Genomic DNA, 111,572 nt, shown 5'->3' with positions numbered 1-111,572 from the left:
CGTGACATTTCGAGTGCTGGGTCTATGAAAAACCTGTGGATCGCGACCTTCAATATCAATGGTATCCGGGCACGGCTGCCCAACCTGCTGGAATGGCTGGAGCGGGAAAAACCCGACATTGTCTGTTTGCAGGAGCTCAAGGCAGTGGACAAGGATTTCCCGGCGGCGGAGCTGGAGTCGGTGGGGTACGGGGCAATCTGGCACGGGCAGGCGTCCTGGAACGGTGTCGCGATCCTGGCCCGTGACGCGCAGCCGTTGGAGAGCCGCCGTGGCCTGCCCGGCGGGAATGACGACAGCCATAGTCGCTATCTGGAGGCGGCGGTGCACGGTGTGCTGGTGGGGTGCCTCTACCTGCCCAACGGCAATCCGCAACCGGGTCCCAAGTTCGACTACAAGTTGGCCTGGTTCGAACGGCTGATCGAATACGCTCAAGGGCTGCAGGCCAGTGACCATCCCGTGGTGCTCGCCGGTGACTACAATGTGGTGCCCACCGACATGGACATCTACAACCCGCGTTCCTGGCTCAAGGATGCGCTGTTGCAGCCCGAAAGCCGCGAGTGCTACCAGCGGTTGCTGGACCAGGGCTGGACCGATTCGCTGCGCCATCTGTATCCGGACGAGCGCCTCTATACCTTCTGGGATTATTTCCGCCAGCACTGGCAAAAGAACTCCGGGCTGCGCATCGATCATCTGCTGCTCAACCCGGTGGCCAGCGCCTACCTGAGCGAAGGCGGCGTGGATGCCTGGGTGCGGAACCAGCCCCACCCCAGCGACCATGCGCCCACCTGGATCCGGCTGGCTTCGCGTAAACGGCGCTGACGGGGCCGATTGTTGTCTCTGTGAGAGGAATGCCTTATACCTGCGCCCATGAGCCGTGCGCTCGTTGTGAACGCTGGCCGACCCCGGGAAAAGGACACCCTCATGAGTCATCCCCCACTGAGCGATACGACCCGTTATTTGCGGCGCCTGGGTTTCGACGCACCACCGGCGCCGACGCTCGACACCTTGCGTCAGCTGCAATGGCGCCATACCGCTGAATTCCCCTTTGAAACCCTGTCGACGTTGCTGCGCCAGCCCGTGCCCATCGACCTTGAATCGGTCGAGCGCAAGGTTTTTGAAGAGGGGCGTGGTGGCTATTGCTATGAACTCAACCAGCTATTCCTGGCGCTGTTGCAGGCATTGGGTTTCGATGCCCGCGGCATCACTGGGCGCGTGGTGATGAATGCGCCTGAGGGCGCCTGGCCTGCCCGGACCCATCGGCTGAGCCTGGTGACGATCGACGGTGTGCGCTACATCACCGACGTCGGTTTTGGCGGCATGGTGCCCACCGCGCCGCTGCTGCTGGACAGCCGTGAGACCCAGTTAACGCCCCATGAACCGTACCGCATCGAGACCCCTGCGGACGGCTATCTGTTGCGCGCCAACGTTGCTGGCGAATGGCGGCCGATGTACCTGTTCGACCTGCAACGCCAGGAAGACATCGACTACATCGTCGGCAATTGGTACGTCTGCAACCATCCGGAGTCGCCGTTCATGGGCCGGTTGATGGTGGCCCGCACGGGTGACGGATGGCGCAAGACCCTGAACGGCAACAGCTACGCTGTGCACCGCATAGGGCAGGAGAGCGAGCGGCGGGTGATCATCGATGCCGATGACTTGATCGATCTGCTGGAACAGGAATTCAGCCTGCGCGTACCGCCACGGGAGCTGTTGCGGCCCGCGCTCGTGGGGTTGCTCCAGGAATAAAAAGGCGGTTGGCCGTAGGCCTGTTCCGGATGTGCATGCTGTAAGTTGTATACAACTCTATGGACATTTGTCCTGAGTTTTGAATACAGTGTGCCCATAACAAAAAACAGGGAATCCCCGAACCATGAAAACGCCCCATGTTTCACTCCCACGGCCCGAGGACGAAAACCTCGGCGTCGGCGCGAATATGGCTTACGGCCTGCAACATGTGTTGACCATGTACGGTGGCATCGTCGCCGTACCGTTGATCATCGGCCAGGCGGCCGGGCTTTCGCCGGCGGACATCGGCCTGTTGATTGCCGCGTCATTGTTCGCAGGGGGCCTGGCCACGTTGTTGCAAACCCTCGGCCTGCCGTTTTTCGGCTGCCAGTTGCCCTTGGTGCAGGGCGTATCGTTTTCGGGCGTCGCGACCATGGTGGCGATTGTCGGCAGCGGCGGGGAAGGGGGCTTTCAAGCCATCCTCGGCGCGGTGATCGCAGCGTCGCTGATCGGTCTGCTGATCACCCCGGTGTTTTCACGCATCACCCGGTTCTTTCCCCCACTGGTCACTGGCATTGTGATCACCACCATCGGCCTGACCCTGATGCCGGTGGCGGCGCGTTGGGCGATGGGCGGCAACAGCCACGCCGCCGATTTTGGCAGCATGGCGAACATTGGTCTGGCCGCAGTGACCCTGGTTCTGGTGCTGCTGTTGAGCAAAATGGGCAGCGCAACCATCTCCCGGTTGTCGATTCTGTTGGCCATGGTCATGGGTACGGTCATTGCGGTGTTCCTCGGCATGGCGGACTTTTCATCGGTCAGCCAAGGCCCGATGTTCGGCTTCCCGACACCGTTCCATTTCGGTATGCCGACGTTCCATATCGCCGCGATCCTGTCGATGTGCATTGTGATCATGGTGACCCTGGTGGAAACCTCTGCCGACATCCTGGCGGTGGGCGAGATCATCGACACCAAAGTCGACTCCAGGCGCCTGGGTAACGGCTTGCGGGCTGACATGCTGTCGAGCATGATCGCGCCGATCTTCGGTTCCTTCACCCAGAGTGCCTTTGCCCAGAATGTCGGGCTGGTGGCCGTGACCGGAATCAAGAGCCGTTTCGTGGTGGCGACCGGTGGGGTGTTCCTGGTGGTGCTCGGCCTGTTGCCGTTCATGGGCCGGGTGATCGCCGCAGTGCCGACCTCGGTGCTGGGCGGTGCCGGTATCGTACTGTTCGGCACAGTGGCTGCCAGCGGCATCCGTACGCTGTCGAAAGTCGATTACCGCAACAACGTCAACCTGATCATCGTCGCCACCTCCATCGGCTTCGGCATGATTCCTATTGCCGCGCCGAACTTCTACGACCATTTCCCGAGTTGGTTCGCGACCATCTTTCATTCGGGCATCAGTTCTTCGGCAATCATGGCGATCGTGCTGAACCTGGCGTTCAACCACTTCACCGCGGGCAATTCCGACCAGCAGTCAGTCTTCGCCGCCGGCACCGAGCGGGTGTTGCGCTATCAGGACCTGGCGGCGCTGCGCGAAGGCGACTATTTCAGTGACGGCAAGCTGCATGATTGTGATGGCAACGAGATTCCCGTGGTGGAACCTGTTCACGAGCCGGTGGAGCATGGGCCGATCCGACTGAAAAGCAGCGAGCACGTCTGACAAATACGGTTTTTTCCTGCTGACATGAAAAAGCCTGTGATCAATGATCACAGGCTTTTTTTGTGCCGCCCGGGAGCCGGTTACCAGCGGCCGTAATGACCCCGGGGTGGGCCGTAGTAATAGCCCCGTGGTGGCCCGTAATACACCGGTGCCGGGCGATAGTAGATCGGTCGCTCTACATACACCGGTTGCGGCTGGTAGTAGACCGGTGGCGGGGCCTGGTAGTAGACCGGCTGCGGCTGGACATAGACCGGTTGCTGCACATACACCGGCCGATCACGGTTGATGATGGCTGAGCCAACGATGGCCGAACCGACGATGGCACCAAAAACGGCGGGCCCCTCCCAACCACCACGACCGTGGGCGGATGCCTGGCCGGTGACCGCGAGTGCCCCCATGAGCAGGGCGATGATGGGAAGTCTACGATTCATGGCTGTTCCTCGTTCCGGCCCCGGCGCCTGTGGTCTGCAACAGACCCGATGAGGGTCGCGGGGATACTTGCTATGACAGCGATTTTCTCAGGATTTGCGACGCCGTTGGGTAAATATTGTGTAAGGTCTGTAGCGCTTTTCTTGACCGCGCCGCGTCATCCTGCGGCCTGAGATCGGGCCGGGCCTAGCGGTACCATCATCGAATAGACTTTTGGCGACGGTGTTTCCGTCTGTCCGAAAGTGAATGCAAGGAGACACGCATGCAGATCAATCCCAACAAAGACACCCAACTGTGCATGTCGCTCTCGGGGCGTCCCGGAAACTTCGGCCTGCGCTTTCATAATCATTTGTATGAACAACTGGGCCTGAACTTCTATTACAAGGCGTTCAGCAGCCAGGACCTGCCTGGAGCGGTGGGTGGTATCCGCGCGCTGGGCATTCGCGGCTGCGGCGTGTCGATGCCGTTCAAGGAAGCCTGCATTGCCCTGGTGGACGAGTTGGATCCTTCCGCCGCCGCGATCCAGTCGATCAATACGATCGTCAATACCAACGGCCATCTGAAGGCCTACAACACGGACTACATCGCCATCGCCCAATTGCTGCAAAGCCATGCCGTGCCTCAGGATTCGACTTTTGCCCTGCGCGGCAGCGGTGGTATGGCCAAGGCTGTGGCCAGTGCCTTGCGCGATGGGGGCTACCAGAACGGGCTGATCGTTGCCCGCAATGAAGCCACCGGGCGAGCCCTGGCCGAGTCCTTGGGCTATGAATGGCAAGCGGAACTGGGGGCCCGGCGGCCGCAGATGCTGATCAACGTCACGCCGATCGGCATGACCGGCGGCCCGGAAGCCGATCAGTTGGCGTTTGAACCCGAGACCATCGCCGCGGCCGAGACCGTGTTCGATGTGGTGGCGATCCCGTCGGAAACGCCGCTGATCGTACGCGCCCGGGCCGAAGGCAAACGGGTCATCACCGGGTTGGAAGTCATTGCGATCCAGGCCCTGGAGCAGTTCGTGCTGTACACCGGTGTGCGGCCCAATCTGGAGCAATTCGAAAAAGCCGTGGCCTTCGCCCGGTCGGCGTAAGCGCTGCTATTCCAGCCGCGCCAGGCGTTCTTCCAGTGCCGCGATCCGCGCTTCGAGCTCCTCGATGCGTTCCAGCGAGACACCGCCGCCGGCGCCACGCTCCACCGGGTGCTGGCGGGCGGCGAGAATCGCTTCGATGTCCGCCGGGTCGCCCATGGCGTGTACATAGCGGTCTTCGCGCTGGCCGGCCTGGCGTGGCACCAGCAACGCCAGGCCGCGGGCGATCAGGCGTTCGAGCTGGTGCACCACTTGTTCGGCGTCTTCGAAGTCGTGCATCCGTCCGCTGCGGGTCAACAACTCATTGACCGTTTGCGGGCCACGCAGGAACAGCAGGCCCATCAGGACCACCTGGGCGGGTACCAGCTCCAGGGCTTTGTCGACCCGATGCTCCCAGCGGTCGGCGCGGCTGCCCATCACCAGCTTGGTGAAACCGCGACCTTCCAGCGCCCGCAGGCTCTGGCCGACCTGGCCCGGGTTGAGGTTCATTACCGGCTCGCGGCTGGTTTTCTGGTTGCAGGCCAGTACCAGGGCGTTGAGCGTCAACGGGTAGGTCTCGGGGTTGGTGGCCTGTTTCTCGACCAGCGCGCCGAGGATGCGGATTTCCGTGCTATTGAGCCGTGGTTCTTCAGCCTGCTGTTGTTCTTCGATGCTCATCGCGCGTTCCCTATGCTGTGGAAGCCGCCTAGCCTAATCCTTGCGCAATAAAAGACAAGCCGTGCAACAAGCCGTGGCTATAATCGCAGCCGTTTGATTCATTCTTTCCTGCCACCTGCATGAGATTGCCATGACTATTTCCCTGTACGCCGCTTCCGTCCCGGTTTTCAAGCAGATGCTCAACGCGTTGAGCGACGTTCTGAACAAGGCCGAAGCCCACGCCACCGCGAAGAACATCGACCCGAACGCTTTCCTGCAAGCCCGCCTGTACCCGGACATGTTCCCGCTGGTGCGCCAAGTGCAGATCGCGGTGGATTTCGCCAAGGGTGTATCCGCCCGCCTGGCCGAGGTCGAGGTGCCGAAGTATGAGGACAGCGAGACCACGTTCGCCGAGCTGCAAGCCCTGATCGCCAAGGTCTTGGCCTTTATCGACGGCATCAGCCCTGCGCAGATCGATGGCAAGGAAGGCATCGAAATCGTTACCCGCCCGGGCACGCCGAAGGAGAAGCGCTTCAGCGGCCAGAATTATCTGCTGACCTACGGCCTGCCGCAGTTCTTCTTCCACGTCACCACCACTTATGCCTTGCTGCGCCACAATGGCGTGGAAGTGGGCAAGCGCGACTACATGGGCGCGTTCTAACCCCGCAGGCATGAAAAAGCCCGGGACGGTGTGGGCCGTTCCCGGGCTTTTTTGTGGCTGTCAGTTACATCCTCGGCGCCGCTATCGCGAGCAAGCTCGCTCCCACAAAGGATTGGTGGCGTAGCGGCTATTGTGTGAGCGCCGTTGCCCCCGTGGGAGCTAGCCTGCTTGCGATGACAAGCCCACAGCCACGGCAATTGTCACGCCGTACGCGCGAGCTTCTCTTCCTCACCCAGGCACGCCGCCGCCGTGAACAGCACATCCGTCGACGAGTTCAACGCCGTCTCCGCCGAGTCCTGCAGGACACCGATGATGAAGCCCACCGCGACCACTTGCATGGCGATCTCACTGGGAATGCCAAACAGGCTGCACGCCAGGGGAATCAGCAACAGCGAACCGCCGGCCACCCCGGATGCACCGCACGCGCAAATCGCGGCGACAACGCTCAGCAGCACGGCGGTTGGCACGTCCACCACAATACCCAGGGTGTGCACGGCCGCCAGGGTCAGTACGGTGATGGTGATGGCGGCGCCGGCCATGTTGATGGTCGCGCCCAGGGGGATCGACACCGAATAGGTGTCTTCGTGCAGGCCCAGGCGTTTGCTCAGTTCCAGGTTCACCGGAATATTCGCCGCCGAACTGCGCGTGAAAAACGCCGTGATGCCACTTTCCCGCAGGCAGGTGAACACCAGTGGGTAAGGGTTGCGACGCAGTTTCCAGCACACGATGAGTGGGTTGACCACCAACGCCACGAACAGCATGCAACCGATCAGCACGGTGAGCAGGTGCAAGTACCCCAGCAGGGCGCCGAAGCCGGACGTGGCCAGGGTCGAGGCCACCAGCCCGAAAATCCCCAGCGGGGCGAAACGGATGACCAGGCGCACGATCACCGTCACGCCGTTGGACAGGTCTTCGAGCACGGTACGCGTGGTCTGGCCCGCATGACGAATGGCGATGCCCATGCCGATGGCCCAGGCCAGGATGCCGATGAAGTTACCGTCCATCAGCGCCCGGACCGGGTTATCCACCACGCTCAGCAGCAGGCTTTGCAGCACCTCGCTGATGCCACCGGGCGCCGTGACCGCGACGTCTTGGGCCGACAGCACCAGGCTGGACGGAAACAGCGTACTGGCAACCACCGCGACCACCGCTGCGGCGAAGGTGCCCAGCAGGTAGAGGAACAGGATGGGGCGGATATGGGTTTCCTGGCCGTGTTTGTGGTTGGCGATGGACGCCATGACCAGCACGAACACCAGAATCGGCGCCACGGCCTTGAGTGCGGACACGAAGACCTTGCCAATGAACGCGGTGGATTTCGCCAGGTCGGGCGCCAGCCATGCCAGGACAATACCGGCGATCAGGCCAATGATGATTTGCGTCACCAGGCTGGTGCGTTTGAGGCGTTGCAAAGGGGTAACGGACGAAGCTGTCATAGCGGCATCTCTGATTTTATTGTGTTCAACGGTCGACGAATCAGGCAACAAGCGGGCAGGCCACATGAGCGGACCGAGAGAAAGTACGGCATTTGCAGGCCGCGGACTTTATCACAGCCGATGAAAAATCTGACGGACCTGTGACAGTCCGTCACCCTTATCCGGGCCATGCCGAGCGTTTGTATGACGCACGCATTCTGTTAGGCTTTGTCGCTCTCACTTTCTTTCCGCCAGCGGGCCTCCGGCTAACGCTGGTGTCGTCGTTTTGCTGGAGTTCTGCATGTTGTTACCCATTTTCCTGTTGTCGGCCGCCGGTTTTACCGTGCTGACCACGGAATTCGTCATCGTTGGCCTGTTACCGTCCATTGCCCGCGACCTGCATGTCACCATTCCCCAGGCGGGGCTGCTGGTGACGTTGTTCGCGTTCACAGTAGCGGCCTTCGGGCCATTCCTGACGGCCTGGTTCGCTCGCTTCGAGCGGCGCAAGCTGTTTATCAGCGTGCTGGTGATGTTCGGCCTGGCCAACCTGCTGGCCACCTTCGCTCCCAACATCTGGGTGATGGCCATTGCCCGGTTGATCCCGGCCCTGGGCCTGCCGGTGTTCTGGGCGCTGGCCAGTGAAACGGCGGTGGACATTGTCGGGCCGCAGCTGGCCGGGCGGGCCATCGCCCGGATCGGTTTCGGCATCGTCTGCGCCACGGTGTTCGGCATTCCAGTGGGCACGTTGATTGCCGATGCGTTTGGCTGGCGCAGCGCGTTTGCGATCCTGGCGGTCATTGCCTTCGCCAAGGCCTTGTTGCTGTTTATCTATTTGCCGAAAACCAATTTGCACCAGCATCAGGTGAGCTTCCGCTCCCAGTTGAAGATCCTGCGCAGCCCACTGATGCAGGGGCACGTGCTGTTGTCGATCCTGGTGTTCAGCGGCATGTTCACCGCCTACACCTATCTGGCGGACATCCTCGAGCGCCTCGCCGGATTCGATGGCACCCTGGTGGGCTGGTGCCTGATGGGCTTTGGTGCAGTCGGGCTACTGGGCAATTCCCTGGGCGGCCGTGCGGTGGACCGGCATCCGTTGATTGCGTCGATGGTGTTCTGCCTGTTCCTGATCGGCGGCATGGTGGCGTTGGTGCCGAGCATTCATTCGCCCCTCGCGCTGGCGGCGGCGATGGGCATCTGGGGCGTGACCCAGGCCGCGTTGTTCCTGGTCAGTCATGTGCGGCTGATGAAGGCGGCCCCGCAGGCGCCGGCGTTTGCCGCCTCGTTGAACATTGCCGGGGCCAACCTGGGGATTGGCCTGGGGGCGATGGTCGGTGGCCGAGTCATCGATAACCTGGGCCTGGGCAGTGTCGGCTTCGCGGCAGCCGGGTTCATCTTTGTATCGATTCTGCTGGCGTTGCTGCTGATGACCGTCAAGCCCCGCGCGACTTGCATGGATGGTTAAGCGCTGAACAGCTCGCGACGCGCACCTTCGGCAATCGCAACGATGCCGGGGTGGCTGACCTTGCGCTCCACGGAAATGGCGTAAAAGGATTCACTCACCGCATCGGTCTGGCCGATCACTTCTACGCCGTATTGGCGCTTGACCTCTTCGGCGATCACGCTCGGGCCAATGAAAATCCCGCTGCCGGATTGACCGAAGGCTTGCATCAGCGCGCTGTCGTCGAATTCGCCGACGATGCGCGGCTGGATCTGTTGTTCGGCGAACCAGCGTTGCAGGCGGCTGCGCACCACGGTCTCCGGCCCGGGAATCAGCAGCGGAGCGTCATTCAGGCCATGGGGGAAGTCCTGTCCGTAGCGTTCGGCCAGCGCGGCGGTGGCGAAAAAACTGATCCCGCATTCCCCCAGTTTCTGGCTGTAGCCCTTGATGTCCAGGTGAGTCGGCATCGGGCTGTCGGAAATCACCAGGTCCAGGCGCTGGATCGCCAGGTCCGCCAGTAGCCGTTCGAGCTTGTCCTCGCGACAGGTGATGCGCAGCGGCTCACTCAACTCCATGGTCGGCGCCAGCAGTCGATAGACGATGGATTTGGGCACTACATCCGCCACCCCGACCCGGAACAGGGTTTGTTGTTCGTTGGGCTGGGCCCGCAGCATGAGTTCCAGTTCACCGCCCAACTGGAACATGTGTTCGGCGTAGGGGAGCGTCTGGCGGCCGGCTTCGGTCAGTTCCAACTGCCGCCCGACACGACGAAACAACTTGATGTTATACGTCTGCTCGAACAGGGAAATCTGGCCGCTGATGGTCTGTGGCGTCAGGTTCAACTGCTCGCACGCGCGCACGATGCTGCCGGTTTTCGCCACCACCCAGAAGTAATGCAGTTGTCGATAATTGAGCATGGGATCACATTGCTTCGTAAAAACCGAAGTATAACCGCTGAAAATACGAATTTTCCTGAAGTATTCGCGTCTCTAGAATGCCTCGCCATTGGTGGGCCACTTTTTGCGCTCCTTTTATCTCCCAAGAGGCATTCATTCCATGACATACAAATCCCTGGGGCTGGCAGCCCTGTTGGTGATGTCCGTAACGACACTGGCGGGTTGTGAACAGGCTGAAAAAAGTGCCCAGCAACTGATGGGACAGGCAGCGGAAACCGCCAAGCAGGCCATCGACGACACCCACAAGGCCGCCGAACAGGCGATCAGCGAAGCCACCGGTGGCTTGATCAGCCCGAAGAAAGAGCCAGCGGACGAAGCTGACGAAACACAAACACCTACCAAAACCATCTAACGCGTCACATCAGTCAGGACTGACCCATGGATTATCTTTTACAGCTCGCCGCCAGCCCCACCGCGTGGATTGCCCTGGCGACTCTGGTCGTGATGGAAATCGTGCTTGGCATCGATAACCTGATCTTCATTTCGATTCTGACCAACAAGCTGCCCGTACAGCATCGTGCCAAGGCGCGGCGGATCGGTATCGGCATGGCACTGATCCTGCGCCTGGGCTTGTTGAGCACCATTGCCTTTATTGTGCAGTTGACCGAACCGGTCATCGAAATCCTGGGCCAGGCATTCTCCTGGAAAGACATGATCCTGATCGCCGGTGGCCTGTTCCTGCTGTGGAAAGCGACCACTGAAATCCACCACAGCATGGATCCTGCGCCAAATGATCCCAAATCGGCCACGTCCGGCGTGACCCTGGGCTTTGCCGCGGCCATCGGTCAGATCCTGATGTTGGACCTGGTGTTTTCCATCGACAGCATCATCACCGCCGTGGGCATGACCGAGCATTTGCCGATCATGATCATCGCCGTCGTCGTATCGGTGCTGGTGATGCTGTTGGCGGCTGAACCGCTCGCCAAGTTCATCAATGACAACCCGACGGTAGTCATGCTGGCCCTGGGCTTCCTGATCATGATCGGCATGACGCTGATCGCCGAAGGCTTCGGCGCCCATGTACCGAAAGGCTATATCTATGCGGCCATGGCGTTCTCGGCGGCGATCGAGGTGTTGAACATGTTGTCCCGTCGGGCCAAGGAAAAGGCGCTGGCCGACAACGCCTGATTCCAGGCAGACAGAAACCCCCCGGGTCCAGGCCCGGGTGGCTTTTTTTATTTGAGCGTTATGGGTTTGAACGTGAAGGGTCAGTGTGCGGCGGCGTGGCGTCGGGCAGGTTTGGCGGCTTTTTCCGATGGCGCAGGTGGCGCATGATGATGGCGCCGAGCGATTCGAAGCACTCCCCACAGCATGGCCGTGGCTACGCTCAGCCAGCCGAATATCAGCATCAGGATTGTCGTGGTCAGGCTCATTCGTGCCTCCTTCTATCCCCGGTTCGGGATATCGCACCCAGTACAATGGACAGTCTAGTCGCTCAAGTGTTGCAACTGATCGATCCATGGCGTCGGGGTTCGGATCTGTTCGTTCTATTGCCGCTGTAAAACGATGGTTATGGCTATACCCAGGGCTGTGCGCACCTTATGATCGTCGGCCCAAGCCCGGCCCGGATACCGGGTGCCTGAACAAGAGAGTCGTCATGTCGCCGGTCATTTCATCGTTTCGATCACTGGTACTGGCGGTGTCCTGCCTCGTTGCCCTGGCGGGTTGCGCGGGCAGCGTATCGCCGCAGATCCAGCGCCTGCCCGAGCGGGTGGAGCTCAATAGCGTGCCGTTCTACCGTGGCGAAATGTACCAGGGGGCTCCGCAGTCCCTGGCCGCCTTGCTGACGTTGCAAGGCACTGTCATCACCCCGGGGCTGCTGGAAAAACCATTGCACCTGCCCGGTGGCGAAGCCGGTTTGCAGCAGAATATGCCCACCCTGGCGCGGGAGTACGGGTTGCTGGTGTATCCCCTGGACGCCAAGCTGCCTGCGCTGTTGGAGCAGGTCGCGGCGGGCTATCCGGTGCTGGTGCGCTATATCGACGGTTCGGCGTTCTGGGCCGCGCCTCGGTATGGGATTCTCGCCGGCTACAACCGTCAGAAGCAGACGGTGTTGCTGCGTGCAGGCATGAACCGGCGGCAGTTGATGAGCTTCAGTGCCTTCGAGTCGGCCTTCCAGAGCGCCGGCGGTTGGGCGGTGCTGCTCCAGCGACCCACGCAGCTTCCCGCCAATGTCGACGCGCAGCGTTGGCTGAAAGCGGCGGCTGATCTGGGGGGCGAAGGGCAGGAACAAGCCGCAGCGCGGGCCACCAAGGCCCTGGGCGCTGCACATTGATCAAGCGCTCCGTTCGTCACTTGCCGGGCACGACCCGGCGGGCTTGAGGCTCCTATCGTCAGGGTTGGGCATTTTTCCGCCCGTGATTGGAGGAGGCAAGCATGGCACAGTCGAAAACACCTTCGGGGCCGCATTCATCAGAGCATTCCAGCGGTGATGACCTGGGGTTCGATCCGGATTCGCCGGACCTTGAGGATCCTCAGGTCGACCCGGTAGGGCCGGCCAAGGCGCCCCTGGACAAGAAGGATGAGCGCAAGCCCAAGCCCTATGATCCGCTGGGGGACTTGAAGCCATAAGTAACCTGTGGGAGCAAAGCTTGCTCGCGATGGCGGCAGACCAGTCAACGGCATTGTCGACTGGCTCATCCCTATCGCGAGCAAGCGTTGCTCCCACAGGTTTAGTGCCGTTGAATTATTTGGAGGCTTCCACCACGCCACTCTGGCGGCTCTTGAGATTCTTGGCGGCCTTGTATTGCAGGGCCACCGCGGGCACGGCGGCGCTTTTTCCGGTTTCCACCCAGCTACGAATCCGGCTGGCATCGGCGAAGTGTGTGTACTTGCCAAAGGCGTCGAGGATCACCAGCGCCATCGGGCGATTGCCCATTTTCGTCACCAGCACCAGGCAGTGGCCGGCCTGGTTGGTGAAGCCAGTCTTGGTCAACTGGATATCCCAGTTGGCCTTGTGGACCAGGTGGTCGGTGTTGCGAAATCCCAGGCTGTACACAGGCTTGCGGAAAGTAACGGTCTTTTCCTTGGTCGTACTCAGTTCGCTCAGCAGTGGGTACTTGCGGGCGGCGATCAACAGCTTGGTCAGGTCCCGGGCGGTGGAGACGTTGTTGATCGACAGGCCCGTGGGTTCGACGTAATGGGTGCTGGTCATGCCCAGTGCCTTGGCCTTGGCGTTCATGGCGGCAATGAATGCCGCATAGCCGCCCGGATAGTGGTGGGCGAGGCTGGCGGCGGCGCGGTTTTCCGAAGACATCAGGGCGATCAGCAGTACGTCCCGGCGCGACAGTTCGCTGTTGAGCTTGACCCGGGAAAACACACCCTTCATCTCTGGGGTGTTGGCGATGGTGATGGAAATGTATTCATCCAGGTTCTGTTTGGCATCCAGCACAATCAGGCCGGTCATCAACTTGGTCACCGAAGCGATGGGCACCACCACGTCCGGGTTGCTGGAATAAACGACTTTATCGGTCTGCAGGTCCAGCAGCATCGCGCTGCCCGAGGCCACTTGCAGCTTGGCCGAATCCCGAGGGGCCGCGATGGTTTCCTGTGCAACGGCATTGTGCGTGATGAAGGGGCCTGTGAAAGCGATGAACAGGCTGATGATCGAAAGACGGATTTTCACGCGAGTAGACTCGATGGAGTTGAAGGTGCCGTTGAGCAACGACTTTTAAAGAAAACGTCGCATTTTAGGAGTATGGGCGATAGCAGCGCTATATGCCTGTATCGCCAAGGCTTGTGAATAAATAAAGTTTAATGAAGGGCGATTCTGGCGAATCGAATCTGAAAATTTTGTAGTTTGCGCGATCGATACCTGGCGGCTAAGTCCGGGTCCCGGAAACACCTGTGGGAGCGAGCCCGCTTGCGATGGCAGTGTGTCAGTCAACTTGGATGTTGGCCGGTCCACCGCTATCGCGAGCAAGCTCGCTCCCACAGGGTCTTTGTTGGCGCGTCTATCAGCTATGCAGCGTCTCGGCCGCGTACAACGTGTTTTCCAGCAGGCAGGCCCGGGTCATCGGGCCTACGCCGCCGGGTACCGGGGTGATCCAGCCAGCGCGGGGCAGGGCGGTCTCGTAGACCACGTCGCCCACCAGCTTGCCGTCGTCCTGGCGATTGATGCCCACGTCGATGACGATGGCGCCTTCCTTGATCCACTCACCCCTGACCAGCCCGGGTTTGCCGGCGGCCACCACCACCAGGTCGGCACGGCCGACATGCCCGGCCAGGTCCTTGGTGAAGCGATGGGTCACGGTCACGGTGCAGCCGGCCAGCAGCAACTCCATGGCCATCGGACGGCCGACGATGTTGGACGCCCCCACCACCACGGCATCGAGGCCATACAGGTCCACGCCAGTGCTTTCCAGCAAGGTCATGATGCCTTTGGGGGTGCAGGGGCGAAGCAGTGGGATGCGCTGGGCCAGGCGGCCGACGTTATAAGGATGGAAACCGTCGACGTCTTTGTCCGGGCGGATACGCTCCAGCAACTTGGAGGCGTCGAGGTGTTCAGGCAGCGGCAACTGGAGCAGAACACCGTCGATGTTCGGATCGTCGTTCAGGCGGTCGATCAGATCGGCCAACGCTTGCTGGGTGGTTTCGGAAGGCAGGTCGTAGGCCTGGGAAAGGAAGCCGACCTCTTCACAGTCTTTACGCTTGTGCGAGACATAAACCTGAGAGGCAGGATCGCTGCCGACCAGGATCACCGCAAGGCCGGGCGTGCGCAGACCTTGCTGGCGGCGCTCGGTGACTCGTTGGGCGATCTGCTGGCGCAGGCTGGCGGCGATCGATTTGCCGTCGATAAGTTGTGCAGTCATTGCGCGTGGTTAACCATCGAGAGGGGAAAAAAAGAGAACGCATTCTCGCATGCCGGGGCGTGAGGGCAAAGGCGCTTGGTCTGCAAATTCCCCTAACCCCTTTAATTAAATGAATTTTTTTTAAAAAAGAGTTGACGACCTATCAGGCCGTCTATAACATTCGTCGCACTTGTCGGGCACAGCCTAGCACTGGTTAAGAAGGTGGAGCGGAGTTGGTTGTTTCAACTCGGCAAAACTGAAAGCACTTAGTTTGTAATCGTCCAAGAATACAGATTAAAAAGGCGCCCGTAGCTCAGCTGGATAGAGCATCCGCCTTCTAAGCGGATGGTCGCAGGTTCGAGTCCTGCCGGGTGCGCCAATTAGGCAGCTTTGGCACAAGTAAGGCAACAAGGCAATATGGTGGGCGTAGCTCAGTTGGTAGAGCACGGGATTGTGACTCCCGTTGTCGTGGGTTCGATCCCCATCGTCCACCCCATATTCTAGAAAGGCGCCAGATCTAACAATCTGGCGCCTTTGCTTTAAAAGCTTGATACGCGGATGTGGTGGAATTGGTAGACACACTGGATTTAGGTTCCAGCGCCGCAAGGTGTGAGAGTTCGAGTCTCTCCGTCCGCACCATACAAGTGGCTATTTAAATAGCAGAAAACGGCGCAGTACCTGAAAGGGGCTGCGCCGTTTTTGTTTTTGGTGGTTCTGTGTTTGGCGTCGGTGCTGTTTTTGCGGTTGTGCGCAGCGGTCGGTTTGTCGCGAATGTGTTTCGTGATGATGCGCGGTATGCCCGTTGGTCTCCTTGGTGGGGCGGGGCGCTGCGTGACCGGACAAGCCGCTTCTATATATAGAAGCGTTGGCGCAGAGCCTTGGACTGAATCGACTGTATTTGCAATCCGGGTGGGGCATGACTGTTTGCCCCATCCTAAATCCGGCGCCTGTTTCCAGCGCGTTTTCAGTAGGGTGACTTCTTGAGTTTGACCTACTAGAATGCATGCCCTTGATTCTGGGGTCGGAAACGCCCGGCCAACGTCTGTGCAACGAGGAATATCCATGCAAGTTTCTGTTGAAAATACTTCTGCTCTTGAGCGCCGCATGAGCATCACCGTGCCGGCTGAGCGCATCGAGACTCAGGTCAACAAGCGTCTGCAGCAGACTGCCCAAAAGGCCAAAATCCCAGGTTTCCGCCCAGGCAAAGTGCCAATGAGCGTGATCCGTCAGCGTTACGAAGCTGATGCGCGTCAGGAAGCCGTGGGCGACGTGATCCAGTCTTCGTTCTACGAAGCGGTCGTCGAGCAGAAGCTGAACCCGGCTGGCGCACCGTCCGTCGAGCCTAAAGTGCTGGAAAAAGGCAAGGACCTGGAGTTCGTCGCCACGTTCGAAGTGTTCCCGGAGTTCACGGTTGCCGGTTTCGAGTCCATCGCTGTCGAGCGCCTGAGCGCTGACGTGTCGGATGCGGACCTGGACAAGATGCTGGACATCCTGCGCAAGCAGAACACCCGTTTCGAAGTGACCGAGCGCGCTGCCCAGAACGAAGACCAACTGAACATCGATTTCGTCGGCAAGGTCGACGGTGAAGTGTTCGCTGGCGGCTCCGCCAAGGCTACCCAGCTGGTACTGGGCTCCGGTCGCATGATTCCTGGCTTCGAAGACGGCCTGGTTGGCGCCAAGGCCGGTGAAGAGCGCGTTCTGAACGTGACCTTCCCCGAGGATTACCAGAACCTGGACCTGGCTGGCAAAGCCGCCGAGTTCACCGTGACCGTCAACAGCGTTTCCGAGCCGAAACTGCCTGAGCTGAACGAAGAGTTCTTCGCCCAGTTCGGTATCAAGGAAACCGGTCTGGAAGGTTTCCGCACCGAAGTTCGCAAGAACATGGAGCGCGAGTTGCGCCAGGCCATCAAGTCCAAGGTCAAGAACCAGGTCATGGACGGTCTGCTGGCCTCCAACCCGATCGAAGTGCCAAAGGCCTTGCTGGACAACGAAGTGAACCGTCTGCGCGTGCAGGCTGTTCAGCAGTTCGGCGGCAACATCAAGCCGGACCAACTGCCGGCCGAGCTGTTCGAAGAGCAAGCCAAGCGTCGCGTCGTGCTGGGCCTGATCGTGGCCGAAGTGGTCAAGCAGTTCGAGCTCAAGCCTGACGAAGCCCGCGTTCGTGAGCTGATCCAGGAAATGGCCTCGGCCTATCAAGAGCCTGAGCAAGTCGTGTCCTGGTACTACAAGAACGACCAGCAACTGAACGAAGTCCGTTCGGTTGTGCTGGAAGAACAAGTTGTGGATACTGTTCTGCAGAAAGCTAGCGTGACCGATAAAGCGGTCTCTTACGAAGAAGCGGTCAAGCCGGTGGAAGCTCCACAAGCCGATTGATGGTTCTGCGGTAAGAAATAAACACCCATAAGCCAGCCTTCGTGCTGGCTTATGCGTATTCAAGACATAACTATTTGGGAGTGACTGCGAGACATGTCCCGCAATTCTTTTTATCAGCAGAGCTCTGACATCCAGGCCGCAGGCGGCCTGGTCCCGATGGTTATCGAGCAGTCCGCCCGCGGCGAACGTGCCTATGACATCTACTCGCGTCTGCTCAAGGAACGCGTCATCTTCCTGATCGGCCCCGTTGAAGACTACATGGCCAACCTGGTCGCGGCGCAGCTGTTGTTCCTTGAAGCGGAAAACCCGGACAAGGATATCCATCTGTACATCAACTCACCTGGCGGTTCGGTGACTGCGGGCATGTCGATCTACGACACCATGCAGTTCATCAAGCCTGACGTTTCCACCATCTGCATCGGTCAGGCCTGCAGCATGGGGGCCTTCCTGCTGGCCGGCGGCGCAGCGGGCAAGCGTCACTGCCTGCCCAACTCGCGGATGATGATTCACCAGCCGTTGGGTGGCTTCCAGGGCCAGGCGTCGGATATCGACATCCATGCCAAGGAAATCCTCCACATTCGTTCGCGCCTGAATTCGTTGCTGGCCCATCACACCGGCCAGAGCCTCGAAACCATTGAGCGCGATACCGAACGTGACAACTTCATGAGCGCCGAGCGTGCAGCCGAATACGGCCTGATCGACTCTGTGATCAACAAGCGTCAAATGCCTGCCTAAGCCGCTCAAAATGCAGGTGGTTGGGATGACCGGCCGCCTGCGGGCTTGAAAAAGCCCGCAATTGCCTTCATCTTGTGTTGCAAGCCTATCGGATTTGGATCGATCGAATGACTGACACCCGCAACGGCGAGGACAACGGCAAACTGCTTTATTGCTCCTTCTGTGGCAAAAGCCAGCATGAAGTGCGCAAATTGATTGCCGGCCCCTCGGTCTTCATTTGCGACGAGTGCGTCGACCTGTGCAATGACATCATCCGCGAGGAGGTGCAGGAAGCCCAGGCCGAGAGCAGCGCGCATAAATTGCCTTCGCCTAAAGAAATCAGCGGCATCCTTGATCAGTATGTGATTGGTCAGGAGCGTGCGAAAAAGGTACTGGCCGTAGCGGTGTACAACCACTACAAGCGCCTGAACCAGCGTGACAAAAAGAATGACGAGGTCGAACTCGGCAAGAGCAACATCCTGCTGATCGGCCCGACAGGCTCGGGTAAGACCCTGCTTGCCGAAACCCTGGCTCGTTTGCTGAACGTTCCGTTCACTATCGCCGACGCAACCACCCTCACCGAGGCGGGTTATGTAGGTGAAGACGTCGAGAACATCATTCAGAAGTTGTTGCAGAAGTGCGACTACGATGTGGAAAAAGCCCAGATGGGTATTGTCTACATCGATGAAATCGACAAGATTTCCCGCAAGTCCGACAACCCGTCCATCACCCGGGATGTTTCCGGTGAAGGCGTGCAGCAGGCCTTGCTCAAGTTGATCGAAGGCACGGTCGCTTCCGTTCCACCCCAAGGTGGTCGCAAGCATCCGCAGCAGGAATTCCTGCAGGTCGACACCCGTAACATCCTGTTCATCTGCGGTGGTGCGTTCTCCGGCCTGGAAAAGGTTATTCAAAACCGTTCCACCCGTGGTGGCATCGGTTTCAATGCCGAAGTACGCAGCAAGGAAGAGGGCAAGAAGGTCGGTGAGTCCCTGCGTGAAGTCGAGCCTGACGATCTGGTCAAGTTCGGTCTGATCCCGGAATTCGTCGGTCGTCTGCCAGTTCTGGCGACGTTGGATGAGCTGGATGAAGCGGCGTTGATGCAGATTCTGACCGAGCCGAAAAACGCCCTGACCAAGCAGTATGCCAAGCTGTTCGAAATGGAAGGTGTAGACCTGGAATTCCGTTCCGACGCGCTGAAATCGGTCGCCAAACGTGCCCTGGAGCGTAAGACCGGTGCCCGTGGGTTGCGCTCGATTCTCGAAGGCGTATTGCTCGACACGATGTATGAGATCCCCTCGCAATCCGAGGTGAGTAAAGTCGTGATCGACGAAAGCGTTATAGAAGGCAAGTCCAAGCCACTGTATATCTATGAAAACAGTGAGCCGGCTGCCAAGGCCGCACCGGACGCATAAGCGTCCCGCTGCCGGAATAAAGAAGGGGCCTTCGGGCCCCTTTGCTTTTAGCGCGTTTTAGACGTGTCTTAGCGCTTGTTTTTTTTCAAGGCTGCCCCCATCTTGGTTTCAAGCTTACTTCCATCTGTTTCCGGCCCTAGGGCCGCCGTAGAGGCGAAATCATGAAGACAACCATCGAATTGCCTCTCCTGCCATTGCGCGATGTCGTGGTGTATCCGCACATGGTTATCCCGCTGTTCGTGGGGCGCGAGAAGTCCATCGAAGCCCTCGAGGCTGCGATGACGGGTGACAAGCAGATTCTTCTGCTGGCTCAGAGAAATCCAGCCGACGATGATCCCGGCGAAGACGCACTTTATCGCGTAGGTACGATTGCAACGGTTCTGCAATTGCTCAAGTTGCCCGACGGTACCGTCAAGGTCCTGGTCGAAGGCGAGCAGCGCGGGACTGTCGAACGTTTCAGCGAAGTGGACGGTCATTGCCGGGCCGAGGTGTCGCTGATCGAAGAAGTCGATGCGCCCGAGCGTGAATCAGAGGTGTTTGTCCGCAGCCTGCTGTCACAGTTCGAACAATACGTGCAACTGGGCAAGAAGGTGCCTGCAGAGGTTCTGTCGTCGCTCAACAGCATCGACGAGCCTGCGCGGCTGGTCGATACGATGGCGGCCCACATGGCCCTCAAGATCGAGCAGAAGCAGGAAATCCTCGAGATCATCGACCTGTCAGCCCGTGTCGAGCACGTGTTGGCATTGCTCGACGGCGAGATCGATCTGTTGCAGGTCGAGAAACGTATTCGCGGTCGCGTCAAGAAGCAGATGGAGCGCAGCCAGCGCGAGTACTACCTGAATGAGCAGATGAAGGCCATTCAGAAAGAGCTGGGCGATGGCGACGAAGGTCACAACGAAATCGAAGAGCTGAAAAAACGCATTGATGCCGCTGGCTTGCCCAAGGATGCCTTGGCCAAGGCTCAGGCTGAGTTGAACAAGCTCAAGCAAATGTCGCCGATGTCTGCCGAAGCCACCGTGGTGCGCTCCTACATCGACTGGCTGGTCCAAGTGCCGTGGAAAGCCCAGAGCAAGGTGCGTCTGGACCTGGCCCGTGCCGAAGACATCCTCGACGCCGACCATTACGGTCTGGAAGAGGTCAAGGAACGCATCCTTGAGTACCTCGCCGTGCAAAAGCGTGTGAAGAAAATTCGTGGCCCGGTTCTGTGCCTGGTCGGTCCTCCCGGCGTTGGTAAAACCTCCCTGGCCGAGTCGATTGCCCACGCCACCAACCGCAAATTCGTACGCATGGCCCTGGGTGGCGTGCGTGACGAGGCGGAAATTCGTGGTCATCGCCGGACCTACATCGGTTCGATGCCAGGAAGATTGATTCAAAAAATGACAAAGGTCGGCGTGCGCAATCCGCTGTTCCTTTTGGACGAAATCGACAAGATGGGCAGCGACATGCGCGGCGATCCTGCCTCTGCGTTGCTCGAAGTGCTCGATCCTGAGCAGAATCACAACTTCAACGATCACTACCTCGAGGTCGACTACGACCTGTCGGACGTGATGTTCCTCTGCACCTCCAACTCCATGAACATTCCGCCGGCATTGCTGGACCGGATGGAGGTGATTCGTCTACCGGGCTACACCGAGGACGAGAAGATCAACATCGCCGTGAAGTACCTTTCGCCCAAGCAGATCCAGGCCAATGGCCTGAAAAAAGGCGAGCTGGAATTCGACGAGGAAGCGATTCGCGACATCATCCGCTACTACACCCGCGAAGCCGGCGTGCGTGGCCTGGAGCGGCAGATTGCCAAGGTCTGCCGCAAGGCGGTCAAGGAGCACGCGCTGGAAAAACGCTTCGCGGTCAAGGTCACTGCGGACCTGCTGGAGCACTTCCTGGGCGTGCGCAAGTTCCGCTACGGCCTGGCCGAGCAGCAGGACCAGATCGGCCAGGTGACTGGCCTGGCGTGGACTCAGGTCGGTGGTGAGTTGTTGACCATCGAAGCGGCCGTGGTACCGGGCAAGGGGCAACTGATCAAGACCGGTTCCCTGGGCGACGTGATGGTCGAGTCGATCACCGCGGCGCTGACGGTGGTGCGCAGTCGTGCTCGGAGCCTGGGCATCCCCCTGGACTTCCATGAGAAGCGCGACACGCACATCCACATGCCTGAAGGGGCTACGCCCAAGGACGGCCCAAGCGCCGGCGTAGGCATGTGCACGGCCCTGGTCTCGGCATTGACCGGCATCCCGGTGCGCGCTGACGTCGCCATGACGGGTGAAATCACGCTGCGCGGCCAGGTCCTGGCGATCGGCGGCCTGAAGGAAAAACTGCTGGCGGCACACCGTGGCGGGATCAAGATCGTGATCATTCCCGAAGAGAATGTCCGCGATCTGAAGGAAATTCCTGACAACATCAAGCAAGATCTTCAGATCAAACCAGTTAAATGGATTGACGAGGTCCTGCAAATTGCGCTGCAATACGCGCCGGAGCCCTTGCCGGATGTGGCTCCGGAGATTGTCGCGAAGGAAGAAAAGCGAGAGTCTGACTCTAAGGAAAGAATTAGCACGCATTAATACGCATTTGCCTGGGGGGCCTTCCTTGACAGTTTTTTAGAGCCCTTGTTATAAAGCGGCTCTTAAGTGTCTGCAGGCCATTCAGCACTCGTTTTTGCTTTCACCAAAAAAACTTAGAATCATCTCAAATAGATATAAGGGGACTTAGAGTGAACAAGTCGGAACTGATTGATGCTATCGCTGCATCCGCTGATATCCCGAAAGCTGCTGCTGGCCGTGCGCTGGACGCTGTAATCGAATCCGTCACTGGCGCTCTCAAGGCTGGCGACTCCGTTGTTCTGGTTGGTTTCGGCACCTTCTCCGTGACTGATCGCCCAGCTCGTACCGGTCGCAATCCGCAGACCGGCAAGACGCTGGAAATTCCTGCTGCCAAAAAGCCAGGTTTCAAAGCTGGTAAAGCACTGAAAGAAGCCGTTAACTAAGGTTTCGTTGAGTTTATCCGGGTCGGGGTCATGCCTGGCTTGGCAGCGGAGCGGTAATGCGACCGGTTGCTACCGGTTTGTGACGCCAGGGCTTGCAGGTGCGAGCCCGGTCCGCTCCGCCAGTTACGAGAAGGCGCATCCTCGGATGCGCCTTTCTTCTATCCGGATTCTACCCACGCTCCACGGTTGCCTAAATTTGAAGTTCAACCGTTTCTGGGGGACGCATGCTGCAGAATATCAGGGACAATTCACAAGGCTGGATTGCCAAGACCATCATCGGGGTCATCGTCGCATTGATGGCGTTGACCGGTTTCGATGCCATTTTTCAAGCCACCACCAACAGCAATGACGCGGCCAAGGTCAACGGCGAAAAAATCAGCCAGAACGAGCTGAGCCAGGCGGTCGACATGCAACGCCGTCAGCTCATGCAACAGCTGGGCAAGGATTTCGACGCCTCTCTGCTGGACGAAAAAATGCTGCGCGATTCGGCGCTCAAGGGCCTGATCGATCGCAAGTTGCTGTTGCAAGGCGCACACGATGCGAAATTCGCTTTCTCCGAAGCTGCGCTTGATCAAGTCATCCTGCAGACGCCTGAGTTCCAGGTCGATGGCAAATTCAGCGCCGAGCGTTTTGATCAGGTGATCCGCCAGCTGGGTTACAGCCGTATGCAATTCCGCCAGATGCTGGCTCAGGAAATGCTGATCGGTCAGTTGCGTGCCGGTCTGGCGGGCAGCGGTTTTGTCACCGATGCCCAAGTGCTGGCATTCGCCCGCCTGGAAAAGCAGACCCGTGATTTCGCCACCTTGAATATCAAGGCCGATCCTGCGTCGGTAAAGCTGACCGATGATGAGGTCAAGGCTTACTACGACCAACACGCCAAGGAATTCATGACGCCTGATCAGGTGGTCATCGATTACCTCGAGCTGAAGAAAGCCTCTTTCTTCGATCAGGTCAGCGTCAAGGACGAAGACCTGCAAGCGGCCTACCAGAAAGAAATCGCCAACCTGTCCGAACAGCGTCGCGCTGCGCACATCCTGATCGAAGTGAACGACAAGGTGACCGAAGCCCAGGCCAAGGCGAAGATCGAAGAGATTCAGGCTCGCCTGGCCAAAGGCGAGTCGTTTGAAGCCCTGGCGAAGGAGTTTTCCCAGGATCCGGGTTCGGCGAACAATGGCGGCGATCTCGGCTATGCCGGTCCAGGCGTCTACGATCCGGAATTCGAAAAGGCCTTGTACGCCTTGAGCAAGGACCAGGTCTCGGCACCGGTCCGCACCGATTTCGGTCTGCACCTGATCAAGCTGCTGGGTGTCGAAGCGCCTGAAGTGCCGACTTTCGCCAGTCTCAAGGACAAGCTGACTCGCGAGTTGAAGACTCAGCAGGTGGAGCAGCGTTTCGTGGAGGCGACCAAGCAACTGGAGGATGCCTCGTTCGAGGCGTCCGACCTGGCACAGCCGGCCCAGGACCTGAAGTTGACCGTCCACACATCGGCCCCGTTCGGTCGTGAAGGCGGTGAAGGGATTGCGGCCAATCGCGCCGTGGTCACTGCGGCGTTCAGCCCGGAAGTGCTGGATGAAGGTGCCAACAGCACCGCTATCGAGCTGGACCCGGAAACCGTCGTGGTGCTGCGTGCCAAGGAGCACCGCAAGCCTGAGCAACTGCCGCTGGACAAGGTGGCAGGGCCGATTCGTGCTCAGTTGGCCAAGGAACATGCCAGCGCAGCGGCCAAGACCCGCGCCGACGAGCTGATCGCCAGCCTGCGCGACGGCAAGACGGCACTGGACAAACCGATTGACGGCCAAGGCTGGAAGGCCATCGAGGCGGCCACCCGCAACCAGGAAGGCATCGACCCAGCGGTGCTGCAAGCACTGTTCCGCATGCCCAAGCCAGAGTCCAAGGACAAGCCGACGTTCAGCAGCGTGACCTTGCCTGACGGCAGTCTGGTGGTCGTGCGTCTGAACGGCGTGAACGAAGCGGCGGCACCGACTGACGAAGAGAAAGCGGAATATCGTCGCTACCTTGCGTCCCGTGTGGGTCAGCAGGACTTCGCGGCCTATCGCAAGCAGTTGGAGAGTCAGGCGGATATCAAGCGTTTCTAATCGCTTGATGCTTTTTCAAACCTGGCTGTGATGCTGCTCACTTGAAAAAACGGCGCTTCTTCAGAAATGGGAAGCGCCGTTTTTTTGGGTTTTTGGGGGAATATCGATGTCTTCGGTAACGGCTCAAGTGAACGGCATCAGGCCAAAATGCCAGGGTTTTTGTATCTGCTTGTTGCCCAAAGGCGGGTGTTCGTCGATCTACCGCCCTAGCGTCTTTTTCCTGCAAACAACCCCCAGTAAACTTGTAACCCCCTTGAAACAAGATTAGCCACGCTGCCAGGTCGCGTTCTGTTGCACAATACGCCCCGGACCGTTTCTCTCAGGATGTTCAATGTTCAAATCATTTCACATGCGCACCGTCGGGCTTGCATTGGTGCTGGCCGCCGCAGCCGGTTGCTCGTCGAAGAAAGCCGCCATCTACGAGCACGAGAACTTCGATGATTCCGGGACGTTCTCGCGCACTTATCCAGTGAGCGACGCGGCGACCTGCGAGGCCGGGCGCCGGGCGTTGCTCAGCCAGGGCTACATCATCACCAGCAGCGATCCGAAGCTGGTCAGTGGCCACAAGAGTTTCCAGCAGACCGGCGAGACCCACATGGAGATCAGTTTCAACCTGGTCTGTGCCGAGGACGGCGGTGCCGGACATCGTGCGACCATGTTCGCCAACGCCTTGCAGGACCGTTATGCCCTGAAGAAAACCAACAACTCCGCCAGCCTGGGTGTGGGTGTGCTGGGTTCGGTGTCGATGCCGATCGGCTCTTCGGACGATTCGATGGTCAAGGTCGCCAGCGAAACCGTGTCGGCAGCCAAGTTCTATGAGCGTTTCTTTGCCTTGGTGGAGCTGTTCCTGCCCCCCGAAGCGAAGAAAGCTGCCGAGAAGGCCGAGAATGCCGATAAGCCAAAAACGGAGCTGGGTGTCCCGGAAACCAAGGCTGAACCGGCCGCCTTGATGCCGGCTCCAGTTGCTGCGCCTGCGTCGGAACCTGTTGCGCCTGCACCAGCAGCCACTCCGGTAGAAGAGGCTGCACCGGCCCCCGTCGAAACCGCCCCTGCGGTGTCGGAGCCCGTCGCACCGCCGAGCGAGCCAGCGCCGATTGCGCCTGAGTCGTTCGAGTCTGCGCCGACGTCGGAAACCGTGACACCGCCACCACCACCGTCCAGCTCGTTACCGGCCCCGAGCGAGCCGATCCAGCCGCTTCCGGCTTCCTGAGGTCCCCGTGGCAGGGTGTTACGCCCTGTCACACTTCACGCGGTAATTTCCCGACCCTGTGCTACGTTTAATTCATGAAGCCTTTGCTTCATGTTTTGTTCATAAAGCAGCTTTATGCTGATGCCAGCGCCATCAGGCATTGGATTCAATGACAGGGGAAGGACACATAATGGATGATTATCAGGAAGAGCTGCTGGAATACCAGGCCTATGAACTGGACCCGCTGGAACCCGCCGAAGATGCAACGGAGTTGTGAGAGAGCAAGCTAGCGCTTGAAGCTCAACGCCCTCTGTGACTACGACGAAATTCCCCAGGCGTCTGGTCATTCCAGCGCTTGAAGGCTCGCTGAAAGGCCTCGGCTGAGGCAAACCCCAGCAAGTAGGCGATTTCGCCGAACGCCAGTTCGGTATCGCGTATGTAGGTCATGGCCAGGTCGCGGCGGGTGTCGTTGAGGATGGCGCGAAATTGCGTGCCTTCCTCGGCCAGCTTGCGCCGCAGGGTCCAGGTCGGCAGTTTCAGGCGGGCCGCCACTTCTTCCAGGTCGGGTTCCCGGCCCCCGCTGAGCAATGGTCCCAGCAATTGAATGATGCGCTCACGCAGGCTGCGGGTGCGGGTCAGTTGTTCCAGTTCCCGTTCACACAATTGAACCATATGGTGCCAGGTGCTGGGGCAATGCTGTGGGTTGCGCAGGGCGAGGCTGTCCAGGCCCAGTCGCAGTTGATTCTGTTCGGCGCCAAACTGGATCGGGCAGTCACCGAGCGTGCGGTAAGCCTCCAGGTACGCCGGTTCCTCGAATTCGATTTCGATGCGTTCGGGCCGCAGCGCGATGCCGCTGACGCTGGACAGTTGGGCCAGCCAGCCGGCGATGATCGAATCCACGACAAAGCGGTTGTAGGCGTTATACGGGCTGATGGAGTAGAACCGTAGCCAAGCGCCGCGGGCATCCTCATGAAAACTCGATTGGCCGCGATAGTTGGAGCCATACAGCGGCTCGAAGCGGATCATGCAGCGGGCCGCCTCGCGCACGGTCGGCGCCTGGGCTGCGGTAACGCCCGCCAGCCCAGCCTGGCTCAAGCGCCCGAGCTGACCCATGCGCAGGCCCAGGGCCGGGTCCTGGGTCTGTTGAATCGCAGCGTGGCCCAGGCGCATGTAGCGTGGGATCGACAGGCGTGCGCCGGGCTCGGCCAGGCGCGCGGCATCGAGGCCGTACTGCTCCAGCAAAGGCTTGGGGTCTTGCCCATGGCTGGCAATGGCGTCAGCCAGGCTGTGGACGAAGCCTACTGACAGGTCCCCCAGGCGCATCGGCTGCGGCTTCATGGTCACAACCACAGGTTAAGCAGGCGCGCGCCACGGGCTTCGCCATCGGGGAAGTGCTGGCCGTTGTGGCTGATGAAACTCTGGCCGGCGCTGCCGCTGTCCCAGAACTGGCCACGCAGGAACACGCTGACACCGCCCCGGGCCTGGCTGATGGGCAATTGGCCGGTCAATGTCAGGCGATGCCAGGCTTGCCCCTCGCTCACTTCACCGGGCTTGAGGCTCACTTCGCTCGGTGTGGACAGGCCCTTATAACCGCTCCAGGGCTTGTCCCAGGCGCCGCGACCGATGATGAAGGCGGGCACCACGATCAGTTGCGCGCCTTGTTCGTTGAGCTGCCGGTAATGGAGCGGGTACCAGCTGTCGCTGCCGATCAGCACGCCCAGGCGCCCGGCAGGGGTGTCGATGACGAGCGGGGGGGGCGGATGGTCGGCGCCCAGCACATCCTGTTGTTCGAATACCGGATGTCGTTGGCGTTGCGGCTGGCCGATCGGTCGGCCATCGCTGCTGAACACCAGGCTGCTGTTGTACAACGCGCCGCGGCCAATCTTCAGTTCGCCGTCGCTGACGCTGGGCTCGGGCAGCACGATGGAGCCGGCCACCAGGGTGATGCCGAACTCCTTGGCCAGTCCGCCGAACAGCGCTTGATAGTCGCGGGCCATGCCTTCGGCTTTCATACGCAGGTAGGCATCCTCCAGGCGGTTATCGCCTTGGGCGCTGACCAGCGCCTGGATAAACGCCAGCGGATTGCTGACCGCCAGCCAGTGCATGGCTTCCTTCAGGGTGGTGGCCTGGTACAACTCGTCTTTTTCGCCGCCGACCATCAGCCAGGTGCCGATGTGCTCGGGCAGGACCACCACGGTCTTGGCATTGAGAAAACCCTGGTCGCGAGCTGCCTGGAGGTAGGCCGCCAGTTTGCGGTGCAGGCGCTCGGGGCTCTGGTAGTCGGTGGGGAACAGTTCAGGCTGGATGCCCAGCAGGTTGCCGCGGTCGGCGGGCGTGCCTTGGTCGACCGCCAGGTTGATACGCAGGTCTGACAGGTAATGACCCGCTGGACGATCGGTCGTCCACAGTGCGTAGGTGATCAGGGCGGCAATCAAGGCCAGTGAAAACAGCAGGTACAGAAATTTGCGCATGGGGGAACAGTCAGCGGCCGTGTGCAGGTTCGTGATTTTTCATCAGGAGCTACGGGGCAGGGTACGGGAAAACAAGGGATTAGCGAAGGGCGGGCTGATTTGTACGCACGGCAAGCACATGCAAAAGGTGTCCAGGGAATCACCTGAATGGCATTGATGAGGTGCCGGGTGACCTTCGATCCCCCGACAGCTGATCGGTGCGCTGCACATTTGGATCATTAACTTGTCAGTTACGGTCATTGAGCGCCCGCATCCGGACTCTTACGCTGTGGGCCATGACAGACGCACGCCGCAGAGCTTGCGCTTTTTTCCGTGATCGCCCGTTGTGGAGTTATCGATGACCGCCTCCCATTACCCGCATCTGCTGGCCCCGCTGGACCTGGGTTTCACCACGTTGCGCAACCGTACCCTGATGGGCTCGATGCACACCGGCCTGGAAGAGAAATCCGGTGGCTTCGAACGCATGGCGGCGTATTTTGCCGAACGCGCCCGGGGCGGCGTGGGCCTGATGGTCACCGGCGGGATCGGGCCGAACGACGAGGGCGGTGTCTACTCCGGCGCGGCCAAGCTGACCACCGAAGAAGAGGCGCTCAAGCACCGGATCGTGACCCGGGCCGTGCACGAAGCCGGTGGCAAGATCTGCATGCAGATTCTTCACGCCGGGCGCTATGCCTACAGCCCCAAGCAAGTGGCACCGAGCGCGATCCAGGCGCCGATCAACCCGTTCAAGCCCAAGGAACTGGACGAGGAGGGAATCGAGAAGCAGATCAGCGATTTCGTCACCTGCTCGGTCCTGGCCCAGAAGGCCGAATACGATGGCGTCGAGATCATGGGGTCGGAAGGTTATTTCATTAACCAGTTCCTGGCGGCCCACACCAACCACCGCACCGACCGTTGGGGCGGCAGCTATGAAAACCGCATGCGCCTGCCGGTGGAGATCGTCCGCCGGGTGCGCGAAGCGGTAGGCCCGAATTTCATCATTATCTTTCGCCTGTCGATGCTCGATCTGGTGGACGGCGGCAGCACCTGGGACGAAATCGTCCAGTTGGCCAAGGCCATCGAGCAGGCCGGCGCGACGATCATCAACACCGGTATCGGTTGGCACGAAGCACGAATTCCCACCATCGCCACCAAGGTTCCCCGGGCGGCGTTCAGCAAAGTGACGGCCAAGCTGCGCGGTTCGGTGAACATCCCACTGATCACCACCAACCGCATCAACACCCCGGAAGTGGCCGAGCAGATCCTGGCCGAAGGCGATGCCGACATGGTCTCCATGGCGCGGCCGTTCCTGGCTGATCCAGAGTTCGTCAACAAGGCCGCTGCCGGTCGCAGCGATGAAATCAACACCTGCATCGGCTGCAACCAGGCGTGCCTGGACCACACCTTTGGCGGCAAGCTCACCACTTGCCTGGTCAACCCACGGGCCTGTCATGAAACCGAGCTGAACTACTTGCCGGTGACCCAGGTGAAGAAGATCGCCGTGGTCGGCGCCGGCCCGGCCGGGTTGTCCGCTGCCACGGTGGCGGCCGAACGTGGGCACCAGGTGACGCTGTTCGATTCGGCCAGTGAAATCGGTGGTCAGTTCAACATTGCCAAGCGCGTGCCGGGCAAGGAAGAGTTCTTCGAAACCCTGCGCTATTTCAAACGCAAATTGCAGACCAGCCATGTCGAGCTGTGCCTCGACACCCGGGTGGATGTGGCGCAATTGGTGGCGGGCGGCTACGACGAGATCATTCTCGCCACCGGCATCGCCCCACGCGTGCCGGCGATTCCCGGGGTGGAGCATGCCAAGGTCTTGAGCTACCTGGACGTGATCCTCGAGCGCAAGCCGGTGGGCCGCAGCGTCGCGGTGATCGGTGCCGGCGGTATTGGCTTCGACGTGTCGGAGTTCCTGGTTCACCAGGGCGTCGCCACCAGCCAGGACCGCGAGGCGTTCTGGAAGGAGTGGGGCATCGACACCCACCTCGAGGCCCGTGGCGGCGTGGCCGGGATCAAGGCTGAACCCCATGCACCGGCGCGCCAGGTGTTCCTGCTGCAACGCAAGACCTCGAAGGTCGGTGACGGCCTGGGCAAGACCACCGGCTGGATTCATCGCACGGGCCTGAAGAACAAGCAGGTGCAGATGCTCAACAGTGTCGAGTACCTGAAGATCGACGATGAGGGACTGCACATTCGCATCGGCGAAACCGGCGAGCCGCAAGTACTGGCGGTGGATAACATCGTGATCTGCGCCGGCCAGGATCCACTGCGTGAGCTGCAGGAAGGCCTGGAAGCGGCGGGGCAGACCGTTCACCTCATTGGCGGTGCCGACGTGGCGGCGGAACTGGATGCCAAGCGGGCGATCAACCAGGGGTCGCGGTTGGCGGCGCAGTTGTAAGGCTCAATCCCAGGAAAACCCTTGTGGGAGCGAGCTTGCTCGCGATTGCGGTGAGTCAGTTGCATGGATGCTGGCTGATCCGCCGCTATCGCGAGCAAGCTCGCTCCCACAGTGGGGAGGGGTGAACCTGAAGTCCCCCGCCAGCTGTTAAGATACCGGCCTGTTTCCACCCGGCCTGCCGCCATGCTGCTTCCCGCCCTCGACTGGCATCCCCAACCCCGACTCGAACCCCTTCACCTGGATTGGCTCGCCCGTGCCGGTGTCGAAGTGGCGGTGTTGCGTCTGGACCGGATCGATCCGCTGATCAGCGGCAACAAGTGGTTCAAGCTGGTCCATCATCTGCGCGCCGCCCATGAGGTCGGTGCCGAAGGGATCATGAGCCTGGGTGGTGCCTATTCCAATCATTTGCATGCGTTGGCGGCGGCCGGCAAGCGCTTCGGCTTTCCCACGGCCGGGCTGTTGCGCGGTCATCCCCAGGAGACGCCGACGGTGCGCGACCTGAAGGCGTTTGGCATGGACCTGCACTGGTTGGGTTATGGCGGATACCGAGAGCGGCACGCAGCGGATTTCTGGGGACCGTGGCAGCTCCGCTACCCACATTTGCATCCGGTGCCCGAGGGCGGTTCGGGTTTGCCTGGGGCGCAAGGTTGCATGACGTGGGCGGCCAGTGTCCGTGAACAACTGGCAGCGCTGGGGTGGGCGGATTATCACGGCTGGTGGTTGGCCTGCGGCACCGGGACGTCGCTGGCCGGACTGGTGCTGGCCGAAGCGGGCGAGCGCCCGGTCTACGGCGTGCTGGCCGTGCCCCCGGACCATGGCGTGGCCCGGCAGGTCGAGCGCATCGTGGGGGAAGCGGGGCTTTCCAGCCCGCGTCATGAGTTGGTCGACGGCAGCCGTGGCGGGTTCGCCCAGGTCGATGCCGAGCTCACGGCCTTCATCGAAAACACGACGGCCATCGAACTGGAGCCGTTGTACACCGGCAAGGCCTTGATGGTGCTCAAGGCGCGGGTCGAGGCGGGAGGCTTTGCCCCCGGCACGCGCCTGGTCTTTGTCCACACCGGCGGTTTGCAAGGCCGCCGAGGGTTCGATTGACGGGCGATCAGCCGCGTTTGGGCATCATCCGCAGCAGCGTGTTGTCCCGCACCACGTAGTGGTGATACAGCCCTGCCAAGGCATGCAGGCCAATCAACCAATAGCCGATGGTGCCGCCCAGCACGTGCCAACTTTCCAGTTGCTTGGCGAAATCCTTGTCTTGATTGATGAGCAACGGCAGATCGAAACCGTAGAACATCACCTGGTGCCCTTCGGCGCTGGTGATCAGCCAGCCCAGCAGCGGCATGGCGATCATGAACAGGTACAGCGCCCAGTGCATGAGGCGGGCGAGGATGGTTTGCCAGGCAGGCGATGCCGGGAAAATCGCCGGTGCCTTGCCCATGCTGCGGGCGAACAGGCGCAGCCAGACCAGCACGAACACCGTCAGGCCGAGCATGAAATGCGCTTCCTTGATCAATGTCCGGCCGCCGCTGCCCTTGGGAAAAACTCCCCGCAACTCAATGCAGGCATAAACCACGGCCAGCAGGACCAGCATCAACCAATGCAAGGTTACCGTGACGGTACTGTAGCGGCTTTCCGAGTTTTTCCAGGGCATTGCGGGTATCTCCAACAATCAGGGTAGAGCGCCGTCTAGCGCGGCGTATCTTTACTGTAAGCCCGTTTCGTTGGGTTTGCATGAGCCAGATCAGGTTTGCCGGCAAGAATCCAAAGGGCAGGATCAGGGTGTGAAGTCTGGTGGGTTCAGCAGCCAGTCCAACAGCAGCCTTGCATCATGATTGCCACGGGACGGTTTCGGTGGGGTGGCGGGTCCTGCGCCGATATCGACCGCCCCTGGGCACAGCACCGGTCGGTCGGGGTCGCCATCGAGAAAGCTCACCAGCACTTCGCTGCCGGCCATCAGGGGAGGGCTGTCGCCCAGCGTCAGTCGCGACACGGGCAGCGTGATGCCTTCCTGGTCCGGCGCCCAGAGGCTGACACTCACTTGGCCGTGCTCATCGAACGGGGCCGGCTGGCCGGTGCGGCCGAGTACATGGGCCAGGTGATAGCCGGGAATACACGGTTTGGGGTGCTTGAGGGCCGGCCTGAACACGGTGGACCAGGGAATGGCGGTGAAGCGGTTGCGGTAGTCACGGGCCGACGGTGTGGTGGGCAGGTCCGGTTCAAGGATCGAAAACTGCCGCCCGCGATGCTGGACCTCGGTGATCAGCCATTGATCGTTGAAGGTGGAAACCGGGTGTTCGCAGATCGGCACGATGTCGCCGCTGTGCAGGGCCGGTTGATCACTGTGGCCATGGATTTCCCGTTGCCGACAGCGCAACCGCTCCAGATGGCGGCGTCCGGCCTGGTAACGGTGAGTCAGGGCCGGGTCGCCGTGCATGGCCTCATGGTCGATCTGCCCGAGGGGTTGATTCGCCGCCGGGGCCTCGGTTTCGGTCGCTCCCCGGTCACGGAACCCCACAGGCACGCCAGGCACCGTCGCGTGGTGGCGCATATACAAGCGTTTGATGGCCGGTATCGAGTTGTCGTTCGGGCGCAGGGGCAGCTCGACGGAGCGTGCGGGGAAACTCTTCGGGTCTTCGGCAAACACCAGGGTGTGGCCCTGGGGAGTGTGTTCGAAGTGGTAATGAATGCCTTCTTCCTCACACAGGCGTTGCAGGAGGGCCAGGTCGCTTTCGTCGTACTGGATGCAGAATGGGCGACACGGATACTGCCCATGGGGCAGTTCGAAACGGTAACTGTCAGCGGGCAGAGCGTTGTCTTCCAGCAGGCGCTGCAGCAACTGCACCACGCTGAGCCGATGGAAAACCCGGCGCCGCGGGCCTTGTTCCAATCGCTGCAGGTAGGGCACCAACGTCAAGCGGTAGCCGATGCGCCGCGGTGCCGAGGCACTCAGGCTGACGCTGTGGACAACCCCATGGATGCCCGACTCGCCGTCCAGGCGCAGGAATGCCGGTTGCCCCAATAGCAGGTCGGGGTTTATCGGTGGGGCCAGGCAGATCAGCTCGAGGTCAAAGCGGTACGGCTGGTTGAGGGCTTCGCGGCCATTGAAGCGCAAGACTTGCAGCTGCAAGTCGTTTTGCGTGAGCGTCAGGCTGAAGGGACTTTCCGTGTCGTTGCGCATCGCGCCTCCTACTGGCAGGGACAGAGGCCCAGAGGGTACGAAACCATGGGGGGGAACGGTGCTCGCGAGCCGCTATTTCAGAAAAGCCCTACAACACACTGTGAAAATGTCGATCCGGCAGGCTGAATTTTTTGGTCGATCAGCCGGTTTAGGCCGTATAAACTTGCGCCACAGCGCCGGCCGGCAGATGTCTCGGCGCGTCAGACAAGAGAGTGAGTAATGGGCGCACAGTGGAAGGTTAAACACAAAGAAGCGGCTGCCAATGCCAAGGGCAAGATCTTCGGCAAACTGGTGAAGGAAATCACCATTGCCGCGCGCAACGGTGCTGATACCGCGACCAACGCGCACTTGCGTCTGGTGGTCGAGCAGGCGAAGAAGGCCTCGATGCCCCGCGAGACCCTGGAACGTGCGATCAAGAAAGGTTCCGGCCAGCTCGGTGAAACCGTGCAATACCACCGCGTCACCTACGAAGGGTTCGCGCCGCACCAGGTGCCGCTGATCGTTGAATGCGTGACCGACAACATCAACCGTACCGTCGCCGAAATTCGTGTCGCGTTCCGCAAGGGCCAACTGGGTGCCTCGGGTTCGGTGGCGTGGGACTTCAACCATGTCGGCATGATCGAAGCCGCGCCGGACAGCCCGGACGCCGATCCGGAAATGGCCGCCATCGAGGCCGGTGCCCAGGATTTCGAGCCGGGCGAAGACGGCGCGACGTTGTTCCTTACCGATCCTGCCGACCTCGATGCCGTGCAGAAGGCCTTGCCGGAGCAGGGCTTCACCGTGTTGTCGGCCAAGCTGGGCTATCAGCCGAAGAATCCGGTCAGCGGCTTGACCGACGAGCAGATGGCTGAAGTCGAAGCCTTCCTCGAAGGCCTCGACAACCATGATGACGTGCAGGACATGTTTGTTGGGTTGGCGGGTTAAGCACCACGCTGTTTGGGTCAGGGACATGATGGACATGTGGCGAGGGGATTTATCCCCGCTGGGCCGCGAAGCGGCCCTAAAACCAGACGACTTGAGTATGTCTGGCTGACTCTGCAGGATTTAGGGGGCTGCTGCGCAGCCCAGCGGGGATAAATCCCCTCGCCACAATAGGTGGTGTGCTTGACGGGTTGGTGCTGCTGGCTCAACCGCTGTGTTTGAACTCGCGCAGCAAGCCTTCAATCTCATCGAACCCCGGCCGTGCCAGCACCTCCGGCTGACAGCAGCGCGCCTCCAAATCCAGCAGCCATGCAAGATCCTGCGCACTGGGCGTCGGTTCGATCCGTGCCAGCAATTCCCCCAGCAGAATCCCGAAGGCCCGCACCTCGATGCGTTGCAGTGCGCGGGTTTGCAAGGTGTCTGCAGTGGCGTGGAACGACGCCGCGCCAAAGTCCCCCAGCAGGCAATCGCCCTGGTCATTGCACAGGATATTGTGCCCGTACAGATCCCCATGGGTGATGCCCTGGCGGTGCAGGTGCGCCGCCACCGAGGCGATGCCGTGGGCGATGCGCAAGGCCACCGGGGCGCTCAGGCGCAGTTCATCGGCATACACGTCGCGGGTGCATGACGCCAGGCTCGGCAGCCCGGCGAGGTTGCGATAGCTGGGCTCGATCAGTGCCATGACCAGCCCGGCCTGTTGCTCGGGGTGCCCGGCGACCTGGCCCAACACGTCAATCAGGTTCGGGTGTCGACCGGCGGTGATGCAGGCATGCATTTCATGCAGGGGTGAGCCATCGCTGGTCATCTGGCCTTTGTACAGCTTCACCGCGACGTTTCGCGCCACTTGGCCGGGCGCCTGCCAGATCGCTTGGTGAATCACTCCGGAGGCGCCTTCGCCCAGTTGTCGTTGCAGCGTCAGTTGCGACCAGTCGATGGGGGTCGTGGTGTTCAAGGCTGCGGCATCGGCCTGGGTTTCCAGTGGGTTGCCGGCGTAGGCCAGCCAACCGAGGCTCGGCAGCTCCAGCAACCATTGCGGCAGTTCGGTCAATTGGTTGGCGGCGATGCGCAGCAGTTCCAGGCGATGACACTGGCCCAGGCTCGCCGGTAACTGCTGCAAACGGTTGCCGGCCAGCATCAGTTTTTGCAGGTGCGGGCGTTGGCCCAGCTCATCCGGCAAGTGGCTGACGTCGTTGTCGGTCAGGATCAGCCAGCGCAGCCGTGGTGGCAGCGCGGCGCCCGTGACGCGGGTGATGCGGTTGGCCTTGAAACCGACCATGGTCAATGCGCTGCAACGGCCCAGGCATTCGGGCAGTTCAGTGAAGCGGTTGTCGGAACAGAACAGCACACGCAGGCGAGCCAGCCGATGCAGGTCGTCGGGCAACGTGTCCAACTGATTGCCGCTGAGGTTGAGGATCTCGAGGGAATCGGCCAGCTCGAAGATTTCCCGGGGAAACTCCGTCAAGCCGCAGGCCAGGTCCAGCCGGGTGATGCCCGAGAGCTGGCCGGCGCGTAGTTGGGCGAGGGTGTGCATGGCAGGGTTCGCTGTTGATCAAGAAGAAAAAACGCGGACACACCTGTGGCGAGGGAGCTTGCTCCCGCTGGGCGGCGCTGTAGGAGCTATGTAGGAGCTGCCGAGTGCAACGAGGCTGCGATCTTTCCCCTAGCGCTTGAGGCCCAAGTGAAAGATCAAAAGATCGCAGGCTCCGCCAGCTCCTACAGAACCCAGCGGGAGCAAGCTGCCTCGCCACAGGTCATCGGTTCAATTGATTGTGAGATGGCCGCATGATAACTGCAAAATTCCCTCTAGCGCTCGATGCTGCGGTTCCAACGGGCGTTCCAGGCCGGGCGTTGTTCGTTGACCTGGTCCCAATCCACGGCAATCGCTGTTTCCAGGTATTGCTTCATCGCCTCCACCTGGCCACGGGTCTTGTCGGTGGTCGGGGTGTTGGGGTTGGAAGGGATCTGGTCGCCTTCTTCCAGGGCAATGGCCTGGGCTTGCGGGGTCAGCAGGAAAGCGGCGAGCTTTTGTGCCAGTTCCGGCTGGGTGTTTTGCGCGATGGTGCATTCGGCGACGTTGAGGACCACGGCGCCTTCCTTCGGCTGGGCATATTCGACGGGCATGCCCTTGAGTTTCAGCGCGGTCACCTGAGTCGGTGTCAGTGGGAACAGCGCGGCTTCATCGGTCTGTAGCATTTCGGATATCTTCGCCGAGCTCGGGATGTACTCCAGCACGTTGCGCCCCACCGTGTTCGGCCACGCCTTGAAACCTGGCTCGACGTCGGTTTCGCTGCCGCCCTGGATCCGGTTGAACATCAAAAAGCCGTGCAGGCCGAAGGTGGACGAGGCCATCGACTGGAACACCACTTTGTCCTTGAAGCGCGGATCGGCCAGGTCCATCCATGAAGTGGGCGTATTCCAGCCTTTTTCCTTGAACAGCCGGGTGTTGTAGGCCAGCCCCGTCACCCCGAGGCTGACGGCCACGGCCTGGTCCTTGATACGCCCCTTGGCCGGGATCTGCGCCAGGGTCGGGCTGTCCTCGAGCTTGTCGCACAACCCCATGGCGATGGCGCGGTACATGATGCCGTCATCGAGGAACATCACGTGCATCTGCGGGTTGCCTTTGCTGGCCTGGACTTTCGCCAGGATGTCGGCGGAGGTGCCGGGCACGATGACCACTTTGACATTGTTGGCTTTCTCGAACGCCGGCAAGACCTTGTCGGCGTAGAGCCGCTCCATGGTGCCGCCGTTCATGCCCAGGTAAAGCGTCGGCTCGGCCAACGCCTGGGTGACCGGGAGCAGGGCGCCCAGGCAAGCGGAACCCAGCGAGCAGAAACCGAACAGTGCATTGCGTTTGACGTTATTCATTGGCGCGACCTTCCTCTATCAAGCAACGGAGATGGAGTGAAACCGGGTGATGGAAAACGCATCCAGCGGCGTGGTCGAAGCCCCGCTGCAGATGATCTCGGTGAGTGCCTGGCCCACCGCCGGACCGATCTGGAAACCCGCGCCGGCAAAGCCGAACGCGTGCAATAGACCGGGCTGGGTGCTGCTGTGGCCGATCACTGGTTGGCGATCGGGCAGGTAACCTTCGGTGCCGCTCCAGGTACGAATCGCCTGGGCGCCCTCCAAAAACGGGTAGAGCTCGACGGCCTGGCGCAGGATTTCCAGCACGGCGTTCTGGCCGGGCCGGGCGCGAGCGGCATCCAAGGCAAAGCCTTGGCCGCCTCCCAGTACGCAATTGCCGCGCGAGACCTGGCGGGCGTAGATACCGCCACCCTCGACGCCGGTGCTGGCGTCCATGACCAGGGGCAAGGGTTCGGTGACCAGCATCGCCGGATGCCCGGCGTGCATCGGTACCGCTTCGCCGAATTGCGCGGCGAACTGGCTGGCCCAGGCTCCGGCGCAGTTCAGCAGCCAGGGCGCGTGGAACGTCAGGCCCGCTGCGGTGTGTACGACAAAGCGTTGGCTGTCGTGCACCACGTTGCTGACAGTGCATTGTTCATGGATTTGCGCCCCCTGTCGGCGAGCGGCCTGGGCGAAGGCTGGGGATACCAGGCGCGGATTGGCATGGCCGTCATCCGGGCAGAGCGACGCCCCCACCGCGACGGCGCCGACCCACGGAAAACGCCGGCGCAGGGCCGTGCGATCGAGCAGTTGCAAATCCAGGCCGAAGCCTTGGCTGGCGACGGCGTAGTCGTGCAGCGCTTGCAAGTCTTCGGCGCTGCGGGCCAGCTTCAGATGACCGCTGCGCTGGTACTCGCCGTCGATGCCGATCAACTGGGGCAACTGGCGCCAGATTTCATGGGCCCGTTGCGACAGGGGCAGTTGCGACAGGGGGCGGCCCTGGCGGCGCACACCGCCGTAGTTCACGCCGCTGGAGTGCGAGCCGCAGAAGTCGCGCTCCAGCAACGCCACCCGGCGTCCGGCCTGGCTCAGGAACAACGCGGCCGAGGCGCCGACGATACCGCCACCAATGATCACTGCATCCACTTCGATCATGGCTCGACCTCCAGGCCGAACGGCACGGGTTTGATCGGTGCCTGGGCCCGCAAGCGGCCGATGCTGGCGACAGCGCGGCCACTTTCGCAGGCAATGATCTCCGCGGCAGCGGCGCCGCACATCCGCCCCTGGCAACGGCCCATGCCGACCCGACAATGGGCCTTGACCCGGTTGATCTCCCAATGGCCTTCGCCCACCACCCGGCGGATATCGCCGGCGCTGACTTCTTCGCAGCGGCAGATCATCAGGTGATCGGCAGCGTCGGCGGCCCAGTGTTCAGGAAAGGCAAATGCGCGCTCCAGGCCTTCCCGGAATCGGCCGATGCGCTCAAGGGCTTCTTCCAGTTGCGTGCAACGCTGCGGGTCGGTCGAGTAGCCGAGGTCTTCGAGCAAGGCCAGGGCCGCCCGTTCACCGGCCATTTCCGCCGCGTCGGCACCCATGATTCCGGCACCGTCACCCGCCAGGTAAACCCCCGGTACGCTGCTGCGTCCAGCGTGGTCCCGCAGTGGCAGCCAGGCGCGGTTGAGGGCGCTCCAGGAAAACTCGCAGCCCAGCAGGTCGGCCAGTTGAGTTTCGCTGCGCAAGCCGTGGGCGAAGGCCACCGCGTCGCAATCGAGGGTTTGCTCGCCTTTTGCGTTGCGCCATTTTAGCGACTGGACCCGGCGTTCCCCGCTGATACGCGACAGATTCGCGCCTTGGTGCACACTGATGCCGTGGGCGGTCAGCCAGGCACGGTAGTAGAGCCCCTTGGCGAGGGTGGCCGGTTGCACCAGCAGGCCGGGCAGGGCGCGGGCCTGGGCGCTGAAGGGCGAACTGTCGAGCACCGCGACCACGTTGGCCCCGGCCTTGGCGTACTGATACGCCACCAGATACAGCAAGGGACCGCTGCCAGCGAACACCACCCGTTCGCCGATGGCGCACCCCTGGAATTTCAGCGCGATCTGCGCCGCGCCCAGGCTGTACACCCCGGGCAGGGTCCATCCAGGTACGGGCAGGATCCGGTCGGTGGCGCCGGTGGCGACGATCACGCTGGCGTATTCAAGACGATCGGCGCGACCTTCATGCAAAGTGTCCAGCACACCGGCTTCGGCGTTCCACACCAGGGTGTCGGGACGGTAATCGAGCTGCTCGCGCAACTCGTCGAGGGTCTGGTGGACGGCGCTGGCCTTGTGCGCTTCGAAGCCATAGAGCTTGGTGGGCGAGCGCTTGAAGTTGGCCGGTTGACGCCGATAGATCTGCCCGCCACCGCGAGCGGCTTCGTCCAGCAGGACGGGATACACGCCATGGGCGACCAGGGTCTGCGCGGCGCGGATACCGGCCGGGCCGGCGCCGATGATGGCTATCGGTTTCATCGCCACCTCACGGGCAGGGCCGGGGGATTCGTGGGGTTGTCGAAACGGTCATCGCGAGCAAGCTCGCTCCCACATGGGCTCTGTTGTGGATATTGGTTTTGTGCACACCGCAGTCCCCCCGTGGGAGCGGGCTTGCTCGCGAAGACGGCGGCACATCCAACGACGGTTTCGGTAGACAGACCGCTTTTGCGAGCAAGCCCGCTCCCACATTTGATTTGGGGTGATGCTTTATCTTGTGCACGCTGCAAATCCCCTGTGGGAGCGAGCTTGCTCGCGATGAGGCTCGGCCTGTCGACAATGTTCATACCTGGCGTCCCGGTTCGCGGCTGATGTGCTGCCCGGCTTCCAGCAGGGTCGAGCAGGCGCGTACGCGGCGACCGTCGCCCAGGCGCACCCAGCAGTCCTGGCAGGCGCCCATCAGGCAGAAGCCGGCCCGGGGCTCGGCGCTGAAGTCACTGCCGCGCAGGTGTTCGCTGCAGGTCAGCACGGCGGTCAGCAGCGTGTCCCCCAGCAGCCCGGTGGCGGGCTGGCCGTCGAGGGTGAAGTCCAGGGCCGGGCGGTCGCCTTCGGCCAGTCGTTTCAGCAGTGCCATGACACCCTCATTGTTTGCCTACCAGGACCCGATCCAGGCCGTAGACCCGGTCGAGCAGAATCATGGTCAGCGCGGTGAGCCCGATGACCAGCGCCGAGACCGCCGCCATCATCGGATCGATGGATTCGGTGGCGTACACGTACATGCGCACCGGCAAGGTTTGCGTGGCCGGCGAGGTGACGAAGATCGACAGCGTGACTTCATCGAAACTATTGATGAACGCCAGCAGCCACCCCCCGGCCACCCCCGGCAGGATCATTGGCAAGGTGATTTGCCGGAACAGTGTGAAGCGCCCGGCCCCCAACGATTGCGCGGCCTGTTCGGCGCTGCGGTCCAGGCCGATGGCCGAGGCCAGCACCAGGCGCAGCACATACGGCGTGATCACCAGCACATGGGCGAAGATCAGCCAGGCGAAGCTGCCGTTCACGCCCATCAGCGCAAACAGGCGCAGCAAGGCGACCCCCAGTACCAAGTGCGGAATGATGATCGGTGACAGGAACAAGCCGTTGAAGAAATCCCGGCCCGGGAACTCCAGCCGCGTGATCGCCAGGGCCGCCGGCACCGCAATCAGCGTCGCCAGTGAGGCCGCGCAGAACGCCAGGACCAAGCTGTTGTAGAACGCGTCGACAAAATCCGCGCGCTCGAACACCGCGCGAAACCAGCGCAGGGAAAATTCGGTGGTCGGCAGGCTCAGGGTGTTTTCCGGGGTGAAGGCGACGAGGCAGACCACCACCAGCGGCGCGAGCATGAAGACCACCACCAAGGCGTGGAACAGCAGCGCGAAAGGACCGTTTCTGGACATGACGAATTATCCCAATGACTTCTTGTAGCGGCCTTCGATCATCCGGTTCCACGACAGCATGATCAGCAGGTTGAGCAGCAGCAGCGCGACGGCGATGGCTGCCCCCATCGGCCAGTTCAGCTCCGACAGGTACTGGTCGTAGATCAACGTGGCGACCATCTTCAAGCGCCGTCCGCCGAGCAGGCCGGGAATCGCGAAGGAGCTGGCGGCGAGGCCGAACACAATGAGGGTGCCGGACAGCATGCCGGGCATGATTTGCGGCAACACTATTTTGCGGATCACCGTGAACTGGCTCGCCCCCAGGGACAGCGCGGCCTGTTCGGCGGCCGGGTCGAGTTTCTGCAACGAGGTCCAGACTGGAATGATCATGAACGGCAACATCACGTGGACCAGGGCGATGACCACGGCGAACGGTGTATAGAGCAGCTTCACCGGCGCACCGCCGAAGGCTTGCAGGGCCTGGTTGATCAGGCCGTCGGCGCCGAGCAACAGGCTCCAGCCGAAGGCTCGTACCACCACCGAAATCAGCAGCGGCGTGAGAATCAGGATCAGGAAAATCGAGCGCCACGGCGCGCCCATGCGACTGAGGATGTACGCCTCGGGCACGCCGATCAGCACGCACAAAACAGTGGTCAGGGCACTGATCCAGAATGTGCGCAAAAAGATCTCGTAGAAGTACGGATCACCCAGCAGGCTGGTGTAGTGCTCAAGCGTGTAGGCGTCGCCGTCGATGCCCGAACTGTAGTCGAAGACGTTGAACGACAGGACCAAGGTCAAGCCCAAGGGAATCACCAGCAAGCCCAGGTACAAGGCCAGGGCCGGCGCGGACATCAGGTAGCCTTGCCGACCGCGGCGCATCGCATCGATCAGCTTCATGCCGGTACCTCGTCCACACTCAGCACCCGCAGCAGTGCCGGATCCCAGTCCAGGCCCACCGCCGTGCCTTCGACCAAGGGCGCCGAGCCGTCGTTGCGGCGCACCACGCAGAGTTCACCCAGGCCGGTGGACACACCGTACAGCCATTGGCTGCCCAGGAAAAAACGGCTGACGAGGGTGCCTTGCAGTCGCCCTGAACCGGCCTCGCACAGGTCGATTTTTTCCGGGCGCAGGCTCAGGGTCAGCTCGCCATCGGCCTGGCTGCAGGCTTGAACGACGCCCGCACTGTCCCGCACACCGGGCAGCAGGTTGGCTTTGCCGACGAAGCTGGAAATGAACTCGGTGCGCGGGTGCTCGTAAAGGGTGTACGGCGCATCGATCTGGGTGATGCGCCCGGCCTGCATCACCACGACCCGGTCACTGATCGACAGGGCTTCGGACTGGTCGTGGGTCACCATCAGTGTGGTGATTCCGACTTCGCGCTGGATGCGGCGAATTTCGTATTGCATCTCTTCGCGCAAGTTGGCGTCGAGGTTGGACAGCGGCTCGTCGAGCAACAGCACCGGCGGTTCGATCACCAAAGCCCGGGCCAGTGCCACGCGTTGGCGCTGACCGCCCGAGAGTTCTCTCGGGTAGCGGTCGGCGTGGCGGTCCAGGCGGACCAGTTTCAACACCCGGTCCACCCGTTGTTGCAGTTCGGCGTTGGCCACTTTGCGCATGCGCAGGCCGAAGGCGACGTTGTCCTTGACGGACATATGGGGGAACAGCGCGTAGCTCTGGAACACCACCCCCAGGCCACGGCTGGCGGGCTTGGCGTGGGTAATGTCGCGCCCGTCCAGCAGGATGCGCCCGCTGCTGACTTCGACGAAGCCGGCAATCATTTGCAGGGTCGTGGTCTTGCCGCAGCCGGAAGGCCCCAGTAGCGAGACAAACTCGCCTTTTTCCACCGACAGGTTGGTGGCGACCACGGCATCGATGTCACCGTAGCGTTTGCCAAGTCCTTCAAGTTGCACAAAAGCCATCGCTGCGCTCCACCTGGGATTGTTATGCGTCGCCGCAAGGGCGCGCTTTTTTATGGGCAGATACGAAAGGGTGCTGCTGGGGTGCGTTGGCGCTCGACCTTGAGTCGGCTGCCGCTGTTGTTCGAATCGCCCCTGTCTGGACGAAGAGTAGGACGAAGAATAGGATGGGCTCAATGGACTATTTCACTGAGATGAAGATTATTTTCAGTTTCATTCAGTGAGTAAATTTAATAATGAGAAATTACATGTTTGATTCCACTGATCGGAATAATGACAAGGGCGAAGTCGGTGTCGGAGCGGTCTCCAGGCTGTTTGCCGTGTTGCGCAGCTTGGGTGACACCGCCGAAGGCGGTGAGCGAGTGACGCAATTGGCCCAGCGCATCGGCCTGTCCCAGCCCACCACGCATCGCTTGCTGCGCAGCCTGATGGACGAGGGCATGGTCGAGCAGGATGCCAGCAGCAAACGCTATCGCCTGAGCCTGGAGTTCTTCGCCCTGGCGGCCCGCGCCGGCAATACCGGCAATCTGCGCGACCTGGTGCGCCCGGCCATGCTGCGGTTGTCGGCGTCCTTGGGGGACTCGCTGTTTCTGCTCGCCCGCAGTGGTTTCGATGCCATTTGCCTGGACCGCAGCGAGGGACCGTTTCCGATCCGCACGTTCACCGGTGACATTGGTGGCCGCGTGGCGTTGGGCGTGGGGCAGGGCAGCCTGGCGATCCTGGCGTTCCTGCCGCAAGAGGAGCGCGACACGGTGATTCAATACAACCTGCCACGGCTCAAGGATTTCCATCTGTACGACGAAGTCTTCCTGCGTTCGGAAGTGGAGAACGTGCGCGCGCTGGGTTACGCCGGGCGCAACACCGGCGTACTGCAAGGCATGGCCGGGGTGGCTGTGCCGATCCTGGACCGTGATGGCCGGGCCGTGGCCGCCTTGAGCGTGGCAACCGTGAGCGACCGGTTGGGGCCCGATCGCCTGCCGACGGTGGTGGACATGCTCAAGCGCGAGGCGGCCCTGATCGGGCCGCGGATCAACCCGTTCGACCCGTTGCTGCGCAGGCCTTCGCAGGTGTTCGGGCAGGGGTGAACACACCTTGAAGCCTTCCACAAATCCCTTGTGGGAGCGGGCTTGCTCGCGAAAGCGGTGTATCTGCCAAGATGATGTCGCCTGACACACCGCCTTCGTGAGCAAGCCCGCTCCCACAGGGGATGGTGATGCTCAGAAGTCCAATGTCTGCTTAAGTCTTTGCATTGTCGGCGTGTCACTCGGTATGACCATCGCATAGTTGTAGCCCGGCCCGGACCAGTACTCGGCTTCCAGCTCGCCATCGCGGCGACTGCCCCGGGGCAGCAGGAAGTTTTTCGGGCCGGGTGGGCGCACGTAGAAGCTGATTTTCTGACCGCTGGGGTCCTGATAGACCACCATCGCCGCTGCGCCTTGCTCGGTGCTGAGCAATCGCCCGCTGACCGGTTTGAAGCCGGCGCCGGACAGGTTGGGCAGCCGGTCGGCCTGGGTGAAGTAGCGGTCGAGCCAATCTTGCATGTGCTGCTCGTCGCCGCTCTGGTAATCGGCTGGAAGGATGCCCTGCTGGGCAATCAACCGGTATGCCTGGAGGGCATCGGCCATGGGCGCAACGGCGCTGAGCAGGGTCATTTGCCGCGCCTGCCAGCCACCGAAGCCTCCCACGCTGACCGCCAGCAGCAACACCGCGGCGCTGGCCAGGTGGCGATGGGAGCGATGTTTCAGGCGTTGGCGAATCATGGCCGGGTCGAGGTCCGGGTTGGACGGTTGTTGCAAGGCTCCGCTCAGGGCCGTGCGCAGGTGCTGTGCGTCCTGTTGCCAGGCCCGGATACGGGCGGCGACTTCGGGCTGGTTGGCCAGGTAGGTCTCGACCAGGCGCTGGTCGGCCTCGCTCAGTTGACGATCGACGTAGGCGTGCAGGTCGCTTTCGCTGGGGGGCATGCTGATCATTTGAGTATCCGCAGGGTGGGGCGGGTGATTTCGCCATCGCTGAGTTGGCGCAGGGCCTGGCGGGCGCGGGACAGGCGGGACATCACCGTGCCGGTCGGTACGCCGAGGATGTCGGCGACTTGCTGGTAACTCAAGCCTTCCACCGACACCCATAACAACAGCGCACGCTGTTCCGTCGTGAGCTGATCGAAGGCCTGCAAAGACGACTGTGCGATCACGCTGCGTTCGGCCGAAGGGTGGGCATCGTCGCGGCCGGTGAAAAACTCCAGCATGCGCGCGTACCGGCGGGAGCGGCGATGGCCGTCGAGAAACTGCCGATACAGGATCGAAAACAGCCAGGCTCGCAGATCGCCGTCCGGGCGCTTGTCGTTCCATTTGGACAACGCCCGTTCCAGGCACATCTGCACCAAGTCGTCGGCGTTGCTCGGGTTGCGCGTCAGCGACACGGCAAAGCGCCGTAGCCTGGGGAGGAGTTCGCGCAACTGTTCGTCTAGTGCATTCATGGAAGGTGGCTTCTGTAGGCAGTCACTGCGCCGGGACTGGAAAGACGACCCGCGAACGAGATTATTCCAGTGCAGGAAAAATAAATACGAGGCGTGGGAATAAACCTGCCAGGTCTTCGTCTGACGGATCCATTTCCAACAAATGGCCTCGAGCCCTGGAGCTTTCTCATGGTTGATCCTTCACCCTCGTCGAGCCGGCCGCCCTTGAGTGCCGCCGCCCTGACACTGCGCCTGAGCGGCATTGCGGTGATTGTCGCCGCGCTGGCCGGACTGTTTGCCTACGTCAATGGCAGCCTTGACCCACAGCGCCTGACACCGGAAGCGCTGGTCAATGTCTTGGAAAAAAACAACGGCGTTCACCCGGGCTTTCGACGCAACCACTCGAAAGGAGTCTGCGTCGCGGGTTATTTCCAAAGCTCGGGCGAGGTCAGCGCCTATTCCAGCGCCCAGGTGTTTTCGCTGCCGCAAACGCCCGTGGTTGGGCGTTTCGCCTTGCCCAGCGGCAACCCTTATGCACCGGATAGCAGTGTGCCGATTCGCAGCCTGGCGCTGCGTTTTACCCAGGCCAACGGCCAGCAATGGCGCACCGGCATGAACAGCATGCCTGTGTTTCCGGTGGGCACGCCCGAAGCCTTCTACCAGCTCCAGCAAGCCCAGTCGCCGGACCCTGCCACAGGGAAACCGAATCCCGCGGCCGTACCGGCGTTCTTTGCCGCGCATCCCGAAGCCGTGCCGTTCCTGCAATGGATCAAGACCGCCAAGCCGTCGGCCAGCTATGCCACCGAAACCTACAACGGCATCAACGCCTTCTATCTGGTCAACCCCGCCGGGCAGCGCCAGGCCGTGCGCTGGGGCGTGGTACCACTGAGCCAGGACGCTGCCGATGCGACGCCACCCCAGGGCGCCGACTTCCTTGAGCAAGACTTGGCGAAGCGTCTCGCCGCCGGGCCATTGCGCTGGCAACTGAACATCACCTTGGCCAACCCGGGGGACCCGGTGAACGACGCCAGCAAGGCCTGGCCCGCTGACCGCAAGGTGCTCAACGCCGGCACGCTGGTGCTGGAGCGCACCCAGGCGCAGGACAACGGCGAATGCCGCGATATCAACTATGACCCGCTGATCCTGCCCCAAGGGATCGAAGGGTCTGACGATCCGCTGTTGGTCGCGCGTTCCGCTGCTTATGCCAGTTCCTATCTGCGTCGTACCAGCGAAGTGAGCCAATTGCCCGCCACCCAGGAGTCACGCCCATGAGCGCCCCTCGTCACTTCGCACCGCTGGCTCGGCTGCTGCACTGGCTGATGGCATTGATGATCATCGCCATGCTGTTTATCGGCGCCGGCATGGTCGCTTCAGTGTCCGCGCGCCATGAATGGCTGCTGCAGTTGCACAAACCATTGGGCATCGCGATTTTGCTGTTGGTGATCGTGCGCCTGGTGGTGCGGTTTACTACCCGCCAACCGCCGCTGCCGGCCGATCTGCCGGGTTGGCAAGTGCTGGCGGCAAACGTTTCCCATGTGCTGTTGTACGCCTTGATGCTGGTGCTGCCGTTGTTGGGCTGGGGCATGATTTCGGCGGCGGGGGATCCGGTGATGCTCGGTAACTGGTTGCAACTGCCTTCGATCCTGCCCGCCCACGCCCAGACGTTCGCACTGCTGCGCAAGGCCCACGGGTACCTGGCTTATTTGTTGTTCCTGACCGTGCTGGTGCATCTGGCGGCGGCGCTGTTTCACGCGTGGGTGCGCCGGGATGAGGTGTTGGACAGTATGTTGCGCGGCAAGGGCTGATGAAGTCATGGCAAGGGTGCTTGCTCCCGCCGGGTGGCGTTTGTAGGAGCTGCCGAGCGAAGCGAGGCTGCGATCTTTCAATTGACACTTGATTCCTCAGTGAAAGATCAAAAGATCGCAGGCTTCGCCAGCTCCTACATCGCCGAGCGGGAGCGAGCTCCCTCGCCACAGTGCCTCTGATCAGATCATTGGATCAGCGCAATTCGTCAACCATGGCCTCGATGGTGCTCAACACATCCTTGCCCAGTTGCATCGAACGTTTGCCAGACCAGCCGGTGATCGGGTTCGGGTGATCGTCATGGTCCTTGAATGGCATTTCCAGGGTCAGGGACAGGCAGTCATATTTCTGCCCGACCGCGTTACAGGCCAGGGTCATGTTGGCCTGGCCCGGTTCATCGCGGGTGTAGCCGTGAGCGGTCTGGAAGTCTTTGGTCTGGTGCTTGAGATGGCTGCGAAAGCGCTCTTCGAGTTCGGCGATGCGCGGCGTGTAGCCTGGGTTGCCTTCGCAACCGGCGGTGAAGACATGGGGGATTTCCTCATCGCCATGAGCGTCGAGGAACAGGTCGACGCCGTACTTTTCCATTTGCTGCTGTACGAAAAAGACTTCGGGGCTGATTTCTGGACTGGCGTTCTGCCATGCGCGGTTGAGGTCCTGGCCCATGGCGTTGGTCCGCAGATGACCGTGGAACGCGCCGTCCGGGTTCATGTTCGGCACCAGGTACAGGTCGGCCTTGGCGAGCAACCGGTTCAGTTGCCCATCGTCATGCTGCTGGAGGCGTTCGATCACGCCCTCCATGAACCATTCGGCCATGTGCTCGCCGGGGTGCTGCTGGGCGATGATCCATATTTTGCGCCGGCCTTCGGCACCGCTGCCCTTGCGCAGCAATTGAATGTCACGGCCTTCCACGCTTTTACCAACGGCCAATAGCTCGGTGCCGGCCTTGTGCTGCGCTTGCTCGATCAGCCAGTCATGACGGCCACGGCTGTAGGGTTCGAAGTAGGCGAACCAGGCGTGGGGTTGTTCGGCTTCCAGATGAAAGCGCAGGGCGTCGCCTTCAAACTGGGTCGGAATGCGGAACCAATTGACGTGATCGTAGGAGGCGACGGTCTGGTAGCCCGTCCAGGCTTTGTTGTAAGACGATTGACTGGCGTTGAGCAGGCGGAAGGAATATTCCTGGCCGACGTGCAAGCCGCTGGCCTTGAAGTGGAACCACTGGAAATGGGCGCTGCGGGTGTCGGGCCTGATCTTGAGCAACGACTGCAACGGGTTGCTGATGTCGACGACTTCGATGTTGCCGCTGTCGAAATTGGCGCTGATATCAAAGGAAGATTTAGCCACGGTCACGATTCCTGGAAAGGATTTTCATGGCCGTTACTTTACACGCAAGAAACACGCAAGAAAGGGGAAACCGGGGCGATTTACGTCACGTAAACGAGGGGGCGTCCTCCCTGGACGCCGAGCCAGCTTAGAGAGTCTGCAATTGATTCTCAAGTGCTGGATGTCGATAGTTTTCGCCTGTGTGGCGGGGGGACGCTTGTAAACGGATATTCATTTGCTATCATCGCCGCCAACGAATTGGCAGCACCCTAAAAGACTTCATTAGCCTGAAGACATAAGCCGAAAAATCGGCAAAAAAAGACCCGGCAAAAAGCCGGGTCAAAAACCGTGATTAGCCTGATGAGGAGATATTCCAGAAGTCCGACCTAAGGTCTTCTGGTCTATCGACTGATCTCGCGACCAGCTGATGCAATAATAATCATTATCATTTGCAAGTCAAATGGTTTTATCGCATCGATTGGAAAAAAATTTTCTCGTCGTCCGCGTTCGCCACGACATTCCCGAGGGTTACCGCTAGCGAGTAGGGTAGCCATCCAGGGATCGGTCAAGCATCACCTTGACCAGATCGATCATGTGCACCACTGAAAATGCCAAGTCACGGCTCGAACCGTCTAACTGGTTGGCCGACTCATGGGCGGTTGCCGCTGCACAGCGCAGCAGGTCGCACGCATGGACCAGGGCTTCCTCTGCGCTGACGCTGTGGCTGACCTCGAAAAAACGATGTTCTGCCTGGGCTGGCGAAACACCTGGTTTCAAGTAGTAATCGAGGGCGCGTTTGGCTGCCGGGCAATCCTGCAGTGAAGGGAACGTGCCGTCGAAAGGGCTGCTGGGCTGGTCTGTATTGGGTGTGTCCATGGTGATGAAAATCTCCGTGTGAGGGGCTGAAGGCCTGAATCCAGAATAGTACTTACCGTAATTGTGACGACAATTTAAATACTACAATTTGTGTTTTGCGGGTCGGAGCCACCCACGTATCGTGCCGCACATGGATAAATGGATAGAGTTGGTCAAGGCCAAAATGAAGGAGCTGCGCATCACGCAAGTGGTGCTCGCAGAGCGGTTGGGAATGTCCCAGGGCGGCGTCGGCCATTGGCTGACCAAGCGCCGGCAGCCCAGTGTCGACGACATGAACCGGGTTCTGCGGGAGCTGGGGCTGGAGTTTCTGGAAGTGGCCATGGTGATCCGCGAGCCGGACACCTCCACCGAAGAAGGCATGGCCCTGGCGCAGAAGTACAATCCGTACTTCCGTTACCCGGTCAGTGAGTGGCACGAGGTTGGCGAGGTTCGCGAAGGCGATCCCGGCGCCTACAGCCAGGCGCGCTACGAACTGACGGACTACCACGCCCAGGGCGACGCATTCTGGCTGGTGGTGGTGGGCGATGCGATGACCGCACCCAGTGGGTTGAGCATTCCCGAGGGCATGTCGATCCTGGTGGATCCGGCCATCGAGGCGGTGCCCGGCAAACTGGTGGTCGCCTGCCTGCCCGGCAGCAGTGACGCGACCTTTCGCAAATTGATCGAAGAGAGTGGGCAGCGTTACCTGGTTCCGCTCAATCCGACTTACCCGAAAAACCTGTACACCGAGCAATGCCGCATCATCGGTGTGGTGGTGCAGGCCACCATCAGGTTCTGACTGGATCGGCCCTGGGAGCGGGCCGATTCCTATTCTTCGAACGCCACCAGGGCACTGCCCTCGCTGACCATTTCGCCTTCCTGGCAATACAGCGCCTTGATCACACCGGCCTTGGGCGCACGAATGCTGTGCTCCATTTTCATGGCCTCCAGTACCACCAGTTGAGCCCCGGCTTCCACCGTCTGGCCGACACTCACCAAGACCCGCACGATGCTGCCGTTCATGGGCGCGGCCAGGCCGCCTTGATGGCTGTGGCTGGCTTCGGCGGCGGCCAGCGGGTCGTGCAGGTCGATCCGGCGCAAGTCACCTTCCCATTGCAGGTACAGGCTGTCAACCTGGCGAATGGCCCGATGGCTGCGGCGCAGACCATGGTGCTCGATAGTCAGTTGTTCCCCCTTGAGTTCCGCGCAATGGGCTGTGACGTCCAGCGTCAGCGCACGATCCTGACCTTCACAGCTCAGGTGCAAGGTGGTTTCCCTCGGCAACCCCAGGCGCATCCCGGTGGTGCTGGCCCACGGTGAGCCGGCGTCATCGCCGCGTACTCGCGGTGCCAGGCTCAAGGCGACTCCCTGGGCGGCGGCGAACCAGAACGCGTCATCCAATTCGCCGGGCTCTGGCAGTAATTGCGCCTGGTAACGTGGGATAAATCCGGTGTCCAGCTCTGCCGCCGCGAAGGCGGGATGGGCGACGATTCGGCGCAGAAACCCGATATTGGTTTTCAGCCCGCCAATGACAAATTCATCGAGCATGCTCAACAGTCGCAAGCGTGCCTGCTCACGGTCTTCACCCCAGGCAATCAGCTTGCCGAGCATCGGGTCGTAGAACGGCGAGATTTCATCGCCTTCTTCAACCCCGCTGTCGACCCGCCGACCCGGCCCCTCGGCCGATTCGCGATACAACGCCAGGCGCCCGGTGGCCGGCAGGAAATCGTTGCCCGGGTCCTCGGCATACAACCGCACTTCGATGGCGTGACCGAGCAGCGGCACTTGCGCTTGAGTGATGGGCAATGGCTCGCCTTGGGCGACGCGGATCTGCCAGGCCACCAGGTCCAGCCCGGTGATCGCCTCGGTGACCGGATGCTCGACCTGCAACCGAGTGTTCATTTCCATGAAGAAAAACTCGCCCCGGGCATCCAGCAGGAACTCCACCGTACCGGCCCCGACATAGCCGATCGCCTGGGCGGCGCGCACGGCGGCTTCCCCCATGGCCCGGCGCAGTTGCGGGGTCAGGCCGGGGGCTGGGGCTTCCTCCACGACTTTCTGGTGGCGGCGTTGGATCGAGCAATCGCGCTCGTTGAGATACAGGCAGTTGCCGTGTTGATCGGCAAAGACCTGGATCTCCACATGGCGCGGCTTGAGCAGGTATTTTTCCACCAGCATCCGTGAATCGCCGAACGAGGACTGTGCTTCGCGCTGGGCCGAGGCCAGGGCTTCGGCCAGTTGGCTGACGTCCTCGACCACTTTCATGCCTTTGCCGCCACCACCGGCAGTGGCCTTGAGCAATACCGGGTAGCCGATGCGCTCGGCGGCGTCGCGAAAGGTCTCCAGGTCCTGGGCTTCGCCGTGATAACCGGGTACCAGGGGCACGCCGGCGGTTTCCATCAGCGTCTTGGCCGCCGATTTGCTGCCCATGGCGTCGATGGCCGAAGCCGGTGGGCCGAGGAAGATCAGCCCGGCATTTTCAATCGCCCGGGCGAACCCGGCGTTTTCGGACAGAAAGCCATAACCGGGGTGAATGGCCTGGGCGCCGCTGGCTTTCGCTGCGGCGATCAGTTTGTCGATTTGCAGGTAACTGTCGGCGGCCTTGTTGCCGCCCAAGTCGACGCGAATGTCGGCTTCACGGCTGTGGCGGGCATCACGGTCGGTGGCGCTGTGTACGGCAACAGTGGTCAGGCCCATGGCCTTGGCGGTGCGCATGACGCGGCAGGCGATTTCGCCACGGTTGGCCACCAGCAACGTGGTGAGGGCAGGGGCGCTCATCGACGCGGCTCCTTGTTATGGTTCGACTCGGCTTGCCAGTTCGGCGCACGTTTTTGCAGGAAGGCGCGCAGGCCTTCCTGGCCCTCCGGGCTGACGCGGATGCGGGCGATGGCGTTTTCGGTGTAGCGCCGCAGCGCCGGGGTAAGGGCGCCGTTGCCGACTTCACGCAGCAGTTCCTTGCTGGCGCGCATGGCGGCCGGACTGTTGAGCAACAGGTTGTCGATCCACTGTTCGACCTGCTGGTCCAGGGTCTCGACTGGGTAACTTTCCGACAGTAAGCCGATCTCTTTCGCACGTTGGCCGTCGAAGCGTTCAGCCGTCAGGGCATAACGACGCGCCGCCCGTTCGCCGATGGCTTGCACCACGAACGGGCTGATCACCGCCGGTGCCAGGCCAATGCGCACTTCCGACAGGCAGAACTGTGCTTCATCGGCGCCAATGGCCATGTCGCAAGCACTGATAAGTCCCAGCGCGCCACCAAACGCCGCACCCTGGACGACGGCCAGCGTAGGAATTTTCAGTTTGGCGAGGTTGTACATCAGCTCTGCCAGTTCCCGAGCGTCATCGAGGTTGGTGTGGTAGTCGAGCTCGGCCGATTGCTGCATCCAGGCCAGGTCGGCGCCGGCGCTGAAATGCTTGCCGCGGCCGCGGATCAGCAGGAAGCGCAGGTTAGGATCGCTGCTGACGTGGTCCAGGGCGAGGATCAGTTCGCGGATCATTTCGGCGTTGAACGCGTTGTTTTTCGACTCGCGGCTGAGCCACAGGGTGGCAACGCCCCGTGGGTCGCTGTGCAGTTCGAGGGTGTTGAAATTATCCATGGGCATTCCTCGTTTACATCCGGAACACGCCGAAGCGGCTCGGTTCGATAGGCGCGTTCAGTGACGCGGACAAGGCCAGGCCCAGTACATCGCGGGTCTGGGCCGGGTCGATGACGCCGTCGTCCCACAGTCGCGCGCTGGAATAGTAGGGGTGCCCCTGTTCTTCGTACTGATCGAGGATCGGTTGCTTGATCTCGGCTTCCTGCTCGGCGCTGAAAGGGTGGCCACTGCGTTCGGCCTGTTCACGCTTGACCTGCACCAGCACGCCGGCCGCCTGCTCGGCACCCATTACGCCAATCCGCGCGTTTGGCCACATCCACAGGAATCGCGGGTCATAGGCGCGGCCGCACATGCCGTAGTTACCCGCGCCGAAACTGCCGCCGATGATCACGGTGAATTTCGGCACCTTGGCGCAGGCCACCGCGGTCACCAGTTTTGCGCCATGTTTGGCGATGCCGCCGGCTTCGTATTTCTGCCCGACCATGAAACCGGTGATGTTCTGCAGGAACAGCAGCGGGATCCCCCGCTGACACGCCAGTTCGATGAAGTGCGCGCCTTTCTGCGCGGCCTCGGCGAAGAGAATGCCATTGTTGGCCAGGATTGCGACCGGGTAGCCATGCAAATGAGCGAAACCACACACCAGGGTCGTGCCGAACAGCGCCTTGAACTCATCGAACACCGAACCGTCCACCAGGCGCGCGATCACCTCCCGCACATCGAACGGCTGCTTGGCATCGGCCGACACCACACCGTACAGCTCGTCACTCGAATACAGTGGGGCGATGGGCTGGCGTTGCTGCAGCTCACCGAGTTTGCGCCAGTTGAGGTTGGCAATGCTGCGTCGGGCGATGGCCAGGGCGTGTTCGTCGCTCTCGGCATAATGATCCGCCACGCCGGAGATCTTGCAGTGCACATCGGCACCGCCCAGGTCCTCGGCACTGACCACCTCGCCGGTGGCGGCTTTCACCAAGGGTGGGCCGGCGAGGAAAATCGTCGCCTGGTGGCGGACCATGATCGCCTCGTCCGCCATGGCCGGCACATAGGCACCGCCGGCGGTGCAGGAACCCATGACCACGGCGATCTGCGGGATGCCCTGGGCACTCATGTTGGCCTGGTTGAAGAAGATCCGGCCGAAGTGCTCGCGGTCGGGGAACACTTCATCCTGGCGCGGCAGGTTGGCACCGCCGGAATCCACCAGGTAAATGCACGGCAAGCGATTCTGCTGGGCGATGGTCTGGGCGCGCAGGTGTTTTTTCACCGTCAATGGGTAGTAGGAGCCACCTTTGACCGTCGCGTCGTTGGCGACAATCATGCATTCGACGCCTTCCACGCGGCCGATGCCGGCAATCACGCCGGCCGCCGGCACGTCTTCGCCATAGACTTCGTGGGCTGCCAATGGGCTGATTTCCAAAAACGGCGAGCCCGGATCCAGCAGCCGGTTGATGCGTTCACGGGGGAGCAACTTGCCCCGCGAGGTGTGCCGCTCCTGGGCCTTGAGGCCGCCGCCCTGGCGGATTTGCGCGAGCAGGGTGCGCAGGGCCTCGACGTGTCCGAGCATCGCCTCGCGGTTGGCGATGAACTCCGGCGAACGCGGGTTGAGCTGAGTGTGCAGAATCATGGGCTACTCCGTAGCAGCTTTGAGCTTCAAGCCACAAGCTGCAAGCAAGAGCGCAGTTCGCTTGCCGCTTGAAGCTTGTCGCTCGTAGCTGACGAAATTCATTTCGTTTCGTTGAACAGTTCGCGGCCGATCAACATCCGACGAATCTCACTGGTGCCGGCACCGATTTCGTACAGCTTGGCGTCACGCAGCAGACGACCGGCGGGGAATTCATTGATGTAGCCATTGCCTCCCAGGATCTGGATGGCGTCGAGGGCCATTTGTGTGGCGCGTTCGGCGCTGTAGAGGATCACCCCGGCGGCGTCCTTGCGGGTGGTTTCACCGCGCTCGCAAGCCTGGGCCACCGCATACAGGTAGGCGCGGCTGGCGTTGAGTTGGGTGTACATGTCCGCGACCTTGCCCTGGATCAGCTGGAATTCGCCGATGCTCTGGCCGAACTGTTTGCGGTCATGGATGTAGGGCACGATCAGGTCCATGCAGGCCTGCATGATCCCGGTCGGGCCGCCGGACAGCACCACGCGCTCGTAGTCGAGGCCGCTCATCAGGACTTTCACGCCTCCGTTGAGCGCGCCGAGGATGTTTTCTTCCGGCACTTCGACGTCATCGAAAAACAGCTCGCACGTGTTGGAGCCGCGCATGCCGAGCTTGTCGAATTTGTTGCTGCGGCTGAAGCCTTTCCAATCGCGCTCGACGATGAAGGCGGTGATGCCGTGAGGACCCTTTTCCAGATCGGTCTTGGCGTAGATCACGTAGGTGTTGGCATCGGGACCATTGGTGATCCAGGTCTTGCTGCCGTTGAGCACGTAGCGGTCGCCACGCTTGTCGGCTCGCAGTTTCATCGAAACCACGTCGGAGCCGGCGTTCGGTTCGCTCATCGCCAGGGCGCCGATGTGTTCGCCGCTGATCAGCTTGGGCAGGTACTTGGTTTTCTGTTCGTGATTGCCGTTGCGGTTGATCTGGTTCACGCAGAGGTTGGAGTGGGCACCGTAGGAGAGGGCGACCGAGGCCGAGCCGCGGCTGATTTCTTCCATCGCCACCACGTGGGCCAGGTAGCCCAGGCCAGCGCCGCCGTATTCTTCCGGTACGGTGATGCCCAGCAGGCCCATGTCACCGAACTTGCGCCACATGTCGGCGGGAAACAGGTTGTCGATATCGATCTGCGCTGCCCGGGGTGACAGCTCGGCCTTGACGAAGGCCTGCACCTGGTCGCGCAACATGTCGATGGTTTCGCCGAGGGCAAAGTTCAGGGATGGGTAGCTCATGGGACACCTTTGGCTTTTTTATCGGGTGCGGAGAGCGGGGGAGTGGCTCTCACCTTTACGTTAACGTAAGCCTGCGGCGAGAAGCTGTCAATCGCCCTTTACGTTAACGTCAACTTGAGCCAGAGTAAGTGCCCACCAAGGCATGTTGCATCAGGTTATCGCTACACCCACTAATAAAGACAAGAGGGGGCGTCATGGATCAACCCGGTTCGCATTCGCAGCTCAGCTACACGCGTGGTTCCGCAGCCAAGGCCTTGCTGGCCCAAACCATCGGCGAGGTTTTCGACCAGACGGTGGCCCGTTATCCGGGGGGCGAGGCGTTGGTGGTTCGCCATCAATCGCTGCGCTATACCTGGCAACAATTGGCCGAGGCCGTCGATCTGCATGCCCGAGCCTTGTTGGCGCTAGGCTTGAAAACCGGTGATCGCCTCGGTGTGTGGGCGCCCAATTGTGCCCAGTGGTGTATCAGCCAGTTCGCCAGCGCGAAGCTCGGCGTGATTCTGGTCAACATCAATCCGGCCTACCGCGTTTCCGAACTCGAATACGTGCTCAAACAATCCGGATGCCAATGGCTGGTGTGTGCCGGGGCGTTCAAGACCTCGGATTATCACGCCATGCTGCAAGCGTTGGCACCGGAGCTGGCAGAGCAACCGATCGGCCAGATGCAGAGTGAGCGCCTGCCGGAGTTGCGCGGCGTGATCAGCCTCGATTCCCAGCCACCCTCAGGCTTCCTGCCCTGGTCGCAACTGGCCGCCCTGGGCGCGACGGTGACGCCTGGACAACTGGCCGAGCGTCAATCCAGCCTGCGGTTCGATCAGCCGGTGAATATCCAGTACACCTCCGGCACCACGGGCTTTCCCAAAGGCGCAACCCTCAGCCACCACAACATTCTCAACAACGGGTACATGGTTGGCGAAAGCCTGGGCCTGACGGCTGGTGACCGGCTGGTGATCCCGGTGCCGCTCTACCATTGCTTCGGCATGGTCATGGGTAACCTGGGCTGCATGACCCATGGCAGCACCATGATCTACCCCAACGATGCCTTCGACCCATTGCTGACCCTCAAGGCTGTGGCCGAGGAAAAAGCCACTGCGTTGTATGGCGTGCCCACGATGTTCATCGCCCTGCTGGACCAGCCGCAGCGGGGCGACTTCGACCTGTCCAGCCTGCGCACGGGCATCATGGCCGGGGCCACATGCCCCATCGAAGTGATGCGACGGGTCATCAACGAAATGCACATGGCCGAAGTGCAGATTGCCTACGGCATGACGGAAACCAGCCCGGTGTCGTTGCAGACCGGTCCTTCAGACGAACTGGAACTGCGTGTAACCACCGTCGGCCGCACCCAGCCGCAACTGGAAAGCAAGATTATCGATGAGGCGGGCAATCTCGTCCCGCGGGGCGCTGTCGGCGAATTGTGTACCCGCGGCTACAGCGTAATGCTCGGCTACTGGAACAACCCCAAGGGCACCGCCGATGCCATCGACCCGGATGGCTGGATGCACACCGGCGACTTGGCGACCATGGACGAGCAGGGTTACGTCTGCATCGTCGGGCGGAACAAGGACATGATCATCCGTGGCGGGGAGAATATTTACCCCCGTGAGCTGGAGGAGTTCTTCTTCACCCACCCGGCGGTGGCGGACGTGCAAGTGATCGGCATCCCGTGCTCACGCTATGGCGAAGAAATCGTGGCATGGATCAAGTTCCATCCTGGTCACAGCGCCACCGAGCAAGAGCTGCAAGCCTGGTGCAAGGAGCGCATCGCCCACTTCAAGACGCCGCGACATTTCAAATTCGTCGAAGAATTCCCCATGACGGTCACCGGCAAGGTCCAGAAATTCCGCATGCGCGAAATCAGTATCGAAGAGCTGCGCGATAGCGACGGCTGAGGCACATCTGTGGGAGCGGGCTTGCTCGCGAAGACGGCGGCATGGTCAACATTTATGTTGCGTGGTACACCGCTTTCGCGAGCAAGCCCGCTCCCACAAGAAAAATCCAAACGGCAGAAAGCACAAAGGGGAGCCGAAGCTCCCCTTTAATTTTGTCGTCGCGTGCTCTTTTTTTATTATTGAGGGGCGGCCTGTTGTTGTTTTTGGTAGCCGTGGCCCTTTACCGCTGTTTTTGGCGATCCCCATCCGGGATCAAGAGCAAACGTATTTTTTTGAGCGCTGATCTGCTTTTTCGCCTGGCGATCCAACCGATTCGGGAGCTACCTGAAGGTAGTTTTATTGTTCTCTGCCCGGTTGCGGGTTGCTCCTGGAAGCACCCTGAAAAGCACATCTTCTCCAAAAAAATCTGTTAGCTGCGTCTCTGCCGTGTTGTTTTTGTTATGTCAGAGTCGTTTCGTCTTGTTTTTATTGGGTTTGCTGCGTTTTTTTATTCTTGTTATGCAAGAGATATAGCAGGTGGCATGCCAACTTTTAAAAGTCTATATAAATCAAATAGTTGTGTTTTTTGACCGAAAAATCTGACCGACCAAACCTGACAAATTGTTTCCGTGTTACTCGTTTCGCCGCTGTTACAAAGCCGGCGGTAACACCTCAGTGTGCATTGCGGGCCTTGGCCACGCGCGAACCCGTCGGGCGATCGAGCACATCACAAATCTGCCGGCCCGCGGCGATCAGTGCGTCCAGGTCGACACCGGTTTCGATACCCAACCCGTCGAGCAGGTACAGCACGTCTTCGGTGGCGACGTTACCGCTGGCGCCCTTGGCGTACGGGCAACCGCCAAGGCCGGCGATGGAACTGTCGAACACCGCGATGCCTTCCAGCAGGCTGGCGTAGACATTGGCCATGGCCTGGCCGTAGGTATCGTGGAAGTGTCCAGCGAGTTTGTCCCGAGGCACCTCGGCGCCTACCACCTCGAACAGCCTGCGTGTGGCGCCAGCGGTACCTGTGCCGATGGTGTCGCCCAGGGAGACCTCGTAGCAGCCCATCGCATACAGTTCCCGGGCGACCCACGCCACCTGCTCAGGCTTGACCGCCCCTTCATAGGGGCAACCCAGCACGCAGGACACGTAGCCGCGCACATTGACACCGTGCTGTTTTGCGGCCGCCATGATCGGCGCGAAGCGCTCCAGGCTGTCCTTGATGGAGCAGTTGATGTTGCGCTGGGAAAACGCTTCGGACGCGGCGGCGAACACCGCCACCTCTTTCACGCCTGCCGCCAGCGCATCTTCGAACCCCCGCAGGTTAGGCGCCAGGGCGCCATAGGTCACACCGGGCTTGCGCTGGATCTGCGCGAACACCTCGGCGGACCCGGCCATTTGCGGCACCCACTTGGGCGAGACGAAACTGCCGACTTCGATATAGCCCAGGCCGGCGGCGCTCAGGGCATCCACCAGGCGCACCTTGTCGGCGACGCTGATGGGCTGTGCTTCGTTCTGCAGCCCGTCGCGGGGGCCGACTTCGATCAAGCGTACAAAGGAGGGGAGGGACATGGGGATTGACCTGTGGTGAGTTGCCAATATGTCGAGCGCAATGATGAACCCATTGTGGGAGCGAACTTGCTCGCGATAGCGGTGTGTCAGCCACATCAACTCCAACTGATCCGACGCTATCGCGAGCAAGCTCGCTCCCACAGGGGGAATGTTACTGGACGATTTCCTCGCCCTTGATCGTCTGCTCCAGCGCCTGGATGCAGCGTTCTTCGGCGGTGTCGAGTTCCAGTTTCATCTGTTCGATGTCCAGCAATTGCTGTTCGAGCTGTTCCCGGCGCTCGGCGATTTTTGCCAGCATGCTGTGCAGCTGTTTCTGATTGCCGCTGGAGGGGTCGTAGAGTTCGATCAACTCGCGGCACTCGGCCAGGGAAAAGCCAATGCGCTTGCCGCGCAGGATCAGCTTCAGGCTGACCTTGTCCCGCGGCGAATAAATGCGCTCCTGGCCCCGTCGCTCCGGGCTCAACAGGCCTTGTTCTTCATAGAAACGGATGGCCCGTGTGGTGATATCCAATTCGCGGGCGAGGTCGGAGATGCTGTAGGTCTGGCTGCTCATGGAAGCGCTCGAAACGAAAGGGACTGGCGCTAAGCTAAAGGCAGGTTGACGTTCGCGTCAAGCAATGAGGTTCCACACACAAAACCTGTGGGAGCGAGCGATGGCGTCGGACCAGTCGCCACGGATATTGGCCGGTCTACCGCTATCGCGAGCACGCTCGCTCCCACAGGTTTGATTTTTTAAACCTTATCGAGCTTCTTCTCATGGGCCGTCACTTGTTGGCACAGCTCGATCATCTGCTCGCGCATCCAACGGTTGGCCGGGTCTTGGTCGGTGCTTTCGTGCCAGTAGAGATGGGTCTCCACCGGGGGCACGTCGTTGACCGGGAGCAGGAAGGCGTGCAAATCATGACGTCGTGCAAAGCGCTCGGGAACGGTCATGACCATGTCGGTCTGCTGCAGCACCTGGGAGGCCATCAGGTAATGCTGGGAACGCAGGGCGATCTTGCGCTGGATACCCATCTTGCCGAGGGCCAGGTCGACGTAACCCAGCCCGTTGCGGCGGCTGGAAATGTGCACGTGGGTCTGGGCCAGGTAATCATCGAGGGTGATCTTTTCCTTGCCCGCCAGCGGATGGCCCTTGCGCATGGCGCACACGTAGCGATCTTCCATCAACTTGACGTGGCGCACCTGTGGGTCGGTATTGAGCGGCGCGTCCACGGCGAAGTCGAGCCGGCCGGCGGCCAGTTCCTTGGTGGTTTCACGACGCTTGGACAGGAAACTCTCGATCGCCACGGTCGGCGCCAGGCGGCGCAGGCGCTGGAACAGCAGCGGCAGGATCACGCCTTCGGTGAGGTCGGTCATGCTGATGCGGTAGGTCTTGACGGCCTGCAGCGGGTTGAAGATCCGGCTTTCCTGCACCGATACCCGCAGCAGCGACAAGGCATTGCGTACCGGGCCGATGATGTTCTGGGCCATGGGCGTCGGCACCATCCCTTGGGCGGTACGCACGAAGAGCGGGTCGTTGAAGGTCTCGCGCAGACGCGCCAGGGCATTGGACACGGCTGGCTGAGTGATGCCGACGATCTGCCCGGCACGGGTCAGGTTGGCTTCGGTGTAGATCGCATCGAAGACAATGAAAAGGTTGAGGTCGACCTTGCTCAGATTCATGGCGCTGCACTCTTGTTCTTGGGCTTGTTGTGAGGTGCCGGGTGGCGATGCGAATCAGTGAAACATATATCGGTGATGAATGTTAATACACGCCGAGAATAGGTTAGGTAAATTTTCGTAGCTGAACTAGCATCGATTTCATGACCTAAAACAACCTCTGCCAAGAAGGTGCTGCTCATGGATTTTGCCTATTCCCCCAAGGTTCAGGAACTGCGTGAACGCGTCACGGCGTTCATGGATGCCTATGTCTACCCGGCCGAAGCCGTGTTCGAACGACAAGTGGCCGAGGGCGACCGCTGGCAACCCACGGCCATCATGGAAGAGCTCAAGGCCAAGGCCAAGGCAGAAGGCCTGTGGAACCTGTTTCTGCCGGAGTCCGAGTTGGGCGCCGGCCTGACCAATCTGGAATATGCGCCGTTGGCAGAGATCATGGGGCGCTCGCTGCTGGGGCCGGAGCCGTTCAACTGCTCGGCACCGGACACCGGCAACATGGAAGTGCTGGTGCGCTACGCCAACGAAGAACAAAAGCAACGCTGGCTCGAGCCGCTGCTGCGCGGCGAGATTCGTTCGGCCTTTGCCATGACCGAGCCGGATGTGGCCTCTTCGGACGCCACCAACATGGCTGCCCGCGCCGAGCGTGACGGCGACCAGTGGGTGATCAACGGCAAGAAATGGTGGACCTCGGGGGCCTGCGACCCGCGCTGCAAGATCCTGATCTTCATGGGTCTGAGCAACCCCGATGCGCCGCGCCATGCCCAGCACTCGATGATCCTGGTCCCGGTGGACACCCCCGGGGTCAAGATCGTCCGGCCGTTGCCGGTGTTTGGCTACGATGATGCGCCTCACGGGCATGCCGAAGTGCTGTTCGATAACGTGCGGGTGCCGTACGAAAACGTCCTTCTGGGCGAAGGCCGTGGTTTTGAAATAGCCCAGGGTCGACTCGGCCCAGGCCGGATTCACCACTGCATGCGCTCCATCGGCATGGCCGAACGCGCCTTGGAATTGATGTGCAAACGTGCCGTCAGCCGCACCGCTTTCGGCCAGCCGTTGGCGCGCCTGGGCGGTAACATCGATAAGATCGCCGACTCGCGGATGGAGATCGACATGGCGCGCCTGCTGACGTTGAAGGCGGCGTACATGATGGACACGGTGGGCAATAAGGTGGCGAAAAGTGAAATCGCCCAGATCAAGGTCGTCGCGCCGAACGTGGCCTTGAAGGTTATCGATCGGGCGATCCAGATCCACGGTGGCGCCGGGGTTTCCAACGATTTCCCGCTGGCCTACATGTACGCCATGCAGCGCACCCTGCGCCTGGCCGACGGCCCGGATGAAGTCCACCGCGCCGCCATCGGCAAGTTCGAGATCGGCAAGTACGTGCCCAAGGAGCTGTTGCGTAGCGGCCGCTGAAGGCCTGTTTCACCCTGGCAACGCCATCGCGCTCACCACAAATCCCCTGTGGGAGTGAGCCTGCCCGCGATGGCGTTGGCACATCCAACACTCATGCAAGCTGAACCGCCGCCATCGCGAGCAAGCTCGCTCCCACAGTGGGTTTGCGGTGCGACGTCTATCTCGGGCGAACCCACACTCCCTGTGGGAGCGAGCTTGCTCGCGATGGCGGCCTCCAGGACAGTGAGCCTTCTTACTCCTTGACGCTCATGTACTCCTCGGCCCAGCGGATGTAGTCCTCAGGCTGGGTGTAGGTGTGGGTCAGTTCGGTGGCGCTGAGGTCCGACGCCTGGGTGAAGATCTGCCGCTGTTCGCGAAGGCTGTCGTAGGTGGCCTTGATCGCGGCGAAGTAGGCGCCGTGGCCGTCGATGGTCACGCGGACGCCCAAGTCGGCCAGGCGCTTGTCGTCGCGCAGCAGTGGATTGCCGTAGGTGACAAGCATCAACGGCACCGTCAGGTTTTCACTGATTTTTTCCAGATGATCGAAGTCTTGCACGCCCACCATGCAAATCCCGTCGGCCCCGGCACGCTCATATTGCTGGGTCCGGCTGATGATTTCCTGGACCGGCAAGATCCCGGCGTTGGTCCGGGCGATGATCGCCATTTCCGGATCGACGCGTGCTTCCAGCGCTGCCCGAATCTTGCCGACGCCCTCGGCGACACCGATCAGGTCGGTGGATTTACGCCCGAACTGGGCCGGCAGCAAGGTGTCTTCGATGGTCAGCGCCGCGACGCCGGCCCGTTCCAGTTCAATGATGGTGCGCATCACGTTCAGGGCATTGCCGTAGCCATGATCGGCGTCGGCAATGACCGGCAGCTGGGCCACGCGACCGATACGGGTGGCCTGTTCGGCAAACTCGCTGAGGGTGATCAGGGCGAAGTCCGGCGCGCCCAATACTTGCAACGACGCGACCGAGCCTCCCAGGATGCCTACTTCAAAACCCAGGTCGGCGGCGATGCGCGCCGACATCGGGTCAAACACCGAGGCGGTGTGGTAGCAGGTCTGGGAAGCCAGCAGCTGACGAAAGTTGCGACGCAAATCTTGATGGGAAAGCCTGGACATATGAGTTCCACCAATGGAATGGAAAGGCTTGAACAAAAGTGTCAACGCCGAAAGATCCAAAGGCTATCACGTGGCAAGCGTAAAGATGATGACGAATGTGTATGGGCGATGCGTTCGCTGCATGGGAAAAGGCCGCAACCGGTGAGTCTGCGGCCAGCGAAAGCGTCCTTGGTGTGTCGCTCAGTCTGAGGTTGGCACGCTCCACAGTTGCTTGATCTCGTGGATGTTTGCAACGTTGAAGCGAGTGGGGAACCCGGGGATGGTGCATTGGATTTCGTTGATCAACTGCGTTGCGGTGTCGATCACCTGAGTGCTGGCTCGCAACAAGGGCGTTTCCTCCCAGTCTTGCATCAGGTCATTCATGTTTTTCTCCTTCTTTTAAATACCGGACAACGAAATGACTATCCGGTGTTGAGCAATGACAATGTGTCGGTGAATAGCGCGATTTCTTGCGTCGCTACACCCGGGTGAAGCGGTCGGTAGTCCTTATCGAAACACCAGGCTTCATCAAGTTTGAGCCAATGTTGCGGATGAACGAGCAGGCTCAATGAGGCCGACATTGACATTGGCGGGATCTGTCTATGGATTTCTTTGAGTGCGGGCATGTACAGCACTTCGCCGGGTGCAAGTTTTAGTCGTCGCTCTTTACCCAGGCGCGGTTTCTTATTCTTTTGCAGCGGTAGGTCGTCGAGTATCTCGCGGGTGATCGTGGTATAGCCGTCACCGCTGTAGCCGACGGCATAAATCTCGAAGTCGTGACTGTGGTTCAGGTGATAGATGAACGTTTCTTTTTCATCAGGCGTTCTTGCCGGTGCCCAGAAGTTCAAGCGAAGACTAAAAGAGTCATTGCGGTACAGGACAAACCCATAGGCGTTATAGAGGCTGCTGCGTGTATCAAAGCCGTCTCGTTGGATCGTGGTATACAGATGATCGCTCAACAAAGTGCGGTTTTTGGCCAACTGTTGCAAGTCTTCGATAATTCGGGATTTATCTCGCCGCAGGTCATGGGTTTTCAATCGCTCGACAAAGGCTTGCAGTTTCATGCCGCCTGCTCGAACGGTTGGAGCAAGTTGTCCAGGCGCGAATTACGGTGTTTTTTCAGCAGCGTAATGTAGCTCAAGGCGTCCTGGGGATTGGCCCGATAGAGCACCTGGAAGGCTTTCCACGCCACGGCCGGGTGATAGTGGTAGACCAGCTCCCCGGCGACGCGGCGGCGTTCGGGGTCTTGAACCGTTTCGAGCAGTTCCAGGCTCACCAGGTAGCGGGCGGCGCTGTCGTCATGGGGTAGCCAGGCGACCTTGCGTAACGAGGCACGATCGAATACTCCGATGTCTGCACTCCTGTCTGGCAGATTGATCCTTCCTACCAGCCCGGTGTTCGTTTGCGCTGGGCGGCAGTAGTCAAAGAGTGTCCGGCTGCCGTCGATCACCAGCGGGTTGTTTTTATCTATGTGTACGCTGTCGGCCTTTTCAAGCCGATGCCCCTTGAGGGTATATCGCTGTACGTCGAATGGTCGATCAACGGCGAACAGAATACTTCGGCCGGGTATTGAATACAGTTGCGAAGAGACATCGACGGATGTCAGTGGCTTGATGCTGATATTGCCAATGTTCGTGCAATGTAACGTGATGGTGGCGGTGTGCAGGTTAGTAATATTCATGATGGCTGCACGTCGAGAACGGGCATCGGTAAATGTTGGCTGGTTGTTCAGCTCGGCAATTAATTGATTGATTTGCGCGGTCATGTCCAAAGTTTTTATTTGTTCTGCAATCTCGTCAGGCGGCCGGTGTGTGGAAATCAGAGTCTTGATCATGAGCGGGTTCGTTACAGTAGGGCGATGGGCACAAGTATGGTTTTGGGAGGGGGTGGAGGCAATTATGGAATTGTCGGGAAGTATTGCCGATGAACAATACTTGAGTTGTTAAAGACTCGTTAACGCTGCGCTTTTGGTTGGACGATAAGATCGGCCGCCGGGGCGGCGGTGATCGGATATCGGTGTACGAGGCACGAGAGAGGCTATGCCGCCACTGCCTGCTGCCCCTGCCTGAGCAACGCCACGGCGCGTACCGTATCACCCGGTTGCACTTGCAGGCGTTTGGCGGTGAGGCGATCGACGAGCAGGCTGTTGCCATGCAGGCGTGCGCGGGCGCTGGTTACGCGGCAGTTTTCCAGGCGCCGGTTGTGAATCAGCCAGACCGGTGCCTGTTCGTCCGGAGTGCCAATGGCCAGGGTCAGCGTCTGGCTGTCGCGTACGCTGCGGATTTTCGACACCGTTGCTTCGATCACCGGGCCACCGTCGAAAATGTCGATGTAGCCCCTATGGCTGAAACCTTCGGCACTGAGGATCTTCAGGGCCGGTTCGGTGTTCGGGTGAGCCTTGCCGATTACCGCCTGGGCCTGTTCGGTGAGCAGGCAGGTGTACAGCGGCTGGCGCGGCATCAGCTCGGCGATGAACGACTTGTTGCCCATCCCGGACAACTGGTCGGCGTAACTGAAATCCTTCTGGAAAAAATGCCGTCCCAGGCTGTCCCAGAACGGCGAACAGCCTTGTTCGTCGGCATGGCCCCGCAGCTCGGCAATGAGTTTTTCGCCGAACAGCTGGGAAAACTCGGCCACGAACAGCAGACGCGCCAGGGACAGCAGGCGTCCGTTGTGCCCGTGGCGTTGCTCGGGGTGCAGGAACAATGAGCAGACTTCCGATTGCCCGGACATCTCGTTATTGAGAAACAGCGTCGGGATCTGCCGCTGGATTCCCAACTCCGGCGCCGAACTGACCGTGACCCCGACCCGATAGTTGTACCAGGGCTCACGCAGCCCCACCGCCCCGGTCAGGGCGCTGATGCCCACCACCTGCCGGTCATCGTCTTCGAGCACGAACAGGTAGTCGGCGTCGGCACGTTCGACTTGGCCGGCGAAGGTCCGCTGGGCCCAGCGAACGCGGTGGGCCAGACGCTCTTCGTTGGCCGGCAGGCTGGTAAACCCCGGGCCCGCGCAACGGGCCAGGTCCAGCAAGGCAGGCAGATCGGTGATGGCCACCGGACGGACAATCATGATGCAGCTCCTTCATCGTGTCGGTCCAAACGTCGGTGCAGGCCATGGGATCGAGTGAGGTTCATAGGGCAATCACCCGGATCCGCGCGCCATCCTGGATGTCCAGGGCCGTCAGCATGGCGGGCGACAGGGCCACCGGGCCGTCGGCGCCGACGTCCAGATCGGCGACGATGGCCCGGTAGTTGCCAAGGTGCTCGTTGCTCACCAGGTACAGGCCCCGTGCGTCAATTTGCGGGCTTTGCCTGGCCGTAGCGGTGCGACTTTGTGCGATGGAACGGATATTGGCGATACGGGCATGCAAGGTTGGCCCGCCGTCGAAGATATCGACGTAGCTGTTGGTCTCGAAACCTTCGCGCTCGAGGATGTCGAAGGCTTCCTGGCCGTCGGGATGCACCCGGCCGATGCAGGCCTGGGCTGCGGGCGGCAGCATGGGCACGTAGATCGGGTACTGCGGCATCAGCTCGGCGAGAAAGGTCCGGCTTTGCAAGCCACACAGCCGTTCGGCTTCGACGTAGGGCAGGTCGAAGAAGTGCTGGCCGATGGCGTCCCAGAAGGGCGACTGGCCGTCCTCGCTGCTGAAACCGACGATTTCGGTGATGACCGATTCGGCAAAACGCTGGGGGTGGGCGGCGATGAACATCAGCCGGGCCCGGGACAGCAGTTCTGATTCCGGCGTGCGCACCCGTTCGGCGTCGATGTGGAAGCCACGCAGCAGTGTTTGCCCGTTGAGGTCCTGGCACAGTGACAACGCGGGTACGCCGTGCTGGATGTTCAACTCCCGGGATTCGCTGGAAAACGGCCGGTTGCGCAGGCTGTAGAACGGCTCGTTGCAGCCGGTGCTGGAGAGGATTTCCGAACAACCGACCAGGCGCCCGGATTCCAGGTCCTGCAAGACGAAAAAGTAATTCTCTGCCCCTGGCCCTTGCACATCGGCTGCGAACGAGGCGCACGAGTCGAGGATTTTTTCCTCCAACCGCCGGGTATCGTCCGGCAGCGACGTGACGCCCACCAGGCTGTCACGGGCCAGTCGTTGCAGTTGCGGCAGATCGGCTAATTGAACTGGACGTAATGCCAGCATGGATTGCACTCCTGTTCCCAGAGAGCCCGGTGACTGGCACCGGGCTTGACGATCACTGTCGATGTCCACGCGTTACAACCTGGCTGGTCGAACCCTGCGACCGCCGCTTCTCATTGACCCGCCGGATCGGCCAGGGCGGTACGACCGCCGAATTTGTTGAGCAGGCACAGATAGACCACTCCCGCGGCGATCCAGATCAGGCCGAGTTTCTGCGCTGCCACACCCATGTTGTACATGATGGCCGCGACGATCACGAAGCCGACCAGCGGGCAGATCAAGTGACGAATCAATTGGCCGGACCGCTGGCGGCGCCAGTAATGGTTGATGACCGTGATGTGCAGCAACATGAAGCCGCTCAGGGCGCCGAAGTTGACCAGGGAGGTCAGGGTGTCCACGGCGTTGATGAACAGGTAGCAGATCAGCAGCGACAGCACCGCCACCAGGTAGATGCTCATGTAGGGGGTGTTGTGTTTCGGATGGACCTTGGCCAGCACCTTGGGCAACTGGCCGTCCCGGGCCATGCCGAACAACAGGCGCGACACCGCTGCCTGGGAGGTGATCGCTACTGCTACGCCCCAAGCCAGGGCGGTGGCCACCGCGGTCAAGGTGGCCAGCCAACTGCCGGCCGCCAATTCGGCGATTTCATAGAAGGCGGTATCGGCGGACTTGAAGCCCATGCCGGCTGCCAGATCGGTGGCGATCCAGGTCTGCACCACGAAAATCGCCCCCATCACCAGCAAGGTCACCAAGGCAGCCTTGCCGACGCTGCGGCCCGGGTCGCCCTTGATTTCTTCGGCCAGGGTGGAAATGGCGTCGAAGCCCAGGAACGACAGGACCGCGATGGACACGGCTTGCATCAGCAGGGCGAAGTTGAAGTGTTCCGGGCTGTACAGTGGTGCCAGGGTCAGTTGGCCGTGACCGGCCCCGCCGTGCAGGGCATTCCAGGCGTAGAACAGGAAAATCCCCAGCACCACCAGCTGTGCCAGCAGGAAAATGATGTTCATCCGTGCGGTGAACGTGATGCCCCGCAGGTTGACGAAGGTCGCGCTCACCAGGAATGCCAGGATGAAACCGACCTTGGGAATGTCCGGGTACAAATGGTTCAGCGCCATGGCGGCGTAGACATAGAGCAGCGGCGGGATCAGCAGGTAGTCCAGCAGCATCAGCCAGCCAGCGATGAACCCGACGTGTGGGTTAAGGCCTCGTTGCGCGTAGGAATAGACCGAGCCTGCCACCGGAAAGGCCCGGGCCATACTGCCGTAGCTCAAGGCGGTAAACAGCATTGCCACCATGCCGATGATGTAGGCCAGGGGCACCATTCCCGGAGCCTCGGCGTTGACGTAGCCATACACGCCGAACGGTGCGATGGGGATCATGAAAATCATCCCGTATACCACCAGGTCTGTCAGCGACAGGCCGCGTTTCAATTCCTGCTTGTAGCCAAATGCCTCGATGCTCATGAGCCGTTTTCCTTTTCAGCTGTGTGGGTTGCACTTGCTTGCTGTCTGTCGCTGGTCACTTGCCGCTGCTGCTACAGCAGGGGCGCCAGGTAGGCGCTCCAGGTCCGTACCCCCTCGGGGCTGCGCAACTGGTCGTTACGCACTTCGATCAGCACCGAATCCAGGCCGCGACCATCGCCGTGCACCGGGACCGTCATGTCGGTCAGGGGGTTGATCTTGTAGGGTTGGTTGCCCGCTGCCCGCAGCGAATGCCGGCTCAGTCCGTCGACGATGCGCTGGGCGTATTCCTTGGCTTCGCCGAACAGCACGCCGGCTTCCAGGGCGCGTGGCTGGCCATAGAACACCGGGGTGAAACTGTGGATGCCCACCACGCGTACCGGCCGGTTGGCGGCCAGGCGCCGGTCGATCAGCGCCCGCAAGCGATCATGAAAGGGATGGAACAGGCACTGCTGGCGATATTCGCGCGTGGCCTCGTCCAGGTCGTGGTTGCCCGGAACCTGGTAGATCTCGCTCTGGGGCGGAATGCTGTCCGGCACGTGCAGCGGGCGGTTGAGGTCGATCAACAGCCGTGAGTAGTTGGCCGACAGCAAGGTCGCACCGAGGGTTTCGGACAGGCGTTCGGCCAGCAGCAGCGCGCCGATGTCCCAGGCGATGTGCTCCTGGGACGCGGTTTCATCCAGGCCCAGGTCATTCAGCGCCACGGGAATGAAACGGCTGGCGTGTTCGCACACCAGCAGCACCGGGTGGTCGGATTCCTCCCGGGTCAGTCGATAGGCTGGCCTGGTGTAGAGGCCCGATTCAGCACACTCAATAGATTCGTGCATAGTGCTCGCAACGCTCGGCAGGTGAGAGCGCCTGGGTCAAGGCCTGCTCCTGGGCCTTCAAGGCGAAATAGGTTTCGACCAGCGGGCCGGGCAGGGTCTCGAGCAGCGCCCCGCTGTGGCGCAGGCAGTCCAGTGCCTGGGCCAGGGTTGTCGGCAGGGCGATAATGCCACGGGCGCGACGTTGTGTTTCGTCCAGCTCATCGGGTATTTCATCGGTGACAGCCTGCAGTTCTCGCCGTTGCTGGATGCCCAGTCGCCCGGCAATCAACAGCGCGGCCATCGCCAGGTGCGGTGAGGCGGTGGCGTCCATGGCGCGAAACTCCAGGTTGTACTGGTTCGCCAGCGGCTTGCCACCCAGGCTCACCGTCGGGCAGATGCGTAGCGCCGCTTCGCGGTTGCGCTGTCCCAGGCACGCATAGGATGCGCTCCAATGATGAGGTTGCAGGCGCTCGTAGGACAACGGCGTCGGCGCGGTCAGCGCGCACAGCGCCGGCAGATAATGCAGCACACCCGCGGCCCAATGCTGGCCGAGGCTGGACAAGCCATTGCTGCTGGCGGCGTCATGCAGCACCGGGTCTGCGCTCAGGTCTTGCAGGCTCAGATGCAGATGCACGCCGTTGCACACGGCATTTTCCGAGGTCTTGGGGGCAAAACTCACGTCCAGGCCCATCTGCCGGGCGATCTCGCGGGTGATTTCCCGTACGTTCACCGCCCGATCGGCAGCGGCCACGCCCAGGGTCGGGCGGCAGGTGATCTCGTATTGCTGCTTGCCGTATTCCGGCAGGAACATTTCCGGCTCGACGCCGCCGGCCCGCAGGGCACTGAGCAGCCACCCGGCGAACCCGGCCTGCTGGCGCTGGGCCTGGAGGCTGAAGGCCAGGCGATCAGGCTGCGCAGGCGTGGCAGCCAGGTTGAATTCATGCTCGAACGCGGCGAAAACCTGCAGGCCCAGTTCGCTGCGATAACGCTCCACTTCGTCCTGCAGCAGCGTGCGCGGGCAGGCGCTCCAGGGCCGGCCATCGGTCTCCCGGATATCGCAATGGATGAAGTCCAGGGCAGGCGCCTGGGCGTCGGGGCCATTGTTGACGGTCACCCGGCTGGACAGGTCCGGTACCAGTCGCAGGTCGCCATAGGCGCCCCAAGGGTTGGTCGAGGCGATGACATCCTGGGGCGTCAACGCGCTGTTGGCCGGCACCCAGCCGCAACCGGCCGTGATGTAGTGGGGCAACTCATCGCTCGGAAACGAGCGCCCGCGGGTCACGCCGATCAGGTCGGTGGTCACCAGGGTCGTGACCGGCAGCGGTGCGAGGAGGGCAGCGTCATCAAGACGGCTCATGGCTGCATCTCCTGCAAACGAGCGAGTACGGTGTCGGTGTCGGTGATCCAGCAATAGCCCTTGATCGCGTTCAGGCACGCCAGGTGCCGTTGTTCGGTGTGGGTCGCACAGGCGTCTTCCACCAGCGTGACCAGGTAGCCGCGGTCGGCGGCGTCACGCACGGCCATGTCGACGCACTGGTCGGTGACGATCCCGGCGACGATCAGGTGCCGGGTCTGCAGGTTGCGCAGCACGTAATCGATGTTGGTGGAGTTGAACACCCCGGAGGAGGTCTTGGGCAGCACGATTTCGTTTTCCTGCGGCGTCAGCTCGGCAATGATCTGCGCCTCGGGGCTGCCCTTGGGCAGGTGCATGTCCGACAGCTTGTGATCCAGGGAGCGGTCGCGGCCATCGGCGGTGAGGCTTTCGATGTGGGTGTGCAACACGTTGTGCTGCGCCGCGCGCATCGCCTCGAGCAAGCGCTGCTGGTTGGGAATGACCTGCTGGCGGGCCCGCTGGAGGAAATACTCGGCCTCGGGGCTGTGCAGGTGGGCATCGAATTGCGGTTCCAGCCAGGCGCGTTGCATGTCTACCAACAGCAGGGCCGTGTGCTGGCGGGTGAACGGCAAATCCCGGGGCGAGTGGTGGGGGAGCGAGAACATCCTTACTTTTCCTCCAGCAGGTGCGTGTTGAATTCCGTGCGCAGGGCGTCGATGCCTTCCAGGCGTTCGGCCAGCTCGGGGCATTGCAGGGTCAGGCAGGCGATCAGGGCCTCGACCTGGGCCAGCGCCGGCACCAGGCTGTCGAAGGCCGACGCCGATTCCACCGGGGCGCTGATGATCAGGTCGGCCAGCTCGCGCAACGGCGAAGCATAGACGTCGCTGAACAGGACGACCCGGGCGTGCCGCGCCTTGGCCGCGCTGGCCACGCGCAGGGCCTGGGCCTGGTAGCGGCGGTAATCGAAAATCAGCACCACGTCCTGGCGCTGCACGTCGAACAGGCGGTCAGGCAGTTGGGCATTGTCTTCCAGGGCAAAGCAGCCGGCGCGCAGCAATCGCAAATGGTTGAGCAGGTAATGGGCCAGGAAGCTGCTGAAGCGCCCGCCGAAGCAATGCACTTGGTGGCGGCTGTCGAGCAACCACTGCACGAGAATGCGCACGTCTTCGGGTTGGGTCAGGGCCTGGGTGTCGACGAGGTTGCGTTGGCTGGCGGCCAGGTACTGGCTCCAGGTATCGCCTTGCTGCAATTTGGCCCGCGGTTGCAGCAGCGTGCGAGGGGAGCGCAGGCGATGGTCCATGTCACTGAGCAGCGCATCCTGGAATTCGGCATAACCGCCAAACCCGAGTTTTTTCACCAGCCGTACGATGGTCGGGTCGCTGACGCCGGCATGGTCTGCCAGGCGTGACATCGGACCGAGGCCGTTGCGTGGGTAGTGATCGAGCAGGGCACGTACGACCTTGCGTTCCGACGGCGTCAACACCAGGCCGGGATCGGTGATCAGGTCTCTGAGGGGCGGCATCCGTGCTCCTTGCCTGGATGAATGTTGAATTTATTTCATAATTCCTGAAAACAGTATTTATGTAGCTGGTGCTACATGTCCAGTGGTTTTTACGTTCCGTTTAAAATGCTCCAAAGTTGTGCGAAAACCCTGTAGGAGTTGGTTGCGGCCAAGTGGAATGAGTATGTCAGCCGTTGCATCTTGGACATGTAGGACATAACGCCTTTTTGTCTCACTTATTTGATTTCGTATAAGGTGCTGTACAACTAAACCCGTGAATATCCCGTCCATGCGACCCGTTCGATTACCCGAGAACCCAGTGTGCAAGCCATTCGCCTGACGTTGATCTGCCATGCCCGCACCGTTGCCCAGAAACAGGCGCGCTTCAGTGTGGACGAAGCGCTGGACGCCGAGTGGCTGAGGCGACGTGGGCAGGTCGAGCCTGGCTACCGAAACGTCCGGCAACTGCTGTGCGGGCCGGAACTGCGCACTCGCCAGACGGCCGCGTTGTTCGGCGACGAGTTCCAGGTGGACCCGGCCCTGGCCGATTGCGATCTGGGACGCTGGCGCGGATTGTCCATCGATGAATTGCTCAAGGTGGAGCCGCAGGCCCTGCAAACCTGGTTCGACGATGCCGAGGCGGCCCCCCATGGCGGTGAATCCGTCGCCCGGTTGTGTCGCCGGGTCGGGGATTGGCTGGCCAGCCTGGAAACCCGACCGGGGCATCTGCTGGCCGTCACCCACCCCTTCGTGATCCGCGCAGCCTTGATGAACGTCTTGGGCTGCCCGACCGCCACCTTCAATCGAATCGACATTGAACCGTTGTCCACCCTGGAGTTGCGTTTCAACGGCGTATGGCGATTGCGCACTCAGGAACCTGGCCAGGAGTCGCCGCGATGAAAATGCTGTCAGTCATTGGCATTGGGGCCGGCGATCCGGATCACCTGACGATGCAGGCTGTGAAAGCCTTGAACCGTTTGGACGTGGTCTTCCTCATGGACAAGGGCCCGGCCAAGGACAAACTGTTGGACCTGCGGCGCGAAATCTGTCGACGCTACATCGTTGATCGCCCCTACCGTTTCGTCGAAACCTACAGCCCGGAACGCCAACGCGGCGACCTGGACTACAAGGACAGCGTCGAAGCGCTGAACCGTGCGAAACAGGCCACCTTCGAACGCTTGATCGATGAAGAACTGTCCGATGGGCAGCGGGGCGGTTTTCTGGTGTGGGGCGATCCGGCGTTGTACGACAGTACCGTGCGCATCCTGCAGGCTATTCTCGACGAGGGCCGTTGCGCCTTCGAGTTCGAGGTGATCCCGGGTATCACCAGTGTCCAGGCCCTGGCCGCCCGGCACAAAGTGCCGTTGAACAGCATTGGTGGTTCGCTGGAAATCACCACCGGACGTCGCTTGGCGGCAGGGCAGGTGGGGGACGCGGCGAGTGTGGTGGTGATGCTCGATGCCGAGGATGCCTATCGCCAGGTGAGCGATCCCGATACGCAGATTTACTGGGGCGCCTATGTGGGGACGCCGGATGAAATCCTGATCGCCGGCCGGCTGGGGGACGTGGCCGATGACATCGAACGCACCCGCAAGGCCGCGCGCACAGCCAATGGGTGGATCATGGATACGTATTTGTTGCGTAAGCCTCAATGACGCTTGCGTATCAACCTGTGGCGAGGGGATTTATCCCCGCTGGGGCGCGAAGCGGCCCTAATAAGCTTGGCAAAAATTGGCCTGAAAAACTGAAGGGGCCGCTTCGCAGCCCAGCGGGGATAAATCCCCTCGCCACAGCAGCCCTATTGTTTGGCACTTGATTTCACCCCCTTCCAAACCGCTCCCGATACACCGACGGCGCCAACCCCACGACGCTGCGAAACGCCACGCGAAAGCTCTCCACCGAGCGGTAGCCACACAGTTGCGCGATGTTGTCGGTGTTGTCGCCGGTGCTTTCCAGAAGTTCGCGAGCCCGGGCCAGGCGTTCGTGTTGCAGCCAGGCCTTGGGCGACACGCCGCAGGCCTGGGTGAAGTGGCGCAGGAAAGTACGTTCGCTCATGGCCGCCTGGCTGGCCAGTTCGCGCACACCAAGGGGTTCGTGCAGGCGCTCGCGGGCCCATTGCATGACGCTCGACAGGTCGCTGCGTGGCGTACGGCTGACCGGCGAGGGAATGAACTGCGCCTGGCCGCCCGTACGTTGTGGTGACATGACCAACCGGCGCGCCACGGTGTTGGCGACCTGGACGCCATAATCCCGTGCCACCAGGTGCAGGCAGGCATCGATGCCGGCGGCGCTGCCCGCCGAGGTAATGACCTGTCCTGAGTCCACATACAGCACATCGGGGTCGACCCGGACGGCGGGAAAGCTCTCGGCCAGTTCGTCGGTGTAGCGCCAGTGAGTCGTGGCGCCCAGGCCATCGAGCAGCCCGGCGGCGGCCAGTACGAAGGCTCCGGAGCAGATCGACAGCAGGCGCGCGCCACGGGCGTGGGCCCGGCGTAGTGCAGCGAGCAACGCCTCGGACGGTGGCTCGCTGCGGCTGCGCCAGCCTGGCACGACAATGGTCCGGGCGGTTTCGAGCAGTTCCATGCCGCCATCGGCCAATACCTGGAAGCCACCCATGGCGCGCATCGGCCCGTCATCGACCGCGACGATCCGATGCTCGTACCAGGGGAAATCGAATTCCGGCCGCTCCAATCCGAAGATCTCGACGGCAACGCCGAATTCAAAGGTGCATAGGCCGTCGTAGGCGAGGATCGCGACCAGACCTGGGAGAGGCTGCATTTGTCGGAAAATTCCCACAGAGTGTCTTGTACGCCACTGTAGCCGCAAGCATCGGGGGGATAAAGTCTCTTCACGCCTTTATCTACCCTTGGAGTACACCCCCATGACCAGCCTGGTTCGCGAAGTGCCTGCCGCCCCTTCCGATATCGCCCTACAGCATTTCAGCCGTCGTCTGTCATTCGAAACGGATTGTTCCGACGTTCACGCCAGCCAACAGGCCGGCAATGTCGACTTTGTGCTGGTGGATGTACGCGGACCGCTGGCTTACGAACGCGGCCACGTCCCCAGGGCGATCAACCTGCCAAGCCGGACGCTCACTGCCGAGGCTTTGGCTGTCTACCCCAAGACCACTCTGTTCGTGGTGTATTGCGCCGGTCCGCATTGCAATGGCGCGAACAAGGCGGCGGTGCGTCTGGCGACCTTGGGGTATCCGGTGAAGGAGATGATTGGCGGGGTTATGGGGTGGCTCGATGAAGGCTTTCGCCTGACCGGCTCGGTGGAGCGTGTGGCGGATCAGGCTATTCGTTGTGACTGCTGACTTGGTTTTTATAGTTTGTGTGTATATCCGTTGCTGCGGTAACGGCTACTTAGGGTTCCGCCCTTACGGCGGGTCACTTTTGGAAGAGCCGGGAGCCGGACCAGCCAAAAGTAACCAAAAGCGCTTTGCCCCACCACTCGGCACCTCGCTTAGGCTCGGTGTGCCCTCACTCCGGCATTGCTCCGTGGGCCCGCCGCGAAGGGCCATCCATGGCCCAGCGCGGCTATCCCGGCATCCATGCCGGGATGCCCACTCCACAATGCCTGCGTTCGGCCATCGTGGTTAACGGGGCGCCCCAGATCAAAATCAAACGCGAGGCGGCCTTATAGCCGGCCTGGTTCTGGGGGAACGTGTTTCCCCTGTGGGGAGCTTGCTCGCGAAGGCGATGTCGCTGTCGATGAGGATATTGAGCAAGCTCGCTTTTCAGGGAAGCTTTATTGCCCTTCGAGTCCGCGCTGTTCAATCACCCCAAAAACATCCGCCACATCCTGGACCATGATCCGAGCGATGTTGGTGATGGTGTTGATGTCGGTCTCGGCTGAATCGCGCAGGGTAGTACAGGCCATGAGCGTCAGGTAGTCGAGGGTGGCGTGCAGGCGTTCGCTGACGCAGGCGTGGAGTTCGGGCTGCGGGGCGGAGCGGTCGATGAACAGGATGGGTTGGGTGGTGGCGATGGGGGTTAGCGGGGTAAAGCGGTTAGATGATTGATTTGTCGTCATAAGGTTGGGCTCTATCAAGGAAAATGAATTGCCACCTTGTTTGCTGCGAATCAAACGGGTTGCAGTTACGCGCGGGTTCGCAGACCGAGGAAGAGACCAAACCCGGCAGACCCGAAGGTCTCCCACGCGCAACCGCCATAAAATGAACGCGGGCAAGTTTGCCTGAGTTTTCATTCGACGGTGCAAAGTCTCATCCGTTGTTAGGGCTGCGAAACCCTCCCCACTGACCAAAGCCAGCAGGTGAGCCGAACTATAGAAGGGGATTTTTGAGGCAACAACCGACCTGTAGGACGCCCACAAACCCCGTGGCGAGGGAGCTTGCTCCCGCTCGGTGGCGCAGCCGCCGTAAACCCTGGGCATGGGGTTGGTCTGACGAAAATAGGGGGCTGCTTCGCAGCCCAACGGGGATAAATCCCCTCGCCACAAAGGGGGGGATTCCTACGAGATTTTCAGAAGGCCAGGGGGAGCAATTGATTTCAGAAACGGAACGCGGAGCGTCAAAAACTTGTGGGAGTGAGCTTGCTCGCGATGACGTAGGCACAGCCAACATCACCGCAAGCTGGCCCTCCGCTTTCGCGAGCAAGTTCGCTCCCACAGTTGGATCGGAGTACGACAAAAGAGACAGATCGGCTATAAGGTCGCCTCGCTTTGGCCTTTTACCTGGGCAGAGCGTTTTTGGTTACTTTCGCCTGGGCCGGCATTCCGGCTTTTCGAAAGTGACCCGCCGTCAGGGCGGAACCCTGAGTAGCCGTTACCGCAGCAACGGATATACACAAACCAAGCTATTTTTATAACTAATTGTCGCCTCCACACAATTCCCCTCCTGGGCACCCCTCTAGACTCCCGCCCACTTCGGTTCCTCGCTGACCGAACGCTGCCTACGAATCTGCCAATAATGACCCATAAAACCCCTGCACACTCAGGAGCGAAAATGAAGAAGCTAGCCATGTTCGGTGCCCTGGCACTGTCCGTGTTGTCCCTGTCGGCCGTGGCCGAAGACGCCAAGCCGATCCGCCTCGGGATCGAAGCCGGATACCCGCCTTTTTCGATGAAAACCCCCGACGGCAAGCTGGCCGGCTTCGATGTCGATATCGGCGACGCGCTGTGTGAACAGATGAAGGTCAAGTGCGTCTGGGTCGAGCAGGAGTTCGATGGCCTGATCCCAGCGCTGAAAGTGAAGAAAATCGACGCGATCCTGTCGTCCATGACCATCACTGACGATCGCAAGAAAAACGTCGATTTCACCATCAAGTACTACCACACCCCAGCGCGCTTCGTGATGAAGGAAGGCTCCAACATCAAGGACCCGCTGACTGAACTCAAGGGCAAGAAAGTCGGTGTGCTGCGCGCCAGCACCCATGACCGTTTCGCTACCGAAGTGCTGGTGCCCGCCGGTATCGACCTGGTGCGCTACGGCTCCCAGCAGGAAGCCAACCTGGACATGGTCGCCGGCCGCCTCGACGCCATGCTGGCCGACTCGGTGAACCTCGACGAAGGTTTCCTTAAAACCGACGCCGGCAAAGGTTTCGCCTTCGTCGGCCCGACCTATGAAGATGCGAAATACTTCGGCGGCGGTGCCGGCATTGCGGTGCGCAAGGGTGATAAGGCCCTGGCCGATCAATTCAACGCAGCCATCACCGAAATCCGCGCCAACGGCACGTACAAGAAAGTGCAGGACAAATACTTCGCCTTTGACGTCTACGGGCATTAATCGGTAGGAGCTGTCGAGCGAAGCGAGGCTGCGATCTTTCCTCTGCCAGTTGAGTCCAGAGCGAAAGATCAAAAGATCGCAGCCTCGCTTCGCTCGACAGCTCCTACACAGCTCCTACACCTGGTCATTCGGAGATTTCATGCAACGCATCGACCATACCCTGCCATGGAGCCACCTGGGCACCGAGCGCCGGCTCAGTGTGTTTCGCTACGGCCATGGGCCGCGCAAGGCCTACATCCAGGCCAGCCTGCACGCCGATGAGCTGCCGGGCATGCGCACCGCCTGGGAACTCAAGCAGCGGCTCAACGACCTTGAGGCCCAGGGCTTGCTCAAGGGTGTGATCGAACTGGTGCCGGTGGCCAACCCCATCGGCCTGGATCAACACCTGCAAAGCGCCCACATGGGGCGTTTCGAACTGGGCAGTGGCAAGAATTTCAACCGTTCCTTCGTGGAACTCAGTGCACCGGTGGCGCAACGCATCGGTGATCGCCTGGGGGACGATCCGGCCGCCAATATCACCTTGATCCGCCAGACCATGGCCGAGGTCCTCGATGACTTGCCGCCACCCCCTTCGCAACTCGAAGCGCTGCATCGCCTGCTGCTGCGCCATGCCTGCGACGCCGACATCACCTTGGATCTGCATTGCGACTTCGAGGCAGCGATCCATTTGTATGCCTTGCCACAGCAATGGCCGCAGTGGCGTTCTTTGGCCGCACGCTTGAAAGCCGGTGTGGCGTTGCTGTGCGAGGATTCGGGCGGCAGTTCGTTCGATGAATCCTGCTCCTCGCCCTGGTTGCGCCTGGCCAAGGCCTTTCCTGCGGCGGCGATCCCACCGGCGAACCTGGCGACGACGCTGGAGTTGGGCAGCATGGGCGATACCCGGGTGGAGCAGGCCCAGGCCAATTGTGAAGCCATCCTCGGGTTTCTCGCCGAGCAAGGTTTCATCGCTGGGGACTGGCCGCCCGCACCCAGCGAGTGCTGCGAAGGTTTTCCGTTCGAAGGCACGCAATACCTGTTCGCGCCGCACCATGGCGTGGTGAGTTTCCTGCGGGAGGCTGGCGAATGGGTGGAGCAGGGCGATCCGCTGTTCGAAGTGGTCGACCCCCTGAATGATCGGGTCACCACCGTGCGGGCCGGCACCAGTGGTGTGCTGTTTGCCCTGGACCGTGGACGCTACACGCAGCCAGGAATCTGGCAGGCAAAAGTCGCTGGGCGTGAACCGATTCGTACGGGGAAATTGATCAACGACTGATAACTGCTGTCTACCTCACCGCACGCGCCTTGCCGTGCGGCTATCGAAACGATGGAGGAAGATCGATGTTCAAAGCGCTCGCCCTGTTCCTGTTGCTGGTCTCGTCCGGGTTGCAGGCCCAACCTTCGTTGCACACGGACTTGCCGCTCAACTACCTGGCCCAAGTCGATGAGCAGGCTCGGAACCGACCGCTGGTGATCTTCCTGCACGGTTCCGGCAGTAACGAGCAGGACCTGTTCGCACTCAAGGACGAGTTGCCGCGCGATTACAACTACCTCTCGGTGCGGGCGCCGAAGAGCATGGAGCAGGATCGTTACCAGTGGTTCGCCAAAAAGGGCGAGGGCGCCTACGACGGTGACACCTCCGACCTGAAGGCCAGTGGCCAGATGCTGCTGGAGTTCATCGACAAGGCCCGGGCCAAGTATTCGACCGACGCGAGCAAGGTCTACCTGGTGGGGTTCAGCCAGGGCGCGATGATGAGCTACGAAGTGGCCCTGCGACACCCCGAAGCCGTCGGCGGCATCGCCGCGATGGGCGGGAGGGTTCTGTCGGCGCTGCGGGCGGAACTGACCCCCGACGAGTCACGACGGACACTGGCGGTGTTCATCGGCCATGGCACGGCCGACCCGATCATTCCCTATCACGACGGCACTGAGGCCAACACCTTCCTCAAGACCCTGGCACTGGAGCCCGAATTCCATGCCTACCCCGGCGTCGGCCACAGCATCAGTGCCCTGGAGGTGCAGGACCTGAGGGCCTGGCTGGAGCGGCTCAATCCTTGACCAAAATAGAACCCTGTGGGAGCTGAGCTTGCTCGCGATGGCGATGGATCAGCTTGCCTCAAGGTTGGGCGTGCCGATGCCATCGCGAGTAAGCTCGGCTCCCACATGTTCTGGGGGCTTATTGACCGCTGGCGATCTGTTTGACCAAGGCTTCATGACCGGTATTGTCGCTGGCTCGGGAAATGATCTGCACGACTGCCATGCGCGTGCCGGAGGCACCCAGCAGGGTGGTGTCGAGGGTCGGTCCGCCGCCCTGGGTCGCGCGGGTGTCGAGCTGGCGCAGGCCCAGGCCGGTGCCTTTTTGCTTCATGCTTTTTTCGCTGAGGATCTTGGCGTCCGGCAGGGACTTGAGGCGCTGGGCGGCGAAGTCGGCCATGGTGGTGTCGAGGAACGCGCCATCGTCATCCTTCACATTCGCACCGTCGATGATGATGTTTTCCGCTGCGATCACCACGGTCTTGCTGGTGGCATTGCTGTACATCGTCCCCGTCGCCCCGGCGGTGCCCTGGGCGGCTTCACCGGCGGGCAATGGCGTCGCCGTAAAACCCTTGGGCAAGGTGAAGGTGAACTTGCCGCCCAGCATCGACACCTTCTGCGCCGGTGCATCGCTGGCAGGTTTGGCCGGGGCCGCCAGGGCGGATACCACGACCAGGCTGGCGAAGGCCCCCAGCAACAGGGCGGCGGCTTGTTTAGTCAGCAATGACATTGAAAATCTCCACGGATGGTCGCGCTTGAAGGCCGATCATCCCATGGGCGTCGTACCGGACTCCAGCAAGAGACCGTCATTTTGACGATGCCGCCTGCACCAGCAGGCGGCGGGTCACCAGCAACATGGCCATCGACACCGCGACGCCCAAGGCAAAGGCCGGCATGCCCAGCACCGGCAGCGCGAGAGCCAGGGTCAGGCAGAAAGCGGCGAAACAATACATGCCGGTGGCCGTCGCCCGCAGCAGTGCGGCGGTGAAGGCCGGCCCGCGGGTTTGTTGGGAGAACACCGCCATCACACTGCCCAGCACCGGGAACACCGCGAGCAGCCCGCTCCAGCGTTCGCCCACGGTGCTGGCCAGCAGTGTCACTGCCAGGGTCAATAGCGCGCCGGCGATCATGCGCAGCAGCAGTCTGTCGGATTTGGCCGCCGGCCCGCTCATCACCGGCCGGACCGTCGGGAACAGATACGGCGCCCCCAGCAGCGCGACCAGGGCGATCAGGCTCGACAACGGCAGCGACGCCGGTAGCCAGGACAGGATCAACGCCACCAAGGCCCAGACGCCTAGCGCGATGCCCAACGCCCAGGGCCAGGCACGACGCTGGGCAACTTGGGCGTACACCACGCAGAAAGCGATCATTGCAAACATGGCCGCCAGTGCCGCGGTCGCCGACTGCGCGGCGAACACCTCGCCTTGCTCCAGGGCCAGGAACAACAGAATCGGCCCCACCACCACTGGCAACCCCGAGAGCCAGCCGGCCACGCTCGGCCCCCAACGCCTGCCCGCCCGGGAAATCAGCAGCAGGAACGCGGGAATCACCAGCAATTTGAGCAGCAGCACGCGGTCATCCTTGTCGGAGGTGGGCCGTCACGTTAGCACCGCCTTGCCCAGGTCATCCACCGACAGCCGACGCGCCATCAATGCCGCGTCGCCGATATTCAATCCGGCCCGGCCCTGAAGCGCCGAGCCAATGCCTCGCGCTCGAAGTGCTCGGTGATGAAGTCGATAAAGGCCCGGGTCTTGGCCGGCATCAGCGTGCGACTGGGGTAGTAGAGGGAAATCACCCCCAGATCGACGTACCAATCCGGTAACAGCCGCACCAGTTCGCCACGTTCCAGCCAGGGCAGGGCGTCGGGCACCACCAGCAGGGTCACGCCCAGGCCGAGCAAGGCGGCCTCTCGCATGGCGACCGGATCATTGAAGATCATGGATTCGGCCAGTTGCACGGCGCATTCGCACCCGGCGGCGTTGCGCAACACGGTCTGGCGTACCCGGCCGGTGCGGCTGGCCCGCAGCACAATGTTGTCCAGGCCGGCGAGGTCCTCGGGTTGCCGGGGCAGGGCGCGTTCGGCCAGGTAGGCGGGGCTGGCGACGGCAATCAGGTGAGCGGGCGCCAGGGTGCGCGATACCACCCCGGGCGTCAGTGCGAAGCCGCCTCCGATGGCCGCGTCGAAACCTTCGGCGATCAGGTCCACCGGGCGGTTTTCGAAATGCCAGTCCGGACGGATCAGCGGATACCGAGCCAGCCATTGCGGCATCAACGGCAGTATCTGGCCGATACCGAAACTTGGCGAGAGGCTGACGCGCAAGACGCCGGCCGGTTCGCCGCGCTCCGTGGTCACCGCACCAATGGCCGCCTGCAGGGCGTGCAGGTTGCCGCCGATGCTGGCCAGGAAATGCTCCCCCGTTTCGGTCAGGGACAGCTTGCGGGTCGAGCGCTGGAACAGCCGCACCCCCAGGTTGCGCTCCAGCATCGCCACGTTGCGGCTCACGGCAGCGGGCGTCAGGGCGAGTAGTCTCGCGGCCGCCGAGAAACTGCCGGTTTCGGCGCTGCGGACAAAGCATTCGAGATTGGCGAGGCTTTCCATGTTAGTCGACCTGATAGTAATGCTTGAAAATGATTCGCCATATTACCGGCTAATAAATGGGTAATGGCAAGACCATCATGTACCTCAACGGCGGACATCACCGCCAGGCTTACTCAACCTTGAGGACACAAGACATGAGCGACATCGACACCATCGGCATCATTGGCGCCGGCGCCATCGGCAGTGCTTTCGCCCGCGCCCTGGCCCGCCAGAACATCAACGTAGTGATTGCCAACAGCCGTGGCCCGCAAAGCCTGGCCGAACTTGTGGCTGACCTCGGTCCAAGCGTGCGCGCCGGAACCGTGGAAGAGGCGGCCGCCCAGCCGATGGTGCTGGTGGCGGTCAACTGGTCGAAGTTGCCCCAGGCGCTGGGCGGTCTGCCGGATTTTGCCGGGCGCATCGTGATCGACGCCAACAACGCGATCGAAGTGCCCGGGTTCAAGGCCGTGGATCTCCAGGGCCGGGCTTCGACCGAGGTGTTCAGCGAGTGGGTGCCGGGCGCACGGGTGGTCAAGGCCTTCAATCATCTGCTGGCGAGCCTGCTGGAGGCAGACCCGACGTCCGAAGGCGGCAAGCGGGTGCTGTTCCTGACCGGTGACGACGGGCAGGCACGGAGTGAAGTCGCGCAGTTGATCGAGCGCCTGGGCTTTTTCGGCGTGGACCTGGGCCCCTTGAGTGTCGGCGCACGCTTGACCCAGTTCCCGGGTGGCCCGCTGCCGGTGCTGAACCTGGTCAAGTTCGACTGAGGTCGCGCCGTGTTCAGCGATCCCAGTAGGGCACTTCGCCAAAACACTCGAGGAAGAAATCGATGACCGTGCGGACCTTCACCGACAGGCGTCGACTGCCCGGCCAGAGGATGGCGATCTGTTGCGGTTCGAGGCTGTTGGACGCCTGGTAATCCTGCAGAACCGGGACCAGCGTGCCATGACGCACGGCTTCGCCGATCAGCCACGATGGGAACATCACCAGCCCCAGGCCTTGTTCGGCGGCCTGGGTCAGGGTGTCGGCGTGGTTGCCGGTGATCGGGCCGCTGACGCTGTAGGGTGTCCAGGCCTGGCCCGGGCGGCGGAAGAACCAGCGCTGCTGACCGGTCACGCCCTTGTAGGCCAGGCACCGGTGGTGAGCCAGGTCCTGGGGCTTGAGTGGCGCGCCGTGGCGGGCCAGGTAGGTCGGGCTGGCGGCGATCTGGAAGCGATGGGGCGCGAGGATGCGCGCCTGCATGCTCGAATCGTGCAACGGGCCGATGCGAAACAGCAGGTCGGCGCCTTCCTGCAGTGGGTCGACGTAGCTGTCGGTCTGCTGGATCTCCAGTTGCAGCTTCGGATAACGCTCGCATAGCTGCCCCAGCCACGGTGTCAGGTGGCGCTGGCCAAACACCACCGGCGCATTGATCCGCACCAGTCCGGACGGCTCACTGTGTTGCTCCTGCAGCGCCTGTTCGGCTTCCTCCAGTTGCACCAGCAGCAGCCGTGCATGATGCCCCAACAGGCGACCGGCTTCGGTGGGGGAGACAGCGCGGGTGTGGCGATAGAGCAACTGTTGGTTCAGGGCCTGTTCCATCAACTGGATCTGCCGGGAAATCGAAGACGGCGCCAGGCCTTCGCGCCGTGCGACTTCCGAAAAACTGCCGTGATCGAGCACGGCGACGAACAATCGCAATGCCTTGAAACCCAGTTCATTGAGGCCGTGCATGGGGCGGGCGTTCCTGTGCGTATTACGCAAAAGTGTTGTCGGGATGCTCGCATTTATTGCACAGCGACACCAGCCGATAATGCCGGCCATCTTTCAAGTGGACAGGTTCTGATCATGCAAACATCTTCACTCAGCGAGGCCGTGCCGGTATCGACGCCCGCCAGACCCCGGACATTGCTGCGCTGGCTATTGCTGCCCCTGGTGATCCTGGCCGGCATGGGCTTGTCGGTGGAAGCCGGCCTGCTCGGGCCGCTTGGGGCCCAGGTCGGGCATCTGTGGGCCACGCTGAGCATCTTCGGCGTCGGTTCGGCGATTCTTTTCCTGCTGTTGTTGCTCAGTGGCCGGCAGCAAGGCCCAGCCTTGCATGAGTTGCCACGCTGGCAATTGATCGGCGGTTTCCTCGGTCCGATCTATGTGGTCGTGCTGACACTCGCCACGCCCCACATCGGCATCGCCATGACCATGATCGCGATTCTCTCCGGCCAGGTGGGCAAAAGCGTCCTGATCGATCATTTCGGCTGGTTCGGCACGGCCCGCAAGCGGGTCAATGGCGAACGCTGGCTGGCGTTGGCCTTGATTGTCGTCGCCCTTGTCCTGATTGCCCGAGGTTGAACATGAACCTGTTTGTTTTGTTGCTGCTGGTCGTCGCGGCCGGTGCGGTGTTGAGTGTGCAGGCGGCCATCAACGGGCGTCTGGGCCAGACGGTCGGTGTGTTGCGCAGCAGCTTGCTGACGTTCACGGTCGGCACGGTGACCACCGGCCTGCTGATCGTGTTTTTCGAACCGGCCCACGGGTTGACGCTGTTGGACATGCCGAAATGGCAACTCAGCGGGGCCTTGTTCGGTGTCGTGTACATGATGGTGATGGTGGGCGCGGTGCCCAGGGTCGGCACTGCCGTGGCCACCGTGGCGGTCATCGTCGGGCAACTGGGCATGGGCATGCTGATCGACAACTTCGGTTGGCTGGGCAACCCGGCCATCGAATTGTCCGGCAGTCGAGTGCTCGCCATGGCCTGCCTGGCGTTGGCGCTGGTGTTCATGTATCGCAGCAATGCCCGTCAGGCCTGAACGGTTCAGTCGGGTTCCACGTTGAGTTGCAGGCTGCCATCGGCCAGGCGTTCAGTGCTGCGCACGATGCCGCTCAGGCGCCGGCCCTCGGCGCTGAACACCACGATCTCGGCCTTGTCCAGGTCGTCCGGCATCGGCGGTTGAACGTGCAGCGCGAACCACACCGGCTTGTCCTCGTCGAGGCGCTGGACGTTGTATTGGCAGTCGATACTTTTGGTCTGGCGGCCGAACAGGGTGTCGAGACCATAGTCCAGGTGAGTGCTGTCGGCGGCGGAGGGTGTGAGAGGCATCGGCGGTCTCCTGGGGGCGCACGGTTGATGTTCAAATGATCCTGCCCGGGAGGGAAAATTCCATTGGCTGTGCCGTTGGGAACAGCCTGATCTCCGTCACTCAACAACTCTGTGTGGTGAGGGGATTTATCCCCGTTGGAGCGCGAAGCGGTCCTGAACCCCGGTTATCCGGCGGGGCAGACTCGGGGCCGCTTCGCGACCTGGCGGGGATAAATCCCCTCGCCACAAAGGATCCAGGCCCTGAAAGATCAGAGGCCAGGCACGCCGTTCTTCCACGCCGACCAGTTCTTCACAATGTCCTGCACCAGCGGGTTGCCGGTGCGGAACAGGTTTTCCAACGCAGGGACGAACGCGCCCTGGTCGGCGTACTTGAGCAGGTTATCCACTTCATTGCCACCGGGTTCGGGGCGGTCGAAGTCGGACCCGGCCCGCAGCACTGCCAGCCGGTTGATGTCCACCCGACCTTCACGGCTGGCCCGTAGCAAGGCCTCGTAAGTCGAGTTGTCTTCCTGTTGGGTCGTGCAGTAGACGCCTTTGTTGTCGGTGAGCAGGCGGGTCCAGACTTCGGCGCGCTCGCTCAGGCGCGTACCGGAGAACCAAGTGTTGCCGGCCAGGGTGTCGCAGCGGGTCACCACCGGCGGCTGGTTGGCCGGGGCATACGGATACTTCAAGCGCCAGGCTGCGGACTCCTTGCTTTCGGCCAGGGTCACCTGCTGGCTGAGGGCAAAGGCCTTGGCTTGCAGGGCCGGGTTGAGTTCGAAGACTTCTGTCTTGTAGTCCAGCGGCGGCTTTTCGTTCGGCCCCTTGGTGTTGATGCCCAGGTAGCCGGTGGGCCAATCCTTGGGCGCATCCCGCGAATCCAGCTCCCATTGAGTACCGAACTCCACCAGGTAATGGGCCCAGGCGGTTGTGCCCAGTGTGCCGTGGTGCGGGTTGATGCCGGCGATCCCGGCCACCAGGAAATAGCTCTTGCGCAGGTCGAAGGTCGGGGAGAGCGCCAGGGCCAGGGTCGAAGCCGCCGCGTTGGTCTGGCCCATGCCGGTGATCAGCAGGCAGACCCGTTCGGCATTGCAGCGGATCGTCGGGTACTCGGCGGACAACCCTGGTACGCGGATTTCATCCTTGAGCTGCAAGCGATCGATCCAGTTCTGCGCTTCGGGGGCGAACATCGTGATCAGCATCACTTTGGGTTGAAGTGGCGGTGCGGCCCCGGCGCTTGCCGCGAAGAGTGCAGTACTTGCCAGGCCGATTGAAGCAAACAGGCGATTGATCATGTGTTCGTGACCTCCATGGATTCGAAAGGGTGCTGCGACGATGTGCTCAGAATTGATAGCCGACCCCGGCGTAATAGCCCCACCCATCGGAGCGGGCACGGAAGTTGCCATCGCCAAAGTTGAGTTCGCTGCCATCCTGCCAGTTGCCGCCGTTGTGGAAGTAGCGGCCCACCAGAGTGAAGCGCACGTGGGTGAACGCGTACAGCAAGACATTGGTGGCGACCGTGGCGTTGGCGGTGCGGGCCGGGTTGTCCTTGTGCAGGTCCGAACCGAAGTCGAAGTTGGTGAAGCCAATGTACGTCAGTGAGGCACCATTGCTGAACTGGCTGATCGGCACGATGTACTTGAGTTGAGCGCGGTAGCCGTCCCAGGAATATTCATTGCTGGCGCCATAGTTTTCCCATTGATAACGGCCATAGAGGTTGGCCGACAAATTGACCTTTGAGTGAGTGTCGATGTCGGTGCCCAGGCCGCTGTACAGGGTGTTCGCGCGATTGGCGCTGTTGCTGCCGTGATCGTAGATCCAGTCGAACGCCACATACCATTCCTTGAACGGCCCGATGGCCAGGCTGCGGCCGGCCAGGTAGTCGATGGAAATCCGCGGTTCGTGTTCCATGAACACGGGTGAACCGTGGTCCCACGCTCCTTTGTCGTGACTGTTGCCAATGTTGAAAATCTTAGGGATGTCGACGTAGCCATAGAGCTCGAAGGGCCCCTTGCGTCCGAAGTATTCATATTCCAGATAGATATCGTCGACCGGTTGCGGGCCGAAGCTGATGTCCTTGCTGCCGATGAGCGTCAGGTCCTGGTTGTACCAGTCCGACAGGTAGGCGCCTTTTTTCGACGGGGTGGCTTCAGGACTGAGGGTTTCGCCTTGGGCGGACACCTCGGTGGGTTGGGCGTGGGTCGTGGCGCTGAGTAGTCCGGTAACGGCGGTCAGTAGCAGGGTGGTTGCCCATACGCCGGGCGTGGCGCGACACCGGGAAGTGAAGTGCATGGAAAGTCCTTGTTCGTGCGGGCCGAAGCCCGTGTTCCGTGATTGAAAAAAACGTCGATCCGCTGGAGGTGAGCGAATACGCAAACGTTTGCACAACCCATACCAATTTTATGCAGTGGCTTGAAAATCTTGGGTTTAAGGCGGTTTTCCTGTCCTTTTGGTCAGGCCAGGTGCGCCGAATCCTTCACGCTCGCTTGAAGCAGCACCAAAGTGTTGCACGGGCGAATGCTCGGCACGGCACTGAGTCGGCGGCGTTGCTGTTAGAATCGATCCCCTTGATTGACCGGAGAGATGCCCATGAGCGAGCCGATTCGCCTGACCCAGTACAGCCACGGCGCCGGTTGCGGCTGCAAGATTTCGCCCCAAGTGCTGGAAGTGATCCTGGCCGGCAGTGGTGCGCAGAACCTCGATCCCAAGCTGTGGGTCGGCAATGCTTCTCGCGACGACGCTGCGGTGTATGCCATCGACGAAGAGCGTGGGGTGGTTTCGACCACCGATTTTTTCATGCCGATTGTCGACGATCCCTTCGATTTCGGCCGCATCGCCGCCACCAATGCCATCAGCGACATCTACGCCATGGGCGGTGATCCGCTGATGGCCATCGCGATTCTTGGCTGGCCGGTCAACGTACTGGCCCCGGAGATTGCCCGGGAAGTGATTCGCGGCGGTCGTTCCGTGTGTGACGAGGCGGGTATTCCCCTGGCTGGCGGGCATTCGATCGATGCGCCCGAGCCGATCTTCGGCCTGGCGGTCACGGGCCTGGTGCAAAAGCGCCATATGAAACGCAACGACACGGCCACCGCCGGTTGCCGGCTGTACCTGACCAAGCCCCTGGGCATCGGCATCCTCACCACGGCGGAAAAGAAAGGCAAGCTGCGCGCCGCCGATGTTGGCCTGGCCCGTGACTGGATGTGCACCCTCAATAAACCCGGCAGCCGCTTCGGCAAGCTCGATGGTGTGACGGCGATGACCGATGTCACCGGTTTCGGCCTGCTCGGGCACCTGGTGGAAATGGCCGACGGCAGCCAGTTGACCGCGCGCATCCGCTATGACGCGGTGCCGCGTCTGCCGGGCGTCGAATACTACCTCGACCTGGGCTGTGTGCCGGGCGGTACGCTGCGCAACTACGACAGCTACGCCAGCAAGGTCGGTCGGGTCCAGGAACTGCACAAGCGAGTGCTGTGCGACCCGCAGACCAGCGGCGGCCTGTTGATTGCCGTCACCCCCGAAGGCGAGGAGGAGTTCCTGCGGGTAGCCACTGAACTCGGCCTTGCACTGGAGCCCATCGGCGAGTTGGTCGAGCGACAGCGTTACGCGGTCGAGGTGTCTTGATGAGCCATGACATCACCGACTACCGCGACATTTTCCTCCATGACCGACCGATGATGGACACGCGCGCGCCCGTCGAATTCGTCAAGGGCGCTTTCCCCGGCGTGGTCAATTTGCCGTTGATGACCGACAACGAACGGCAACGGGTCGGGACCTGCTACAAACAACAGGGGCAACAGGCCGCCATCGTCCTGGGGCATCAACTGGTGTCCGGTGAGACCAAGGCCCAGCGCATCCAGGCTTGGGCGGCGTTCGCCAAGGCCCATCCCGACGGTCTGCTGTATTGCTTTCGAGGCGGCTTGCGTTCGCAGATCGTCCAGCAATGGCTCAAGGACGAAGCGGGCATTGATTACCCTCGGGTCGGCGGTGGCTACAAGGCCATGCGCACGTTCTTGCTGGACACCGTCGAACAGGCGGTCGCCGAGTGCGACCTGGTGCTGCTGGGCGGCATGACCGGTACCGGCAAGACCGAAGCGCTGGGCCAACTGGGCAACAGCCTGGACCTGGAAGGGCATGCCAACCATCGCGGTTCGAGCTTCGGCAAACGCGCCACCGGCCAGCCTTCCAACATCGATTTTGAAAACCGCCTGGCCGTGGATGTGCTGAAAAAACGCGCCGCCGGCATCGAACAGTTTGTGCTGGAAGATGAGAGCCGTGCGGTCGGCAGCTGCGCCTTGCCACTGTCCTTGTACCAGCGCATGCAGCAGGTCCCAATGGTCTGGCTGGAAGACAGCCTGGAGCGTCGGGTCGAACGGATCCTGCAGGATTACGTCATTGACCTGTGTGGGGAATTTGTCGCGGTACATGGCGACGAAGGTTTTTCGCTGTTTTCCGAGCGATTGCTGGCAAGCCTGGACAACATCCACAAGCGCTTGGGTGGCGACCGTCACCGGCGCTTGAAGGACATCCTGGAGACAGCCCTGGCCGAGCAGGCCCACAGCGGCGCCGTCGACGTGCATCGCGGTTGGATCGAGGGTTTGCTGCGTGAGTATTACGACCCGATGTACGTGTTCCAGCGGGAAAAGAAGGGCTTGCGGATCGAGTTCTCGGGGGAACAGGCGGCGGTGCTGGAGTATTTGCGCGAGCGGGCGGCCCGGGGAGGGTGACCTGTGGGAGCGAGCTTGCTCGCGATGGCGGCGACACAGCCACCCTTGAGGCAAGCTGACCCACCACCACCACCACCACCACCATCGCGAGCAAGCTCGCTCCCACACTGATGATCAGGTCGGGCAGGCTTGCTGGCCATTGTCCAAACCTTGCTTATAGCTCTGGCTGGTGAGGCTGGCCTTGCCGTTGTGCCAGGTCAGGGTCAGCACATACAGGGAGTCGAAGTCTCCGGAGGCCCAGTCTTCGGTAATGGTCTGCTCCTTGCCCACCGCCTCACCGGCAACCTTGTTGATCAGTTCCGGCAGGTAGCCATGGGACCAGGCGGTATAGATGGTGGAGTTGTGATACTTGTCGTGCAGCAACTCGTCAGCCAGGTCGCTGGTGTCGTTGGCTGAAAAATTGATGTTTACCGGCAGCCCGAGCTTGATGGCGCTGGGGCTGATGGTCATCAGCGGGCGAATATAGCTGTAGGAGTTGTCCAGCTCACCCTCTTCGACATTGCGGGTCGGGTTGGCCGCGAACACGTAGTCGGCCTTGCCGAATTTTTCCGGCAGCAGGGTGGCCAGGTCGATGGCGCGGTTGAGGCCCTGGCAGTTGAGCTGGCCCAGGCCACCGGCGGGTTTCTCGGCGTGGCGCAGGAACACCAGGGTCTGTACGCCGTCGGCTGGCTGGGCGCGGCTGACGCTGGATTCCAGCGACAGCACCAGGCCACAGACCACAAGCAGCGTCGGCAGCATCAGCCACGAACGGTGTTTGAAGCGTCTGGCGAAATTCAGTGGGTTCATCATCGAATAATAGTCTTCAGCACGCTTGAGTCAGGCTGACAAACCCTGGCACCGCGAAGCGCTTGGCCTCGGGTGTTTTCCCTGTCGTTACGCCTCGTTGGTTCTTTGGGGGCATTGCTCAGAGTCCCTTCGAGCGCTTTGGTTCGATTCCGGTGCACTGTAGCGATCTCCGTCAGGAGATGGGACGAACGTTAACGACAGGATGTTGCTGAATTAAGAAGGGACGACGTGAATTGTGTGACGGGCAGTGATGTGAACTGGCCTAATAATTCCGGACACCTCTTAAGGGCGATATGATTTCGCCAACTTGGAGGTTCCATGAACGAAAGAAAGGTCTATACCCGCGAGTTCAAGCTGCATGCTGCCAGCATGGTGCTTGATGATAACTGCCCGGTACCAGAAGTTTGTGCATCGCTGGACATCGGACCCACCGCTTTACGGCGCTGGGTTGATCAGGTTCGTAAGGAACGCGAGGGCCAGCCAGTTAAAGGCACCAAGGCGATTACTGACGATCAGCGCCAGATCCAGGAGCTAAAAGCCAAGATCAAGCGCATGGAGATGGAAGCTGAAATCCTAAAAAAGGCTACCGCTCTCTTGATGTCGGATCCCGATCGTTTCCGATGATCGCGGAGCTAAGAGAGTCATTTCCGACGGCCGTGGTGTGTCGTGTTTTCGGTGTGAAGCGCAGCAGCTTTTATGAGTGGATTCAGCGGCGATCCAAGCCGCGGATCAGACGTGAAGAACTCAGGCTGAAAGTCGTTGAACTGCACAGTGAAAGCCGCGAAGCCATGGGCTCCAGGATGATCAGCGAGGGCCTGAAATCGCAAAATATTGCAGCGGGAAGAAGCCTGGTCAGAGCGCTGATGAGGGAAGCCAACATTGTCAGTAAACAACGCCAGCCGCATCCATTTAGATCCAAAGGCGTGGAGGCATTTGTCGCGCCTAATCGACTCAAACGTAACTTCAAACCGACTGCCATCAATCAGGTTTGGTGTGGCGACGTTACCAGCCTGATGGTGGGCAAACGCTGGATTCATCTGGCCATCGTGATCGATTTGTATGCTCGCCGGGTCATTGGTTGGGCTTTTTCTCTGGTTAATGACGCCAACCTGGTCAGCAAAGCGCTACGCATGGCGACAGCGGTACGAACGTGTCCCCCAGGGCTGATGTTTCACTCAGACCAAGGATGTCAGTACACCAGTCGCAAGTTTCAAGAAGAACTGACCCGCCACGGCATTGTGCAAAGCATGAGCCATCGGGGACAGTGCTGGGACAACGCTCCAACAGAGCGTTTTTTCGGCACGCTGAAGTCAGAGTGGGTACCTCGCAATGGCTACAGCCTGATCGAGGAGGCAAAAACGGACATGGTGCGTTTCTTCATGTACTACAACCGCACCAGGCTCCACAGCTACAACAACTACCTGTCGCCAATAGCCATGGAGCAAAAAGCGGCATAAACACCGTAATCGGTGTCCGGGATTACTTGACCAGTTCAATGTCGTCCCCAACATCTTGGATTATCCTCGGGGTTTCCTTCATTTCCGAGCCGACCCCATGCCCGACTTGACGCCATACCTCGTCACCCAGAAATGGCCCGCCCAATACCCGGAGTGGATCCAGCTCTACTCCCTGCCAACCCCCAACGGCGTGAAGGTCTCGATCATGCTGGAAGAGACTGGCCTGCCCTACGAGCCCCACAAAGTGGACTTCGCCAGCAACGACCAACTGTCGCCCGAGTTCCTTTCCCTGAACCCCAACAACAAGATCCCGGCGATTCTCGATCCCCATGGGCCGGGGGACCAGCCGTTGGCGTTGTTCGAGTCGGGGGCGATCCTGATTTATCTGGCGGACAAGAGCGGACAGTTGCTGGCCCAGGAGTCGGCGGCGCGCTACGAGACGATCCAGTGGCTGATGTTCCAGATGGGTGGGATCGGGCCCATGTTCGGGCAGTTGGGGTTCTTCAACAAATTCGCCGGCAAGGACTACGAGGACAAGCGGCCACGGGATCGTTATGTCGAGGAAAGCAGGCGCCTGCTCAAGGTGCTCGATGGCCGTCTGCAAGGGCGGGACTGGATCATGGGCGAGCGTTACACCATTGCCGATATCGCCACGTTTCCCTGGGTGCGCAACTTGATCGGTTTTTATGAAGCCGGTGATTTGGTGGGTATCCAGAACTTCCCCAATGTGACGCGGGTATTGGAGCGCTTCCTGGCGCGACCGGCCGTGGCCCGTGGGTTGAAGATCCCGGAATGAGCAAGCCGACGCCCCGCCGATTCGATTACAAACAACTGGATGTGTTCAGCGATGTGCCGCTCAAGGGTAATCCGCTGGCGGTGGTGCTGGGGGCCGATGGGCTCAGCGACTCGCGCATGGCCGCTTTTGCCAACTGGACCAACCTCAGCGAAACCACGTTCCTGTTGGCGCCGCAGCACCCGGAAGCCGATTACCGGGTGCGTATTTTCACCACGTCCACCGAATTGCCGTTTGCCGGGCATCCGACCCTGGGCAGTTGTCACGCCTGGCTGGAAGCCGGAGGCGTGCCCAAAGGGCAGGAGATCGTGCAGGAGTGCGGCGTCGGCCTGGTCAGGGTGCGCCGCAGCGATCATGGGTTGGCGTTCCTCGCGCCGCCCTTGCTAAAGTCCGGTCCGCTGGAGGCCGAGCTGCTGGAGCGGGTGCGCAAGGGGCTGGGGCTCGCAGCGCAGGCGATTGTCGAGGCGCAATGGGTCGATAACGGTGCCGGCTGGCTGGCGGTGATGCTCAAGGATCGCCAGCAAGTCCTGACGCTCGAGCCGGATTACCAGCAGTTGCTGGACCTGGCCGTGGGCGTGATCGCACCCTGGGATCGGGCCGTGGATGGCGATGAGGCCCACTTCGAAGTGCGCGGCTTCATCGCCGGTGATGGCATGCCCGAGGATCCGGCCACCGGCAGCCTGAACGCCGGGCTCGCCCAATGGATGCTGGGCAAAGGGCTGGCGCCTGCGTCCTACGTGGTCAGCCAGGGGCTGACGATGGGCCGGGCCGGGCGGATTCATGTCGAGCAGTTGGGAGACGAGGTTTGGATTGGCGGTGCAGTCGTGACGTGCATCAATGGCTCGCTGACTTTGTGAGGCGATTATTACCCGGCTGGTAACACTCTGTTTTCCAGCAGGCGTTTGTGCCCTGGCTGGCCTGGGCATAAGCTTCGCTCCCTGTGATCGAGCCGCATTTTTTGCCCAGGAGTCCCATGTCCAGCCAGTTCCCCGAAGCACGTCCACGCCGCCTGCGTCGCAATGCAAGCCTGCGCAGCCTGTTCCAGGAAACCGAGTTCACCTTGAACGATCTGGTGCTGCCGATTTTCGTCGAAGAAGAAATCGATGATTTTGTACCGATCAAGAGCATGCCCGGCGTGGTGCGCATCCCGGAGTCGAAGCTGGCTGGTGAGATCGAGCGCTATGCCCGTGCAGGCATCAAGTCGGTGATGACCTTTGGCGTGTCCCATCACCTGGACAACGAGGGCAGCGACACCTGGCGTGAGCGCGGCCTGGTGTCACGCATGGCCGGGATCTGCAAGGACGCGGTGCCGGAAATGATCGTGATGTCCGACACCTGCTTCTGTGAGTACACCGACCATGGTCACTGCGGCGTGCTCCACGGCGATGAAGTGGACAACGACCGGACCTTGATCAACCTGGGCAAGCAAGCCGTGGCGGCGGCCCGCGCCGGTGCCGATGTGATCGCGCCGTCGGCGGCCATGGACGGCCAGGTCCAGGCGATTCGCAGGGCTTTGGATGAAGCCGGTTTCAGCCAGACGGCGATCATGGCCTATTCCACCAAATTCGCCTCGGCGCTGTATGGGCCGTTCCGCGAGGCCGGCGGCAGCGCGCTGAAAGGTGACCGCAAGAGCTACCAGATGAACCCGATGAACCGCCGCGAAGCCCTGCGTGAATCCCTGCTCGATGAGCAAGAGGGGGCCGATGCGCTGATGGTCAAGCCGGCCGGTGCCTACCTCGACATCATCCGCGATATTCGCCAGGCTTCGAATCTGCCGCTGTCGGCTTACCAGGTCAGTGGCGAATACGCGATGATCAAATTCGCCGCCCAGGCTGGCGCCATCGACGAAGCCCGTGTGGTCCGCGAGAGCCTTGGCGCAATCAAGCGGGCGGGGGCAGACCTGATCTTCACCTACTTCGCCATGGACCTGGCGCTGAGTGGGATCTGATCCCGCATTCCTTCTACTTGCATCAGTGGTGACTGTGCCGCCGTCATCGCGAGCAGGCTCGCTCCCACATTGGGCATAGCCCGCATCCGCTTTTGATCGTATGGTTGCTCCGGAATAACGAACGCGATGGAGCACCATGCAATTCAACCAGTTGATGATCAGCCTCGCGGCGTTGCTGTCCCTGGCCGGTTGCGGCAGCCGTCAGTTGCAGGAGCCCGAGCGCCAGCCCGCCGAGGTCAAGAAGCAGATCGTGCAGTTGTTGCCGGCCAAGACGGCGGATCGTGAGGGTTGGGCGACAGATATTTACGTGGCCTTTGCGGCCCAGCAGATTCCGTCCACGACGCAGAATATCTGCGCGGTCCTGGCGGTGACCGAGCAGGAGTCGACGTTCCAGGCCGACCCGCCAGTGCCGGGGCTGGGCAAGATCGCTCGTCAGGAGATCAACCGCCGTGCGGCGAAGGTGCACATTCCGGAGTTGTTGGTCAGCGGCGCGCTCCAGGTGCGTTCGCCCAATGGCAAAAGCTACAGCGATCGACTCAACGCGGCCCGCAGCGAGAAAGAGCTGAGCGGGATTTTCGATGATTTCATCGGCATGGTGCCGCTGGGCAAGACCCTGTTCGGCGGCTTCAATCCGGTGCACACGGGTGGGCCGATGCAGGTCAGTATCGCGTTTGCCCAGGCCCATGCGCGAGATTATCCCTACACGGTGGATGGCTCGATTCGTCGCGAAGTGTTCAGTCGCCGTGGTGGGATGTATTTCGGTATCGCGCATTTGCTGGGCTATCCGGTGAACTATACCGAGCCGTTGTATCGTTTCGCCGATTTCAATGCCGGGTGGTACGCCAGTCGCAACGCGGCTTTCCAGCATGCGGTGAGTGTAGCGTCGGGCATTTCCCTGGCGCTGGATGGCGATCTGGTTGCCCATGATTCAATCATGCCGGGCAGCACGGAGCTGGCGGTACGCACGCTGGGCAAGTCGTTGGGAATGCGCAACCCGACCATTCGCGATCAATTGGAACAGGGCGACAGCCTGGCGTTCGAGGACAGCAAGCTCTACAAGCGTGTGTTCGAACTGGCTGAGCGGGCCGAGGGCAAGCCGTTGCCGCGGGCGGTATTGCCGGGGATCGTGCTCAAGAGCCCGAAAATCACGCGCAAGCTGACCACGGCGTGGTTTGCCAAGCGGGTGGATGAGCGTTATCAGCGCTGCATGGCGCGGGCGGCGGGGCGCTAGCCAGGCATTGAGGCATGAATAAGCCCGGCGGATGAGGCCGGGCTTTTACTGTGATGGGTTGGGTTTGGGAGTGTTCTGGAGCGGTGTGTCGGGTGAACTGCGCAGCGGCTGTGTGAAGGTTGCGGCCGCTGCGCGCCCGAGCGGGAGCAAGCTCCCTCGCCACGGGGTGTGTTGCACATGATTTGCGATACTTCCAGGCATTGCGGTCAAGCAACTCATGCGCGGTTTTCGATCAGACGGTCAGAGCCACCTTCAGCGACACGGCGTTCCAGCAGGCGATCGGCACCGCCTTCAGCGACACGGTTCTCGATCAAGCGATCGGAGCCACCTTCGGCGACACGGCGTTCCAGCAGGCGATCGGAACCGCCTTCAGCGACGCGGTTTTCGATCAGACGGTCAGAGCCACCTTCGGCAACGCGGCGTTCCAGCAGGCGATCGGCACCGCCTTCAGCGACGCGGTTTTCGATCAGGCGATCAGAACCGCCTTCGGCGACGACGGGGTGCGAGGAGGCGGCAAATACATTAGCGGCCAGTACGGAGAAAGCGAGGCTGAGGATGACTTGGCGTTTCATGATGGTGTGCTCCGGGGGTGCAGTGGTTTGTGTGGGGCCATTGTTGTCCCGGGCGATCTTCAAGAGAACTTCATTGGCATGATGGTGAACATCGACGGCAGTGATAGCTCGTCAGTCCCATCGATGTCGCTTGATCCAGCGAAGCTGCGCCATAACGTGCGCGTCGTCCTCCGGGTGGAACACAGCCAGGTTTGTGGGCTCTACCGGGTAACCCATAGGCAGGAGGCAAGTTCATGTACCAGTTATTCGGTTACAGGCAATCCGGTTCTGCGGCGGTGGAGATTGCCCTGGATCTTTGTGATGTGGCGTATCGGCGGGTCGATGCCTATTCGACCCAGGACAGCGACGCCGCGAAAGCGCTCGCGGCACTCAACCCTCAGAAGCAGGTCCCGACCCTGCAGTTGCCGGACGGTTCGGTGCTGACCGAAGCGGCGGCGATCCTGATTCACCTCGGGCTGACCTTTCCGGCGTCGAAGCTGCTCCCTGATGACCCAACCCAGCGTGCGCAAGCCATACGGGGGCTGGTCTATATCGCAGCCAATTGCTACACGCCCATCGGCATCATCGATTTTCCGGAACGCTGGCTGGACGATGCGGATGAAGCGACTCGGCAGCGCTTGGTAGCGGGCACCCAGCAACGGCTGTACCGCAACTGGGCGTTGTTTGCCGATCAGTTCCCGGCCCGGCCGTTTCTCGGCGGTGCCGAGCCGGGGGCGATGGATGTCCTGGCGGCCGTGATCACGAAGTGGAGAAACACACGGGAGGCAATGCTCAACGCCCGTCCGGCGTTCTACGGATTGTTGGAGCGCATCGACCACCATCCGCGCGTTGCACCGATGCTGTCGTTGCATTGGCCTTCGTAGGAGCTGCCGAGCGAAGCGAGGCTGCGATCTTTGCGCTAACGCTGGAGTCTCAAGCGAAAGATCAAAAGATCAAAAGATCGCAGCCTTCGGCAGCTCCTACGGGTCAAGGACAAGCCATGCGTACAGCCGCCTGCTCAATCAAGTCGACAAATTGCTGGACGTTCTGCTGATGCGCCGTCACCAGTTCGTCGATACTGGCCCCCGCCGGCGTTTGCAGGCTGCTGCGACAGGTGAAGGGGCGGGTATCGCCACCCAGGTTGCGCAGGCGCCATTGCACGTCCATGCGGGCATAGCGGCCGGGGATCGAGTCAAAGCGCTGCACGTCCACCCGCAGCGATGATTTCGGCGCGCCAGGGTTGTTCAGTTGTTCGCCCAAGGCGCTGCGCAGTTCATCTGCCAGGCTGGCGCCCCACCATTCGGTTTCCAGGATCGCCAACCCGCTGTTGCCCTGGCGAATGACCATTTGGGTGCGATCCACCTGGGGTGGGACGCTCACCTGTTCGATGTGGATGTCCACGCCGGCGCGTGACGGGCCTTTCGGTTGAGCCGGGCTCAGGGTGTGGTAATGAATCGGGTCGCTGCGACAGGCACCGAGCAGCAGTGCCATGGCGACCAGGGTAAATTTCAGCGTCAGTGGCATGGGACGGGCTCCTGTACTCATTCTTTCACCGGCAATGTGAGGTTCTGTGCCGGTGCGTCCTTGGGACGGCCGCGAAGCAGCGATTCGGGATGGCGGCTCAGGTAGTCCGACAGCTCGCGCAGCGAGCGCGACATGCGCCCCAGGTCGTCCAGGGTCTGGGTCAGTTGTTCGCGCTGGGGTGAATCTTCGGCCAGGGTCGAGTTGGCCGATTGCAGGGTCTTGCTGACGTCCTGCAAGGTGTTTTGCACCCCAGGCAAGGTCTTGCTGTTGAACTGGGCCAGGCCTTTGCGCAGCTCCACCAGATTGCCATCCAGGTTGCCGGCGATACTCTCCAGTGGCAGCTTGTTGATTCGCTCGACCATCGTCTGCAGTTGTTCCTGCAATTGCTGGAGGCTGCCCGGCAGGGTCGGGATACGCACGGGGCGGGCGCTGGGGTCGAAGACCACTTTTTCGGCCTTGGGGTAGAAGTCCAGCGAGATGTACAACTGCCCGGTCAGCAGGTTGCCGCTACGGGCCTGGGCGCGCAGGCCGCGCTCGACGAAGCTGCCGATCAGGCGGGCACCGGCGGCTTCGTCTTCGGGGTCGTGGTTGAGCGACTTGAGCAGTTTTTCATGGGCCTTGCCCAGGCGCTGGGGGTAGATCACTACGCCGACGTTGACCGGAAAGCTGCGTTGCTTCTCATCGAAGTCGAGGTTGATGGCCACCACCCTGCCGACTTCCACGCCGAGGAACTCTACCGGCGCACCGACGCGCAACCCGCGCAGGGCCTGGTCGAAACGCAGGGCCAGGTATTGGCCCTTGCCATCGGGCGGGGCGAGGGCGCTCTGCTGGTCGGCAAACAGTTCGAAGGTCTTGTCTTCGCTGGCGGCGGTGTCGTTGGGGCTGTACTCCGGTGCCCGGAACGCGATGCCGCCCAGCAGCAAGGCCGAGAGCGATTCGGTCTTGACGGCGAAACCATTGGCGCCGACGTTCACGTCCACGCCGCTGACGTTCCAGAACCGGGTGTTTTCGGTGACATACACATCGTTGGGCGCGTTGATGAACACGTCGATGTTGACGCCTTTGCCGTCGGCGTCCAAGGCGTAGGACACCACCTGGCCCACCGGGATCTTGCGCAGGTACACCGGCGAGCCGATGTCCAGCGAACCGAGGTCCTGGGCGTGCAGGGTGAAGCGCTTGCCCGGTTCGCCATAAGTGATCGGCGGCGGGTTCTCCAGCCCTGTGAAGGATTTGGCGCGTACTTTCGACTGCCCGGCGTCGGCACCGATGAAATCACCGGACAGCAGCGTGTCGATCCCCGAGATCCCGCCAGCCCCGATGCGCGGTCGTACGACCCAGAACACCGAGTCTTCGTGGGTGAAGGTGTCGGCGGTCTTGGCGAGCTTGACTGTGGCGGTGACGTTCTTCTGGTCCTGGCTCAGTTGCACGTCGGTGACCTGGCCGATGACCACGTTGCGGTATTTCACCTGGGTCTTGTTGGCGGTCAGGCCCTGGCCGGTCTTGAAGGTGATGGTGATGGTCGGGCCTTCCTGAAGCCAGTTGTGGACCACCAGGGAAACACCCACCAACACCGCGATGATCGGCACGATCCACACCAGCGACACCGTCCAGCGACGGGTGGTGACGTGGGCCCGGCCGGGGGCGGGTTGTGGCCCGTCAGTGGCTTGCGACTTCATTCATGACCTCCTCGGATGGTTGAGTGTCCCAGATCAGGCGGGGGTCGAAACTCATGGCCGAAAGCATGGTGAACAGCACCACGAGGCCGAAGAACAGGATACCCGGTCGTGGCTCGATATCGCTCAGTGCCTGGAACTTGACCAGGGCGGCCACCAGGGCCACCACCAGCACATCGAGCATCGACCAATAGCCGATGACTTCCACCAGCCGGTACAGCTTCGCCCGCTGGACCTGAGCCCAGGTACTGCGTCGCTGTACGGTCACCAGCAGCAGGGTCAGTACCACGAACTTGATGCCGGGCACCGCGATGCTGGCGATGAAGATGATCAGCGCGATGTCCCAGGCGCCGCTTTGCCAGAACTCGATGACACCGCTGATGATGGTGCTGTCGGCGCCTTCGCCGAGCATCCGGGTGTTCATGACCGGCAGCAGGTTGGCCGGGATGTAGAACACCAGCGCCGCGAGCATATAGGCCCAGGTGCGGGTGATGGCGTCGGGTTTGCGGCGGTGCAGGGCGGCGTCGCAACGGGGGCAGGTCTGGGGGCCGTCGGCCATGTCGCAGGCCAGGCCGCAACTGTGGCACAGGCAGAGGTTCAGGTCGCGGGCCTCTGGCGGGGTGTCCTGCGGCCGGCCGTTCATAGGCTGTCCCACAGGTCGCGGACATCGCGCCCGGCAATACGGATCATCAGCAGGCTCAAGGCCGCCAGGGCGAACAGGCCGATACCCGGGAGCACATCCAGCAGGCCGGCGAGCTTGATCACCGCCACCAGCGCGCCCAGCAGGCACACCTCCAGCATGCTCCAGGGCCGCAGGGTTTCCAGGCTGCGCATGCACAGGCTGAACCCTGGCGCCCGCCGCTGGAGGTAGGCGTGGCCCAGTACCCAGAGCAGCAGCGCCAGTTGGAAGGCCGGTGCAACGATGATCGCCACCGCTGTCACCAGGGCGATGAAGGTGATGGGGCCCTGGCTCAGCGCCACGATGGAATCCCACAACGTCGCGCTGTTGCTCAGGCCCTGGAGACGGATACTCATCACCGGGTAGAGATTGGCGAACGCCCACAGCACCGCGGCCGTTACGCTCAAGGCCAGGCGCTGCTCGATGGTCAGGCCGTTGTAGCGCTGGATCACCGCGTGACAGCGCACGCACGTGGCCTTTTGATGCGGGGCGAGCACAACCGGCTCGTACACCGCATCGCAATGTTCACAAATGATCAGTCGGTCGGTGGCGGCCATCGGGATGCTCGCAGGAACAACCCCTTCAATATAGAAGTGTGTTGAGAATGAGCAACCCGATGGAAACGATCATTCGCCGCGAATGTATTGCTCCAGTTGTCGGATCAGGTCGGCCTGTTCGGCGATGGCTTCCTTGACCAGGTCGCCAATGGACAGCAGCCCGACGAGCTTGCCGTCTTCCACCACCGGCAAATGTCGCAAGTGCTTGTCGGTCATGATGCTCAGGCAGGTCTCGACATTCTGGTGCGGGTCGATGGTGATCACGGGGGATACCATGATGTCGCTCACTTTCGTGCCCACGGACGAGCGACCGTGCAGGACCATTTTGCGTGCATAGTCGCGCTCGCTGATGATCCCCAGCACTTTTTCGTCCTTCACCACCAGCAAGGCGCCGACGTTCTTCTCGGCCATGCGCATCAGGGCCTGCAATACCATGTCGTCCGGTGAGATGGTGTGCACTTGCTGGTTCTTATCGTCTTTTAGCCGGAGCAACTGCGCGACGGTTTTCATGGGGAAGCCTCGGGTCGGGGGTGTTGTTTTTGCTGGTTGTTAAAGCATCGTAGACCCAACGGCGCAGAGCAAGCGGTAAAGCGGCGGCCAATCGTCCAAAAGCGTCATTGCCCGGGAAATTACCACCCATCCCGTGGTCAGGCGCTGTTGTGGCGAGGGGATTTATCCCCGTTGGGCTGCGCAGCAGCCCCAATAAGCTGATGACATCGACCTGACACACCGCGCTGGCAGGTTTTTGGACTGCTTCGCAGCCCAGCGGGGATAAATCCCCTCGCCACAGGTAGAATCGTCGCCTACGCAAAATTCGAGGTTTCAGCGGTGGATTTACAGCAGGGCTTCGTCCTGACCCGGCATTGGCGCGACACCCCGGCCGGCACCGAAGTCGAGTTCTGGCTGGCGACCGACGCCGGTCCCCGGTGCGTGCGCCTGCCGGTGCAGACGTCGGTGGCCTTCGTGCCGCAGATCCAGCGCGGCCAGCTCGAAGCCTTGCTGCAAGGGGAGAAGCAGGTAGAGCTACGCCCCCTGGACCTGCTGGATTTCGAGCATCGCCCGGTGCTGGGCCTGTATTGCCAGCAACACGCCCAACTGATGCGCCTGGACGGCACCTTGCGCCGCGCCGGCGTGGAGGTGTTCGAAGCGGACATCCGGCCGCCGGAGCGCTACCTGATGGAGCGCTTCATCACCGCCCCGGTGTGGTTCGGCGGTAAGCCGGCCGCCGATGGCCTGCTGGTGGATGCCCAGATGAAACCGGCGCCCGACTACCGTCCACCGTTGCGCCTGGTGTCCCTGGACATCGAAACCACCGCCCAGGGCGATTTGTATTCCATTGCCCTGGAAGGCTGCGGCGAGCGCCAGGTCTATATGCTCGGGCCGCCTAACGGCGACGATAGCGGCGTGGATTTCCAGCTGGAATACTGCGAATCGCGCACGCTGCTGCTGAAGAAACTCAACGATTGGTTCGCCCGTTTCGACCCCGACGCGATCATTGGCTGGAACCTGGTGCAGTTCGACCTGCGGGTGCTGCATGAACATGCCCGGCGGCTGGCGGTGCCGTTGCGCCTGGGCCGCGGTGGCGAAGAAATGCAATGGCGCGAGCACGGCGCACGCAACAACCACTTTTTCGCCTCGGCGGCCGGTCGGCTGATCATCGACGGGATCGAGTCCCTGCGGTCGGCGACCTGGAGCTTCCCGTCGTTCAGCCTGGAAAACGTCGCCCAAACGCTGCTGGGGGAGGGCAAGTCCATCGACAACCCGTACCAGCGCATGGACGAGATCAATCGCATGTTCGCCGAGGACAAGCCGGCCCTGGCCCGCTACAACCTCAAGGACTGCGAGCTGGTGACGCGGATCTTCGCCAAGACCGAGCTGCTCAAGTTCCTGCTGGAACGGGCCAGCGTCACCGGCCTGCCAGCGGACCGCAGCGGCGGTTCGGTGGCGGCCTTCACGCACCTGTACATGCCGCTGATGCACCGCCAGGGTTTTGTTGCCCCCAATCTCGGCCAGCGTCCGCCCGAGGCCAGCCCGGGTGGTTTTGTCATGGATTCCCAGCCGGGGCTCTACGAGTCGGTGTTGGTGCTGGACTACAAGAGCCTGTATCCGTCGATCATCCGCACCTTCCTGATCGACCCGGTGGGCTTGATCGAAGGGCTGCGTCACCCGGATGACCGCGAGTCGGTGCCGGGCTTTCGCGGGGCACGCTTCTCCCGAAGCCGACATTGCCTGCCGGCCATCGTCGCGCGGGTCTCCGAAGGCCGGGAGACCGCCAAGCGCGAACACAATGTGCCGCTGTCCCAGGCGTTGAAAATCATCATGAACGCCTTTTATGGCGTGCTCGGCTCCAGTGGTTGTCGCTTCTTCGATCCGCGCCTGGCCTCGTCCATCACCCTGCGTGGCCACCAGATCATGCAGCGCACCCGCCAGTTGATCGAAGCCCAGGGCCATGTGGTGATCTATGGCGATACCGATTCCACGTTCGTCTGGCTGCGTCGTGCCCATGGCCAGGAGGAAGCGGCCAGGATCGGTCGCGAGTTGGTGGCACACGTCAACCAATGGTGGCGTGAGCAGGTGCGTGCCGAGTTCGGGTTGGAGAGCGCGCTGGAGCTGCAGTTCGAAACGCACTTCAAGCGCTTCCTGATGCCGACCATCCGGGGCGCCGAGGAGGGCAGCAAGAAACGCTATGCCGGGCTGGTGACCCGCGCCGATGGCAGCGATGAAATCGTCTACAAAGGCCTGGAAACCGTGCGTACCGACTGGTCGCCGCTGGCCCGCCAGTTCCAGCAGGAGTTGTACGGGCGGATCTTCCACCGTAAGCCCTACCAGGAGTATGTGCGTGATTATGTGCAGCAGACCCTGGCCGGTGCGTTCGATGATCGGCTGGTCTATCGCAAGCGCCTGCGGCGGCCGCTGGAAGATTACGAGCGCAACGTCCCACCCCACGTGCGGGCCGCGCGGCTGGCCGATGAGTTCAACCAGCGCCAGGGCCGTCCGCGGCAATACCAGAATGGCGGCTGGATCAGCTACGTCATCACTGTCGCCGGCCCCGAGCCGCTGGAAATTCGCAGTGCGCCAATCGATTACGACCACTACGTGACCAAACAACTACAGCCGGTGGCGGATGCGATCCTGCCGTTTGTGGATGATGATTTTTCGACGTTGGTGGGGGGGCAGATGGGGTTGTTCTGAGATTTCCGTGTATTCCTGCAGAACTCTTTGGACCGGGGACATGGTGGATCTGTGGCGAGGGGATTTATCCCCGTTGGGGCGCGCAGCGGCCCCTGAGATTTCGTGGTGCCGATAAAGTTGCGAGTGCTGCGCACTCGAGCGGGGATAAATCCCCTCGCCACAAATCAGTGGGTTGCCGATGGTCCGTATTTAGGCGTCAGACCATCGCCAACCGCTGCTTGCCCTGGGGCTGGGGAAATATCAGGTCGAGGGCGGCCAGGTCCTGAGACTCGAGCCTGAGACTGGCCGCTTCGGCATTCAGGCGCACATGTTCAGGTTTCACCGCCTTGGGTATGGCAATCACATTGTCCTGGCGCAGCAACCAGGCCAGTGCGACCTGCGCGGGTGTTGCCCGATGGCGTTCGGCGATTTTTCCCAGGGTGTGATCCTTGAGCAGGTGCCCGCCCTGGCCGACCGGGCAGTAAGCCATGATCGGCATGCGCCGTTGCTGGCACCAGGGCAGCAGGTCGAATTCGATGCCGCGCTCCTGCAGGTTGTACAGCACTTGGTTGGTGGCGCAGGCCGGCGAGGCCAGTTCCTCGAGGTCATCGACGTCAAAGTTCGACACACCCCAACGGCCGATCTTGCCTTCTTCGCGCAGGCGTTCGAACGCTTCGACGGTTTCTGCCAAAGGGTACTGCCCGCGCCAGTGCAACAGATAAAGGTCGATGTAATCGGTGTCGAGCCGGCGCAAGCTGCGTTCGCAGGCCAGGGGAATGCCTTTGCGACTGGCGTTGTGAGGGTAGACTTTGCTCACCAGGAAAACCTGGTCCCGCAGGCCGGTGATCGCTTCGCCAACGACGGTCTCGGCACCGCCTTCGGCATACATCTCCGCCGTGTCGATCAAGGTCATGCCCAGTTCGATCCCCAATCGCAGGGCCGCGACTTCTTTTTTGTGATGGGACGGTTCTTCACCCATGCGCCAGGTGCCCTGGCCGATTACCGGTACGGACACACCCGCCAATTCCAGCGTCCTCATGCCTATCTCCTGTTTTTTGCTTTGACGTGTGGCAGCAGGATAGACCAAGTGTTCCCGGATGGATCGTTCCCATGCTCTGCGCGAGCCCGCAGCATCCGAACTCAACACCAACCCGTGGGCGCGAGCTTGCTCGCGAAGGCGTCGGCCCATCCAGCATCATCACAAGCAGACACACCGCTATCGCGAGCAAGCTCGCTCCCACAAGAGCATGGGAACGATTTGGCGGGGGCGTTACTTCGCGGAGAACTTCAACACCATGGTCTGGGTGTAGGTCTGGCCCGGATCAAGCCGCGTCGAAGGGAAGTTCGGCTGGTTTGGCGAGTCGGGGTAGTGCTGGGTTTCCAGGGTGAACGCGCCCCAATGTGGATAGACCTTGCCTTGCTTGCCCTTGACGGTGCCATCGAGGAAGTTGCTGGTGTAGAACTGCACGCCGGGCTCGGTGGTGTACAGCTGCAGGCGTCGTCCGGACTCCGTGTCATACACCTCGGCGGCCAGTTTGGTCACGTCGCCCTTGGCGTCCAGTGCCCAGTTGAAGTCGAAGCCGCCCTGTTTCGGTTCGGCGAACTTGAGTTGGGGGTGATCAGCCTTGATATGGGTGCCGATGGCGGTGGGTTGGGTGAAATCCATCGGTGTGCCGGCCACCGGGGCCAGTTCGCCAGTGGGAATGAGTTTGCCGGTGACCGGCGTGTAGTGGGCCGCGTGCAGGGTCGCGACCTGCTCGAGTATGTCGCCGTTGCCTGCGCCGGCCAGGTTGAAATAGCTGTGGTTGGTCAGGTTCAGCACCGTGGGCTTGTCGGTGGTGGCCTGGTACTCGATGCGCAACTCGTTCTGTTCGTTGAGGCTGTAGGTGACGTCGGTTTTCAGTGCGCCGGGGAAGCCCATCTCGCCATCGGGTGACAGGTAGGTCAGGGTGACGCCCACCGAGTCCTTGGCATTATGGGGCTGGGCCTTCCAGACACGCTTGTCGAACCCTTGCGGCCCGCCATGCAAGGAGTTGCCATGGTCGTTCTGCGGCACTTGGTAACGCTTGCCGTCCAGCTCGAAAGCGCCGTCGGCCAGGCGATTGCCGAAACGGCCGATGGTCGCGCCGAAATACACGCTGCCATTCTTCTGGTAACCCTGCACATCGTCGAAACCGAGCACGATGTCGGCGACCTTGCCGTTTTTGTCCGGCACGCTCAATGACTGGAGGATGCCGCCATAGGTGATGACCGTGGCCTCCATGCCATGGCTGTTGCGCAGTACGAATTTTTCCACCGCCGTGCCGTCGTCGGTCTTGCCGAACGCACCGCGTTCATTGGTCAGGCCGGCAGCCTGGGAAGCCGAGGTGGCGATCATCAGAGACACTCCGAGGGCCGTGAGCAGTTGTTTTGATTCAAGCATGGTGACCTTCCTTCCTGTTGTTTTGTTGTTGTTTTAACGCGGGTCGAGTCCGTTACTGGTCGGACAGCGATGAAGGCTTTTTTGTCTAGTAGTCTTTCTATTTGGTGGATGAAAAGGGATTTATAGCCATAAATTAAGATTTATCAATTAAAAAGTAAGACTAATTAGGCAGAAAAGACTTTGCCAAAGGTCGAGGATTTTCTCTGGACACTGCACTTTTGCGATTTTTGCCGCTCTATCCATGGCCTGGAAGCGGCGACCCCCATCGCTTCCCCCAGCCCAGATTGAGACTCGATGGCCGGTGTTTTTTCTTCTGTGACGAGGTTGCGCCCGGCCTGCATGGCAGGGTTGGTCGCTGTGTCGATGTTGTTCAGCGGTGGCTGCAGCCATCAACAGGGGCAGGACATGGTCACGCAGTTCAGCAATGCCAAGCCCCAGGAGTTCTTGCAGACCAGTGTCGACCGCATGGCAACGTTGGCCATGCACGACAACCTGCAAAGCCTCTACCTGCTGATGAGCAAGCTTTACCTGCGCAACCCCGAGGAACTGCGCAAATCCGGCTTTCTTGACGCCCGCACCGCAGAAAAACAAGTGCGCATGGCCATCGAGCAGCAACAACCCTTGCCGACCCTGGGTGGCAAGAAGGACCTGGCCGCCCTGAGCTATGCCATGAGCCCGGAGTTTCTCGGTGATCGGGTCGGGGCGTTCATCTATGCCATCGGCAGCATGCTGGTCACCGCGCACGGCAATCGCCTCGAGTTCTACATGACCGACACCATCGACCCGCGTTTTGTCAGCAATGCGGCGCGCAACATCGAAAAAGCCACCTGGCTGCTTAGCCAGCGGCAGAACAAGGACGGCAAGCCGTTGCTGTTTTCCAATGAGATCTCGGAGGAGGGCAGCAACCTGAGTTTTGCCGTCGAGTTCGGGAAAATTGTCGCCCGATTGGACCTGCTGACCCAGATGCTCGACGAGCGCTACCGGCGGATCGGCTTGAATTACGCCCAGAGCCTGCTGTTCCTCAATTTCCTGCCGGTCCAGTGAAATTACGGAAAAGGAATAAAGATAGATCACATCGATATAGGGGGTTATAAGAAAAATCGCTATGCTCGCGGCCAGATTTTTCACGCGGTCGTGCTGAGACGGGTTTAATGGATTTCGGTAATGTCGGTTTAGTCGTTGCGGGCCTGGTGGTCGGCTTCATCGTTGGAATGACCGGCGTCGGCGGTGGTTCGCTGATGACCCCGATCCTGTTGTGGTTTGGTATCAACCCGGCGACGGCGGTGGGTACGGACCTGCTGTATGCGGCCATTACCAAGTCTGGCGGCGTATTGGTTCATGCCAAGAACCGCAACATCGACTGGGCCATCACCGGCTGGTTGACGTTGGGCAGCGTCCCGGCGGTCGGCTTGACCTTGTGGTTCCTCAGCAGCCTGCACAGTTCGCCCGACGCCATGAACGCGGTGATCAAGCAAGCCTTGGGCTTCGTGTTGTTCGCCACCGCCTTGGCAATCCTGTTCAAGAAGCGTTTGCTGCAATTCGCCCACGACCGTGCCGGGGGGCACTACAACCCCTCTGGCGCGCGTCTCAATGTGCTGACGGTCATCACCGGTCTCGTACTGGGGACGATGGTCGCGTTGACGTCCATTGGCGCCGGCGCCCTGGGCACTGTCGCGCTGTTCATCCTCTACCCGTTCCTGGTCACCAAGCGCCTGGTGGGCACCGAGATCGCCCACGCCGTGCCGCTGACCCTGGTCGCTGGCCTGGGCCACGCGAGCATGGGCAACATGGACTGGCACATCCTGGGTTTCCTGCTGATCGGTTCGTTGCCGGGGATCTACCTGGGCAGTCATTTGTCGGGACGGATCTCCGACGAGCTGTTGCGCCCCTGCCTGGCGGTGATGCTGGCGATGATCGGGTTCAAGCTGGCGTTCTAGAACGATTACCCCGGTCAAATGTGGGAGCGAGCTTGCTCGCGATAGCGGCATGACAGTCAACATCGAAGTCGACGGGGCGATTGCTATCGCGAGCAAGTTCGCTCCCACAGTATCCCCGTTCCAACTCTCGCGCCGCACTCTCCCTACGGTTGCGCAATGATCCCCCTGGCCTAAGCTTCAAGGCAGGCAGGCGCAGTATTGAGCGACTCTCGCGGAACAATCGCCGCCCTGTGCAATCAGTACAGCGTAAATATCAAAAGGAGAGGCGCATGCTCATTCGGTCGTTGACCTTCGCTACCTTGCTGGCCATCGCCGGCCCCCTGTTCGCTGCCGATGGCGACTCACCCTTGGTGGCGGATGCAGGCAGGGCACGCCCCCTGATCGTCATCGCGCCCAGTACAGTCGACCCGGCCTGGGTCAGCCTGAAAAAGGCCTTGGATGAACCGGCAGGCAAGCAGGGTTTTTCCGAGCGCAACATGGTGCTCTACACCGTGCTCAATACCATTGGGCAGCGCGATGGCAAGGACCTGGACCCGCAAAGCACCATGGCGCTGATCCGTTCCCTCAAGCTGGGCGCCGGGGCCCAGACCAAGATTATCCTGGTGGGCAAGGACGGGGAAAAGAAGCTTGAGCATTCCGGGGCGATCGAATTGAAAGACCTCTTCGACACCGTCGATAAACTCCCCGCCGCGGAAAAAGAAGCGACGCCTCCGGCGCCACCTCCCGCTCCGGAGCCCGCTCCGGCCAAGGATGCCAAAGGCACCAAGCCTGGCAAGGCAACCAAGCCGGCGGTGGCGAAGCCATTGGAGGATTGATTTCCAATAGCTCCGAAAGCCCTTGTGGCGAGGGGATTTATCCCCGCTGGGGCGCGAAGCGGCCCTGGAATTTTGGCAATCTGGCGTGTCAGACAGATCGGGGTGACCGCTTAGGAGGGCTGCTGCGCAGCCCAGCGGGGATAAATCCCCTCGCCACAGCGGGACTTGTCGCCCTTGTTATTGGCCATCCAGCGCCATCAGGATCCGGTGCGCCGCCTTCACCCGTTCCTCGATCGGGTAGTTCCTGTTGGCAAGCAGGACGATCCCCATGTCCTTCCCGGGCACGAACGCTGCGTACGCGCCGAAACCGTTGGTGGATCCGGTCTTGTTGATCCAGGCGCCGTCCGGCGCCGGGCGGGGCGGGTCGAGAGATTCGGCTTTCTGTGGGGTCAGGGCCATCTGCGGTGTGTTGCCAGCGAGCAGGTCGTCCAAGGTGAACGGGGCGGGGTAGAACTCCCAGCCGAGCCCCTGATTCATTCCGCCGACCTTGTAGAAACCCGTATGCGTCGTGGCGATGGCTTGCTTCAAGTCCGCGTCCAGTTTTTCAGGTCGCAGGTTGGCCTCGACGAAACGAATCAGGTCCGTTGAACTGGTCTTCACCCCGTAGGCTTCGGAATCCAATGCGCCGGTGCCGACTCGCACGGGCTTGCCGTCCTTTGCATAGCCTTGGGCGTATCGGCCCATCTGATCCCGCGGCACCCGCACATAGCTGTGCTTGAGGCCCAGCCCAGGCATCAGCGTGCGCTCCATCACCTCGTCAAATGGCTGCCCCAGGCTGCGGGCCGCCAGGTAGCCGAACAGGCCGATGCTCGGGTTTGAATAGAGCCGCTGGGTGCCGGCCGGGTAGAGCGGTTTCCAGTTCTTGTAGTAACTGAACATCCGGTCCGGATGATCCGCCTCGTCGGGAAACTGCAAGGGCAGGCCGCCGGCGGTGTAGGTGGCAAGGTCGAGCAGGCGGGTGCCCTCCATGGCGCTGCCGCGCAATTCGGGTGCAAAGCGACTGGCCGGATCCGCCAGGGACAGTTTGCCCTGG

At 61.3% G+C, this 111,572-nt stretch carries 109 protein-coding genes and 3 tRNA genes (1 of these 112 only partly in view); 52 read left to right on the top strand and 60 right to left on the bottom strand.

The features are described 5' to 3' along the window. Positions 1-24 precede the first annotated feature (24 nt). The 3 genes from xth (at position 25) to BM317_RS00770 (ending at position 3,388) form a co-directional block, all read left to right on the top strand. On the top strand, positions 25-819 hold the full coding sequence (xth, locus tag BM317_RS00780) for an exodeoxyribonuclease III (RefSeq protein WP_092472705.1): 795 nt from the start codon (positions 25-27) through the stop codon (positions 817-819). Between the two features lie 102 nt (positions 820-921). Next, positions 922-1,746, top strand: coding sequence for an arylamine N-acetyltransferase family protein (locus BM317_RS00775; protein ID WP_092166485.1), 825 nt, complete (start codon positions 922-924; stop codon positions 1,744-1,746). Positions 1,747-1,870: 124 nt separating this feature from the next. Further along, on the top strand, positions 1,871-3,388 hold the full coding sequence (locus BM317_RS00770; RefSeq protein ID WP_092166483.1) for a nucleobase:cation symporter-2 family protein: 1,518 nt from the start codon (positions 1,871-1,873) through the stop codon (positions 3,386-3,388). An 80-nt stretch (positions 3,389-3,468) separates the two neighbouring features. Here the strand turns inward: BM317_RS00770 and BM317_RS00765 are convergent, their stop codons facing one another. Further along, positions 3,469-3,819: a hypothetical protein gene (locus tag BM317_RS00765; protein ID WP_063322141.1), complete on the bottom strand. Its 351-nt coding sequence runs from the start codon at positions 3,817-3,819 to the stop codon at positions 3,469-3,471. A gap of 260 nt (positions 3,820-4,079) precedes the next feature. On the opposite strand from BM317_RS00765, the gene BM317_RS00760 reads away from it, so the two are divergent. Beyond that, positions 4,080-4,901, top strand: coding sequence for a shikimate 5-dehydrogenase (locus BM317_RS00760; protein WP_092472703.1), 822 nt, complete (start codon positions 4,080-4,082; stop codon positions 4,899-4,901). Positions 4,902-4,907: 6 nt separating this feature from the next. Here the strand turns inward: BM317_RS00760 and BM317_RS00755 are convergent, their stop codons facing one another. Further along, a complete protein-coding gene (locus tag BM317_RS00755) occupies positions 4,908-5,555 on the bottom strand; it encodes a YceH family protein (protein ID WP_053120815.1) in 648 nt (215 codons plus the stop codon). A 130-nt stretch (positions 5,556-5,685) separates the two neighbouring features. On the opposite strand from BM317_RS00755, the gene BM317_RS00750 reads away from it, so the two are divergent. Next, positions 5,686-6,195, top strand: a complete 510-nt coding sequence (locus tag BM317_RS00750; protein ID WP_060738333.1) for a DUF1993 domain-containing protein — start codon at positions 5,686-5,688, stop codon at positions 6,193-6,195. 200 nt (positions 6,196-6,395) lie between these two features. Here the strand turns inward: BM317_RS00750 and sstT are convergent, their stop codons facing one another. Then, complete coding sequence (sstT, locus tag BM317_RS00745) at positions 6,396-7,628, bottom strand: serine/threonine transporter SstT (RefSeq protein WP_092176388.1); 1,233 nt, start codon at positions 7,626-7,628, stop codon at positions 6,396-6,398. A gap of 280 nt (positions 7,629-7,908) precedes the next feature. On the opposite strand from sstT, the gene BM317_RS00740 reads away from it, so the two are divergent. Next, positions 7,909-9,069, top strand: coding sequence for an MFS transporter (locus tag BM317_RS00740; protein WP_072405360.1), 1,161 nt, complete (start codon positions 7,909-7,911; stop codon positions 9,067-9,069). Here the strand turns inward: BM317_RS00740 and nhaR are convergent. Continuing rightward, positions 9,066-9,962, bottom strand: a complete 897-nt coding sequence (gene nhaR, locus BM317_RS00735) for a transcriptional activator NhaR (protein WP_092472701.1) — start codon at positions 9,960-9,962, stop codon at positions 9,066-9,068. The two genes, BM317_RS00740 and nhaR, sit on opposite strands and share 4 nt — an antisense overlap. A gap of 139 nt (positions 9,963-10,101) precedes the next feature. Between nhaR and BM317_RS00730 the strand changes: the two genes are divergently transcribed. Beyond that, a complete protein-coding gene (locus BM317_RS00730) occupies positions 10,102-10,353 on the top strand; it encodes a hypothetical protein (protein ID WP_092176397.1) in 252 nt (83 codons plus the stop codon). A 26-nt stretch (positions 10,354-10,379) separates the two neighbouring features. Beyond that, positions 10,380-11,129, top strand: coding sequence for a TerC family protein (locus BM317_RS00725; RefSeq protein ID WP_060738328.1), 750 nt, complete (start codon positions 10,380-10,382; stop codon positions 11,127-11,129). Between the two features lie 80 nt (positions 11,130-11,209). Here the strand turns inward: BM317_RS00725 and BM317_RS30660 are convergent, their stop codons facing one another. After that, positions 11,210-11,374: a hypothetical protein gene (locus BM317_RS30660; RefSeq protein ID WP_170842391.1), complete on the bottom strand. Its 165-nt coding sequence runs from the start codon at positions 11,372-11,374 to the stop codon at positions 11,210-11,212. A gap of 224 nt (positions 11,375-11,598) precedes the next feature. Here BM317_RS30660 and BM317_RS00720 point away from each other — a divergent pair, with 224 nt between their 5' ends. Then, the gene (locus tag BM317_RS00720; RefSeq protein ID WP_092176401.1) at positions 11,599-12,276 is read left to right on the top strand and encodes a hypothetical protein; all 678 of its coding nucleotides are present in this window, start codon (positions 11,599-11,601) and stop codon (positions 12,274-12,276) included. Between the two features lie 101 nt (positions 12,277-12,377). Beyond that, the gene (locus tag BM317_RS00715) at positions 12,378-12,572 is read left to right on the top strand and encodes a DUF6021 family protein (RefSeq protein ID WP_092176405.1); all 195 of its coding nucleotides are present in this window, start codon (positions 12,378-12,380) and stop codon (positions 12,570-12,572) included. A 115-nt stretch (positions 12,573-12,687) separates the two neighbouring features. Here BM317_RS00715 and pbpG read toward each other — a convergent pair whose 3' ends face one another. Together pbpG and folD are read right to left on the bottom strand one after the other, a co-directional pair. Then, the gene (gene pbpG / locus BM317_RS00710) at positions 12,688-13,626 is read right to left on the bottom strand and encodes a D-alanyl-D-alanine endopeptidase (RefSeq protein WP_060738325.1); all 939 of its coding nucleotides are present in this window, start codon (positions 13,624-13,626) and stop codon (positions 12,688-12,690) included. A 331-nt stretch (positions 13,627-13,957) separates the two neighbouring features. Continuing rightward, positions 13,958-14,812: a bifunctional methylenetetrahydrofolate dehydrogenase/methenyltetrahydrofolate cyclohydrolase FolD gene (gene folD / locus BM317_RS00705; protein ID WP_053120836.1), complete on the bottom strand. Its 855-nt coding sequence runs from the start codon at positions 14,810-14,812 to the stop codon at positions 13,958-13,960. 281 nt (positions 14,813-15,093) lie between these two features. Between folD and BM317_RS00700 the strand changes: the two genes are divergently transcribed. From BM317_RS00700 to BM317_RS00650, 10 genes are all read left to right on the top strand, one after another. After that, positions 15,094-15,170: transfer RNA gene (locus BM317_RS00700), tRNA-Arg, on the top strand. A gap of 41 nt (positions 15,171-15,211) precedes the next feature. Further along, positions 15,212-15,287 (top strand) — tRNA-His (locus BM317_RS00695). 58 nt (positions 15,288-15,345) lie between these two features. Next, positions 15,346-15,430: transfer RNA gene (locus tag BM317_RS00690), tRNA-Leu, on the top strand. A gap of 423 nt (positions 15,431-15,853) precedes the next feature. Next, positions 15,854-17,164 carry a trigger factor gene (tig, locus tag BM317_RS00685; RefSeq protein ID WP_060738324.1) on the top strand — a complete coding sequence of 437 codons (1,311 nt, stop codon included), beginning with the start codon at positions 15,854-15,856 and terminating at the stop codon, positions 17,162-17,164. A gap of 93 nt (positions 17,165-17,257) precedes the next feature. Then, the gene (gene clpP, locus BM317_RS00680; RefSeq protein ID WP_003183177.1) at positions 17,258-17,899 is read left to right on the top strand and encodes an ATP-dependent Clp endopeptidase proteolytic subunit ClpP; all 642 of its coding nucleotides are present in this window, start codon (positions 17,258-17,260) and stop codon (positions 17,897-17,899) included. A 107-nt stretch (positions 17,900-18,006) separates the two neighbouring features. After that, the gene (gene clpX / locus BM317_RS00675) at positions 18,007-19,290 is read left to right on the top strand and encodes an ATP-dependent Clp protease ATP-binding subunit ClpX (protein WP_024778305.1); all 1,284 of its coding nucleotides are present in this window, start codon (positions 18,007-18,009) and stop codon (positions 19,288-19,290) included. Between the two features lie 161 nt (positions 19,291-19,451). Then, complete coding sequence (lon, locus tag BM317_RS00670) at positions 19,452-21,848, top strand: endopeptidase La (RefSeq protein WP_092472699.1); 2,397 nt, start codon at positions 19,452-19,454, stop codon at positions 21,846-21,848. A 149-nt stretch (positions 21,849-21,997) separates the two neighbouring features. After that, positions 21,998-22,270: an HU family DNA-binding protein gene (locus BM317_RS00665; protein ID WP_003183171.1), complete on the top strand. Its 273-nt coding sequence runs from the start codon at positions 21,998-22,000 to the stop codon at positions 22,268-22,270. Positions 22,271-22,494: 224 nt separating this feature from the next. Next, a complete protein-coding gene (locus tag BM317_RS00655; RefSeq protein ID WP_092175384.1) occupies positions 22,495-24,366 on the top strand; it encodes a SurA N-terminal domain-containing protein in 1,872 nt (623 codons plus the stop codon). Between the two features lie 331 nt (positions 24,367-24,697). Then, entirely contained in the window at positions 24,698-25,576 is an 879-nt protein-coding gene (locus BM317_RS00650; protein WP_092175380.1) for a DUF2242 domain-containing protein, read from the top strand. A 279-nt stretch (positions 25,577-25,855) separates the two neighbouring features. On the opposite strand, the gene BM317_RS00645 is transcribed toward BM317_RS00650, so the two are convergent. Then, the gene (locus tag BM317_RS00645) at positions 25,856-26,893 is read right to left on the bottom strand and encodes an AraC family transcriptional regulator (protein WP_092175376.1); all 1,038 of its coding nucleotides are present in this window, start codon (positions 26,891-26,893) and stop codon (positions 25,856-25,858) included. A gap of 2 nt (positions 26,894-26,895) precedes the next feature. Then, positions 26,896-28,026: a carbon-nitrogen hydrolase family protein gene (locus BM317_RS00640; RefSeq protein WP_092175372.1), complete on the bottom strand. Its 1,131-nt coding sequence runs from the start codon at positions 28,024-28,026 to the stop codon at positions 26,896-26,898. A gap of 337 nt (positions 28,027-28,363) precedes the next feature. Here BM317_RS00640 and BM317_RS00635 point away from each other — a divergent pair, with 337 nt between their 5' ends. Both BM317_RS00635 and BM317_RS00630 read left to right on the top strand, forming a co-directional pair. Further along, positions 28,364-30,403 carry an oxidoreductase gene (locus tag BM317_RS00635; protein WP_092472697.1) on the top strand — a complete coding sequence of 680 codons (2,040 nt, stop codon included), beginning with the start codon at positions 28,364-28,366 and terminating at the stop codon, positions 30,401-30,403. Between the two features lie 183 nt (positions 30,404-30,586). Beyond that, the gene (locus tag BM317_RS00630; protein ID WP_092472695.1) at positions 30,587-31,495 is read left to right on the top strand and encodes a 1-aminocyclopropane-1-carboxylate deaminase/D-cysteine desulfhydrase; all 909 of its coding nucleotides are present in this window, start codon (positions 30,587-30,589) and stop codon (positions 31,493-31,495) included. Positions 31,496-31,502: 7 nt separating this feature from the next. Here BM317_RS00630 and BM317_RS00625 read toward each other — a convergent pair whose 3' ends face one another. Next, positions 31,503-32,051 carry a cytochrome b gene (locus BM317_RS00625; protein ID WP_092472693.1) on the bottom strand — a complete coding sequence of 183 codons (549 nt, stop codon included), beginning with the start codon at positions 32,049-32,051 and terminating at the stop codon, positions 31,503-31,505. A gap of 123 nt (positions 32,052-32,174) precedes the next feature. After that, positions 32,175-33,578, bottom strand: a complete 1,404-nt coding sequence (locus BM317_RS00620) for a type VI secretion system Vgr family protein (protein WP_092472691.1) — start codon at positions 33,576-33,578, stop codon at positions 32,175-32,177. A gap of 219 nt (positions 33,579-33,797) precedes the next feature. Here BM317_RS00620 and BM317_RS00615 point away from each other — a divergent pair, with 219 nt between their 5' ends. Continuing rightward, a complete protein-coding gene (locus BM317_RS00615; protein ID WP_003183149.1) occupies positions 33,798-34,502 on the top strand; it encodes a YebC/PmpR family DNA-binding transcriptional regulator in 705 nt (234 codons plus the stop codon). A 202-nt stretch (positions 34,503-34,704) separates the two neighbouring features. Here BM317_RS00615 and BM317_RS00610 read toward each other — a convergent pair whose 3' ends face one another. From BM317_RS00610 to BM317_RS00575, 8 genes are all read right to left on the bottom strand, one after another. After that, positions 34,705-36,030 carry a leucine-rich repeat-containing protein kinase family protein gene (locus BM317_RS00610; RefSeq protein WP_092472689.1) on the bottom strand — a complete coding sequence of 442 codons (1,326 nt, stop codon included), beginning with the start codon at positions 36,028-36,030 and terminating at the stop codon, positions 34,705-34,707. Between the two features lie 272 nt (positions 36,031-36,302). Beyond that, positions 36,303-37,364 carry an ABC transporter substrate-binding protein gene (locus tag BM317_RS00605; RefSeq protein WP_092472688.1) on the bottom strand — a complete coding sequence of 354 codons (1,062 nt, stop codon included), beginning with the start codon at positions 37,362-37,364 and terminating at the stop codon, positions 36,303-36,305. 18 nt (positions 37,365-37,382) lie between these two features. Further along, complete coding sequence (locus BM317_RS00600; RefSeq protein ID WP_092472686.1) at positions 37,383-38,498, bottom strand: NAD(P)/FAD-dependent oxidoreductase; 1,116 nt, start codon at positions 38,496-38,498, stop codon at positions 37,383-37,385. After that, on the bottom strand, positions 38,495-39,850 hold the full coding sequence (locus BM317_RS00595) for an FAD/NAD(P)-dependent oxidoreductase (protein WP_092472684.1): 1,356 nt from the start codon (positions 39,848-39,850) through the stop codon (positions 38,495-38,497). The genes BM317_RS00600 and BM317_RS00595 overlap by 4 nt, the downstream gene beginning before the upstream one ends. Positions 39,851-40,151: 301 nt before the next feature. Continuing rightward, complete coding sequence (locus BM317_RS00590; RefSeq protein ID WP_003199964.1) at positions 40,152-40,442, bottom strand: (2Fe-2S)-binding protein; 291 nt, start codon at positions 40,440-40,442, stop codon at positions 40,152-40,154. A 7-nt stretch (positions 40,443-40,449) separates the two neighbouring features. Continuing rightward, on the bottom strand, positions 40,450-41,244 hold the full coding sequence (locus BM317_RS00585; protein ID WP_072405341.1) for an ABC transporter permease: 795 nt from the start codon (positions 41,242-41,244) through the stop codon (positions 40,450-40,452). Between the two features lie 6 nt (positions 41,245-41,250). Next, on the bottom strand, positions 41,251-42,120 hold the full coding sequence (locus tag BM317_RS00580) for an ABC transporter permease (protein WP_092472682.1): 870 nt from the start codon (positions 42,118-42,120) through the stop codon (positions 41,251-41,253). Beyond that, complete coding sequence (locus BM317_RS00575) at positions 42,117-43,142, bottom strand: ABC transporter ATP-binding protein (RefSeq protein ID WP_092472680.1); 1,026 nt, start codon at positions 43,140-43,142, stop codon at positions 42,117-42,119. Before BM317_RS00575 ends, BM317_RS00580 begins: the two co-directional genes overlap by 4 nt. Before the next feature lie 245 nt (positions 43,143-43,387). Between BM317_RS00575 and BM317_RS00570 the strand changes: the two genes are divergently transcribed. Further along, positions 43,388-44,224, top strand: a complete 837-nt coding sequence (locus tag BM317_RS00570; protein WP_092472678.1) for an IclR family transcriptional regulator — start codon at positions 43,388-43,390, stop codon at positions 44,222-44,224. Positions 44,225-44,356: 132 nt separating this feature from the next. Here the strand turns inward: BM317_RS00570 and BM317_RS00565 are convergent, their stop codons facing one another. Both BM317_RS00565 and BM317_RS00560 read right to left on the bottom strand, forming a co-directional pair. Beyond that, positions 44,357-45,109, bottom strand: a complete 753-nt coding sequence (locus tag BM317_RS00565) for an anti-sigma factor family protein (protein WP_092175324.1) — start codon at positions 45,107-45,109, stop codon at positions 44,357-44,359. After that, positions 45,106-45,612, bottom strand: coding sequence for a sigma-70 family RNA polymerase sigma factor (locus tag BM317_RS00560; protein WP_092175321.1), 507 nt, complete (start codon positions 45,610-45,612; stop codon positions 45,106-45,108). The genes BM317_RS00565 and BM317_RS00560 overlap by 4 nt, the downstream gene beginning before the upstream one ends. Before the next feature lie 168 nt (positions 45,613-45,780). Between BM317_RS00560 and BM317_RS00555 the strand changes: the two genes are divergently transcribed. After that, the gene (locus BM317_RS00555) at positions 45,781-46,863 is read left to right on the top strand and encodes a catalase family peroxidase (RefSeq protein WP_092472676.1); all 1,083 of its coding nucleotides are present in this window, start codon (positions 45,781-45,783) and stop codon (positions 46,861-46,863) included. Beyond that, a complete protein-coding gene (locus BM317_RS00550) occupies positions 46,860-47,396 on the top strand; it encodes a cytochrome b (protein ID WP_060738303.1) in 537 nt (178 codons plus the stop codon). Before BM317_RS00555 ends, BM317_RS00550 begins: the two co-directional genes overlap by 4 nt. A 193-nt stretch (positions 47,397-47,589) precedes the next feature. Here BM317_RS00550 and BM317_RS00545 read toward each other — a convergent pair whose 3' ends face one another. Continuing rightward, on the bottom strand, positions 47,590-48,741 hold the full coding sequence (locus BM317_RS00545) for a M14 family metallopeptidase (RefSeq protein ID WP_092175313.1): 1,152 nt from the start codon (positions 48,739-48,741) through the stop codon (positions 47,590-47,592). Positions 48,742-49,248: 507 nt separating this feature from the next. Continuing rightward, positions 49,249-49,590, bottom strand: coding sequence for a DUF6124 family protein (locus BM317_RS00540; protein ID WP_060738301.1), 342 nt, complete (start codon positions 49,588-49,590; stop codon positions 49,249-49,251). A gap of 130 nt (positions 49,591-49,720) precedes the next feature. On the opposite strand from BM317_RS00540, the gene BM317_RS00535 reads away from it, so the two are divergent. After that, positions 49,721-50,368, top strand: coding sequence for a LexA family protein (locus tag BM317_RS00535; protein WP_092175304.1), 648 nt, complete (start codon positions 49,721-49,723; stop codon positions 50,366-50,368). 29 nt (positions 50,369-50,397) lie between these two features. Here the strand turns inward: BM317_RS00535 and BM317_RS00530 are convergent, their stop codons facing one another. From BM317_RS00530 to BM317_RS00515, 4 genes are all read right to left on the bottom strand, one after another. Further along, positions 50,398-52,347: an acetyl/propionyl/methylcrotonyl-CoA carboxylase subunit alpha gene (locus BM317_RS00530; RefSeq protein WP_092472674.1), complete on the bottom strand. Its 1,950-nt coding sequence runs from the start codon at positions 52,345-52,347 to the stop codon at positions 50,398-50,400. Further along, positions 52,344-53,165, bottom strand: coding sequence for a gamma-carboxygeranoyl-CoA hydratase (locus BM317_RS00525; protein WP_092175296.1), 822 nt, complete (start codon positions 53,163-53,165; stop codon positions 52,344-52,346). The genes BM317_RS00530 and BM317_RS00525 overlap by 4 nt, the downstream gene beginning before the upstream one ends. Before the next feature lie 13 nt (positions 53,166-53,178). Further along, entirely contained in the window at positions 53,179-54,783 is a 1,605-nt protein-coding gene (locus tag BM317_RS00520) for a carboxyl transferase domain-containing protein (RefSeq protein WP_092175292.1), read from the bottom strand. Between the two features lie 98 nt (positions 54,784-54,881). Further along, on the bottom strand, positions 54,882-56,045 hold the full coding sequence (locus BM317_RS00515) for an isovaleryl-CoA dehydrogenase (RefSeq protein WP_092175288.1): 1,164 nt from the start codon (positions 56,043-56,045) through the stop codon (positions 54,882-54,884). Between the two features lie 194 nt (positions 56,046-56,239). On the opposite strand from BM317_RS00515, the gene BM317_RS00510 reads away from it, so the two are divergent. Both BM317_RS00510 and BM317_RS29725 read left to right on the top strand, forming a co-directional pair. Continuing rightward, positions 56,240-57,937: an AMP-binding protein gene (locus BM317_RS00510; protein WP_092175283.1), complete on the top strand. Its 1,698-nt coding sequence runs from the start codon at positions 56,240-56,242 to the stop codon at positions 57,935-57,937. Between the two features lie 41 nt (positions 57,938-57,978). Then, positions 57,979-58,350 carry a hypothetical protein gene (locus tag BM317_RS29725; RefSeq protein WP_139197955.1) on the top strand — a complete coding sequence of 124 codons (372 nt, stop codon included), beginning with the start codon at positions 57,979-57,981 and terminating at the stop codon, positions 58,348-58,350. A gap of 238 nt (positions 58,351-58,588) precedes the next feature. Here BM317_RS29725 and BM317_RS00505 read toward each other — a convergent pair whose 3' ends face one another. The 3 genes from BM317_RS00505 to BM317_RS00495 form a co-directional block, all read right to left on the bottom strand. Further along, a complete protein-coding gene (locus BM317_RS00505) occupies positions 58,589-59,488 on the bottom strand; it encodes a hydroxymethylglutaryl-CoA lyase (protein WP_092472672.1) in 900 nt (299 codons plus the stop codon). 151 nt (positions 59,489-59,639) lie between these two features. Further along, positions 59,640-60,041 (bottom strand): MerR family transcriptional regulator, encoded by a 402-nt coding sequence (locus tag BM317_RS00500; RefSeq protein ID WP_057447765.1) that lies wholly within the window; start codon positions 60,039-60,041, stop codon positions 59,640-59,642. 179 nt (positions 60,042-60,220) lie between these two features. Further along, positions 60,221-61,150, bottom strand: coding sequence for a LysR family transcriptional regulator (locus BM317_RS00495; protein WP_060738293.1), 930 nt, complete (start codon positions 61,148-61,150; stop codon positions 60,221-60,223). Between the two features lie 177 nt (positions 61,151-61,327). Here BM317_RS00495 and BM317_RS00490 point away from each other — a divergent pair, with 177 nt between their 5' ends. Continuing rightward, positions 61,328-62,557 (top strand): acyl-CoA dehydrogenase, encoded by a 1,230-nt coding sequence (locus tag BM317_RS00490; protein WP_092175058.1) that lies wholly within the window; start codon positions 61,328-61,330, stop codon positions 62,555-62,557. A 232-nt stretch (positions 62,558-62,789) separates the two neighbouring features. Here the strand turns inward: BM317_RS00490 and BM317_RS00485 are convergent, their stop codons facing one another. The 11 genes from BM317_RS00485 to BM317_RS00435 form a co-directional block, all read right to left on the bottom strand. Beyond that, positions 62,790-63,659, bottom strand: a complete 870-nt coding sequence (locus BM317_RS00485; protein WP_092175054.1) for an isocitrate lyase/PEP mutase family protein — start codon at positions 63,657-63,659, stop codon at positions 62,790-62,792. A 180-nt stretch (positions 63,660-63,839) separates the two neighbouring features. Next, positions 63,840-64,022 carry a hypothetical protein gene (locus tag BM317_RS00480; RefSeq protein ID WP_092175051.1) on the bottom strand — a complete coding sequence of 61 codons (183 nt, stop codon included), beginning with the start codon at positions 64,020-64,022 and terminating at the stop codon, positions 63,840-63,842. Positions 64,023-64,060: 38 nt separating this feature from the next. Beyond that, positions 64,061-64,702 carry a cupin domain-containing protein gene (locus tag BM317_RS00475; RefSeq protein WP_092175047.1) on the bottom strand — a complete coding sequence of 214 codons (642 nt, stop codon included), beginning with the start codon at positions 64,700-64,702 and terminating at the stop codon, positions 64,061-64,063. Beyond that, positions 64,699-65,472, bottom strand: coding sequence for a hypothetical protein (locus BM317_RS00470; protein WP_256574007.1), 774 nt, complete (start codon positions 65,470-65,472; stop codon positions 64,699-64,701). The genes BM317_RS00475 and BM317_RS00470 overlap by 4 nt, the downstream gene beginning before the upstream one ends. A 203-nt stretch (positions 65,473-65,675) precedes the next feature. Further along, positions 65,676-66,710 carry an arginine N-succinyltransferase gene (gene astA / locus BM317_RS00465; RefSeq protein WP_092175043.1) on the bottom strand — a complete coding sequence of 345 codons (1,035 nt, stop codon included), beginning with the start codon at positions 66,708-66,710 and terminating at the stop codon, positions 65,676-65,678. Positions 66,711-66,771: 61 nt separating this feature from the next. Next, a complete protein-coding gene (locus BM317_RS00460; protein WP_092175040.1) occupies positions 66,772-67,788 on the bottom strand; it encodes an arginine N-succinyltransferase in 1,017 nt (338 codons plus the stop codon). A 110-nt stretch (positions 67,789-67,898) separates the two neighbouring features. Next, positions 67,899-69,248 (bottom strand): APC family permease, encoded by a 1,350-nt coding sequence (locus BM317_RS00455; protein WP_092175036.1) that lies wholly within the window; start codon positions 69,246-69,248, stop codon positions 67,899-67,901. Between the two features lie 71 nt (positions 69,249-69,319). Continuing rightward, positions 69,320-70,072: an N-formylglutamate amidohydrolase gene (locus BM317_RS00450; protein WP_092175033.1), complete on the bottom strand. Its 753-nt coding sequence runs from the start codon at positions 70,070-70,072 to the stop codon at positions 69,320-69,322. Then, complete coding sequence (locus tag BM317_RS00445; RefSeq protein WP_092175030.1) at positions 70,056-71,408, bottom strand: type I glutamate--ammonia ligase; 1,353 nt, start codon at positions 71,406-71,408, stop codon at positions 70,056-70,058. The genes BM317_RS00450 and BM317_RS00445 overlap by 17 nt, the downstream gene beginning before the upstream one ends. Continuing rightward, entirely contained in the window at positions 71,405-72,049 is a 645-nt protein-coding gene (locus tag BM317_RS00440; protein WP_092472670.1) for a cysteine hydrolase family protein, read from the bottom strand. Before BM317_RS00440 ends, BM317_RS00445 begins: the two co-directional genes overlap by 4 nt. Before the next feature lie 2 nt (positions 72,050-72,051). Continuing rightward, the gene (locus BM317_RS00435) at positions 72,052-72,906 is read right to left on the bottom strand and encodes a MurR/RpiR family transcriptional regulator (protein ID WP_060738282.1); all 855 of its coding nucleotides are present in this window, start codon (positions 72,904-72,906) and stop codon (positions 72,052-72,054) included. A gap of 300 nt (positions 72,907-73,206) precedes the next feature. Between BM317_RS00435 and BM317_RS00430 the strand changes: the two genes are divergently transcribed. Further along, positions 73,207-73,785, top strand: a complete 579-nt coding sequence (locus BM317_RS00430) for a histidine phosphatase family protein (RefSeq protein WP_092472668.1) — start codon at positions 73,207-73,209, stop codon at positions 73,783-73,785. Beyond that, positions 73,782-74,540 (top strand): precorrin-6A synthase (deacetylating), encoded by a 759-nt coding sequence (cobF, locus tag BM317_RS00425; RefSeq protein ID WP_092175016.1) that lies wholly within the window; start codon positions 73,782-73,784, stop codon positions 74,538-74,540. Before BM317_RS00430 ends, cobF begins: the two co-directional genes overlap by 4 nt. A gap of 163 nt (positions 74,541-74,703) precedes the next feature. Here the strand turns inward: cobF and ftrA are convergent, their stop codons facing one another. After that, the gene (ftrA, locus tag BM317_RS00420) at positions 74,704-75,663 is read right to left on the bottom strand and encodes a transcriptional regulator FtrA (RefSeq protein WP_092175011.1); all 960 of its coding nucleotides are present in this window, start codon (positions 75,661-75,663) and stop codon (positions 74,704-74,706) included. Between the two features lie 103 nt (positions 75,664-75,766). Here ftrA and BM317_RS00415 point away from each other — a divergent pair, with 103 nt between their 5' ends. Continuing rightward, entirely contained in the window at positions 75,767-76,201 is a 435-nt protein-coding gene (locus tag BM317_RS00415) for a rhodanese-like domain-containing protein (protein ID WP_092175007.1), read from the top strand. A 434-nt stretch (positions 76,202-76,635) separates the two neighbouring features. On the opposite strand, the gene BM317_RS00410 is transcribed toward BM317_RS00415, so the two are convergent. Next, a complete protein-coding gene (locus tag BM317_RS00410; protein WP_092472666.1) occupies positions 76,636-76,920 on the bottom strand; it encodes a fructose-bisphosphate aldolase in 285 nt (94 codons plus the stop codon). Between the two features lie 931 nt (positions 76,921-77,851). Here BM317_RS00410 and BM317_RS00405 point away from each other — a divergent pair. From BM317_RS00405 to BM317_RS00395, 3 genes are all read left to right on the top strand, one after another. Then, positions 77,852-78,631, top strand: a complete 780-nt coding sequence (locus BM317_RS00405; RefSeq protein ID WP_092472664.1) for an ABC transporter substrate-binding protein — start codon at positions 77,852-77,854, stop codon at positions 78,629-78,631. Between the two features lie 139 nt (positions 78,632-78,770). Continuing rightward, positions 78,771-79,883: a M14 family metallopeptidase gene (locus tag BM317_RS00400; RefSeq protein WP_092174999.1), complete on the top strand. Its 1,113-nt coding sequence runs from the start codon at positions 78,771-78,773 to the stop codon at positions 79,881-79,883. Positions 79,884-79,948: 65 nt separating this feature from the next. Continuing rightward, the gene (locus tag BM317_RS00395; RefSeq protein ID WP_092472662.1) at positions 79,949-80,665 is read left to right on the top strand and encodes an alpha/beta hydrolase; all 717 of its coding nucleotides are present in this window, start codon (positions 79,949-79,951) and stop codon (positions 80,663-80,665) included. Positions 80,666-80,783: 118 nt separating this feature from the next. Here BM317_RS00395 and BM317_RS00390 read toward each other — a convergent pair whose 3' ends face one another. The 3 genes from BM317_RS00390 to BM317_RS00380 all read right to left on the bottom strand — a co-directional run bounded on the left by BM317_RS00390 (position 80,784) and on the right by BM317_RS00380 (position 83,240). Then, a complete protein-coding gene (locus BM317_RS00390; protein WP_092472660.1) occupies positions 80,784-81,371 on the bottom strand; it encodes a DcrB/PsbP domain-containing protein in 588 nt (195 codons plus the stop codon). A gap of 76 nt (positions 81,372-81,447) precedes the next feature. Continuing rightward, positions 81,448-82,212 (bottom strand): hypothetical protein, encoded by a 765-nt coding sequence (locus tag BM317_RS00385; RefSeq protein ID WP_092174988.1) that lies wholly within the window; start codon positions 82,210-82,212, stop codon positions 81,448-81,450. Between the two features lie 98 nt (positions 82,213-82,310). Then, a complete protein-coding gene (locus tag BM317_RS00380; protein WP_092174985.1) occupies positions 82,311-83,240 on the bottom strand; it encodes a LysR family transcriptional regulator in 930 nt (309 codons plus the stop codon). A 143-nt stretch (positions 83,241-83,383) separates the two neighbouring features. Here BM317_RS00380 and BM317_RS00375 point away from each other — a divergent pair, with 143 nt between their 5' ends. Continuing rightward, positions 83,384-83,986, top strand: coding sequence for an NADPH-dependent F420 reductase (locus BM317_RS00375; protein WP_092175066.1), 603 nt, complete (start codon positions 83,384-83,386; stop codon positions 83,984-83,986). Between the two features lie 13 nt (positions 83,987-83,999). On the opposite strand, the gene BM317_RS00370 is transcribed toward BM317_RS00375, so the two are convergent. Then, positions 84,000-84,932 (bottom strand): LysR family transcriptional regulator, encoded by a 933-nt coding sequence (locus BM317_RS00370; RefSeq protein ID WP_092174981.1) that lies wholly within the window; start codon positions 84,930-84,932, stop codon positions 84,000-84,002. 114 nt (positions 84,933-85,046) lie between these two features. Here BM317_RS00370 and BM317_RS00365 point away from each other — a divergent pair, with 114 nt between their 5' ends. Both BM317_RS00365 and BM317_RS00360 read left to right on the top strand, forming a co-directional pair. Next, the gene (locus BM317_RS00365) at positions 85,047-85,544 is read left to right on the top strand and encodes a DMT family transporter (protein WP_072405303.1); all 498 of its coding nucleotides are present in this window, start codon (positions 85,047-85,049) and stop codon (positions 85,542-85,544) included. 2 nt (positions 85,545-85,546) lie between these two features. Next, positions 85,547-85,999 (top strand): DMT family transporter, encoded by a 453-nt coding sequence (locus BM317_RS00360; protein WP_092174976.1) that lies wholly within the window; start codon positions 85,547-85,549, stop codon positions 85,997-85,999. Positions 86,000-86,004: 5 nt separating this feature from the next. On the opposite strand, the gene BM317_RS00355 is transcribed toward BM317_RS00360, so the two are convergent. The 3 genes from BM317_RS00355 to BM317_RS00345 all read right to left on the bottom strand — a co-directional run bounded on the left by BM317_RS00355 (position 86,005) and on the right by BM317_RS00345 (position 88,560). Beyond that, positions 86,005-86,289 (bottom strand): hypothetical protein, encoded by a 285-nt coding sequence (locus tag BM317_RS00355; RefSeq protein ID WP_092174971.1) that lies wholly within the window; start codon positions 86,287-86,289, stop codon positions 86,005-86,007. A 248-nt stretch (positions 86,290-86,537) separates the two neighbouring features. After that, positions 86,538-87,563, bottom strand: coding sequence for a purine-nucleoside phosphorylase (locus BM317_RS00350; protein ID WP_072405300.1), 1,026 nt, complete (start codon positions 87,561-87,563; stop codon positions 86,538-86,540). A 46-nt stretch (positions 87,564-87,609) separates the two neighbouring features. After that, positions 87,610-88,560, bottom strand: a complete 951-nt coding sequence (locus BM317_RS00345; RefSeq protein WP_092174966.1) for a nucleoside-specific channel-forming protein Tsx — start codon at positions 88,558-88,560, stop codon at positions 87,610-87,612. Between the two features lie 297 nt (positions 88,561-88,857). On the opposite strand from BM317_RS00345, the gene selD reads away from it, so the two are divergent. Both selD and mnmH read left to right on the top strand, forming a co-directional pair. Next, positions 88,858-89,892, top strand: a complete 1,035-nt coding sequence (gene selD / locus BM317_RS00340; RefSeq protein WP_092174962.1) for a selenide, water dikinase SelD — start codon at positions 88,858-88,860, stop codon at positions 89,890-89,892. Continuing rightward, complete coding sequence (mnmH, locus tag BM317_RS00335) at positions 89,892-90,995, top strand: tRNA 2-selenouridine(34) synthase MnmH (protein ID WP_092174958.1); 1,104 nt, start codon at positions 89,892-89,894, stop codon at positions 90,993-90,995. The genes selD and mnmH overlap by 1 nt, the downstream gene beginning before the upstream one ends. Positions 90,996-91,109: 114 nt before the next feature. Here mnmH and BM317_RS00330 read toward each other — a convergent pair whose 3' ends face one another. After that, positions 91,110-91,784, bottom strand: a complete 675-nt coding sequence (locus BM317_RS00330; RefSeq protein WP_092174955.1) for a histidine phosphatase family protein — start codon at positions 91,782-91,784, stop codon at positions 91,110-91,112. A gap of 315 nt (positions 91,785-92,099) precedes the next feature. Between BM317_RS00330 and BM317_RS30930 the strand changes: the two genes are divergently transcribed. From BM317_RS30930 to BM317_RS00305, 6 genes are all read left to right on the top strand, one after another. Beyond that, positions 92,100-92,405: an IS3 family transposase gene (locus BM317_RS30930; RefSeq protein WP_060738273.1), complete on the top strand. Its 306-nt coding sequence runs from the start codon at positions 92,100-92,102 to the stop codon at positions 92,403-92,405. Then, positions 92,402-93,238, top strand: a complete 837-nt coding sequence (locus tag BM317_RS00325) for an IS3 family transposase (protein ID WP_256574006.1) — start codon at positions 92,402-92,404, stop codon at positions 93,236-93,238. Before BM317_RS30930 ends, BM317_RS00325 begins: the two co-directional genes overlap by 4 nt. 97 nt (positions 93,239-93,335) lie before the next feature. Next, a complete protein-coding gene (locus BM317_RS00320; protein WP_092472658.1) occupies positions 93,336-94,034 on the top strand; it encodes a glutathione S-transferase family protein in 699 nt (232 codons plus the stop codon). Next, the gene (locus BM317_RS00315; RefSeq protein WP_092174949.1) at positions 94,031-94,888 is read left to right on the top strand and encodes a PhzF family phenazine biosynthesis protein; all 858 of its coding nucleotides are present in this window, start codon (positions 94,031-94,033) and stop codon (positions 94,886-94,888) included. The genes BM317_RS00320 and BM317_RS00315 overlap by 4 nt, the downstream gene beginning before the upstream one ends. A 116-nt stretch (positions 94,889-95,004) precedes the next feature. After that, positions 95,005-95,979 carry a porphobilinogen synthase gene (gene hemB, locus BM317_RS00310; protein ID WP_092174944.1) on the top strand — a complete coding sequence of 325 codons (975 nt, stop codon included), beginning with the start codon at positions 95,005-95,007 and terminating at the stop codon, positions 95,977-95,979. 136 nt (positions 95,980-96,115) lie between these two features. Continuing rightward, complete coding sequence (locus BM317_RS00305) at positions 96,116-97,210, top strand: DUF1615 domain-containing protein (RefSeq protein WP_092472656.1); 1,095 nt, start codon at positions 96,116-96,118, stop codon at positions 97,208-97,210. Positions 97,211-97,425: 215 nt separating this feature from the next. Here BM317_RS00305 and BM317_RS00300 read toward each other — a convergent pair whose 3' ends face one another. Beyond that, positions 97,426-97,782, bottom strand: coding sequence for a hypothetical protein (locus tag BM317_RS00300; protein WP_092472932.1), 357 nt, complete (start codon positions 97,780-97,782; stop codon positions 97,426-97,428). 233 nt (positions 97,783-98,015) lie between these two features. Here BM317_RS00300 and BM317_RS00295 point away from each other — a divergent pair, with 233 nt between their 5' ends. Next, positions 98,016-98,645 carry a glutathione S-transferase family protein gene (locus tag BM317_RS00295; RefSeq protein ID WP_092472654.1) on the top strand — a complete coding sequence of 210 codons (630 nt, stop codon included), beginning with the start codon at positions 98,016-98,018 and terminating at the stop codon, positions 98,643-98,645. A gap of 103 nt (positions 98,646-98,748) precedes the next feature. Here BM317_RS00295 and BM317_RS00290 read toward each other — a convergent pair whose 3' ends face one another. The 5 genes from BM317_RS00290 to BM317_RS00270 all read right to left on the bottom strand — a co-directional run bounded on the left by BM317_RS00290 (position 98,749) and on the right by BM317_RS00270 (position 102,704). Further along, positions 98,749-99,285 carry a PqiC family protein gene (locus tag BM317_RS00290; RefSeq protein WP_092472653.1) on the bottom strand — a complete coding sequence of 179 codons (537 nt, stop codon included), beginning with the start codon at positions 99,283-99,285 and terminating at the stop codon, positions 98,749-98,751. 17 nt (positions 99,286-99,302) lie between these two features. Further along, positions 99,303-100,961, bottom strand: a complete 1,659-nt coding sequence (locus tag BM317_RS00285; protein ID WP_092174927.1) for a PqiB family protein — start codon at positions 100,959-100,961, stop codon at positions 99,303-99,305. Beyond that, entirely contained in the window at positions 100,942-101,601 is a 660-nt protein-coding gene (locus BM317_RS00280) for a paraquat-inducible protein A (protein ID WP_092174923.1), read from the bottom strand. Before BM317_RS00280 ends, BM317_RS00285 begins: the two co-directional genes overlap by 20 nt. Beyond that, entirely contained in the window at positions 101,598-102,194 is a 597-nt protein-coding gene (locus tag BM317_RS00275; protein WP_092472651.1) for a paraquat-inducible protein A, read from the bottom strand. Before BM317_RS00275 ends, BM317_RS00280 begins: the two co-directional genes overlap by 4 nt. 69 nt (positions 102,195-102,263) lie before the next feature. Beyond that, positions 102,264-102,704 carry a CBS domain-containing protein gene (locus tag BM317_RS00270; protein WP_060738251.1) on the bottom strand — a complete coding sequence of 147 codons (441 nt, stop codon included), beginning with the start codon at positions 102,702-102,704 and terminating at the stop codon, positions 102,264-102,266. 318 nt (positions 102,705-103,022) lie between these two features. Between BM317_RS00270 and BM317_RS00265 the strand changes: the two genes are divergently transcribed. Beyond that, positions 103,023-105,386 carry a DNA polymerase II gene (locus tag BM317_RS00265; RefSeq protein WP_092472649.1) on the top strand — a complete coding sequence of 788 codons (2,364 nt, stop codon included), beginning with the start codon at positions 103,023-103,025 and terminating at the stop codon, positions 105,384-105,386. 196 nt (positions 105,387-105,582) lie between these two features. Here the strand turns inward: BM317_RS00265 and BM317_RS00260 are convergent, their stop codons facing one another. Both BM317_RS00260 and BM317_RS00255 read right to left on the bottom strand, forming a co-directional pair. Next, positions 105,583-106,404, bottom strand: a complete 822-nt coding sequence (locus BM317_RS00260; protein ID WP_092174908.1) for an aldo/keto reductase — start codon at positions 106,402-106,404, stop codon at positions 105,583-105,585. A 231-nt stretch (positions 106,405-106,635) separates the two neighbouring features. Further along, a complete protein-coding gene (locus BM317_RS00255) occupies positions 106,636-107,787 on the bottom strand; it encodes an aldose epimerase family protein (RefSeq protein WP_092472646.1) in 1,152 nt (383 codons plus the stop codon). Between the two features lie 339 nt (positions 107,788-108,126). On the opposite strand from BM317_RS00255, the gene BM317_RS00250 reads away from it, so the two are divergent. The 3 genes from BM317_RS00250 (at position 108,127) to BM317_RS00240 (ending at position 110,539) form a co-directional block, all read left to right on the top strand. Beyond that, positions 108,127-108,831, top strand: a complete 705-nt coding sequence (locus tag BM317_RS00250; RefSeq protein WP_225613378.1) for a hypothetical protein — start codon at positions 108,127-108,129, stop codon at positions 108,829-108,831. A gap of 107 nt (positions 108,832-108,938) precedes the next feature. After that, complete coding sequence (locus BM317_RS00245; protein WP_053183477.1) at positions 108,939-109,724, top strand: sulfite exporter TauE/SafE family protein; 786 nt, start codon at positions 108,939-108,941, stop codon at positions 109,722-109,724. Positions 109,725-109,993: 269 nt separating this feature from the next. Beyond that, the gene (locus BM317_RS00240) at positions 109,994-110,539 is read left to right on the top strand and encodes a DUF4174 domain-containing protein (RefSeq protein WP_092174889.1); all 546 of its coding nucleotides are present in this window, start codon (positions 109,994-109,996) and stop codon (positions 110,537-110,539) included. Positions 110,540-110,716: 177 nt separating this feature from the next. Here BM317_RS00240 and ampC read toward each other — a convergent pair whose 3' ends face one another. Beyond that, a protein-coding gene (ampC, locus tag BM317_RS00235) for a class C beta-lactamase (RefSeq protein WP_092174884.1) crosses the window boundary here: on the bottom strand, positions 110,717-111,572 show its 3' portion. Its footprint extends 293 nt past the window's final position; the window shows 856 of its 1,149 coding nt (coding positions 294-1,149); the start codon falls outside the window, past its right edge — the gene reads right to left on this strand; its stop codon occupies positions 110,717-110,719.

Origin of the sequence: Pseudomonas sp. NFACC24-1, assembly GCF_900115235.1 — a bacterium.
GTDB classification, from domain to species: domain Bacteria; phylum Pseudomonadota; class Gammaproteobacteria; order Pseudomonadales; family Pseudomonadaceae; genus Aquipseudomonas; species Aquipseudomonas fluorescens_AA.
Note: the sequence above shows the minus strand (reverse complement) of the source record. Positions and strands in the feature narration are given on the sequence as shown.

Coding starts and splice junctions, on each gene's coding strand:
- BM317_RS00250 (WP_225613378.1), top strand. CDS start 108,127: ATGGCAGGGTTGGTCGCTGTGTCGATGTTGTTCAGCGGTGGCTGCAGC.
- cobF (WP_092175016.1), top strand. CDS start 73,782: ATGAAAATGCTGTCAGTCATTGGCATTGGGGCCGGCGATCCGGATCAC.
- BM317_RS00555 (WP_092472676.1), top strand. CDS start 45,781: ATGGTTGATCCTTCACCCTCGTCGAGCCGGCCGCCCTTGAGTGCCGCC.
- clpX (WP_024778305.1), top strand. CDS start 18,007: ATGACTGACACCCGCAACGGCGAGGACAACGGCAAACTGCTTTATTGC.
- BM317_RS00240 (WP_092174889.1), top strand. CDS start 109,994: ATGCTCATTCGGTCGTTGACCTTCGCTACCTTGCTGGCCATCGCCGGC.
- BM317_RS00435 (WP_060738282.1), bottom strand. CDS start 72,906: ATGCCGCCCCTCAGAGACCTGATCACCGATCCCGGCCTGGTGTTGACG.
- BM317_RS00750 (WP_060738333.1), top strand. CDS start 5,686: ATGACTATTTCCCTGTACGCCGCTTCCGTCCCGGTTTTCAAGCAGATG.
- BM317_RS00275 (WP_092472651.1), bottom strand. CDS start 102,194: ATGGCCGCCACCGACCGACTGATCATTTGTGAACATTGCGATGCGGTG.
- BM317_RS00515 (WP_092175288.1), bottom strand. CDS start 56,045: ATGAGCTACCCATCCCTGAACTTTGCCCTCGGCGAAACCATCGACATG.
- BM317_RS00535 (WP_092175304.1), top strand. CDS start 49,721: ATGGATAAATGGATAGAGTTGGTCAAGGCCAAAATGAAGGAGCTGCGC.
- BM317_RS00395 (WP_092472662.1), top strand. CDS start 79,949: ATGTTCAAAGCGCTCGCCCTGTTCCTGTTGCTGGTCTCGTCCGGGTTG.
- BM317_RS30660 (WP_170842391.1), bottom strand. CDS start 11,374: ATGAGCCTGACCACGACAATCCTGATGCTGATATTCGGCTGGCTGAGC.
- ftrA (WP_092175011.1), bottom strand. CDS start 75,663: ATGCAGCCTCTCCCAGGTCTGGTCGCGATCCTCGCCTACGACGGCCTA.
- lon (WP_092472699.1), top strand. CDS start 19,452: ATGAAGACAACCATCGAATTGCCTCTCCTGCCATTGCGCGATGTCGTG.
- BM317_RS00345 (WP_092174966.1), bottom strand. CDS start 88,560: ATGCACTTCACTTCCCGGTGTCGCGCCACGCCCGGCGTATGGGCAACC.
- BM317_RS00485 (WP_092175054.1), bottom strand. CDS start 63,659: ATGTCCAGGCTTTCCCATCAAGATTTGCGTCGCAACTTTCGTCAGCTG.
- BM317_RS00285 (WP_092174927.1), bottom strand. CDS start 100,961: ATGAAGTCGCAAGCCACTGACGGGCCACAACCCGCCCCCGGCCGGGCC.
- BM317_RS00650 (WP_092175380.1), top strand. CDS start 24,698: ATGTTCAAATCATTTCACATGCGCACCGTCGGGCTTGCATTGGTGCTG.
- BM317_RS30930 (WP_060738273.1), top strand. CDS start 92,100: ATGAACGAAAGAAAGGTCTATACCCGCGAGTTCAAGCTGCATGCTGCC.
- BM317_RS00400 (WP_092174999.1), top strand. CDS start 78,771: ATGCAACGCATCGACCATACCCTGCCATGGAGCCACCTGGGCACCGAG.
- BM317_RS00740 (WP_072405360.1), top strand. CDS start 7,909: ATGTTGTTACCCATTTTCCTGTTGTCGGCCGCCGGTTTTACCGTGCTG.
- sstT (WP_092176388.1), bottom strand. CDS start 7,628: ATGACAGCTTCGTCCGTTACCCCTTTGCAACGCCTCAAACGCACCAGC.
- BM317_RS00580 (WP_092472682.1), bottom strand. CDS start 42,120: ATGAAGCTGATCGATGCGATGCGCCGCGGTCGGCAAGGCTACCTGATG.
- BM317_RS00635 (WP_092472697.1), top strand. CDS start 28,364: ATGACCGCCTCCCATTACCCGCATCTGCTGGCCCCGCTGGACCTGGGT.
- BM317_RS00290 (WP_092472653.1), bottom strand. CDS start 99,285: ATGCCACTGACGCTGAAATTTACCCTGGTCGCCATGGCACTGCTGCTC.
- BM317_RS00760 (WP_092472703.1), top strand. CDS start 4,080: ATGCAGATCAATCCCAACAAAGACACCCAACTGTGCATGTCGCTCTCG.
- BM317_RS00765 (WP_063322141.1), bottom strand. CDS start 3,819: ATGAATCGTAGACTTCCCATCATCGCCCTGCTCATGGGGGCACTCGCG.
- BM317_RS00615 (WP_003183149.1), top strand. CDS start 33,798: ATGGGCGCACAGTGGAAGGTTAAACACAAAGAAGCGGCTGCCAATGCC.
- BM317_RS00595 (WP_092472684.1), bottom strand. CDS start 39,850: ATGAAACCGATAGCCATCATCGGCGCCGGCCCGGCCGGTATCCGCGCC.
- BM317_RS00440 (WP_092472670.1), bottom strand. CDS start 72,049: ATGTTCTCGCTCCCCCACCACTCGCCCCGGGATTTGCCGTTCACCCGC.
- BM317_RS00280 (WP_092174923.1), bottom strand. CDS start 101,601: ATGAACGGCCGGCCGCAGGACACCCCGCCAGAGGCCCGCGACCTGAAC.
- xth (WP_092472705.1), top strand. CDS start 25: ATGAAAAACCTGTGGATCGCGACCTTCAATATCAATGGTATCCGGGCA.
- BM317_RS00455 (WP_092175036.1), bottom strand. CDS start 69,248: ATGAGCATCGAGGCATTTGGCTACAAGCAGGAATTGAAACGCGGCCTG.
- BM317_RS00390 (WP_092472660.1), bottom strand. CDS start 81,371: ATGTCATTGCTGACTAAACAAGCCGCCGCCCTGTTGCTGGGGGCCTTC.
- BM317_RS00315 (WP_092174949.1), top strand. CDS start 94,031: ATGAGCAAGCCGACGCCCCGCCGATTCGATTACAAACAACTGGATGTG.
- hemB (WP_092174944.1), top strand. CDS start 95,005: ATGTCCAGCCAGTTCCCCGAAGCACGTCCACGCCGCCTGCGTCGCAAT.
- BM317_RS00470 (WP_256574007.1), bottom strand. CDS start 65,472: ATGATCAAGACTCTGATTTCCACACACCGGCCGCCTGACGAGATTGCA.
- BM317_RS00540 (WP_060738301.1), bottom strand. CDS start 49,590: ATGGACACACCCAATACAGACCAGCCCAGCAGCCCTTTCGACGGCACG.
- BM317_RS00460 (WP_092175040.1), bottom strand. CDS start 67,788: ATGCTGGCATTACGTCCAGTTCAATTAGCCGATCTGCCGCAACTGCAA.
- BM317_RS00605 (WP_092472688.1), bottom strand. CDS start 37,364: ATGAATAACGTCAAACGCAATGCACTGTTCGGTTTCTGCTCGCTGGGT.
- BM317_RS00550 (WP_060738303.1), top strand. CDS start 46,860: ATGAGCGCCCCTCGTCACTTCGCACCGCTGGCTCGGCTGCTGCACTGG.
- BM317_RS00775 (WP_092166485.1), top strand. CDS start 922: ATGAGTCATCCCCCACTGAGCGATACGACCCGTTATTTGCGGCGCCTG.
- nhaR (WP_092472701.1), bottom strand. CDS start 9,962: ATGCTCAATTATCGACAACTGCATTACTTCTGGGTGGTGGCGAAAACC.
- BM317_RS00590 (WP_003199964.1), bottom strand. CDS start 40,442: ATGGCACTGCTGAAACGACTGGCCGAAGGCGACCGCCCGGCCCTGGAC.
- BM317_RS00245 (WP_053183477.1), top strand. CDS start 108,939: ATGGATTTCGGTAATGTCGGTTTAGTCGTTGCGGGCCTGGTGGTCGGC.
- clpP (WP_003183177.1), top strand. CDS start 17,258: ATGTCCCGCAATTCTTTTTATCAGCAGAGCTCTGACATCCAGGCCGCA.
- BM317_RS00330 (WP_092174955.1), bottom strand. CDS start 91,784: ATGATGAACCCACTGAATTTCGCCAGACGCTTCAAACACCGTTCGTGG.
- BM317_RS00350 (WP_072405300.1), bottom strand. CDS start 87,563: ATGATCAATCGCCTGTTTGCTTCAATCGGCCTGGCAAGTACTGCACTC.
- BM317_RS00320 (WP_092472658.1), top strand. CDS start 93,336: ATGCCCGACTTGACGCCATACCTCGTCACCCAGAAATGGCCCGCCCAA.
- BM317_RS00770 (WP_092166483.1), top strand. CDS start 1,871: ATGAAAACGCCCCATGTTTCACTCCCACGGCCCGAGGACGAAAACCTC.
- BM317_RS00610 (WP_092472689.1), bottom strand. CDS start 36,030: ATGCACACCCTCGCCCAACTACGCGCCGGCCAGCTCTCGGGCATCACC.
- BM317_RS00525 (WP_092175296.1), bottom strand. CDS start 53,165: ATGGATAATTTCAACACCCTCGAACTGCACAGCGACCCACGGGGCGTT.
- BM317_RS00480 (WP_092175051.1), bottom strand. CDS start 64,022: ATGAATGACCTGATGCAAGACTGGGAGGAAACGCCCTTGTTGCGAGCC.
- BM317_RS00565 (WP_092175324.1), bottom strand. CDS start 45,109: ATGATCAGCATGCCCCCCAGCGAAAGCGACCTGCACGCCTACGTCGAT.
- BM317_RS00445 (WP_092175030.1), bottom strand. CDS start 71,408: ATGAGCCGTCTTGATGACGCTGCCCTCCTCGCACCGCTGCCGGTCACG.
- BM317_RS00405 (WP_092472664.1), top strand. CDS start 77,852: ATGAAGAAGCTAGCCATGTTCGGTGCCCTGGCACTGTCCGTGTTGTCC.
- BM317_RS00475 (WP_092175047.1), bottom strand. CDS start 64,702: ATGAAACTGCAAGCCTTTGTCGAGCGATTGAAAACCCATGACCTGCGG.
- BM317_RS00325 (WP_256574006.1), top strand. CDS start 92,402: ATGATCGCGGAGCTAAGAGAGTCATTTCCGACGGCCGTGGTGTGTCGT.
- tig (WP_060738324.1), top strand. CDS start 15,854: ATGCAAGTTTCTGTTGAAAATACTTCTGCTCTTGAGCGCCGCATGAGC.
- BM317_RS00520 (WP_092175292.1), bottom strand. CDS start 54,783: ATGATTCTGCACACTCAGCTCAACCCGCGTTCGCCGGAGTTCATCGCC.
- BM317_RS00300 (WP_092472932.1), bottom strand. CDS start 97,782: ATGAAACGCCAAGTCATCCTCAGCCTCGCTTTCTCCGTACTGGCCGCT.
- BM317_RS00505 (WP_092472672.1), bottom strand. CDS start 59,488: ATGTCCCTCCCCTCCTTTGTACGCTTGATCGAAGTCGGCCCCCGCGAC.
- BM317_RS00495 (WP_060738293.1), bottom strand. CDS start 61,150: ATGAATCTGAGCAAGGTCGACCTCAACCTTTTCATTGTCTTCGATGCG.
- BM317_RS00625 (WP_092472693.1), bottom strand. CDS start 32,051: ATGCCCTGGAAAAACTCGGAAAGCCGCTACAGTACCGTCACGGTAACC.
- BM317_RS00620 (WP_092472691.1), bottom strand. CDS start 33,578: ATGCGCAACGACACGGAAAGTCCCTTCAGCCTGACGCTCACGCAAAAC.
- BM317_RS00640 (WP_092175372.1), bottom strand. CDS start 28,026: ATGCGCAAATTTCTGTACCTGCTGTTTTCACTGGCCTTGATTGCCGCC.
- BM317_RS00630 (WP_092472695.1), top strand. CDS start 30,587: ATGCTGCTTCCCGCCCTCGACTGGCATCCCCAACCCCGACTCGAACCC.
- BM317_RS00260 (WP_092174908.1), bottom strand. CDS start 106,404: ATGAGGACGCTGGAATTGGCGGGTGTGTCCGTACCGGTAATCGGCCAG.
- BM317_RS00570 (WP_092472678.1), top strand. CDS start 43,388: ATGTTTGATTCCACTGATCGGAATAATGACAAGGGCGAAGTCGGTGTC.
- folD (WP_053120836.1), bottom strand. CDS start 14,812: ATGACTGCACAACTTATCGACGGCAAATCGATCGCCGCCAGCCTGCGC.
- BM317_RS00370 (WP_092174981.1), bottom strand. CDS start 84,932: ATGCACGGCCTCAATGAACTGGGTTTCAAGGCATTGCGATTGTTCGTC.
- BM317_RS00645 (WP_092175376.1), bottom strand. CDS start 26,893: ATGAAGCCGCAGCCGATGCGCCTGGGGGACCTGTCAGTAGGCTTCGTC.
- BM317_RS00560 (WP_092175321.1), bottom strand. CDS start 45,612: ATGAATGCACTAGACGAACAGTTGCGCGAACTCCTCCCCAGGCTACGG.
- mnmH (WP_092174958.1), top strand. CDS start 89,892: ATGAGCCATGACATCACCGACTACCGCGACATTTTCCTCCATGACCGA.
- BM317_RS00355 (WP_092174971.1), bottom strand. CDS start 86,289: ATGCCTCTCACACCCTCCGCCGCCGACAGCACTCACCTGGACTATGGT.
- astA (WP_092175043.1), bottom strand. CDS start 66,710: ATGATTGTCCGTCCGGTGGCCATCACCGATCTGCCTGCCTTGCTGGAC.
- BM317_RS00715 (WP_092176405.1), top strand. CDS start 12,378: ATGGCACAGTCGAAAACACCTTCGGGGCCGCATTCATCAGAGCATTCC.
- BM317_RS00255 (WP_092472646.1), bottom strand. CDS start 107,787: ATGCTTGAATCAAAACAACTGCTCACGGCCCTCGGAGTGTCTCTGATG.
- BM317_RS29725 (WP_139197955.1), top strand. CDS start 57,979: ATGGTCAACATTTATGTTGCGTGGTACACCGCTTTCGCGAGCAAGCCC.
- BM317_RS00500 (WP_057447765.1), bottom strand. CDS start 60,041: ATGAGCAGCCAGACCTACAGCATCTCCGACCTCGCCCGCGAATTGGAT.
- BM317_RS00380 (WP_092174985.1), bottom strand. CDS start 83,240: ATGGAAAGCCTCGCCAATCTCGAATGCTTTGTCCGCAGCGCCGAAACC.
- BM317_RS00725 (WP_060738328.1), top strand. CDS start 10,380: ATGGATTATCTTTTACAGCTCGCCGCCAGCCCCACCGCGTGGATTGCC.
- selD (WP_092174962.1), top strand. CDS start 88,858: ATGAGCGAGCCGATTCGCCTGACCCAGTACAGCCACGGCGCCGGTTGC.
- BM317_RS00415 (WP_092175007.1), top strand. CDS start 75,767: ATGACCAGCCTGGTTCGCGAAGTGCCTGCCGCCCCTTCCGATATCGCC.
- BM317_RS00490 (WP_092175058.1), top strand. CDS start 61,328: ATGGATTTTGCCTATTCCCCCAAGGTTCAGGAACTGCGTGAACGCGTC.
- BM317_RS00365 (WP_072405303.1), top strand. CDS start 85,047: ATGCAAACATCTTCACTCAGCGAGGCCGTGCCGGTATCGACGCCCGCC.
- BM317_RS00295 (WP_092472654.1), top strand. CDS start 98,016: ATGTACCAGTTATTCGGTTACAGGCAATCCGGTTCTGCGGCGGTGGAG.
- BM317_RS00360 (WP_092174976.1), top strand. CDS start 85,547: ATGAACCTGTTTGTTTTGTTGCTGCTGGTCGTCGCGGCCGGTGCGGTG.
- BM317_RS00530 (WP_092472674.1), bottom strand. CDS start 52,347: ATGAGCGCCCCTGCCCTCACCACGTTGCTGGTGGCCAACCGTGGCGAA.
- BM317_RS00600 (WP_092472686.1), bottom strand. CDS start 38,498: ATGATCGAAGTGGATGCAGTGATCATTGGTGGCGGTATCGTCGGCGCC.
- BM317_RS00655 (WP_092175384.1), top strand. CDS start 22,495: ATGCTGCAGAATATCAGGGACAATTCACAAGGCTGGATTGCCAAGACC.
- BM317_RS00510 (WP_092175283.1), top strand. CDS start 56,240: ATGGATCAACCCGGTTCGCATTCGCAGCTCAGCTACACGCGTGGTTCC.
- BM317_RS00305 (WP_092472656.1), top strand. CDS start 96,116: ATGCAATTCAACCAGTTGATGATCAGCCTCGCGGCGTTGCTGTCCCTG.
- BM317_RS00410 (WP_092472666.1), bottom strand. CDS start 76,920: ATGACGACAAATCAATCATCTAACCGCTTTACCCCGCTAACCCCCATC.
- BM317_RS00450 (WP_092175033.1), bottom strand. CDS start 70,072: ATGCACGAATCTATTGAGTGTGCTGAATCGGGCCTCTACACCAGGCCA.
- BM317_RS00720 (WP_092176401.1), top strand. CDS start 11,599: ATGTCGCCGGTCATTTCATCGTTTCGATCACTGGTACTGGCGGTGTCC.
- BM317_RS00730 (WP_092176397.1), top strand. CDS start 10,102: ATGACATACAAATCCCTGGGGCTGGCAGCCCTGTTGGTGATGTCCGTA.
- BM317_RS00755 (WP_053120815.1), bottom strand. CDS start 5,555: ATGAGCATCGAAGAACAACAGCAGGCTGAAGAACCACGGCTCAATAGC.
- BM317_RS00575 (WP_092472680.1), bottom strand. CDS start 43,142: ATGGCTTTTGTGCAACTTGAAGGACTTGGCAAACGCTACGGTGACATC.
- BM317_RS00270 (WP_060738251.1), bottom strand. CDS start 102,704: ATGAAAACCGTCGCGCAGTTGCTCCGGCTAAAAGACGATAAGAACCAG.
- BM317_RS00585 (WP_072405341.1), bottom strand. CDS start 41,244: ATGTCCAGAAACGGTCCTTTCGCGCTGCTGTTCCACGCCTTGGTGGTG.